The organism is Stenotrophomonas ginsengisoli, assembly GCF_001431485.1.
GTDB lineage: Bacteria > Pseudomonadota > Gammaproteobacteria > Xanthomonadales > Xanthomonadaceae > Stenotrophomonas > Stenotrophomonas ginsengisoli.
The window spans coordinates 1-85,115 of sequence record NZ_LDJM01000032.1; the positions used below are offsets into that span (position 1 = coordinate 1).

The following is an 85,115-nucleotide window of genomic DNA, read 5'->3' on the forward strand; positions in this document are numbered from 1 at the left end:
CGGCCGCGGTGGCCGAGCTGGCCGAGATCACCGGCCAGCCGTTCGTGGTGGCACCCAACCTGTTTGAAGGATTGGCCTGCCAGGACGATGCGGTTGAGTTGTCCGGCCAGCTCAACGTGCTGGCGGTGGCATTGATGAAGATCGCCAACGACCTGCGCTGGATGAATTCCGGGCCGCTGGCCGGGCTGGGCGAAATTGCCCTGCCGGCGCTGCAGCCGGGCAGCTCGATCATGCCGGGCAAGGTCAACCCGGTGGTGCCCGAGTCGGTGGTGATGGTCTGCGCCCAGGTGATGGGCCTGCATGTGGCCAATACCGTGGCCGGGCAGGCCGGCAATTTCCAGCTCAACGTGACCCTGCCATTGCTGGCGGCCAACCTGCTGGAGGCGGTGCAGCTGCTGGCCAGTGCCTGCCGCCTGCTGGCCGACCAGGCCATCGCCGGGCTCACGGTGCGCCGCGAGGTGGTGGACGCGGCCCTTGCCCGCAACCCGATCCTGGTCACCGCGCTCAACCCGATCATCGGCTATGAGAAGGCGGCGGCGATCGCCAAGCAGGCCTATGCCCAGGGCCGGCCGGTGCTGGAAGTGGCCCTGGAGCAGACCGACCTGGGCGCAGAGCGCCTGCAGCAGTTGCTTGATCCGGTGCTGCTGGCCCATCCCGGGCGGCAAGCGCCCTGAACCAGGGCGTGGCTGGCGTTGAAAAACACAAAGGGCCCGCAAGGGCCCTTTGTCATTGCTGCGGTTGCAGCGGTTGCCGGCCTCAGCGCTCGGCCACCAGGTTGTCGAAACATTCGGTGTAGTCACGCAGCTCGGGCACCGCGGCGATCAGCTCGGGCGGAAAGATCACCAGGTTGGCCGGGGCCTGGATCTTCGGCGCACGGGCCTGGGTGGTGTCGGTGGTCAGGGTGTTCTGGCGCAGGATCTGCATTTTCACGAACACCTCCTGCAGCAGGGCGCGCTGGTGCTCGTCAGTGGGGATGCCGATGTCATCGATGCGCATGTTGCCATCGGCCAGGATGTGGATCTGCGGATACGGGCGGCGCATCAGCATGACCGAGTGGTCCATGGCCACCACGCGCGGCTTGTTGCGCTCCAGTCGGTGGGCGCGATAGGCCTCGCGGTCGCCACAGGCTGCCAGCAGCAGGGTGGACAGGGCGATCAGGATCAGCAGCAGCTTCTTCATGGCGGGCAGATGGCAAAACGGGGCGACCATTGTAGTCGCCCCGCCTGTACGCCGGCCCGGTTGCGGCCGGGCCGACGCGGTTGGATCAGGACAGGTCGACCTGCCCGTCCTTGCGGCACTGCTCGATGCTCTTGTCATTGACCGAGGCATACGGGGCAAATTCCGGCACCGCCGCGGCCAGGGCCTGGCCGGCGAGCATCAGGGCCGGCAGGCGATCACAGAGCCGGGCCGCTGCCTGCTTCAGGCCGGCGGCCTTGGCCTCTACCTCGGCCTCGATCTGCCCGGCATCCTTGCCGCTGAGCACCCCGCCCAGGGCCGAGGCGGCGGCGCCGACGCCCAGTTCGGCACCCTGCAGGCCGATCTGCATGCCTTCACTGGCAATGGCCTGGATCTGCTGGCGGTACTGCAGGGCCAGGGCCTGCTGCTGGGGGGTAAGCGGCAGCGGCTTGCCATCGATGCTCAGCACCCCGTCGGTGCCGATCGAGGCGGCCGGCAGGCCCTCGGCATTCAGGGTGAACGGCTCGTTGGCCAGCTTCTCGGCGGCCTTGCCCATTTCAGTGCGGACCTGGTCCTGGATGCGGGCGCTCAGGTCGGCCTGCTGCTCGGCGCAGCTGGCCAGCGGCAGGATCAGCGCAGCGGCCAGGGCCAGCTGCTGCAGGGAAGAGCAAATGCGCATGGAAGTTCTCCGTGGTGCGGTCAGGGTCAGAGGGGGGATCAGGGATTGCGCGGCAGCTGCACGGTGCCGGCGATGTTGCGGTGCTGCACATCGCCGCTGCCCAGGGTGGACACGCGCAGGTCGCCGCCGGCCTGGTTGACGGTGAGCGAACCGGAGGCAATGGTCTGGGCCTGGACCGAGCCGCTGACGCGTTCCAGGGTGATGTCGCCGGAACCGACACTGCCGATGCGCACATCGCCATTGACCTGGTCGGCGCTGACATCCCCCGAGCCCAGGGCCTGGATGGCCAGTGCACCGGTCTGGCCGAGTTCGACATCGCCCGAGCCGATGGTCAGGGAGACGTCGCCGCTGACGGTGCTGGCCTTGATGTCGCCCGAGCCGACGGTGGCATCCAGGCTGGCGGCCTGGTTGATGTGCGCATCGCCCGAGCCCAGGATCAGCTTGACCGCACCGGCCACCTTGCTGGCCTCCAGGTCACCGGAGCCGACCTTGGCATCCAGCGCGGCAACCCCGTCCAGACGCACATCACCCGAGCCCAGGGCCAGGCTGACCGGGATGCCGGTCGGGATGCTGCCGCTCAGGTCCAGCCAGGCGTAGTGGTTGCCCAGGCTGATGCCACGCTTGGCGGTGTTTTCCAGACGCACCACCAGGGTGTCGCCCTGGCGTTGCTGGGTTACCTGCAGGCCGGCCAGCTGGTCGGCCGAGGAGGCGCAGGCGCGGCCGCGCAGCTGGCCGTCGGCGCCGTCGCGGGCATTGAGCACCAGGGTGTCCGGGCCCACTTCCAGGCTGATCGCCTTGATTCCGTCCAGTTGCAGGGTCAGCTGGCGGGTGTCGTTGTGCTGGCACTGGGCCGGGCCGTCGCCGCTGGCAACGTTGGTGGAGGCAGCCGGCGGCGGGCTGCAGGCGCCCAGCAGCAGGGCCAGCGGGGCAAGGGCGGTGGTGCGGCGAAGGTTCATGGCAGGCCTCGATCAGGAAAGTGATGGGTCAGGGAATATGCGCAGCGGTTCAGCTGTCATCGCTGCGACGGCGCAGGACGATGGCCAGGGCAATGCAGACGATGCCGAACAGCGCGCCGTACCACAGTGCCGGCAGGCTGAAGGCGTCCAGGGCCTGGCTGGGCAGGTGGGCCGCTTGGTAGTTGTCGCGGCTCAGGGCCAGGTAGGCCTGGTCGATGCCCGGGATGGTGCCCAGCAGCAGGCGGGCCACCCCGTAGCCCCACAGGTCGCTGTGGCCGATGCCCAATACCCGTACCAGGCCGGTGGCGCTGAGCAGGATGCCGCCCAGCAGCGGCGGAACCACCGCCCACAGGAACGGCACGCGGCGGGCAAAGGCCGAGCACAGCAGCAGCCAGCCCACGCAGGGCAGGGCCCAGAAGATGTAGGTCGGCAGCCAGGCCAGGTGGGTGGCCAGCAGGGTGAACAGCGAGGCCGGCTGCCAGACCAGGGCGATCGCATCGCCGCCCAGCCAGGCCACGGCGCCCATCATCAGCAGCAGGTAGCCGACCATGGTCAGTGCACTGGCGGCGATGGCCAGCAGCGGGGCCACCAGCAGGGCGGTGACCAGCTTGGACAGCACCGTGCTCAGGTTCGACACCGGCAGTGATTTCCAGAACAGGATGCTGCGGTCACGGCGGTCGTCATACAGCGCGCCCAGGCAGTAGAAGAACACCACCATGGCCATCACCAGCAGCGGCCAGAACGAACCCAGCAGCAGCGAGAAATTCACCATCTCGGCCAGCTGCTGCTGGTCGGACGGGTTCATCTGCTGGGTCAGGGTGGCCAGATCCAGGCCGTTGATGCTGACCTGCTCGCCGTTGATCTGGATGTTGCCGTTGGCCTTGCGGCCCAGGCCGATCGCCGCCAGCAGGGTGATGGCGGTGAGCAGCAGGGAGATCAGCCCGGTCACCAGCGGGGCGATCAGCAGGCCGTTGCGGTGCTCCCAGAATTCACGGCGCAGCAGCCAGCCGAAGCGGCGCTGGGGAGATATGGCGGTCACGGCGTTCATGCGTAGGTTCCTTTCATGCTGGCCACGAACAGGTCGGCCAGGCCGGGGTTGCGGATTTCGCCCAGGGCCGCCAGCTGCTGGCGGTCGGCGTTGTCAAACAGCAGCACGGTCTTGCCGAACGGGAAGGCGCGTTCCTCGATCGGGCCCAGGGCGCGGGCGGCGGCGAGCTGTTCGGCGCCCACCAGGACTTCGCAGTAACGCTCGCCCAGGCTTTCCATCGGGCTGTCCAGCACGATCCTGCCGTCACGGATGAACAGCACGTCGGTGAGGATGTGCTCGATCTCCTCGACCTGGTGGGTGGTGATGACGATGGTCTTGCCTTCGTCGAAGTAGTCCTCCAGCAGCTGCTGGTAGAACTGCTTGCGGTACAGGATGTCCAGGCCCAGGGTGGGCTCGTCCAGCACCAGCAGGCGTGCATCGATGGCCATCACCAGGGCCAGGTGCAGCTGCACGATCATGCCCTTGGACATCTGCTTGACCCGCATGTCCATGTTCAGCTTGGTGGCCGCCAGCATCGCCAGGCAACGGGCGCGGTCAAAGCGCGGGTGGACCCCGGCCACGAAGTCGATCGCCTCGCGTACCTTCATCCAGCGCGGCAGCACGGCCACGTCGGCGATGAAGCAGACATCGTTCATCAGCGCATCGCGGCCGCTGCGCGGGTCATGCCCGAGCACCTGCAGCTCGCCCTCGAAGCGGGTCAGGCCGAGGATGGCCTTCAGCGCGGTGGTCTTGCCGGCGCCGTTGGGGCCGATCAGGCCGACGATGCGGCCGGGTTGCAGGGTGAAATCCACCCCGTCCAGGGCGGGCTTGCCGCGGTACTGCTTGCGCAGGCCGCGCGCCACGATCATCGGCGTGTGCATGTCGGTGCTCATCAGGGGACCTTGATCAGTTCGTCCAGCGACAGGCCCAGGCGCTCGATGCGCTCCAGCACGGCCGGCCACTGTTGGGTGAGGAAGCGTTCGCGTTCGCTGTGCAGCAGGCGGTCGGCGGCATCGGCGGTCATGTACATGCCCACCCCGCGGCGCTTTTCCACCAGTTGTTCGTCCACCAGCTCCTGGTAGGCGCGCGACACGGTGATGGGATTGAGCTGGTAGTCGGCGGCCACCTGGCGTACCGAGGGCAGGGCCTGCCCGGGCTGCAGCTCGCCGTCCAGCATCAAGGTGATCACGCGTTCCTTGAGCTGGCGGTAGATCGGGGCGTCATCGCGCCATTGGATATCGGTCATGTCAGCTCCCGGGGCGCAGGGCCCGGGCAAAGGAAAAGTACGGCAGGTGCAGGCTGCTGCGCAGCTCGGGCAGGGCGGTGCCGGTGCTGCTGCGAGCCTGTTCCAGGTGGCTGCGTGCCAGCACCAGGCTGCCGGCGATCAGGGCCAGCCAGAAAGACACGGCCAGGCCCAGCCAGAGGGTCAGCCGGGACGGGGCCCGACGGGGGTGCTGGAGGTTGGGGGTCATCGCAATGCCGCTCCGCGTATCTGGTGTTGTATGTGACTATAACACCAGTTTTGCACAACGACGGTGCCAAAGGTCATGGCCTATGCTGTGTCTTCATTCATCCGTTGTGGAATTGTCGATGCGCCTGTCCTGCCTGCCCGCATTGAGCCTGGCCCTGCTGCTCACCTCCTGCACCGCGCCGGCGGCACCGGCCAGCCCGGCCGCTGCGGCACCGGCCAGCCCGGCCGCTGCGGTGCCGGCCGCGGCCAGCGTGCTGGACCATGACTACCGCGCGCTGGCCTCGCGGCAGACGGTCAACCTGGCCCAGGCGCACGCCGGGCAGGTGCTGCTGGTGGTCAACACCGCCAGCAAGTGCGGCTTCACCAGCCAGTACGAAGGGCTGGAGGCACTGCACCAGCAGTTGTCCCCGCGTGGTTTTGCGGTAATCGGTTTCCCTTCCAATGATTTCCTTGGACAGGAGCCGGGCAGCGAGGAGCAGATTGCCGAGTTTTGCACCCTGACCTACGGGGTGCGCTTTCCCATGTATGAAAAGGTCGTGGTTACCGGTCCGCAGGCCACCGGCCTGTACCGCCAGCTCACCGCCGCCACCGGCGTCGCACCGGGCTGGAACTTCCACAAGTACGTGATTGGCCGCGACGGCCGCGTCCGCGCCCAGTTCGGCAGCCGGGTCACCCCGGATGCGCCGGAACTGCGTGCGGCCATCGAGCAGGCACTGGCCGAGCCGCAGCCGCAGCCGCAGCCGCAGCCGCGCTGATTCACGCACGGCTCGACAAGTACGGTGCGCATGCGACAATGTGCGCCATTACGCCGCCGTCGGGCGGTATTTCACTGATCCAGGAAAACAGCGAATGAAAATCGGAATGCGCGGCGCTGCGGTGTCGCTTCTGGCTCTGGCGATGGCAGCACCGGTGCTTGCCACCGCCCAACAATCGGCTGCCGCAGCGGCTAACAAGGAGACTTCTGTTTTGACCTCGGAACGTGAAAAGATCGGCTACGCCGTTGGTATTGACGTGGCCAGCTCGTTCGAGCCGCTGGCTGACATGATCGATCTGGCCGCCCTGCGCGCCGCCATCGAAAACGCTTTTGCCGGCAACGAGCCGGTCCTGAGCCAGGAAGAAGCCCAGGCCACCGACGGCGCCCTGCGCATGGCGATGATGGCCAAGAGCGGCCAGCCGATCCCGGGCATGGCGCCGGGTACCGAAGCGCCGAAGCCGGACGCAGTCAAGGTTGCCCAGCTGCTGGGTGGCTACGCCGTTGGCCCGTCGCTGGCCCAGATCAAGGACGACATCTCCCTGGACGCGCTGTTCACCGCCGTCGGTGATGTGTTCGGCAAGCGCGACCTGCGCATCACCCGCGAGCAGGCCATGGCCGAGCTGCAGGCCTTTGCCCAGGCCAAGGCTGCGCGCGCTGGCGAGGAAAACCGCCGCGCCGGTGCCGAATTCCTGGCTGCCAACAAGAGCCAGCCGGGCGTGGTGACCACCGCCTCGGGCCTGCAGTACCAGATCCTGCGCCCGGGTGCAGGCGAGAAGCCGACCGCCAGCAGCCGCGTGCGCGTCAACTACGAAGGCAAGCTGCTGTCCGGCGAAGTGTTCGACAGCTCCTATGAGCGTGGCGAGCCGGCCGAATTCGGCCTGAACCAGGTCATCGCCGGCTGGACCGAAGGCGTCGCCCTGATGCCGGTCGGTGCCAAGTACCGCTTCTGGATCCCGTCCGAGCTGGCCTACGGTGCCAATGGCGCCCCGGGTGGCAAGATCGGCCCGGATTCGACCCTGACCTTCGACGTGGAACTGATGGGCGTGATGCCCTGATGATCCACACCGCCGGCACCGGGCCTTGCCCGCGCGCCGGCTGTGGTCAGCCAACGGTGCCGTGGCGCAAGCCCGGCACCGTTTCCCGTTTGGCAGACCTGATGAGTTCAATGACCGCATGACTGCAATAGATCCCAACCAGCCCACTGCCCGCGAGCAGGCCCTGGAGGCCCGGCTGGTGGAGCTGGAAACCCGTCTGTCCTTCCAGGAACACACCATGGGCGAGCTCAGCGATGCGCTGGCCGAAGCCCGCATGGAAGGTGCTCGCAATGCCAACGTGCTGCGCTCGCTGATGGAAGACCTGGGCAAGATGCGCAACGCGCTCAATTCCTCCGACCCGGCGAGCGAACCGCCGCCGCCGCATTATTGATAGATGTCATGAGCGATTCGATCCGCGAACAGTTGCTGGGCATGGGCTTCAAGCCGGCCCCCAAACCCGAACGCAAGCCCCAGGACCGCAAGCCGGGCCAGGGCAACGGACCGCGTGGCGCGGCCGGGCGCAACCCCAGGCCGGGCAGCAAGGGCCAGGGCGCACCGCGCCAGGACGCCCGCCCGGCCGGCAAGCCGCGCAGCCAGGAAGAGATGGACCTGGCCAAGGCCTACGCCATCCGCGCCCAGACCGAAAAGCGCGAGAAGCTCGAGGCCGAGGCCGCCAAGCAGGAAGCGGCACGCCTGCGCCGTGAGGCCAAGGCCCGCTTCGACGAATTTGTCGCCGGCAAGTCGTTGAATGTGGACGCGGCCGATATCGCCCGCCACTTTGAGTACGGCGGCAAGATCAAGCGTGTCTACGTCACCGCCGAGCAGCTCAAGGCGCTCAATGCCGGTGAGCTGGGCGTGCTGCAGCAAAACGGCCGCTATCTGGTGGTTGCTGCAGCGGTGCTGGCCGAGGCCGAGGCGATCTTCCCGCAGGGCGTGGCCCTGAAGGTGGACCCGGACGCACCGGTGGCAGCGGACCCGTATTCGGATCCGCAATACCAGATTCCCGATGACCTGGTCTGGTAAAGGCCGTCAGCTGGATGCAGCAAGGCCCGGAGCGATCCGGGCCTTGTTGTTCATGCCTTGCAGCGCTTGATGGGCGACTTCAGCCTCCGGTGGCCGGCGGATCGGTGTAATTGGCGCTGATCACCGCACGCAGGCTGGCATCGGCGGCCGGGTCGATGGTCATCATCAGCAGCACCGCCCGGGGCTGGCCCGGCTCATGCCAGGTGTACTGGAGGGTGCGGCGTTTGCCGTCGGCCGAGGGCTGGCTTTGGTGCAGGACCTGCACCGGTGCTGGCGCGGCCCTGCCCAGGGTGTTGAATTCGTCCTCCAGCAGGGCCGCATCGCCCTGGCGCACGAACACGGTGCACAGGCCACGGTCCTGACGGGCTACCGCATGGCTGCGCTGGAACGGATCGGCCACCAGCCAGGCCTTGCCCGGCTGGCCCTGCAGGAAGCTGCTGTCTTCCTCCAGCGGCTGGCCGATACTGCCCATCAACTGCTCCAGCATCGCCGGGTCGGCCAGGCTGCGCAGACAGGCATCGGCATACAGGCGCACCGGCAGGCGTTCGGCACTGCCGGGCGCGGCGGTGGCGGGCTCCTGGGCGCTGGCCGGCAGGGCGCCGGCCAGGGCGAGAAGGCTCAGACAGACCAACTGACGCATGACACCACTCCTTGTGTACGGGAATGGCTGCTATAGCACGCGGCCGGCCTGGCCATGCCGCTCGGGCCGTGAATCTGTGAGCGCGGGCACGCCAGGCGCAGGATCAGGCGCTGGCGGCGCGGCGCGGGCGGACCCAGATGAAGGCGATCACGGTGCCGATGAAGGCAAACCCGGCCCCGGCCAGGAAGGCCACCTGGCCATCGCCGAAGCGCCACAGCTGGCCGGCGATCAGTGCGCCGAGCACGCCACCCAGGCCGGAGGAAAAACCGTAGAACAGGCCCTGGCCATGGCCGTTGAGGCGGCCGGGGAAATAGCCGGCCAGCAGCTGCATGGCCGAGGCAAAGAAGGCAGCAAAGCCCAGGCAGTGGGTGGCCTGGGCCAGCAGCATCACCGGCAGGTTGTCCGGCCACAGCGCGGTGGCCACCCAGCGCAGGGCGGCACTGGCCATGGACACGATCAGCAGCCAGCTGGCATCGAAGCGGCGGAAGATGTGGGAGATGGCAAAAAACACCAGCACCTCGAAGATCACCCCCACCGTCCACATCAGGCCGAGCATGCCGGTGGCATAGCCGTGGTTGCTCATGTAGACCGAAAAGAAGGTGTAGTAGGGGCCGAAGGACAGCTGTTCGAGGAAGGCGGCGATGAAGAAGGCCAGCACCGCCGGCCGCCGCACGATGGCCCAGAAGCCGGCGCGGTCGCCACCGCCGCTGGCCCCTTCCATGTGCCGCGCATAGCGGTTGCCCATCGCGCTGGCCATCAGCAGGCCGAACAGGGGCAGCATCATCCACGGCAGGTAGGCCGCCCCATAGTGCTGGATCAGCCAGCCAAAGCCGGACACCACGGCGATGAAGCCGAACGAGCCCCAGACCCGGATCCGTCCGTAGCGGTGGCTGTCCGCGCCCAGGTGGGTCAGGGTGATGGACTCGAACTGCGGCATCACCGCGTTGTAGAAGAAGCAGAACGCGGTCATCGCCACGAACGGCCAGGCCCCGGGCAGCGGCAACAGGAAGGCGCAGAAGGTGAGCAGGGTCAGCAGGCAGCCGCCCTGCAGCCAGCGGATCGGGCGCGGCGACACTGCCGCGGCACTGGTCCAGATGCTCGGTGCCACCACCCGGGTGGCGTACCACAGGCTCATCATCACGCTGATCGCAGTGATGCCCAGGCCCTGGCTTTCCAGATACAGGCTCCAGTACGGGGTAAAGGCGCCCAGCGCGGCGTAGTAGAACAGGTAGAAACTGGACAGGCGTGCGACCGGAACACGTTCGGCAAGATCGCCAGGGGCACGCTCAACGGCGGTGGACATCGTTCAACTCGCAACAGGGGAGTGCAAGGGGGAGGCGAGAGTGTGCTGGATCAGGCCAGCTCGGACAGGCGCAGCAGCCAGCGCGGCAGATGGCCGTGGGCCAGCATCGCGCCCCAGTGGCCGTCATTGAAACGCTCGCCGCGCACCATGAAGGTGAGCAGGCTGCGCAGGCGGGCCAGGTCGGCCTGTTCCACCGCGTTGGGGCTGAGCAGCATCTCGGCACTCTGGCCGATGTCGTACTGGTAGTCGATCCACGGGTCCTGGCCGGCGGCCATGAAGAATTCGACCAGCGGCTTGGGGTAGTACGGCACCGGCGGGCTGCCGGCGGCCGCGTCTTCGACCAGCCGTCCCGGGCCGGCTTCGACCGCGGCCTGGCCGAGGAGCAGCAGTTGGTGGATGTCGTTCTGGCTGGGCAGGTCGGGGGAAGTCATGTTCATTCCGGGTCGTAGTCCAGGTTGGAGGCCAGCACGCGTTCGGCCTGGGCCAGGGGAATGCCCTTGCGTGCGGCGTAATCGGCCACCTGCTCGCGGCCCAGGCGGCCGACCACGAAGTACTGGCTGTCGGGGTGGCTGAAGTAATAACCGCAGACCGCGGCGGTAGGCAGCATGGCGTAGCCCTCGGTCAGCTGCATGCCGGCATTGGCCGGCGCATCGAGCAGGGCGAACAGGGTGGTCTTTTCGCTGTGTTCCGGGCAGGCCGGATAACCGGGGGCCGGGCGGATGCCGCGGTAGGCCTCCTCGATCAGGGCCTGGTTGTCCAGCGCCTCATCGCGGGCATAGCCCCAGTAATCGGTGCGCACACGCTGGTGCAGGCGCTCGGCCAGTGCCTCGGCCAGGCGGTCGGCCAGGGCCTTGAGCAGGATCGCGTTGTAGTCGTCGTGGTCGGCCTCGAAACGGGCCACGTGTGCGTCAATGCCGATCCCGGCGGTGACGGCGAAGGCGCCGATCCAGTCGGCCTTGCCGCTGCCGGCCGGGGCGATGAAATCGGCCAGGCAGCGGTTGGGACGCTGCACCGGCTTGTCGGCCTGCTGGCGCAGGAAGTGCAGGACGCTGCTGCTGCCGTCGGCGTGCTGCAGGCGTACGTCATCGCCCTCGGCCTGGGCCGGCCAGAAGCCGAACACGGCGCGGGCGGTCAGCCACTTCTCATCAACGATGCGGGCCAGCATCGCCCGTGCATCGGCATACAGGCTGCGTGCCTGTTCGCCGACGATGGCGTCATCCAGGATCGCCGGGAAGCGCCCGGCCAGTTCCCAGCTCTGGAAGAACGGGGTCCAGTCGATGACCTCGAGCAGATCGGCCAGCGGCCAGTCGTTGACCACATGCAGGCCGGGCTGCCGGGGTGCCGGCGGGGTATAGCCGGCCCAGTCGGGCTTGAAGGCGCGTTCGCGCGCATGGGCCAGGCTGACCAGACGCTTGGCATCACCGCGGTTGGCATGACGGGTGCGGATGGCCGCGTAATCGGCGGCGATGGTATCCATCAACGGGCCGCGCAGGGTGGGCGAGACCAGGCTCTGGGCCGCGCCGACCGCGCGCGAGGCGTCCTTGGTCCACACCACCGGGTGTTGGTAGGCCGGGGCGATCTTCAGCGCGGTGTGCGCGCGCGAGGTGGTGGCCCCGCCGATCATCAGCGGGATCTGCAGCCCCTGGCGCTGCAGCTCGCGGGCCACGTGGACCATTTCCTCCAGCGAGGGGGTGATCAGGCCGGACAGGCCGATCAGGTCGGCCTGGTGCTCGATGGCCGCATCGATGATCTTCTGCGCCGGCACCATCACCCCCAGGTCGATGACCTCGAAGTTGTTGCAGGCCAGGACCACGCCGACGATGTTCTTGCCGATGTCATGCACATCGCCCTTGACCGTGGCCATGACCATGCGCCCGGCGCTGCGGTGCTGGCCACCGCCGGCGGCCTTTTCGGCCTCGATGAAGGGCAGCAGGTGGGCCACGGCCTTCTTCATCACCCGCGCCGACTTGACCACCTGGGGCAGGAACATCTTGCCGGCACCGAACAGGTCGCCGACCTGGTTCATGCCGGCCATCAGCGGGCCCTCGATCACCTCCAGCGGGCGGCTGGCCTGCAGGCGGGCGGCCTCGGTGTCTTCCTGGATGTGGGCGTCGATGCCATGCACCAGGGCGTGGGCCAGGCGCTCGGCCACCGGCAGCTGGCGCCAGCTGTCACTGACCACCACCTTCTCGCCCTTGCGCTTGCGGTAGTTGTCGGCGATGGCCAGCAGGCGCTCGGTGGCGTCGCTGCGGCGGTTCAGCACGACATCCTCCACCCGCTGGCGCAGTTCGGGGTCCAGTTCGTCGATCAGCGGCAGGGCGCCGGCATTGACGATGCCCATGTCCATGCCGGCCTTGATCGCGTGGTACAGGAACACGGCGTGGATGGCCTGGCGCACCGCCTCGTTGCCGCGGAAGGCAAAGGAGACATTGGACACCCCGCCGGAGACATGGCAGTGCGGCAGGCTGGCGCGGATCTGCGCGGTCGCTTCGATGAAGTCCACCGCGTAGTTGTCGTGCTCGGCAATGCCGGTGCCGATGGCAAAGATGTTGGGGTCGAAGATGATGTCTTCCGGGGCGAAGTCCAACCGTTCCCGCAGCAGGTGGTAGGCGCGGGAGCAGATGGCCACCTTGCGCGCGCAGGTGTCGGCCTGGCCGTCCTCGTCAAAGGCCATCACCACCACTGCCGCGCCGTAGCGCTGGACCAGGCGCGCCTGCTCCAGGAAGGTCGCTTCGCCTTCCTTGAGCGATATCGAATTGACCACGCCCTTGCCCTGCAGGCACTTCAGGCCGGCCTCGATCACGCTCCACCTGGACGAATCGACCATCACCGGAATGCGGGCGATGTCCGGCTCGGCCATGATCAGGTTCAGGTAGCGCACCATCGCGGCCTCCGAATCGATCAGGCCGTCATCCATGTTGACGTCCAGAATCTGCGCGCCGGCCTGGACCTGCTGGCTGGCTACCTCCACGGCGGCGCTGTAGTCGCCCTCGCTGATCAGCTTGCGGAACTTCGCACTGCCGGTGACGTTGGTGCGCTCGCCGATGTTGATGAAGTTCAGCGCCGGAGTGATCACCAGCGGTTCCAGGCCGGACAGGCGGGTGTAGCGGGGAGTGGGGGCGGTCATGGTGGGGTCGTCGGTCAGGCAGGGGTGGCGGCCAGGTACAGGGCGGTAACGAAACGGCGCTGCACGCGGCCGGCAAAAACGCGGTCGATCAGGCTGCCCAGCTGGTCCAGGAAGGCCTGCCGCGCTGCCGGTGGCAGGCGCGCCAGCAGCGGGAAGGTCGCGGCCAGGCCGCACATGCCGGCGCGGTCGCTATGCCAGTCCCAGTGCAGCAGGTGCGGGCGGATCTGGCAGAAGCCGGCGGCCTGCAGGCGTTGGGTCTGCTGGGCCACATCCAGCGCCGGGTTCAGGGCCGGGCTGGCCGGCTGGCCCGGCAAGGCGGCAAACAGGGGAGCACTGGCGCGGGCGAACTCATCGGGTTGACGGCTGTCGCCGAACACGTTCCACCACACGGCCAACCGCCCGCCCGGGCGCAGCAGCTGGTGCAGGCGGGGCAGGGCCACGGCCGGGTCGACCCAGTGCAGTGCGGTGGCGGCAATGGCCGCATCGAAGCGGTGCCGGTCGCCGGCAGATTGCAGGGCAGATTCCAGTGGCTGGGCCTGCAGCTGCAGCCGGCCGCTGTCGCAGTGCGCGGCAAAGCGCTGCTGCAGATGACCGCGCAGGGCCGGGTCCGGCTCCAGGGCAGTGAGCTGCAGGCCGGGATGGGCCAGCAAGTGGGCGGTGGCCTGGCCGGTGCCCGGGCCGACCTCCAGGCAGTGCGCCGGGCCGGTGGCCAGTGCCGGTGCCAGCCAGGCATCGACCAGTGACCACAGCGCGGTCGGGTAGTCCGGCCGGTGTGCGGCATAGGCGGCCGGATCGCGGCCAAACAGCCCGCCCGCCGGCACCTGGGCAGCGCTGGTGGGGCAAGCAGCCTGGCCGGTACCTGTCATGCGCTGGCCGGCAAGGGGCGCGGGGCGATGGCCTGCACTGTCGCGGCAATGGCGGCGATGTGCTCCGGGGTGGTGCCGCAGCAGCCGCCGACCAGGTTGAGCAGGCCATCGGCGGCAAAACCGTGCAGGATCGCGGCCATTTCGTCCGGCTGCTGGTCATAGCCGCCGAAGGCATTGGGCAGGCCGGCATTGGGATGGGCGCTGATCGCACAGGGCACGGTCTGGGCCAGGGCGGCGATGTAGGGACGCAACTCGGCCGCACCCAGCGCGCAGTTCAGGCCGATGGCCAGGGGGCGGGCATGCAGCAGGGAGATGGCGAAGGCTTCGGCAGTCTGCCCGGACAGGGTGCGCCCGGAGGCATCGGTGATGGTGCCGGAGATCATCACCGGCAGGCGGGCGCCACGCGCGGCGAAGGCATCGTCGATGGCAAACAGCGCGGCCTTGGCGTTGAGGGTGTCAAACACCGTTTCCACCATGATGATGTCCGCGCCGCCATCGATCAGGCCATCGGTGGCCAGGCGGTAGTCGGCGCGCAGGGCATCGAAACTGGTGTTGCGGGCACCCGGGTCGTTGACGTCCGGGCTGATCGAGGCGGTGCGGCTGGTCGGCCCCAGCACGCCGATGACAAAGCGCGGCTTGTGCGGCGTTGCCGCCGCGGCGGCATCGCAACAGGCACGTGCCAGGCGGGCACCGGCCACGTTGAGCTCGTAGACCAGGTGTTCCAGGCGGTAATCGGACTGGCTGGCCGCGGTGGCATTGAAGGTGTTGGTCTCCACCAGGTCCGCGCCGGCGGCCAGGTAGGCGTTGTGCACCCCGGCCACCAGTTCGGGGCGGGTCAGCAGGAGCAGGTCGTTGTTGCCCTTCAGGTCCACCCCGATGCCATCGGCCGGCGGCTGCCCGGCATCGAATCCGGCGGCAAAGCGCTGGCCGCGGTAATCGGCCTCGCCCAGCTGGTGGCGTTGCAGCATGGTGCCCATGGCGCCGTCGATGATCAGGATGCGCTGGGCCATGGCGGCAATCAGCGCGTTGGCACGTTCGGGGTGGAGCCAGGGCAGGGTAGGCATCAGTTGCGGTAGGCCAGCAGGGTGATCACTTCGAAGTGGGGCGGGCGGCGTTCGCGGGTCACGGTTTCCACCGTGGCCACTTCCAACCCGGATTTTTCACAGAACTTGCGCAGCTCCTTGGCGGTAAAGCCCAGGTTGACGTGGCCATAGGCCTCCACCGCGGTGCGGTGTTCGTGCTTGGCCAGCGAGGACAGCAGCAGGCGCCCGCCCGGGCGCAGCACGCGGGCGGCCTCGGCCACGGCCTGGGCCGGCTTGTCGGCGTACACCAGCGCATGCATCAGCACCACCAGGTCAAAGCTGGCAGCGGCAAAGGGCAGGGTGTGCATGTCGGCTTCCTGCACCTCCACATTGGGCAGGCGGCGCAGGCGCTCCGACGCGGTGGCCACCACCCGGGCGCTGGTGTCGATGCAGACATAGCGCTGCGCATGCGGGGCCACCAGCTCGGCCAGCACGCCGTCACCGGAGGCAATGTCCAGCACGTCACCGGCTTCGAGCAGGGGCAGGGCGCTGCGCGCCAGCGCTTCCCAGGTGCGGCCCGGGGAGTAGTGGCGTTCCATGTCACCGGCCACGGTGTCGGCCCAGTTCTGCTCGGCGGCGCGGCTGGCCAGCACCCCGGCCACGCGCTCGGCATCCTGGCGCAGCAACGGATCGTCACTGCCCGACTTCAAGGCATGCCACAATGCACGCTGCGCCGCATCCAGCTGGGCCTCGTCAAAACGGTAATAGGCCGATACGCCGGAGCGGCGGTCACGCACCAGGCCGGCTTCCTTGAGCCGGGCCAGATGGGTCGACACACGTGGCTGGGCCAGGCGGGTGATGGCCGACAGTTCGGCCACGGTGAGTTCCTCGCCTTCCAGCAGGGCCAGCAGACGCACACGGGTGGCGTCTGCAAAGACCTTCAAACGGGTCGACCAATCTTCAAGATCCATAAATATCCATTTATCGCGATATAGCGATATTTTGCGCTCCGGCAGCGCTCACGGTCAAGCCTGCTGGTACGTACGGCGCCGTCCTCTTGCACTGCGGCAAGGCTTTTTTCAGGGCAATCGTTACACTCGAAACTTCTTTGTCAGGAGTGTTTCGTCGTGGACTTCAGCTTTACCGAAGAGCAGCTGATGCTGCAGGAACTGGCCGCCCGCATCGCACGCGAGAAGATCGCGCCCAGCGCCGCCAGCCACGACGCCGAGGCCAGTTATCCGCTGGACAACATCCGCCTGCTCGGCCAGAACGGCCTGATGGGCATCGAGGTCCCGGCCGAGTACGGCGGGGCCGGCATGGACCCGGTGGCCACGGTGCTGGCGATCAGCGAGATTGCCGCGGCCGATGCCGCCCACGCCACCATTGTGTCGGTCAACAACTCCCTGTTCTGCACCGCGCTGACCCTGCATGGCAGCGAGCAGCACAAGCAGGGCGCGCTGCGCAGTGTGGTCGAGGGCCGCGCCATTGGCGCCTTTGCCCTGACCGAGGCCCATTGTGGTTCGGACGCCACGGCCATGCGCTGCCGTGCCGAAGCCACCGGGGATGGCCAGTGGAAGATCAGCGGGGCCAAGAGCTGGATCACCTCCGGCCCGGTGGCCGACTGGGTGATCCTGTTTGCCGTCACCGATCCGGCCGCCGGCAGCCGTGGCATCAGCGCCTTCCTGATCGACACCACCCGTGCCGGTTTTGGCCGCGGCAAGAAGGAGCCGAAGATGGGTGTGCGCGCCTCGGCCACCTGCGAGATCACCTTTGATGGCTACCTGGCCACCGCGCAGGACCTGATCGGCGCCGAAGGGCAGGGCTTCAAGCTGGCCATGAGCCTGCTCGACGGTGGCCGCATCGGCATTGCCGCCCAGGCGGTGGGCATTGCCCGCGCCGCCTACCAGGCCAGCGTTGCCTATGCCCAGGAGCGTCATGCCTTCGGCCAGGCGATCGGCAGCTTCCAGCTGATCCAGGCCAAGATCGCCGACATGAAGTGCAAGCTGGAGGCGGCCACCTGGCTGACCCTGCGTGCGGCCTGGCTCAAGGGCCAGGGCAAGCCGTTCTCCACCGAGGCCGCGGTGGCCAAGCTGACCGCCTCCGAAGCGGCGATGTGGATTGCCCACCAGGCCGTGCAGATCCATGGCGGCATGGGCTACTCGCAGGAGCTGCCGGTGGAGCGCTACTTCCGCGACGCCAAGATCACCGAGATCTACGAAGGCACCAGCGAGATCCAGCGCATCGTCATTGCCCGCAACGAGACCGGCCTGCGCTGATTGTGCCGATTTGCGCAGCCAGAGCTGGCGGCGCAGGTCAATGATGCTGCGCAACAGGTAAATAAAACCGCACTGGTTACACTGCCTGCCATATTGAAATTTTCCCTTTTCCGGCCGCACCCACTGTCGCTTTCTCTATGAAATCCTCATCCCGCGTTGCCAAGACCCCTGCCGCTGCCGGTGCCAAGCGCACCAAGGCCGGCAAGGCTTCCGTTGCTGCCCAGGCCACTGGCCAGTCCATGCTTGACGCGGTGATTGCCGCACTGGGCCCGGGCCTGGCCAAGGCCGACCACGCCCTGGCCGTTGCCTTTGCGCAGGCCTTCTACCAGCGCCTGGACGCTGATGAATATGCCCGCCACAGCGATGCCGAGTGGGCCGCCATGGCCGCCTCGATGTTCGCCCTGGCGCGCGTGCGCAAGGCCGACCAGGTCAAGCTGGTGGTCAGCAATCCGGTCGATGGCGGCAGCACCCAGGTGCAGCTGCTGCACCCGGACATGCCCTACCTGGTCGATACCCTGACCCTGATCCTGGCCGGCCGCGGCATTGGTGTGCAGCTGCTGGGCCATCCGGTGCTGGAGCTGCAGCGCGACAAGGCCGGCAAGCTGCTGGCCGTGGGCCAGGGCACGCGCGAATCGACCATGCTGATCGAGATCGACCGCCAGCCGCAGCAGGCGCTGGAGGCATTGCAGGGGGAGCTGGAGCAGGCGCTGGCGCAGTTGCGCGCCGCCCATGCCGATGCCGATGCCATGCGCCAACGCGCGCTGCAGGCGGCCGATGGATTGAGCATGGACAGCCACGGTGAACTGATCGGCACCGAGGCCCAGGCCCTGTTGCGCTGGGCCGCCGACAACCAGTTCGTGTTCCTGGGTTCGCGCCGTTACAGCGTGCAGGGCAAGGGCGCCAAGGCCACCCTGGTGGCCGAGGAGGGCTCGGGCCTGGGCCTGATGCGTGGCAAATCGCGCGCGGCGGTACGTCCGGTGGCCGGTCTGGCCGCACAGGGCCTGCAGCAGGCCGGCAGCCTGGATGCCCCGGTGATCGTGACCAAGACCAATGCCCGCTCGCAGATCCATCGCGGCGGTTACATGGACTACATCGGTGTGCTGTCCTTCGACAAGGCCGGCAACATCACCGGCGAAACCCGTTTCGTCGGCCTGTTTGCCGACAGTGCCTGGGGCGTGCGCCCGTGGGATGTGCCGCTGGTGCGCCAGCGCGTTAAGGCCGTGCTGCAGCGCTCGGGCCTGGATGCCAATGGCCACAGCGGCAAGGCCCTGCGCCACATCCTTGAAACCCTGCCGCGGGTGGAGCTGTTCCAGTCCACCGAGGACGAGCTGTACGCCACCGCGATGGGCCTGCTGGGCCTGCGCGAGCGGGTCGGCGCGCGCCTGTTCCTGCGCCATGACCGTTTCAGCCGCTTCGATTCGGTGCTGGTGTACCTGCCGCGCGAGCGCTTCAACACCGACCTGCGCCTGCGTATCGAGGCCATGCTGCGCGATGCCCTGCACGGGGAGTTTGTCGACAGCAGCGTGGTGCTGGGCGAATCGCCGCTGGTCCAGCTGCACCTGATCGTGCGCAGCGCCGATGGCGCCGCTGCCGGTGTGGATGCGGCGCGTCTGAACCAGCTGCTGGGCGACCTGCTGCGCAACTTCAACGACGAGCTGCGCGACTGCCTGGTCGAGCTGTGCGGGGAGACCCTGGGCCTGAACCTGGCCGCCGGTTTCGGCCGCGCCCTGCCGGCCGGCTACATCGAGGATTCCAGCGCCCAGAGCGCGGCCGACGATGTGTGCGAACTGGCCCAGCTGGACGAGGAGCAGACCCTGCGCCTGCGCCTGCATGCCCGCGCCAGTGATGGCTCGCTGCGCCTGAAGCTGTACCGCAAGGGCGAGGACCTGCCACTGTCGGACGTGCTGCCGATGATGGAAAACCTGGGCCTGCGCGTGATCGCCGAACGCCCGTACAAGGTCCAGGCCGATGGCCAGCTGTACTACATCCAGGATTTCGAGGTGCAGGCGCTGGGCGCGGCGATCGACCCGGACCAGGTCAATGCGGCCTTCGCCGAAACCTTCATCCGCACCTGGCGTGGCGAGGTGGAGAACGACGGCTTCAACCGTCTGGTGCTCAGCGCCGGCCTGGACTGGCGCCAGGTGGGCATGCTGCGTGGCTACTGCAAGTACCTGCTGCAGGCCGGCACCCCGTTCTCGCAGAGCTACATCGAGGCCACCCTGCTGCGTTACCCGCTGCTGGCCGCGCTGATCGAACAGTATTTCCAGGCCCGTTTCGACCCGGCCCTGGAAGGCAAGCGTGGCGGCCGCGCCCTGGGCCAGCTGCCGCTGTCCCTGCAGCAGCTGGCCGGCGCTGACGAACAGGCCGCTGCCGCCCTGGAAGCGGTGGCTGCGGCCAGTGACCGTACCGGCCGTGCCCAGGCCCTGCGCCAGGCCATCAATGGCCAGCTGGAGAAGGTGGCCAGCCTGGACGAGGACCGCATCCTGCGCGCCTTCATCAGCGTGATCGATGCCACCTTGCGCACCAGCTTCCACCGCCCGTATGCCGATGGCCTGCGCGCCGATGGCGGCCCGGCCGACTATGTCAGCTTCAAGCTCGATTCGGCCCAGGTGCCGGACCTGCCCAAGCCGCGTCCGTACCGCGAGATCTTCGTCTATGGCCCGCGCGTGGAAGGTGTGCACCTGCGTTTCGGCCCGGTGGCCCGTGGCGGCCTGCGCTGGTCGGACCGTCGCGAGGACTTCCGCACCGAGGTGCTGGGCCTGGTCAAGGCGCAGATGGTCAAGAACACGGTGATCGTGCCGGTCGGCTCCAAGGGCGGTTTTGTCGCCAAGCAGCTGCCGGATCCGGCCGTTGACCGCGACGCCTGGTTTGCCGAGGGCGTGGCCTGCTACAAGCGCTTCATCAATGGCCTGCTGGACATCACCGACAACATCGTTGACGGGGTGATCGTGCCGCCGCCGGGCGTGGTCCGTCATGACGGCGATGACCCGTACCTGGTGGTGGCCGCCGACAAGGGCACGGCAACCTTCTCCGACACCGCCAACGACATCGCCCGCGCCCATGGCTTCTGGCTGGATGACGCCTTTGCCTCCGGTGGCTCGGTGGGTTATGACCACAAGGGCATGGGCATCACCGCCCGCGGCGGCTGGGAGTCGGTCAAGCGCCACTTCCGCGCGCTGGGCATCGACTGCCAGGCCGAGGACTTCACCGCCGTGGGTATCGGCGACATGTCCGGTGACGTGTTCGGCAACGGCATGCTGCTGTCGCCGCACATCCGCCTGGTCTGCGCCTTTGACCATCGCCACATCTTCCTGGACCCGAATCCGGACGCGGCCACCAGCTTTGCCGAGCGCCAGCGCCTGTTCGCCCTGCCGCGCTCGTCCTGGGCCGATTACGATGCCAAGCTGATCAGCAAGGGCGGCGGCGTGTATGCGCGTTCGCTCAAGTCCATTGCCATCACCCAGGAAGTACGCCAGGCTCTGGGCCTGGGTGAGGAGGTCACCGCGCTGACCCCGACCGAGCTGATGAGCGCGGCCCTGACCGCGCCGGTGGACCTGCTCTGGAACGGTGGCATCGGCACTTACGTCAAGGCCTCCAGCGAGACCCATGCCGATGTTGGCGACCGTGCCAACAACGCACTGCGCGTCAATGGCGGGCAGCTGCGCTGCCGCATCGTAGGTGAGGGTGGCAACCTGGGCATGACCCAGCTGGGCCGTATCGAGGCTGCCCAGGCCGGTGTGCTGCTCAATACCGACTTCATCGACAACTCGGCCGGTGTGGATACCTCCGACCACGAAGTCAACATCAAGATCCTGCTCAATGATGTGGTGGCCGCCGGCAAGCTCAGCGTGGCCCAGCGCAACAAGCTGCTGGCCTCGATGACCGACGAGGTCGGCCAGCTGGTGCTGATGGACAACTACCGCCAGAACCAGGCCATCAGCCTGATGGAGCGGATGAGCGTGCGTCGCCTGGGTTCCAAGCAGCACTTCATCCGTACCCTGGAGCAGGCCGGCCAGCTGGACCGCGCCATCGAGTTCCTGCCTTCCGATGCCGAGCTGTCCCAGCGCAAGGCGCGCGGGCAGGGCATGACCCGTCCGGAACTGTCGGTGCTGCTGTCCTATTCCAAGCTGGTGGCCTTCGGCCAGCTGCTGGATTCGGACATTCCCGAAGATCCGTACCTGTCCAAGGAACTGCAGCGCTACTTCCCGCAGCCGCTGCAGAAGAAGTACGCCGCCTTCATGGACGGTCACCGCCTCAAGCGCGAGATCATCGCCACCGCGGTGACCAACCAGACCATCAACCGCATGGGTGCCACCTTCCTGCTGCGCATGGTCGAGGACACCGGCCGCAGCGTGGCCGACGTGGCCAAGGCCTACACCATCAGCCGCGAGACCCTCAACGCCCGCGCGCTGTGGGCGCAGATCGACGCGCTGGACGGCAAGCTGCCTGAAAGCGTGCAGGTCGATGCACTGGAAGTGATCTGGAAGCTGCAGCGTTCCTTCGTGCGCTGGCTGCTGCAGCGCCCGGGCGCGATGCCGGCCATCACCACGGCGGTGGAGCGTTACCAGGGCGCGTTCGAGGAAATCCGCACCGCCTCCGGCGTGCTGCCCGATTCCCAGCGTGGCGGCTACCAGGCCCGCGTGCAGGGCTGGAAGGACAAGGGACTGCCGGCCGGCCTGGCCCAGCAGCTGTCCGAGCTGGCCTACCTGGACTCGGCCTTTGACATCATCGAACTGGCCATTGCCCGCAAGGCGCGTCCGGTGGACGTGTCCAAGGTGCACTTCCGTCTCGGCGATGCCCTGGGCCTGCCGTGGATCTTCGAGCAGATCGATGCGCTGGAGGTCAATGGCCGCTGGCATGCGATCGCCCGAGGCGTGCTGCGCGATGAACTGGCCGCCCACCAGCGCGTGCTGGCCGGCCAGGTGCTGGGCATGAAGGGCAGTGATGCCGCGGCCAAGGTCAGTGCCTGGATGCAGCGCGATGACAGCGCGCTGCGTTTCACCCTGGCCATGCTGGCCGAACTGGCCGAGCAGAAGAGCCTGGATTACCCGACCGTATCGGTCGCGGTGCAGCGTCTGGGCCAGCTGGCGTCCCACGCCCGCTGATCCGCACCGCCGCGTTTGCCCGCACAGCCCCGCCCGCAAGGGTGGGGCTGTGTGTTTGTGGGTGAGCAGGTATGCTCGGGCCACCTTTGCAGGAGTGATTGATGGTGAGTGTGCGCATTGCCTTTCTGGCCAGCAGTGCTGCCCCGGCGCAGCAGGCCCTGGCCGAACTGACCGCCCGCTATGGCCAGCACCCGCCCGAAGCGGCCGATGTGCTGTGCCCGCTGGGCGGCGATGGCTTCATGCTGCAGACCCTGCACCGACACGGTGACCTGGGCCTGCCGGTGTTCGGCCTGAAGCTGGGCACGGTGGGCTTTCTGATGAACCAGCACCGCCCCGAGGATGACCTGGTGCAGCGCCTGGCCGGTGGCCAGCCGGCGCATCTGCATCCGCTGGAGATGACCGCCACCACCATCCATGGCGAGCAGGTCTTCGAGCGTGCCTACAACGATGTGTCGATGCTGCGCCAGACCCGTCAGGCCGCGCATATCGGCATCGATCTCAATGGCCAGGAACGCCTGCCCGAACTGGTCGGTGACGGGGTGCTGGTGGCCAGCCCCGCCGGCAGCACCGCCTACAACTATTCGGCCCATGGCCCGGTGCTGCCGCTGGGCAGCCAGACCATTGCCCTGACTCCGCTGGCCGCCTACCGGCCGCGGCGCTGGCGCGGGGCCATCCTCAAGGCCAATACGGTGGTCGGCTTCCGCGTGCTGGACCCGGACAAGCGCCCGGTCAGCGTCACTGCCGATTCGCACGAGACCCGTGACGTGCTGGCGGTGAGCATCGTGCAGTCGCAGCGCCATGTCAGCCTGCTGTTCGACCCGGAGCACAACCTGGAAGAACGCATCCTCAATGAGCAGTTCCTGTCGTAAGGGCGGCCGTTGGGGTACCCTCGCGCACCGTCGCAGCGCTTGCGACAGCTCTACAGCAGGATCCACGCATGACCAGCCAACCCTACCTCTCGGACAACCAGCCGCGTCTGCTCACCGTGGCGGTGACCTCGCGTGCGCTGTTTGACCTGGAAGAGGGCAATGCGCTGTTTGAAAGCCAGGGCCTGGGCGCCTATGCCGACTACCAGCGCCAGCGCGAGGACGAACTGCTGCAACCCGGGGTGGCCTTCCCGGTGGTGCGCAAGCTGCTGGCCCTGAACGCCCAGCTGCCCGAGGGCAGCCCACGGGTGGAGGTGATCCTGCTGTCGCGCAACTCGGCCGATACCGGCCTGCGCATCTTCAACTCGATCCAGCACTACGGGCTGGAGATCGTGCGCGCCACCTTTACCGCCGGCGGCCCGACCTGGCCCTACGTCAAGCCGTTCGGCACTGACCTGTTCCTGTCGGCGAATCCTGAGTCGGTACAGCGGGCGCTGGCCCATGGCATTGCCGCGGCCACCATCCTGCCGCAGGCCCCGGCCGAGGCCGGCACCCTGGGCCTGGCCGATACCGGCCGCAACGAGCACCAGCTGCGCATCGCCTTTGACGGCGATGCGGTGCTGTTCGGCGATGAAAGCGAGCGCATCAGCCGCGAGCAGGGGGTGGAGGCCTTTGGCCGGCATGAGCGCGAGAACGCCCGCGCCGAGCTGTCCGGGGGGCCGTTCCGCAATTTCCTCTCCGCCCTGCACGAGCTGCAGGCCCTGCTGCCGGCCGGGGAGGACTGCCCCCTGCGCACCGCCCTGGTCACCGCGCGCTCGGCCCCGGCCCATGAGCGGGTGATCCGCACCCTGCGCACCTGGGGCGTGCGCCTGGACGAGGCGCTGTTTCTGGGCGGGCGGCACAAGGGCCCGTTCCTGGAAGCGTTCGGCGCGGACATCTTCTTTGACGATTCGCGCCACAACATCGACAGCGCCAGCCGCCATGTCACCGCCGGCCATGTGCCGCACGGGGTGGCCAACGAAGCGGGATGAAATCTGGCGATGCGGCATGAAGATGCCGCTTTCAAGCGTTTTCCTTCCAAAACCGGCGCCAAAGTGCCGGTTTTTGTTTTTTGTGCCGAGGGTTGGCCAAATCGGTAATTTCTTGCCGGAAAGCGCTATGATTCGGCCAAATCAGGCAGAAAGGTGCCGATATGGCTTACCGGACCACCGACGAACTGCTGGCCGATATCGGCCAGGACCTGCGCCAGCTGCGCAAACAGGCCGGGCTGTCCCAGGCCCTGCTGGCGCAGAAGGCCGGGATTTCCGAACGCGCCCTGCGCAATCTGGAGGGCGGGCAGGGCTCGTCCCTGGCCACCTTCATCGGGGTGCTCAAGGCCCTGCGCCAGGACAGCGTGCTCGATGCACTGAGCCGGCCAGCCGAGCCCAGCCCGATGCAGCTGCTGCGTCAGCGCCAACAGTTGCGGGGTGGTCATGGCCAGGGCTGAGCATGTGGATCTGGTCGAGGTGCACTGCTGGGGCCAGCTGGTCGGCGCAGTGGCCCAGGCCCGGCACAGCGATGCCTGCGTGTTCGAATACGACCCGCGCTGGCGCCGCAGCGGCATCGAGCTGTCGCCCCTGCTGCTGCCCACCCGCAACCGCAGCGGGCAGTTCAGCTTTCCCGGCCTGTCGCGGGAAACCTACAAAGGCCTGCCCGGCCTGCTCGCCGATGCCTTGCCCGACCGCTTCGGCAATGCACTGATCGATGCCTGGATGGCCCAGCGCGGCATCCCCGCCAGTGCGATCAGCGTGCTCGACCGTCTGGCCTACATGGGCAGCCGTGGCATGGGGGCGCTGCAGTTCCGCCCGGTGCTGGGCAGCGAGGACACGCCCAGCGTGCCGATCCAGCTGGCCAGCCTGGTCGAGGCGGCCCGGCGTGCGGTCAGTGGCTCGGTGGATGACAGCCATGCGGCGCAGTCGTTGAACCGGATCATCGAGGTCGGCACCTCGGCCGGCGGTGCCCGGGCCAAGGCGGTGATTGGCTGGGACCGCGCGCAGCAGCAGATTGTCTCAGGCCAGTTCGACCTGCCTGACGGTTTCGAGCACTGGCTGCTCAAGTTTGACGGGGTTGGCAGCGATGCCCAGCTCGGGCCTTCGCAGCAGTACGGGCGGATCGAATACGCCTACCACCTGATGGCGCGGGCGGCCGGCATCGAGATGGCTGACTGCCAGCTGCTGGAGGAGGGCGGCCGGGCGCATTTTGTCACCCGCCGCTTCGACCGCCAGGGCAATGCGCGTGCGCACCTGCAGAGCCTGTGCGCGATGGCCCATGTCGATTACAACCTGCAGGCCAGCAATGCCTACGAAACGCTGTTCATCACCGCTGCCGAGCTGGGCCTGGGCGATGCGGCGATGACCCAGCTGCTGCGCCGCATGGTGTTCAACGTGGCCGCGGCCAACAACGATGACCACAGCAAGAACTTCGCCTTCCTGCTGCCGCCGCCGCTTGAAGGGCAGGCGCTGCCGGCCTGGCAGCTGGCCCCGGCCTATGACATCACCTATGCCTTCGACCCGGACAACCAGTGGCTGCGCCAGCACCTGATGAGCGTGAACGGCCGTTTTGCCGGCATCACCCGTGCCGACCTTGCCCGCGTGGCTGACCGCTTCTCCATTGCCGGCCTGCGCGAGGTGATCGACAGCGTCAACGCCGCCGTGCAGCGCTGGCCCGAATTTGCCGGATCAGCGGGGCTGGATCCTGCCGAAACCGTACGCATCGGCGGGCATCTGCAGCGCCTGTGAGCGTTGCCGATGCAGGGCATACGCCGGGCAAGCAGGGGCTGATCTGAACGAATGGTTCATTCAGCCATGTTAGGCTCGAAGGCCGACATGCACTGACATGTCGGTTTTCCGGGCCGTCTGCCATTGCAGCGTGCCCGCTTTTCTGCCGGATGTGGTGGCAACGGCCCTTGCCGTGCCATTGGCGCCTTGATGCGCTCCTTCGATCCCACACCGGGCCACTGCGTGACCCGCCGGCAACTCGTGCGCCCACGTTACGCAGCGTGGGTGTATTCGCGCCTTGCGCAGGACCGCCTTTTGTCTGGCGGTCACTACACAGGAGACACAACACGAATGTCCATGCGTATTGCAGTACTCGGTGCCGGCCCCAGCGGGCTGGCCATGCTTCGCGCCTTCGATTCCCTGCGTCGTCAGGGCCACCCGGTACCCGAGGTGGTCTGTTATGAAAAACAGGCTGACCTGGGCGGGATGTGGAACTACACCTGGCGTACCGGCCTGGATGCCTACGGCGAGCCGGTCCACGGCAGCATGTACCGCTATCTCTGGTCCAACGGGCCGAAGGAAGCACTGGAATTTGCCGACTACAGTTTCGAAGAGCACTTCGGCCGGCCGATCGGCTCCTATCCTCCGCGTGCGGTGCTGCGCGACTACATCATGGGGCGGATCGAACGCAACGGCCTGCGTGGCCAGATCCGCTTCAACATGGCCGTGCACTGGGTCCAGCGTGACCCGCAGACCGGCCGTTTCCAGGTCACCGTGCGCGACCTGAAGGCCGACAGCATGGTCACCGAGCAGTTCGATCACGTGGTGGTGGCCACCGGCCATTTCTCCACACCGCATGCACCGTCGTTTCCGGGCCTGGAGCAATTCCCCGGACGCGTGCTGCATGCACATGACTTTCGTGATGCCTGCGAGTTCACCGACAAGGACCTGCTGCTGGTCGGCAGCAGCTATTCGGCCGAGGACATCGGCACCCAGTGCTACAAATACGGCGCGCGCACGGTCACCTTCAGCTACCGCAGCCGTCCGCTGGGCTACCAGTGGCCGGCTTGTTTCGAGGAAAAGCCGCTGTTGCTGCGCCTTGATGGCAATACCGCCCATTTCATCGATGGCAGCAGCAAGCAGGTCGATGCGGTGGTGCTGTGCACCGGATACCGCCATCATTTCCCGTTCCTGCCCGACGAGTTGACCCTGCGTACCAACAACCGCCTGTATCCGGGCCAGTTGTACAAGGGTGTGGCCTTCATCGATGACCCGGGGCTGATCTACCTGGGCATGCAGGACCAGTACTACACCTTCAACATGTTCGATGCCCAGGCCTGGTTGGCCCGCGACCTGTTGCTGGGGCGTACGCCCTTGCCGGGGCACGCGCAGATGCAGGCCGACAGCCTGCTCTGGCAGCAGCGCGAGCAGGCCTGCAGTTCGGCCGAGCAGGACATCGATTTCCAGGCCGCCTATGTGCGCGACCTGGTCGATGCCACCGATTACCCGGATTTCGGCATCGAGGCTGTGGCGGAGATGTTCAAGCAATGGAAGCGTGACAAGAAGCGCGACATCCTGGGTTACCGCAACCAGCAGTACCGCTCCCTGCTAACCGGCAACCTGGCCCCGGTGCACCACACCCCGTGGATGCTGGCCCTGGATGATTCGCTGCCGGCCTTCCTCGGCAACCGGCCCGAGCACCTGCAGGTGCCCATCGATCAGGACCAGGCCGTCACGGCCTGAGCCCCGTCAGCCCAGGACATCGGCTGCCGCCCAACCGGGCGGCAGCTGGATGTCGACCAAGCGCCAGCGCAAGCCCTGGCGGGCGAAGATGAAGGTGGTGCGGTGGCCGGCCGCATCGGTGCGGCTGGCGCTGAAGCGGCTCAGCGACTCATAGCGCCACTGGACCCCGGCAAAGGGTTCGGGGCTGGCGGGCGGTGCATAGGTGTCCGCACTCTGGGTATGGCCGGTGGCCTTGCGCCAGGTGCCCTGGCCATGCAGCACGGCGCTGATGCCCAGCGGGGTGACCACGCTGTCCACACTGGCCCCGACCAGGCTGCTGGCCCCGGCCAAGGCCAGGCCGCCGAACAGGTTGGACTGGACATCCGCCCCGGCCGCACGTACCAGGCGGTCGGCCAGCTGCGCCTTCAGGTTGACCCGCAGGGCGGGGAAATCGATGTGTTTTTCCAGCTGGGCGGGCGAGCGTTGGGTAATGGCCTTATCAATCCCGCGCATGGCCAGCCACGGGCCGGCGGCCAGCAGGGCGACCAGGCCCAGCAACAGGGCAAGGATCAGGCACAGCCACAGACCGGGTTTGCGCATGGCAGTCACCAACACAGGGAAAGGTTGCCAGCCTGCCGCAAGCGGGCCCTGCGTGCATGAACGTTGCCATCGCCGCTGGGCCAGTCGCAGCCGGTGCGACACAATGCGGGTTTGCTGTTGCGGTTTACACCCCGGGGATGGCCCATGCGCCTGCTGCACACGTCTGATTGGCATCTTGGCCAGCATTTTTTCGGCAAGAGCCGGCAACACGAACATGCCGCCTTCCTGCACTGGCTGCTGGCCCAGGTGCAGCAGCACGCCATTGATGCGGTGATCGTGGCCGGGGATGTGTTCGACACCGCCAGCCCGCCCAGCCATGCGCGCGAGGCCTATCACCAGCTGGTGCTGGACATGCATGACGCCGGCGCGCAGCTGGTGGTGCTGGGCGGCAACCATGATTCGCCGGCAGTGCTGGGCGAGTCACGCCAGCTGCTGGCGCGTCTGCACACCCGGGTGGTGCCGTCCCTGGACGGTGCTGCGGCCGAGCATGTGCTGGCCCTGCGCCGGCGCGACGGCAGCACCGGGGCATTGCTGTGCGCCATTCCCTTCATCCGCGCGCGGGAGGTGCGCCAGTCCCTGCCCGGGCAGGAGGCGGAAGCGGCGCGGCAGGACCTGGTGGCCGGTATTGCCGGCCACTACGCTGCCATCCATGCCGCGGCGGTGGCGCTTCGCGATGAAGAGGGCCTGCAGGTGCCGATCGTGGCCACCGGTCACCTGACCTGTGTCGGGGCAAAGCGCAGCGAATCGGTGCGCGAGATCTACGTCGGCGCGCTGTCGGCATTTCCGGCCGATGCCTTCCCGCCGGCCGACTACATCGCGCTGGGCCATATCCACCGCCCGCTCAAGGTCGGCGGTGCCGAACACATCCGCTACTGCGGCTCGCCCATTGCCCTGGGCTTTGACGAGCTGGACAGCCCCAAGCAGGTGCTGCTGGTGGAGCTGGACGCTGACGGCCTGCAGGCGGTGACGCCCTTGCCGGTGCCGGTATTCCAGCCACTGCGCCGGATCAGCACGCCGTTGGCCGGGCTGGAGCGGGCCCTGGCCGAGGTGGGCGCCGGGCTGCAACCCGGGCAGGTGGCCTGGCTGGAGCTGGAGGTGGTCGATGATGCCTTCCTGCCGGATTTGCCGGCGCGCGTGGCCGCGCTGCTGGAAGGGCTGCCTCTGGAGGTGCTGCGCCTGCGCCGGCGGCGGGCCAGCCAGCCGGCGCTGGCCCCGGCCCTGCAGTCACTCGATGAGCTGGACCCGCAGGAAGTGTTCGCCCGCCGCCTGGCCGCCGAGGACGGGCTGGATGCCGATCAACAGCAGGCCCTGCAGGGCTGCTTTGCCCAGGTGCTGGCCACTGTGCAGGAGGGCGGGGCATGAAGATCCTGTCCCTGCGCCTGCGCAACCTCAATTCGCTCAAGGGCGATACCCACATCGATTTCCGCACGCCGGCCTTTGCCGACGGCCTGTTTGCCATCACCGGGCCGACCGGGGCGGGCAAGTCGACCCTGCTCGATGCGATCTGCCTGGCCATCTACCACCGCACGCCGCGTTTTGATGCCGTCAACGCCAGCACCAATGCGCTGATGACCGAGCACACGGCCGAGTGCATGGCCGAGGTCGAATTCCTGGCCCGTGGCCAGTACTACCGGGCGCGCTGGAGCCAGCGCCGGGCACGCAACAAGGTGGACGGCAAGCTGCAGGCGCCGGAGGTGGAGCTGGCCCGTATCGACCCGGCCGACCCGGACGGGCGCGGGCAGATCCTGGCCGAGAAGGTGCGCGAGAAGGATCCGCTGGTCGAGCAGCTCAGCGGCCTGGATTACCAGCGCTTCACCCGTTCGGTACTGCTGGCCCAGGGCGATTTCTCGGCCTTCCTCACCGCCACCGACAAGGACCGCGCCGGGCTGCTGGAGCAGCTCACCGGTACCGCCGTGTACGGGCAGATCTCGGCCGAAGTGTTCGAACAAGCCAAGCAGCGCCGCCAGGCGCTGGCCGTACTGCAGGCCGAGGCCGCCGGCCTGCCGCCGCTCGGTGATGAGGCGCGCGCCGCGCTGCAGGCCGAACTGGCAGCGCTGCAGCCGCAGTGGGAGGCGGTGCAGGGGCAGCGGCAGGCCATCGAGCGCTGCGTGGCCTGGCGCCAGCAGCTTCAGGCCGCCCACAGTGAACAGCAAGCAGCCGAACTGACCCTGCAGCAGGCCGCAGCGATGCTGGCGGCAACGGCCGATGACCAGGCCGCGCTGGCCGCCGCGGCGCCGGCGGCACGGGCCTGGCCGTTCTGGCAGGCGCGCGAGCAGGCCCGTGGCGATGCCGAGGCGGGCGCGCAGGCCCTGCAGCAGGCCGTGGCCGCCAATGCGTCCGCACTGGCGGCCGAACAACAGGCGGCGGGGATCGGCCTGGCCGTGGCGGCGGCGCAGCAGCGTGCTGCCGAGGCGGCGCAGGCCGCGCAGCAGGCAAGCCAGACGCAGGCCGCCGCAGCCCTGGCGGCCTGCGCCGACGCGGCTGGGCTGGGTACGCTGCTGCCGGTATGGCGGCTGGCGCTGGAGCGCTGGCAGGCCAGCGTGCAATCCGTCGACCAGGCCCGCTGGCGCCAGCAACAGGCTGGCCAGGAGCTGGCCCAGGCGCAGCTGGCCCGCGATCAGGCCGCCCAGGCGCTGGCCATGCACCAGCAGCACGATGCGCAGGCCCGGCAACACTGGCAGGCGCAATCCCGGGCCTTTGCCGACAGTCTGGATGGCCAGTCGTTGGAGGCGCTGACCCTGGCCCGGGAGGCGCTTGCCGAGCAGTACCGCCAGGCCAGCGAACTGCGGCCCCTGCTGGAACAGCAACAACAGCTGCAGACGGCCCTGGCCGAGCTGGGCCGGGGGCTGCCGGCGCGCGAGCAGGCCCAGGCGGCCGCCGCCCAGGCCGAGCAGGCGGCCCACACGGCATTGGCCCAGGCCACCACGCGGCTGGAAGACAAGCAGCAGATCCTGGCCCTGCGCCAGACCGTGGTCGGCCTCAATGCCTGGCGCGACCAGCTGCGCGATGGCCAGCCGTGTCCGCTGTGCGGGGCGCACGAGCACCCGGGCCTGGAAGGTGATGCCGATGCGCAACTGCTGCAGGCCCGTGCCGCCTGTGACCAGGCCCAGGGCGAGGTGCTGGCGGCCACTCGCGCGGTGCAGCAGGCCCAGGCCGGACATGCCGAGGCCCGGGCGCAGAACCAGGCAGTAGATCGCGAACAGCAGCAACATCAACAGACGCTGGCAGCCTTGCAGCAGCGCTTGCACGAGGCGGGCGCGGTGGACCTGCCGACACTGGAAGACACCCTGACCGGCTTGGCCGCCCGCGGCCAGCAGGTGCGCCGGCAGCTCGATGCCGCCAGTGCCGCGCAGGCTGCCCAGCAGCAGGCGGCGCAGGAACTGGAAAAGGCCGGCCTGGCCCTGGAGGCGGCCGGCCAGCGGCTGAGCCTGCAGACCCAGGCCCTCAGCCGGGCCCAGGCATTGGACCAGACCCGGCAACAGGAACTGGCCGCGCTGCAGGCCGCCTGCCAGGACCAGGAACAGGCGCTGGCCGCGCAATGGCCGGCCGGTGTGCTCAATGACGATCCGCTGGCCTGGCTGGATACGCAAGAGCAGGCCTGGCGGCACCATCGCGATTGCGTGGATGCGCTGGGTGTGGCCGAACAGCAGCTGGGCGTGGCCGGCGAGGCGGTGCAGGAGGCCGGTCGCACCCATGCGCAGTGGCAGCAGCGCAGCAGCACGCCGCTGGTCTTGCCCGATGCTGCCGCCTTGCCTTCGTTGCCTCGGTTGCAGGAGCAGTGGCAGGCCGCGCAGCAACAGGCGGCACAGGCCGCGCAGGCGCTGATGGCCGCCGGTGCCCGGCAGCAGGCCGGGGCCGACACCTTGGCACGCAGCCAGCAGGCCCTGGATCAGGCGCTGGCCGAACACGGCTTGGCCGATACGGCCCAGCTGCTGGCCCGGCATCTGCCGGCCGCAGAACAGGCCTTGCGCCAGCAACGGGTGGATGAGGCCAGTCAGTGGCATCTGCGCGCCAGTGCCGAGGCTGCCCAGGCCGGTGCCCGGGTGGTGCAGCTGGCCGACCAGGCACTGAGCCCGTTGCCGCTGGACGGGCTGCTGGCCCAGCAGGCCGAGGTCGATGCCCACTGGCAGGCATTGGCCGAGCGGCGCGGGGTGCTCGATACCCGCCTGGCCGATGACCAGACACGGCGCCAGCTGCTGGGCCAACTGCACCAGCGGATCGCCGCGGCCGATGCCCAGGTCCGGCTGTGGGAGCGGCTCAACGAGCTGATCGGCTCCAGGGAGGGCGACAAGTTCCGCACCTTCGCCCAGGGGCTGACCCTGGACCGGCTGGTGCTGCTGGCCAATGGCCACCTGCAGCGACTGGATGGCGGGCGCTATGCCCTGCAGCGCAGCGACAGTGGCCTGGGCCTGCGTGTGGCCGACAGCTGGCAGGCCGATGTGGTGCGTGATGTGCGCACCCTGTCCGGCGGCGAGAGTTTCCTGGTCTCCCTGGCCCTGGCCCTGGGCCTGTCGGACCTGGTCAGCCATACCACCCGGATCGATTCGTTCTTCCTGGACGAGGGCTTCGGCTCGCTGGACCCGGACGCGCTGGATCTGGCCCTGGATGCCCTGGACGGCCTGAACGCCGAAGGCAAGCTGATCGGGGTGATCAGCCATGTGGAGGCGGTCAAGGAGCGCATTCCGGTGCAGTTGCGTGTGCGCAAGACCCGCGGCCTGGGCCACAGCGTGGTCGTGCTGCCCTGAGTGGGCAGGGCGGGAGCCTCGCCCGGGCACGGCGGGGTGCCTGCCGGATGGCCTGCCGGGCAATGGCCATCCGGTTCGGCCCGCAGCGCTGGGTAGCCCAGCCATGAGCGCTTGATCAACAGACCTGGAATCTGCCCGTTTCCGCTGTCCTGCCCGGCAGGCCGGGGCAGCGGGCGGATGCGGGCGGTTTGCGCGTTCTTGCCTTGAGCGGGGGCGTGTTGCCTGCCCGGCACGATGCTGTGTCGCAACAAAAGTTGTTCTAAATCATGATGATGCGAATGGCAAGTGACCATTGGCAGTTTTTTGTGAACATTTGCGTAACAAATGTGTAATCTCGCGCTCAGGGGCCATTCACTTTCCATGAGCGTGTACACGGCCCTTGTCTTGAGCAGCTGAGTCATTCCTCTTTCGTGGTTGTGATCAACAGGAGTTGTAATGTCGATGAAGCGAAACAAGTTGCGTGATGCGATCGTCGTGTCGCTGGCCGTGGGCAGCATCAGCGTGGCCGGCATGGGCACCGCCCTGGCCCAGGAGGCACCGGCAGACGGCAGCAGCCAGGCGCAGACCCTGGATACGGTCAAGGTCACCGGCACCCGTCTGCAGAGCCAGACCATGACCGCGGCCAGTCCGGTGATGGAAATTGATGCCGAGCAGTTCCGCATCAGCGGTGCGACCAAGGTCGAGGACCTGGTCAACCAGTATCCGCAGCTGGACATGAGCTTTGACAACTTCGCCAACAACGGCGCCACCACCTATGCCACCGCCTCGCTGCGCGGCCTGGGCGCCGGTCGCACCCTGACCCTGGTCAATGGCCGCCGCATGCCGGCCGGCGCGTTTGAAACCACCGACCTGTCGACCATCCCGGCGGCGATGGTCAAGCGCGTTGATGTGCTCACCGGCGGCGCCTCGGCGGTGTACGGTGCCGACGCCGTTGCCGGTGTGGTCAACTTCCAGCTCAATGACGAGTTTGAAGGTGTCAGCGTCAACTACGGCTATTCGGCCTACCAGCACAACAACGAGAACAGCTACATCCAGGGGCTGATGGACAAGGCCGGCTTTGACTATCCCACCGGCAGCTCCGGCCTGGATGGCGTGTCGCGCAATCTGGACCTGGGCGTGGGCGGCTTCTTCGGTGATGGCGGCCATGCCGTGGCCTGGGTGACCTGGCGCGAGAACGAGGCCCTGCTACAGGGCCAGCGCGACTATTCCTCCTGTGCGCTGAGCAACCCGGGTACCGCCTGTGGTGGTTCGGGTACCGCTGACCCGGGCAACTTCCTTGTCGGTGGCACCAAGTGGATGATTGCCGACGGCAACGGCGGTTATGTGCCGGGCCAGCACCTGTACAACTACGCGCCGATCAACTACTACCAGCGCCCGGATACCCGTTACACCGCCGGCTTCATGGCCAAGTACGAAGTGAATGAACACTTCGAGCCGTACATCGAGACCATGTTCGCCAACCGCCAGACCTCGATCCAGATCGCCGAGTCGGGCACCTTCGGTTCGGCCATCACCGTGCCGTGCAGCACCAGCTACATCACCAGCCTGTGTGCCGATGCCGGCATCACCACCGATGACGTGCGCATTGCCATGTACAAGCGCAACGTGGAAGGCGGCCCGCGCATCCAGGACATCGAGACCCAGACCTACCGCATCGTGGCCGGTGTGCGTGGTGCGATCACCGACAACTGGTCCTACGACGCGTCCTACACCTACGGCCGTGCCACCTGGAGCAATGTCGGCCACAACGATTTCCTGTTCAGCCGCATCAACGACGCGGCCATGGGCTGCCCGACCGGCTCGTTCGCCGGCTGTGTCCCGTATGACATCTGGAATGACAACGTCAGCGTCGAGGCCGCCCAGGCCCTGGCAGGCACCAGCTTCCAGAAGCGCGACACCACCTACAAGGCAGTGAACGCCTTCGTCACCGGCGACCTCGGCTTCGGCCTGCCCAGCGCCAATGGCGAAAATGCCGGCCTGGTGCTCGGTTTCGAGCGTCGCGTGAACACCTATCTGCGCCAGTCCGATGCGGATTCGCTGGCCGGCAACTTCGCCGGTGCCGGCGGCGCCGACACCAACCTGAAGGCCGACATCAGTGTCAGCGAACTGTTCATGGAAGCCGCACTGCCGGTGATCGTGGGCGACGGCTTCGTCAGCCGCTGGGACATGGAAGTGGGCTACCGCTATTCGGACTACAGCACTTCCGGAGAAACCAACACCTACAAGTTCGGCACCGCCCTGGAGCTGGACGAAACCGTGCTGGTACGCGGCAGCTGGAACCGCGCCATCCGTGCGCCGAGCCTGAACAACCTGTACTCGCCGGCAAGCATGGGCCTGTGGGGCGGCAATGATCCGTGTGCCGGTGCCACGCCGACCGCTTCGGCTGCTGCCTGTGCCCTGACCGGCGTGAGCGCCGCCCAGTACGGCAACATCCCGGCCAGCCCGGCCGACCAGTACAACGGCTTCTTCGGCGGCAATGCCGCACTGGAACCGGAAACCGCCAACACCTGGACCATCGGCCTGGCCTTCAACCCGATCGAGAACCTGTCCATTGCCCTGGACTACTTCAACATCGAGGTCGAGGACACCATCTCCGAGATCGACCCGGACACCATCCTCAATGCCTGCATCACCGCACAGACCCTGTGTGACCGCATCCGCCGCGATCCGGTGACCGGTGACCTGTGGTCGGGCAACAGCCAGAACGTGGACACCGCCGGCATGGTGTTCAGCCAGATCGGCAACAACGGTGGCATGCGCCGCAGTGGTATCGACCTGAATGTCATCTACGGCTGGAACGCCTTCGGTGGCCGCTTCAACACCACCTTCAACAGCACCTTCATGATGAAGGTGGAGCAGGAGCCGGTGCCGGGCGTGGTCAAGTACGACTGTGCCGGCCTGATCAATCCGTCCTGCGGGGCCAACCCGGAATGGCGTTTTGTCAGCAACCTGAGCTATACGCTGGATCGCTACAGCGTCAATGCCCGCTGGCGTTATGTCGGTTCCAGTGACTACCGCGACGCGCTCACCGGCGCTGCCCTGACCACCGACAAGCTGGTGGCCGGTCATGGCGGGCTGAAGGCTGCCAACTACTTCGATCTGTCCGGCTCGGTCACCCTGAGCGACTGGGTCAGCGTCAGCCTGGGCGTGAACAACCTGTTCGACCGTGAGCCGCCGATGGTCGGTGGTGGTCTGGTGGACAACGGTAACGGCGTTGCCGGCTATGACCAGGCGGGCCGTTACGTGTTTGGCAGCATCAACCTGCGTTTTTGATGTTGATCAAGCAAGCTGCTTGATTGGTTTTGGCGCCTCCTCCCGTACTCTCCCGGGAGGAGATTGCAAGGCGGGCCCAGCCGGGCCCGCCTTCTTTTGTTGTGGCCCGGCAATGCCGGGCCGGCCTGGCTCACGCTGCCGTGGCGCAATCGGCCGGCTGCGCATCAAAGGCGATGCTCAGGCGCTGGCCATCGTGCTGTACCGGCACGGTGCCGTGCCACAGGTAGGAGGGGAACAGGGCCAGCCAGCCGGCCCGGGGAACGATGCAGCGCTGCGCAGGCAGGTCCAGGCCGAGGCTGTGCAATGGCTGGCCCAGCTGCAGGCAGCCGCTGTTGTCGCCAGCGTTGTCCGTATCGGCCACGCTGACGTGGAAGGCCGAACTGAGCCAGCCCTGGCTGTGGATGTGGTTGGCGTGGTGGCCACCGGCCGCCATGGCCACCGACCATGAACCGACAATGCGCAGATCCTGGCGCCGGCGTGACAGGAATGGATGGCGCGGGTCGGCAGGCAGGGAGGCAAGCCATTGGCGCGCTGTGTGGCACAAGGCGGCCTGGGTGGCCTGCAGTACCGGCTCGTCGCGGCCGAACAGGCGCCCACTGGTCTGGCTGCCACGGCGCACGCTCTGCACCAGCGGTTGCCCGCTGCCCTGGTGCAGCTGGCCCAGTTGCAGGCGCAGGGCCGGCAGCAAGGAAGTGATGGGCGGCTGGCCCGGAGCGCTGTGCACCGGCAGGTGGGCCACCAGCCGCTCGTAATCGCACAGCCAGTGGTAGCGGGCATCGCCTTGCAGGCGCCAGACCAGGGACAGCAGGCTCCAGGCCTCCTGGTCGTGCGGGGCACAGGCCAGTGCGCGTTGGGCCAGTTGCCCGGCCTGCTCGATGCACTGGCGGCGCAGGGCCAGCCGGGCGCGGGCGTTGAGCAGGGCAGGATGGCGGGCAAAGCCGCGCTCGGCGCGCTGGTAGGCCAGCTCGGCCTGCGCCAGCTGGTCGGTACTGGCCAGCAGGTTGCCCAGGTACCACTGGGCAAGGCTGTCGTTGCTGTCGTTGAGCAAGGGACGCAATGCCTGCAGGGCCTGGCCGTGTTCGCCCATGTTGTGCAGGAAGCTGACCAGTTCGATGCGCAGTGCCTTGTGTTGCGGTGCCTGGCGCAGGGCCGCCAGCAGCGGGCTGGCCGGGTGCTCGGCAGTGCCCAGCCGTGGTCCATGTTCCCACAGCAGGTTGGCCAGGGTGGTCAGGCCCGGCAGGTATTGCGGGTGGCTGGCGCAGACATCGCGTGCGCAGGCCAGGGCCGGCTCGGGCTGGCCCAGGTCCAGCAGCAGGCCGCTGCGCAGGTCGGCCAGGATGGGTTCGTGCGGCCAGCGCTGCAGGCACTGCTGGACCGTTGCCAGGGCCGGCTGGGCTGCGCCACGTTCGCGCTGCAGGCGGGCCAGGGTCAGGCCGAGGCCGGGCGTGGCGGCAGGTCCGGCCAGCCGCTGCTGCAGGCACTGCTCGGCTGCGCCGAGCAGCCCATGCTGCTGGTACAGGCCGATCAGGGCGTTCACGGCCGTGGCCGGTACCGGTGCCAGATCGTGCAGCAGGAGTAGTTGCTGCAGTGCCAGGGGTTGATCGCCGGCCGCAATGGCCAGCCGGGCCAGCAGCAGGCGGCTGTCGACCGTATGGGCCGGGCAACTGGCGAGCACCCGGCAGGCGGCGGTGGGGCCCTGGTGCGCCTGCAGCCATTGGGCATATTCGATTGCCAGCAGGGGCGCCGCGGTCGGCTGGGCCAGCGCATGGGCGCGCGCATAGGCCTGGCCGGCGGTGCGGCTGTCTCCGCTGGCACTGCAGGCGCGTGCCAACAGCTGCCAGTGTGCGGCCTGGTTGGGTACCTGCGCACACAGCTGACGGGCCAGTACGGCAGCGCTGCCGGCCTGGCCGGCGGCCAGCAGGGCCTGCACCTGGGCCACGTGCTGGCCTTGCCCGGGCGGGGCGCTGGCCAGGCTCATGGCAGCCGCCTGACCCGCACGGCCAGGCCCTGTTCGGTGAGCAGCTGATGGCCTGACAGGGCCGCCTTGCGCACGGTCAGCGGGCTGCCGACCGGCAAGGGGGGGAGCCGGCCTTCGGTGACCAGCCAGCGCTGGCCGTTGTCCAGCTCGATGACCTCCTGCCGGCCTTGCTGGTGTTGCCGATGCAGGCGGGCACTGAGCTGGTCAATCACCACCGGATTGGCGCCATTGCCACCACGCTGGCCAAACTGCGCGGTGGCCTGCTCCTGATAGGCCTGTGCGCTGCTCAGCAGCGGCGGGAACTGCTGGTCATAGCAGGCCAGGCGTGCCGGCGGATCGGTCAGGGCACTGCAGCCCGGGTCATGCGCACTCGCGCTGGCACAGCAGGCCAGCAAGGCGGTGGCGGATGCCAGGCGGCCGATCAGGGCAGGGACAGACAACACGGGGCAATGCGGCATTCCGGCTCCTTGGGGGCAGCGGTGGCTGCCGGATGGGGGAGGGGACAACGGGGGCAATGCGTGATGCGTGATGCGTGATGCGTGATGGTGCCATGGGCAGGGCCTGCTGCGCGCTGCAACTGCCGCTGCATGGCGTGGCCGCGGGCCTCAGCGGGCCAGTTGGTCCATCAGCTGGCCCATGCCGTCGCCGGGTAGCCACAGGGCATGCCGGGCCCGGCTCATGGCCTGGTACACCGCACGTGCCGGATGCAGCTGGCGCTGCGCCACGCTGCTGTCAAAACAGCACGGGGCCAGGGTCACCACGTCCGCTTCCAGGTTCTTGGCGTGTTCGACCAGGCCGAACAACAGCTCGGCCTGGTCGGTGTCGGCATGGCGGGCAAGCAGGGCATCCAGCTCGCTGCCGCTCCAGCCCTGCTGGATCCGCTCGCGCAGGGCGTGCTGGCCGGCCTGTGCAAGACGCTCGGCCGTGGCTTGCCAGTGCTGGCTGATCCGCGCCTGGTGCTGGCGCTGCTGGTCGATGAGGGCCAGGGCGTGCTGGCGGACCTGGCGGGCCGTGGCTGGCAGCAGGGCCAGCGTTGCCGTGCCGGTATCCAGCTGCAGCAGGCTGTCGAGCAGGGCGGAAGGGTCGCCGAACACACGCAGGCCCGCCTCGGGGGTGGCCGTCCCGGGGGCATACGGCCGGCGCGCGGTGATGTGGCCGCGTGCGGCGGCAAACTCCACTGCCAGCGGGTCGTTGCCGGCCAGGGTCAGGGTGGTGTTGACCAACTGCTCGATGCCGTTGCCGATGCGCACCGACTGGCCCATCCACAGCTGCTGGGTGCCGCTGATCGGCCGTGGCCGGCCGCGCAGGCACTGGTTGGGGTCGCCCAGCTGCACGCAGCCACCGGCATAACGCGAGAACAGGTACTGCCAGGCCGGCTGCAGGTCGTGCGCCTCGTCGATGATCAAGGTGCCGTAGCTGTCGGGAATCTGCGCACCGGTGAGCATCAGCCACTTGGCCAGGTGCACGATGTCCACGCTGAGCAGGTGGCCCTGGCGCGCATGGCGCACGAACATCTGCTCCCAGATGCGCTGGCAGCTGGCCAGCAGGCTGGCGGCCAGCGGTCCGGAGCCATTGGCATGGGCCTGCACATCACGCAGGGCCAGCAGTGGCGAAGGGCTGTGGCACCAGCGTTTGATGATGCGCTGGCACAGGCCCATCACCTGGGCCGGGCTGTACGGGCCGCAGCCGGCAATGCCCAGGATCTGCGCCTGCTCGTGGGCCGGATAGGTGGACTGCACCCAGCGCGGCACATGGCCCAGCTGCAGGCGCCGCGCATTGAGCCGGGCCAGTTCATGGGCCAGTGCCCACAGGTGCATGGCGCGTACCGGGTTGCCACTGGCACGTGCGGCCTGCTCGAAACCGAACAGGTGGCCCTGGCTGGGGGCGATATAGGTGAAGGTGGTGCTCAGCACCGCGGTCATGGTGTGGATCAGGTGGGTCTTGCCGGTGCCGGCATAGGCGTGCACCTGGACATGCTCGCCGTCGATGGCACCGATCACCGAGGCCACCACCTGCTGTTCGCGGGTGCCCTGGGTATCGATGCGCCGGCGCGGCAGGCGCTGGGCCAGCAACGGATCATCGTGTTCGGGCGCATCTGCCGGGGCTGAGCCCAGGCGGATGGCAAACGGCTGCAGGCGGCCCTGGCAGGTCTGTTGGAAGCCTACGTCGTAACGCCCGTCCTCGCCGCGCCAGGCCTGGCGGTACATCAGTTCATCCGGTGCGTAGGTGATGGCCTGGCTGGCCAGCTCGCGGCGGATGGCGGCCGCGCTGTGGTCGCCCATGCCGGTGCGTGCCTGCAGCAGTGCTTGCTGCCCCTGCTGCAGGTTGCCGGCAAACAGGGCTTCGGCCTGGATCAGCAGGGCCTGCAGGGTGGCCGCTGGCATCGGCTTGCCCAGCTGGGTGATCGCCGCGTACAGCGCGGCACACGCCACCGGCAGTGCCGGCAGGCGGGCATCATCAAAGAACGCGGCGGCCTCGGCGGCACTGACCGGCAGGTAGAAGGGGGTAATCGGGCCGTCTTGCATCGGCCCATGATAGTCGTCGCGGGACGCAGCCGGACGCAGTGCACGTTTTGGATGATGCATTGCTGCCGTACAGGTGGGCAGGGGGTAGCTTGGGCTTTCCCGGATTCCAAGGAGTTGGATATGTTGAAGTGCTCGCTGGTCTGTTTGTTGCTGCTCGCTCCACTGGCGCACGCCGCCCCACCCAGTGACCAGCAGGTGCGGCAATTGTTGCAGGCCAGCCAGGTCCGGGCCGGGCTGGACAGCTACATGGCCGCATTCGAGCAAAACAGCCTGGCCGCATTGCAGCGCTCGATGCCCGAGCTGATGGTCGATGCGCAGTCACGCCAGCAGATGCAGGCGATGGTGGACGAGACCGCACAACAGGTGCGCAAACATCTGGACTGGCAGGTGCTGGAGCCGCGCTACATCCACATTTACCAGCAGGTGATGACCGCCACCGAGGTGGAGGCCATGACCCGTTTCTACCTCTCGCCGGAGGGCGCCAGTGCGATGGCCAAGATGCCGCAACTGATGGCCCTGAGCCAGGAAATGGTCTATGAGATGGTTGGTGAAATGATGCGCAAGCAGCATTCACTGCCGCCGCGCGGCCCGGCGCCGGTTCAAGCCCCTATGATTGAGGCTCCTGTTGTCGATGTCCCCTGAGTGCATACGCGCAGCCTGAGACGGTGCCTCCGGGCGCGTTTGCGTGGCGTCGATGCGGGCTCAGAACTCCAGGTCCAGTGCCGCGCACAGGTAGTCCAGAAACGGTGCCAGCGCGGTGTAGTCGGCCACCAGGGTCTGGCGCAGGGTAGCGCTGCACATCTGGGCGTCGCTCAAGGGGCGCGAATAGACCCAGTTGCGTTGTTTGAGGTCCTCGATGAACTCGTGGTCGGCCGGGTAGCCGCGCGGCGGGCGCTGCAGCTTTTCCTCGCTTTCCATGACAAAGCGCGAGGTGATGGCTGGGTCATGCGCGGCCCGGCGCCAGGTGGCCGGGTTGTCGAAAATGAACTGACGCACCTTCTGCAGATTGGCCGGCTCCGGATGCCACAGGCCGCCGCCGAGGAAGCAGTTGCCCGGCTGCATGTGCAGGTAGAACAGCGGCACGATCTGCATGCGCCGGCGCTCGTGGTAGAAGCGGCAGCCCTGCCAGCCCTTGTAGGGCGACTTGTCGTGGGAAAAGCGCGCATCGCGCTGGATCCGGTACAGCGAGCCGCCCACGGTGCGCGGGTCGGCGCGAAAATGCGGGCTGATCGCCTCGATGTCCGGGGCGATGTCGCTGATCAGCTGCAGGAATGGCTGGCGTACATGCTTCTCGTACTCGTGCTTGTGCTCGTTGAACCAGGCCTTGTTGTTGTTGGCCGCCAGGCGCTGCAGGAAGGCCAGGCTGGCCGGGCTGAAGTAGCTGCTCACAGGCTGGCCTCCAGCTGCTCGCCCCAGTTGTGCAGGGCATCAAGCAACTCCTGTTTGCCGGCATCGGCGGCATGTTGTTCGCGCAGCTGGGCAATTTCGCTGCGGTAGCTGTCCAGCGAGTACTCGCTGTTCTCACCGGTGGTCAGACGCTGGCGGCGCCAGTGATTCCAGGCCTCGCGCTGCGCCGCATCCAGGCTGTCGGGATGGTTGCGGGCCTGGTAGCGCGTGACCAAGGTCTTGAGCCGGGCATCGCGCAGGCGCAGGGAAAACTCCCCCAGCGCCTGCGGCGGGCAGCTGCGCACGGCGCTGAGCAGGGCGCGGTCGCCTTCGGCCAGGAAGCCGTCATACAGGCCGCCATCGGCATCGCCGGGCGGCAGGGCCTGCTTGGCGGCATACACACGGCGCACCTTCTCGGCAATGGCCGGCAGGTGCGGGGCCAGCTGGTCGATACGGGCCTGTACCTGGGCCGGGTCGATCTGCAGGCGGGCAAAATCGGGGCCGCGCAGGTGGGCCCACTGGATCAGGGCCGGGCACTTGTTGCTGTGCACTTCCTTCAGACCGATGCGCGACACGCCTTCGGGCAGGTCCTCGCGGCGGCAGAACACCCGCGCGGCAATCGTCTCGGGGTCCAGGTCGATCAGCGCCTGCGGGTCTTCGTCCAGGTCCAGTACGATGACCCGGGTCTGGATCTGCGGGTGCAGGGTGATCGGCAGTACCGGCGCGGCGCACAGGCGGCTGGCCGGGTAGCGCATGGAGATGTGCAGCAGCGGCTGGGCCGCGGTGACATTGAGCAGGCTGGCCACATGGCGCTTGTCACGCAGTTTCAGGGCGTGCTCCCACAACCGTGGCTGGTGGGTCTTGAACAGGCGGGCCAGGGCAATGGTGGCATGCACATCGCTCAGTGCCTCGTGGGCATCGCCCACGCGCACGCCGTTTGCCTCGGCCAGATGTTCGAGCTTGAAGGAGGTGCCGCCGCCATCTTCGCGTTGCGGCCAGATGATGCCGTCCGGACGCAGGGCGTGCATCAGGCGCAGCATGTCCAGCAGGTCCCAGCGGCTGTTGCCGCCGCGCCATTCGCGCTCGTAGGGGTCAAAGAAATTGCGGAACAGGCCGTGGCGGATGAACTCGTCATCAAAGCGCAGGGTGTTGTAGCCCAGCGAGCAGGTGCGCGGCACGCTCATCAGGTCGCTGATGCGGGCAAAGGCCTCGGCCTCGCTCACGCCCTGGGCCTGGGCATGCTGCGGGGTGATGCCGGTGATCAGGGTGGCGATGGGCGAGGGCAGCAGGTCATCGGCCGGGCGCACGTAGAAGCTGTGCTCCTCCAATACGTTCAGGTCGGCATCGGTGCGCACCGCGGCAAACTGGGCAATACGCGTGCGGCGCGGGTCCTGGCCGAAGGTTTCCAGGTCGTAGAACAGGAAACTGTCCTGGTTCATGCATCATCCCCTGCGGGTCATGTGTAAAAACGCCGGCGTGGGCGCCGGCGTATCGGGAGCAGCTCAGTCGCGCGGGCCCTGGCGTGGCACGTAGGAAAGTGCGTTCTGGTAGGCCGCCTCCAGTTCCTCGCGTGAACCCACGTCGATGCCCATGGCGCGCACGCGGCCATCCTTCAGGCTGTAGACCCAGCCGTGCACCATCAGCTTCTGGCCGCGGTCCCAGGCGTCATTGACGATGGTGGTGCGGCAGACATTGGCCACCTGTTCGATCACATTGAGTTCGCACAGGCGCGCATGGCGCATGGCCGGGTCTTCAATGGCATTGAGCAGGTCGGCATGCTTGAGCTTCACATCGGCCACGTGCTGCAGCCACAGGTCGGCCAGGCCGACGCGGTTGCCGTGCAGGGCGGTGTGCACGCCCGAGCAGCCGTAATGGCCGACGATCAGGATGTGCTTGACCTTGAGCAGGTCCACCGCGAACTGGATCACGCTCAGGCAGTTCAGGTCGGTCTGCACCACCACATTGGCGACGTTGCGGTGGACAAACACCTCGCCCGGGGCCAGGCCGGTGATCTGGTTGGCCGGTACGCGTGAATCGGAGCAACCGATCCACAGGTATTCGGGCGACTGTTGCTTGGACAGGCGTTCGAAGAACGTCGGGTCCTCCTGGGCGATGCGGTCGGCCCATTCGGCGTTGTTCTTGAGCAGTTGCTGGATCTGGATCATCGAAGGTTCCCTGGGGATGGTCACTGGCGCAGTCGCCGCGCAGACGCGGTGGCTCCGTCGGGAAGGTGGATCAGGCGCGGGCGCCCAGTTGCTGGATCATCAGGGCAACCAGGGTGTCCTCGTCGTCGGCCTGCGGCGGGCGCAGTTCAGCCAGCGAGAAGCCGCGCGCCAGCGCGTCTTCCTCGTCCAGCCCGTCATAGGCGACGAATTCGGCATCGAACAACATCGCCCGGGCGGTGTCCTCGCTGTCGTAATTCAGGGTGTTGCCGTCGCTGTCCAGCACCTCGGCGGTGCCGGCCTCGCGTATGCGCAGGCGGGCCCAGATCAGGGTGCGGCCGAGGCTGGCCAGCCACCATTGGTCGGGCGTGGAAAGGATGTCAGTCATGCAGATACCTGTGAAAACAGCCAGAACGCGGCGGCCAGTGCCGCCCCGCCCAGCAGGGTAAGCAGTGCCAGCCGGGCCGGTGCGGCCAGCCCGGACAGCGAGCGGTCGGCCAGTGCGCGGTCATCGCGGCGCAACAGCCAGCCCAGCGGCTGGCGGCCAAGGAAGGCGCCGGGCCCGAACTGCGCATGCAGCCCGGGGTGGCGGTCGCGCAGGTGGATCAGGGTCAGCGGCCAGAAGATGACAAAGGCCGAGAAGCCGGCAATGGCCACCCCGACAAAGCACAGGGCCAGGAACAGGATCATTGGGCGAGGAACGAGGGAGCAGGAGTGAGCAACGAGAGAAAGGCGCTGTGGTGCGCTGGTTTGGCTTTTACTCGTTGCTGGTTGCTCATCACTCGTTCCTCACTCTCAGAACTCGGCCGAACCCGGCGCGCGCGGGTAGGCTATGGCGTCGCGGATGTTGGACAGGCCGCAGACGTAGACCACCAGGCGCTCGAAGCCCAGGCCGAAACCGGCGTGCGGCACCGAACCGTAACGGCGGAAATCGCGGTACCACTGGTAGTGGGCCGGATCCAGGCCGAACTGCGCCATGCGTGCATCCAGGATGTCCAGGCGCTCTTCGCGCTGCGAACCGCCGATGATCTCGCCGATGCCCGGGGCCAGCACGTCCATTGCGGCAACGGTCTTGCCGTCATCGTTCAGGCGCATGTAGAAGGCCTTGAAGTGCTCGGGGTAGTTGGTCACCACCACCGGGCGGCCAACGTGCTCCTCGGTCAGCCAGCGCTCGTGTTCGGTCTGCAGGTCCAGGCCCCATTCGACCGGGTAGTCGAACTTCTTGCCCGACTTCTGCAGCAGGGCGATCGCGTCGGTGTACTCGATGCGCTCGAACGGTGCCTCGATGAACTTCTCCAGGCGGGTGATGGCGTCCTTCTGCACGCGCTCGGCAATGAAGGCCATGTCGTCGGCGCGCTCGTTGAGCACGGCCTTGAACAGGTACTTGAGGAAGTCCTCGGCCACGCGGGCGTCTTCGGCCAGGTCGGCGAAGGCCATTTCCGGCTCGACCATCCAGAACTCGGCCAGGTGGCGGGTGGTGTGGCTGTTCTCGGCGCGGAAGGTCGGGCCGAAGGTGTACACCTTGCTCAGGGCCAGGGCATAGGCCTCGACGTTGAGCTGGCCGGACACGGTCAGGAAGGTTTCCTTGCCGAAGAAGTCGCGGCTGAAGTCCACGTTGCCGGCGCCATCGCGCGGCAGGTTGGCCATGTCCAGGGTGGACACGCGGAACATCTGGCCGGCGCCTTCGGCGTCGGAGGTGGTGATGATCGGGGTCGAGATCCAGCAGAACTCACGTTCGTGGAAATAGCGGTGCACCGCCTGGGACAGGCAGTTGCGGATGCGGGTGACCGCGCCGAACAGGTTGGTGCGCGGGCGCAGGTGGGCCACTTCGCGCAGGAACTCCGGGCTCATCGGCTTGGGCTGGATCGGGTAGGTCAGCGGGTCTTCGACCCAGCCCACCACTTCCACCGCCGAGGCCTGGATTTCAAAGCTCTGGCCCTTGCCCTGGGACTTGACCAGGGTGCCGGTGACGATCACCGAGCAGCCCGGGGTCAGGCGCTTGACCTCGTCGAAGTTGGACAAGCCGTCGGCCACCACGGCCTGGATCGGGGCGAAGCCGGAGCCATCACTGACATTGACGAAGGCCAGGGCGGCCGAGCCGCGAACGGTGCGGACCCAGCCGCGAACCGTGACTTCTCCGCCTTCCGGGAATTTACCGGCAAGGGCCTGTGCAACGCTGACCACCGTCATGTCTTGAATCCTTTGGCTGATCGACTCGATCTGTGACCGTACAGTTTACGGCGGCCGGCCGATTGGTGCGAGGCATTGGCGCAGGCGATCTATACTGGGCGATGCTTTGAGCAGGAGAATGCAATGTCCATCACCCTTACCCCCGCCGCACATGCGCGGGTTTCCCAGTTCGTCAGCCGCCAGCCCGGCGCCCTGGGCCTGCGCTTCGGGGTCAAGCGTACCGGCTGTTCCGGTTGGGGCTATGTCACCGAGATGGTGACCCAGGCCGGCAACGATGACACCGTGTTCGAGCAGGACGGGGTGCGCGTGTATGTCGATGCGGCCAGCCTGCCGCTGGTGGACGGCACCGCGATCGATTTCGCCAAGCAGGGCCTGGGCGAGGTGTTCGTGTTCGACAACCCCAACGCCAAGGCCGAATGTGGCTGCGGTGAAAGCTTCACCACGGACGCCGAAAAAGCCTGAATACGCCTTGTGCGGCCGTCGCCGCTGTCGGTTCAGTCAGTATGACTTGCCGGCCGCCGGGCAATGGCGCATAATCGGCGGCTTCCCTGCGCCGGCATTTCTGTAGGTGTGCAGGGATCCTTGCTCCACCGTCGGCATGATCGTGCGGGGGGCTGACCGGCCCGCAAGGGTCACATCCACAAGGTAATAAAAACATGAGTCGTCATTACGAAGTCGTGTTCCTGGTCCACCCGGACCAGAGCGAACAGGTCCCGGCCATGGTCGAGCGCTACAAGGCGCTGATCGAAGGCGGCAACGGCACCATCCACCGTCTGGAAGACTGGGGCCGCCGCCAGCTGGCTTACCCGATCCAGAACCTGGTCAAGGCCCACTATGTTCTGATGAACATCGAAGCCGACCAGGCTGTCATGAACGAGCTGGTTGAAACCTTCCGTTTCAACGACGCCATCCTGCGCAACCTGGTGATCAAGCGCGACGAAGCCGATACCGAGCAGTCGCTGATCATGAAGAGCAAGGACGAGAAGGGTGACAAGCCGGAGCGCGGTGAGCGCCGTCGTCGTGACGACGAAGAGGCTGTCGATTCCACCAACGATGAAGCCGGCGACAACGCCGCTGCTGAGTAAGGAGACCTCTCATGTCCAAGTTCTTCCGTCGTCGCAAGTTCTGCAAGTTCACTGCTGAAGGTGTGAAGGAGATCGATTACAAGGATCTCAACACCCTGCGCCAGTACCTGACCGAGAACGGCAAGATCGTGCCGTCGCGCGTCACCGGCACCAAGTCCAAGTACCAGCGCCAGCTGGCGACCGCTGTCAAGCGCGCCCGCTTCCTGGCCCTGATCCCGTACACCGACAACCACGACATCTGATGTCGCGGTGCGGCGGCAGGCCTTGGGCCTGCCGTTGCGGTGCACGTTTCCTGTCTTATTCGGACAGCATCCACGTTGCCCGGCGCCTGTCGCCAGGGCTAACGAATAACGGAGTTACACAATGAAGCTGATTCTGCTGCAGAAGGTCACCAACCTGGGTGGTCTGGGCGACCTGGTCGACGTCAAGCCGGGCTACGGCCGCAACTTCCTGGTCCCGCAGGGCAAGGCCGTGCCGGCCACCGAAGCCAACGTTGCTGCTTTTGAAGCCAAGCGCGCTGACTACGAAGCCAAGGCTGCCTCGATCCACGCCGAAGCCAACGCCCGTGCCGAAAAGCTGGAAGGCGCTTCGGTCACCATCGGTTCGCACGCTTCTGCCGAAGGCAAGCTGTACGGTTCGGTTGGCCCGCGTGACATCGCTGAAGCCTTCACCAAGGCCGGCCTGCCGGTCGAGAAGAGCGAAGTCATCCTGGGTGAAGGCGCGTTCCGCCTGATCGGCGAATACGACGTCATCATCAAGCTGCACGCCGACGTTGCTGCCAACGTCAAGGTTGTGGTCCAGGCTGACGCCTGATCCATCGCCGTGCAGGCATGATCGAGAGGCGGGCCTTCGGGCCCGTCTTTTTTTATGCCTGCGTCAGCTGGCTATACTGGCGCGTACGTGCCCGCTCCAACCGGGCCAGAGCCCTGCATGCGCCTGACTGCCGTCAAACTTTCCGGTTTCAAATCCTTTGTCGACCCGACCACGCTGTCGTTGCCGGCCAATTTCACCGTGGTGGTCGGGCCCAATGGCTGTGGCAAGAGCAACATCATCGATGCGGTGCGCTGGGTCATGGGCGAAAGCTCGGCCGGCCGCCTGCGTGGTGATGCCCTGACCGATGTGATCTTCTCCGGTTCGACCAGCCGCAAGCCGGTGTCCCAGGCTACGGTGGAGCTGGTGTTTGACAACAGCGACCGGCAGATCACCGGTGAATTTGCCGCCTATGACGAGATCTCGGTCAAGCGCCGGGTCGATCGTGACGGCAACAGTGATTACTTCCTCAACGGCAGCCGCTGCCGCAAGCGCGACATCACCGATCTGTTCCTGGGCACCGGGCTGGGCCCACGCAGCTACGCGATCATCGAGCAGGGCATGATCAGCCAGGTCATTGATGCCAAGCCCGAGGCCCTGCGTGCGCACCTGGAAGAGGCCGCCGGCATCACCCTGTACAAGGAGCGGCGGCGCGAGACGCTGAGCCGGATCGGCCAGACCCGCGAGAACCTGGAGCGCCTGGCCGACCTGCGCGGGGAAATTGCCCGCCAGCTCGAACACCTGCGCGTGCAGGCCGAGCAGGCCAGCCAGTACCGCCAGTGGCAGGAGCAGCGGCAGCAGGTGCAGGGGCAGATCCTGGCCCTGCAATACCGCGATGCCGACCAGCAGCGGCGTCAGTTCCAGGGTACGTTGAACGAGCGTCAGGTCGCGGTGGATGCTGCGCTGGCGCAGATCCAGCAACTGGATGCGGCCCAGTCGGCGCCGGTGCAGCAGTTGCAGGCCGCCCAGCAGGCACTGGAACAGGCCCAGGCCGGTCTGTATGCCTGCCAGGCCGAACAGACCCGCTTGGAGCAGGCGCTGGCCCATGCCCAGGCCCTGACCCAGCGCCAGCAGGCCGAACAGGCCCAGGCCGATGACGGCCTGCTCCAGCTGGAGGAGCAACTGCAGCGTGACCAGCACGATGCCGGTGGGCTGCAACAGGCGTTGGATGCATTGGCGCCGCTGCTGGCCGAGGCCGCCGGCCAGCGCGAGCAGGCCCAGCAGGCGTTGGGCCTGGCGCGCAGCCAGCGCGAACAGTGGCAGCAGCAGTGGGACCAGGCCAGCCGGCGTCTGCACGAGGCCAGCAGCGCGCTGACCCGCGAAACCACCCGCAATGAATTCCTCGGACGGCAGCAGCAACAGCTGGCCCAGCGGCAGCAGGCGCAGGCCCAGGAGCTGGCTCAACTGCGTGCGCGCCATGATGCCGGCCGTCTCGGCCAGGCCGGTCAGGCCCTGGCCGATGCGGCCGCCTTGCTGGCCCGGGCCGAGCAGTGCACGCATACGGCCGCCGCCGCGCGCCAGTTGGCCGAGAAGGCCCAGCACGATGCCGATGCCGGGTTGCAGCAGCAACGTGGCCGGCAGCAGGTGCTGGCCGGGCAACTGGCCGCCCTGCAGACCCTGCAGGCGGCGGCGCTGGGCAGTGATGATGCGGCCGGGCAGGACTGGCTGGCAGGGCAGGGGCTGGAGCAGGCGCCACGCCTGGGCAGCCTGCTGCAGGTGCAGCCGGGCTGGGAGTCGGCGGTGGAAACCGTGCTGGGGCCGTGGCTGCAGGCGGTGGTGGTGCCCTCGGCACAGCGCGGGCTCCTGCAGGCCCAGTGGCCGGGCCCGGGCAGCCTGCATCTGGCCGATGCCGATGCCGCCGGCCAGATCGCGGTGCCCGACGGCAGCCTGGCCAGCAAGGTCGCAGGTCCGGCGCTGGCGCGCTGGCTGCTGGCCCGGGTTGGCCTGCCGGGGTCGGCCGGTGAGGCAATGGACTGGCAACTGGATGCCGATGGCATCTTGCAGGCCCCGCATGGCAGTTGTGTGGGCCTGCACGGCGGCGTCCAGGGAAGCTTGGTCCGCGAGCAGCAGCTGCGCGATCTGCAGCATGAGCTGGAGGCGGCGCAGCAGGCGCTGGCACTGGCCCAGCAGGCCGACAACGATGCCCGGCAACAGGTTTCCAGCGCACGAGGTGAGGAGCAGCAGGCTTTGGCCGGTCTGGATCAGGCGCGGCAGCAGCATGTGGCGGCCAAGGCGGCGCTGACCGTGCTCCAGGCCCAGCATGACGATGCCCAGCGAGCCCTGGCCCGGGCCGAGGCAGGTCATGCCGATCTGCAAACGCAGCAGCAGCAGCTGGAATCCGAGCAGGCCGAGCTGGCCCAGGCCTTGGCCGCGGCCGGGCAGGCACAGCAACAGGCCCAGGCCCAGGTGGATGTATTGGCCGGGCAGCGTCCGCAGCTCGATGCGGCTGCCGAACTGGCCCAGCGTCAGCTCGGCGACAGCCGCGACCGGCAACAGGCCCTGGTCCTGCAGCGCGAGACCGGGCAGGCCCGCTGTGCGGCGCTGGCCCAGGCCCTGCAACGCGGCCGGGCGCAACAGCAGGCCCTGCGTACGCGCCTTGAGCAGTTGGGCCAGGCCCATGCCGATCAAGCCGGCCAGCTGGACCAGCTGGCCCGGGCCGGGCGTCAGGCGCAGGCCGCGGCAGCACAGGCGGCAGCCACGCTGGCGCAAGCGCAATCACAGCATGAGCAGGCGCGGCAGGCCGCCGAACAGGCCGTGGCCCATCGCCAGCAGCGCCAGCAATGGCTGGATGAGCAGCGCGAGCAGTTGCTGCAGTTGCGCCTGCAGCTGCAGGCGGCCGAACTGGCGCTGGAGCACGCACGCGAACAGGCCGCGCAGGCCCAGTTGGTGCTGGAGGACGCCCTGACGCAGCTGCCGGCCGACGCCCAGGCCGGGCCGCTGGCACGTCAGCTGCGTCAGCTCGATGCGCGCCTGGAGGGCCTGGGGGCCGTCAACCTGGCCGCGATCGAGGAGTTCGAGCAGGCCAGCCAGCGCCATGCCTGGCTGCAGGGCCAACACGATGACCTGACCGCCGCGCTGGAGACGCTGGAAACGGCGATGGCGCGCATCGACCGCGAGACCCGCGGCCGTTTCAAGGAGACCTTCGACAAGGTCAACGCCGGCCTGCAGGACCTGTATCCGCGCCTGTTCGGTGGTGGCCAGGCCTGGCTGGAATTGACCAGCAACGACCTGCTCGAGGCCGGGGTCAGCCTGATGGCGCGGCCGCCGGGCAAGAAGGTCAGCACCCTGTCGCTGCTGTCCGGTGGTGAAAAGGCGATGACCGCGGTGGCCCTGGTGTTTGCCATCTTCCAGCTCAACCCGGCACCGTTCTGCCTGCTCGACGAGGTGGACGCGCCACTGGACGAGGCCAATGTCGGCCGCCTGGCGCAGATGCTGCAGCAGATGAGCGGCGATGTGCAGTTTTTGAGTGTTTCGCACAACAAGGCCACGATGGAGGCCGCCGACCAGCTGTGCGGGGTTACCATGCGCGAGGCCGGGGTGAGCCGGCTGGTCAGTGTCGATCTCGGCCAGGCCACCCAATTGGCTGGCGCGGCCTGACGTGCCATCCTGATCACACTTTTGACGCGAGATGATCCCAATGGAAGAGACCGGCTTGCTTCGCATCGGCATTTTGGCCGCGGGCCTGTTGCTGATTGCTGCGATCTATTTCTTCGGTCGCCCGTCCAAGCCGGCGCAGGGGCGTCGCCGCAACAGTGACCCGCGTGCCGAGCGCGTGGAGCCGCTGTCGGCGGACGTGCCGGTGCACGACGAGGCTGTCGATGCCGCCGGCGGGCAGGGCGAGCTGGCCTTTGCCGAGCCGGTGGCCGCATCGGAGCTGGGCAAGCGGGTCAGCGAGGATTTTGACAAGATCGTCTCGCTGTACGTGGCCGCGCGTGCCGGCCAGGTATTGCGTGGCGAGGATATCGTTGTCGCCGCCGAAAAGACCGGCATGATCTTCGGCCACATGCAGGTCTATCACCGCCTGCTGGAAGGCAAGCCGGAGGCTGGGCCGGTGTTCTCGATGGCTTCCATCCTCAAGCCGGGCAGTTTTGACATGGCCACCATCAGTGAGATGGAGACCCCTGCCATCGCCTTCTTCCTGACCCTGCCGGCGCCGCTGCCGGCGCTGGATGCCTGGGAGAAGATGGAGCCAACCGTGCAGCGCATGGCCGAGCTGCTCGATGCGGTGGTGCTGGATGACAGCCGCAACGCCCTGGGCCGCCAGCGCATCGCCCATATCCGCGACGAACTGCGTGCCTATGACCGCCAGCACGAGGCGCCGCCGCTGACCAAGCCGCCGCGCTGGTAAGCCGGCACGGCTTGCGCCCACAACGCCCGGTCTGTGCCGGGCGTTGTGCGTTGTCAGGGATGGCAGGCCGCGTGGCTGCCAGCCTGGGCACAGTGCAGGGCGGGTCCACGACCGGGCACATGCCGTCATAGCGGCTAGAATTGGGGCCCGGTTCGACCACGCAGTGCCTCCATGTCCCAGACCCCCAGCCAACGCCTGGCCCAGCTGCGCCAGCAGCTCGAGCAGGCCGCCGACGCCTATTACAACCGCGACGAGCTGGTCATCAGTGATGCCGATTACGACGGGCTGCTGCGCCAGCTGCAGGCACTGGAGGCCGCCCACCCGGAGCTGCAGCAGTCTGATTCGCCGACCCAGGTGATCGGCGGGCGCGCCTCGGGGCGGTTTGCCGAGGTCACCCATGCCTTGCCGATGCTGTCGCTGGGCAATGCCTTCTGCAAGATCGGCGATGACGGCGCGCTCGATGAGGATGCCGGCGGCGAGCTGGCCACCTTCATTGCCCGCCTGGCCCAGGACCTGGGCCGGCCGGCCGACGCGCTGGTGTTCAGTGCCGAGCCCAAGCTGGATGGCCTGGCCATCAGCCTGCGCTACGAGGGCGGCGTGTTCGTGCAGGGCGCCACCCGCGGTGATGGCGCCACCGGCGAGGATGTCACCGCCAACCTGCGCACCGTCAGCGACATTCCGCAGCAACTGGCCGGCAGTGGCTGGCCGGCGGTGCTGGAAGTGCGTGGCGAGGTCTACATGGCCCGCGCCGACTTTGAAGCCTACAACACGCGTGCCCGCGCGCAGGGCGGCAAGGTGCTGGCCAACCCGCGCAATGCCGCCGCCGGCACCCTGCGCCAGCTCGATGCACGGGTCGTTGCCGAGCGCCGGCTCAGTTTCTTTGCCTATGCCACCGGCATGGTCGAAGGTGGCGAGTTGGCCGACAGCCATTCGGCCACCCTGGCCCAGCTGCGCGGCTGGGGCTTTCCGGTCAGCGAGCTGTGCCAGGTGGTGAGCGGTCGCCAGGGCCTGCTGGACTATTTCCACCGCATCGGCAAGCTGCGCGACAGCCTGCCGTTCGACATTGACGGGGTGGTCTACAAGCTCGATGACAAGGCTGGCCAGCAGCGCATGGGGTTTGTTGCGCGGGCCCCGCGCTGGGCCATCGCGCACAAGTTCCCGGCCCAGGAACAGACCACCACCGTGGAGGACATCGAGATCCAGATCGGGCGTACCGGCGCGGCCACCCCGGTGGCACGCCTGGCCCCGGTCCAGGTGGCCGGCGTGGTGGTCACCAATGCCACCCTGCACAACGCCGACCAGATTGCCCGGCTGGATGTGCGGGTGGGCGATACGGTGATCATCCGCCGCGCCGGTGACGTGATTCCCGAAGTGGCCAGCGTGCGCCACGAGCTGCGCCCGGCCGGCGCCTTGCCCTGGCAGATGCCGGACGCCTGCCCGGTGTGCGGCGCCGAGCTGGTGCAGGAAGAGGGCATGGTGGTGTGGCGCTGCTCCGGCGAGCTCAGTTGCCCGGCCCAGCGCAAGGAGGCCATTGCCCACTTTGCCTCGCGCAAGGCGATGGACATCGATGGCCTGGGCGAGAAGTTCATCGAGGTGCTGGTCGATGCCGGCATCGTCAGCGCCGTGGCCGATCTGTATCGCCTGGACCGCGACACCCTGCTCAAGCTCAAGCTGATCCTGGACGCCGGCCAGGTCGAGGACTATGCGATGGCCCTGCAGCCGCACATGTCGCTGCTCGGCAGCGGGGCAACCCTGCAGTCGCTGCTGGCCCTGTCCGGGCAGGCCGACTGGCAGGCGCGTGCCCTGACCGTGCCGGTGGATGTGGCGTGGCAGCCGAAAAAGATTGCCACCCGCTGGGCCGACAAGTTGATCGACGCCATCGATGCCAGTCGCCAGACCACGCTGGCGCGCCTGCTCTATGCACTGGGCATCGAGCATGTCGGCGAGGCCACGGCCAAGACCCTGGCCCAGTGGTTCGGTGATCTGGAACTGATCCGCCACCTGCCATGGCCGCTGTACACGCAGGTGCCGGACATCGGTGGCGAGGTGGCCCGCGCGATCGGTCATTTCTTCGACCAGGCCGGCAACCAGCAGGCCATCGATGCCCTGTTGGCCGGCGGGGTCAGCATCAGCGATACCCATGCGCCGACGGCCCGGCTGCGTGCCGGCCTGGGGCTGGTGCCGCTGCTGGTGGCCGCCGGGATTCCCGGCATCACCGCCAAGCGCGCCGAGGCCCTGGCCAGTGTGGTGAAAGATGCCGCCAGCCTGGTGGATGCCGAAGGCATGCAGCTGTCGGCATCCGGCCTGCCCGGGCCGGTGCTGCGCGGGCTGACCGACTGGCTGGAGGTGCCGGCCAATGCCGAGCTGCTGCTGCGTGCCGAGGCAGCGATGGCGCGTCTGCTGCCGTTGCTGGCCGAAGAGGTGTCCGGCGCCGGGCCGCTGGAAGGGCAGACGGTCGTGTTGACCGGCACCCTGAGCGCGCTGGGGCGTGACCAGGCCAAGGTCCACCTGGAAGGTTTCGGCGCCAAGGTGGCGGGCAGTGTGTCCAAGAAGACCAGTTTCGTGGTCGCCGGCGCCGAAGCCGGTTCCAAGCTGGCCAAGGCCCAGGAGCTGGGTGTGCCGGTCTGGGATGAACAACAATTGCTGGCCTGGCTGGGCGAGCAGGGAGTCGTGCTGTGAGTGAATCGTTGAACCATCGTCTGGCCACCCCGGCCGACCTGCCGCTGCTGATGCAGCACATCGCCGATTTCTATGCCGAGGACCAGATCGTGCTGCATCCGGCGCGGGTTGCTGCCGGCATGCAGGCCCTGCTGCAGGACCCGCGCCATGGCGCGGTGCTGATCCTGTCCACCGATGGCCTGGATTTTGCCGGCTACATCACCCTGGGCTGGTGCTTCAGCGTCGAACAGGGCGGGCGCTTTGCCCTGCTCGACGAGCTGTACCTGGCCCCGGCGGCGCGCGGGGCAGGGCTGGGGCGCAAGGCACTGGCCCTGGCCGCAGACTGGGCGCGCGCGCAGGGCGCCGCGGTGATGCGGCTGGAGGTCAACCACCACAATGCGCGGGCCAAGGCGCTGTACCTGTCCTGCGGCTATGCCGACGATCAGCGCGACATCCTCACCCTGGACCTGCAGGCGTGAGGCTGACCGAACAACAGCGCGGTGCGCTGCAGCTGCGCGCCCGGGTCAACGCCGCCATCCGCGCTTTTTTTGCCCGGCGCGACGTGCTGGAAGTGGAAACCCCGATCCTGTCGGCGGCCGGCAACACCGAGCCGAACATCGACAGTTTCACCACCACCTTCAGTGGCCATGTCAGCGCCGGTGCGCGTACCCGCTGGTTGCGCACTTCGCCCGAATACCCGCTCAAGCGCCTGCTTGCTGCCGGCCTGGGCGATTGCTACGAGCTGGGCCGGGTGTTCCGCAACGGCGAGGCCGGTGGCCGCCACAACCCCGAATTCACCATGCTGGAGTGGTACCGCACCGGCTGGGACCACCATCGCCTGATCGATGAGACCGTGGCCCTGGTGCAGCAGTTGCTGGCCCTGGTCGGCCGCAGCGCCACGCTGCAGGTGTTGACCTACCGCGAACTGTTTGTGCGCCATGCCGGGGTGGACCCGTTCGATGCCACGCTTGCGCAGCTGCAGGCGCCGTTGGCTGGGGTGCAGATCGACCCGGACGGGCTCACCCGCGATGACTGGCTGGACCTGTTGATGACCCATCGCATCCAGCCGGCGTTTTCGCCGCAGGTGCTCACCGTGGTCCACGACTGGCCGGCCAGCCAGGCCGCCCTGGCCCGGGTGCGGCCGGGTGAGCCGCCGCTGGCCGAGCGTTTCGAGCTGTACCTGGGCCAGTACGAACTGGCCAACGGCTACCACGAGCTCAACGATGCGGCCGAACAGCGGGCCCGTTTCCAGCGCGACCATGGCGTGCGCCAGAGCCGCGGCGATGTACTGCCACCGCTGGACGAGCCGCTGCTGGCCTGCCTGGATGCGCTGCCGGCCTGTGCCGGGGTGGCGGTCGGGGTGGACCGGCTGCTGATGTGCCTGCTCGATACCCATGCCATTGCCGATGTGTTGGCAATTGATTTTGCTGGCGCATAATTGCGCCTCCTTGCGGCCGCGTGCCTCGCCTTTTGTCCCTCACTGACCTGCATCGATGACCATTCCTGCTGATTTCGACTTCTCCCGTTACGACCGCATCCGCCCGATCCAGTGGACCGGTGATGCGCTGCAGCTGCTGGACCAGCGCAAACTGCCGTTCGTGGTCGAAAACGTGTTGTGCAGCAGCAGCGATGAGGTGGCCGAGGCGATCACCGCGCTGACCGTGCGCGGCGCACCGGCCATCGGCATTGCCGCGGCCTGGGGTGTGGTGCTGGCCGCACGCAGTGTGCAGGCCGCCGATGGTGCGCAGGCGCTTGTCGCACTGCAGCCGGCGATTGACCGCCTCAACGCCTCGCGCCCGACCGCAGTCAACCTGGCCTGGGCGCTGGCGCGCATGTCCGCGGCGCTGGGCCGTGCCGGTGCCGACTGGCTGGACGTGGTCGAGGCCGAAGCGGCCGCCATCGCCCGTGAGGACCTGGCCGCCAACCACGCCATGGGCGCACTCGGTGCCGACCTGATTGCCGCGGGCAGCGGCGTGCTCACCCACTGCAACACCGGTTCGCTGGCCACCGCCGGCTTCGGTACCGCGCTGGGGGTGATCCGTGCCGGCGTGGCCACCGGCCGCATCGGCAAGGTCTACGCCGGTGAGACCCGGCCGTGGCTGCAGGGCGCGCGCCTGACCGTGTGGGAGCTGTCCCAGGACGGCATCGACCCGACCCTGATCGCCGATTCGGCTGCCGCCCACCTGATGAAGACCGGTGCGGTGCAATGGGTGATCGTCGGTGCCGACCGCATCTGCGCCAATGGCGATACCGCCAACAAGATCGGCACCTACCAGCTGGCCATTGCCGCCCGCCACCATGGGGTCAAGTTCATGGTGGTGGCGCCGTCCTCGACCGTGGACATGTCCACCGCCCACGGCGATGAAATCGACATCGAGGAGCGCGACCCGGGCGAGCTGTACGGGGTGGGTGGGGTGCGTACCGTGGCCGAGGGCATTGCGGCCTGGAACCCGGTGTTCGACGTGGTTCCGGCCGGCCTGATCGATGCCATCGTCACCGAGCGTGGCGTCATCAGCGCCCCGGATGCGGCGGCCATGGCAGCGGCCTTCGCCAGCGCCTGAGGCCACTGCGACCCGGCCCGTTGCGGCGGGTCGGGCAGGGCATGGCAGGGGGCGGTTGTGGTAGAATCTGAAGGTTAGAGCAGGCTGTGAAACCCCTTTTCTGGCTGCATGCAGAAGATGGTGGGATCAGCTCGGTCGCCTCCTGATTACGGAACCTCAATGGCAGACACCGCCAAGGAAATCATCCAGGTCAATCTGGAAGACGAGATGCGCAAGAGCTACCTCGATTACGCGATGAGCGTGATCGTGGGCCGCGCACTCCCCGATGCCCGCGATGGCCTCAAGCCGGTCCATCGCCGCGTGATGTTCGCCATGAGCGAACTGGGCGCGCACAGCAACAAGCCTTACTTCAAGTCGGCGCGTATCGTCGGTGACGTGATCGGCAAGTACCATCCGCACGGCGATGCCTCGGTGTATGACACCCTGGTGCGCATGGCCCAGCCGTTCTCGCTGCGTTACATGCTGGTCGATGGCCAGGGTAACTTCGGCTCGATCGACGGCGACTCGGCCGCCGCCATGCGTTACACCGAAGCGCGCATGTCGCGCCTGGCCCATGAGCTGATGGCCGACCTGGACAAGGAAACGGTCGACTTCCAGCCCAACTACGATGAAAAGGAACTGGAGCCGACGGTCATGCCGACCCGGTTCCCGAACCTGCTGGTCAACGGCTCGGCCGGTATCGCGGTGGGCATGGCCACCAACATCCCGCCGCACAACCTGACCGAGTCGATCAATGCCTGTGTGGCCCTGATCGACAACCCGGAAATCGATGTTGACGGCCTGATGGAGTACATCCCGGGCCCGGATTTCCCGACCGCCGGCATCATCAACGGTACTGCCGGCATCGTTGCCGGCTACCGCACCGGTCGTGGCCGCGTGCGCATGCGTGCCAAGGCCGATATCGAGGTCGCTGCCAATGGCCGCGAATCGATCATCGTCACCGAGATTCCCTACCAGGTGAACAAGGCGCGTCTGATCGAGAAGATCGCCGAGCTGGTCAAGGAAAAGAAGATCGAGGGCATCTCCGAGCTGCGCGATGAGTCCGACAAGGACGGCATGCGCATCTACATCGAGATCAAGAAGGGCGAGTCGGCCGAGGTTGTGCTCAACAACCTGTACAAGCAGACCCAGATGGAATCGGTGTTCGGCATCAACATGGTTGCCCTGGTGGACGGCCGGCCGAAGCTGATGAACCTCAAGCAGATGCTCGAGTCGTTCGTGCGCCACCGCCGCGAGGTGGTGACTCGTCGCACTATTTACGAACTGCGCAAGGCCCGTGCCCGCGCCCATGTGCTGGAAGGCCTGACCGTTGCCCTGGCCAACATCGACGAGATGATCGAACTGATCAAGACCTCGCCGAACCCGGCCGAAGCGCGCGAGCGTATGCTCGCCCGCACCTGGGATCCGGGGCTGGTCGGCGCACTGCTGGCCGGCGCCGGTGCCGAGGCCTCGCGTCCGGATGACCTGCCCAAGGGCGTGGGCCTGATCGACGGCCGCTACCAGCTCACCGAGATCCAGGCCAACCAGATCCTGGAAATGCGCCTGCACCGCCTGACCGGGCTGGAGCAGGACAAGCTGACCGAGGAATACCGCCAGCTGCTGCTGGTCATTGCCGGCCTGATCGAGATCCTGGAAGACCCGGCAGTGCTGCTGCGGGTGATCCGCGACGAACTGCTGGCAGTGAGGGAAGAGTACGGCGACGAGCGCCGCACCGAAATCCGCCACAGCGAGGAAGACCTGGACATCCTGGACCTGATCGCCCCGGAAGAGGTGGTGGTCACCCTGTCCAGCACCGGCTACGTCAAGCGCCAGCCGGTCTCGGCCTACCGCGCGCAGAAGCGTGGCGGCCGCGGCCGCAGCGCCGCGGCGACCAAGGAAGAGGATTTCATCGAGCAGTTGTGGCTGGTCAACACCCACGACACCCTGCTTACCTTCACCAGTTCCGGGCGCGTGTTCTGGCTGTCGGTGTACCAGCTGCCCGAAGCCGGCTCCAATGCCCGTGGCCGTCCGATCATCAACTGGATCGGGCTGGAACCGGGAGAGCGGGTGCAGGCGGTGCTGCCGGTGCGCGACTACGCCGATGGCAAGTTCGTGTTCTTTGCCACCCGCAACGGCACGGTCAAGAAGACCCCGCTGAGCGAGTTTGCCTTCCGTCTGGCCCGCGGCAAGATCGCGATCAATCTGGACGAGGGCGATGCCCTGATCGGCGTCGGCCTGACCGACGGCGGGCGCGACATCGTGATGTTCGCCTCCAACGGCAAGACCGTGCGCTTCAGTGAATCGGCCGTGCGCTCGATGGGGCGTACCGCCACTGGCGTACGCGGCATCAAGCTGGCCGCCGGTGAGGATGTGGTCAGCCTGATCGTGGCCGAAAGTGCCGGCGGCATGGAAAGTGATGCCGACGACGCCGAAGCCATCGACGAGGTCGTGAACGAGTCCGGCGACGGCGAGCAGCTGGGCGAGGGCAATGGCCCGTACATCCTGACGGCCACCGAAAACGGCTACGGCAAGCGCACCCCGTTGGCGGACTATCCGCGCAAGGGGCGTGGCACCCAGGGCGTGATCGGCATCCAGACCACCGAACGCAATGGCCGCCTGGTCAGCGCGGTGCTGCTGGACGAGGCTGACCAGGTGCTGCTGATTTCCGATGGCGGCACCATGGTGCGCACCCGTGCCCAGGAAATCTCCCGCGTCGGCCGCAACACCCAGGGCGTGACCCTGATCCGCCTGTCCAAGGGCGAGAAGCTGCAGGCAGTGGAGCGCATCGACGGTGCCCTGGTGGAGGAGGACATCGACGATGTCGATCCGGACACCGGCATCGCCGCTGCCGCCGCCACCGGCGAGAATTCCCCGCCGTCGTCCGCACAGGCCACTGCGGCCGAGTAATCCTCAGCCGCAGGCTTGCAACCGCGCCGGCACATCGCCGGCGTTGTTGTATATGCTTTTACCAGCGGTTTCATCTGCCTAGCGGCATCATCGGGTGGTCAATGCATCGGCATTGCCCACCTTTGTGTCACCCATAAGGATCACGACGTGACTGGATCAAAGTCCGCCACCCTCAACCAGCGCATCCGCAGTGAAATCGAGGAACGCATCCTGAGCGGTGAATGGCCGCCGGGCCACCGCATTCCCTTCGAGCACGAGCTGATGCAGCAGTACGACTGCTCACGGATGACGGTCAACAAGGTCCTGACCACGCTGGCCGAGAATGGCCTGATCGAGCGCCGCCGCCGCGCCGGCTCGTTCGTGGCCAAGCGTTCGCCCGAACAGGAGCTGGTGACGCTGGAAATTCCCGACATCGGCCTGGCCCTGGGTGGGCGCGAGCGCAGCTATGCCTACCAGTTGCTGGACAAGGCCGTGCGCGATGCCGAGCCGGGCAATTACAGCGAGAGCCTGTTGGCCGGTGGCGGCCAGGTGGTGGCCATTGACGGCCTGCATCTGGCCGATGGCCGTGCGGTCGGGGTCGAGCACCGCCTGCTCAATGCCACCTCGATCCCGCAGGCGCTGGACATCGATTTCTCCCGGATTCCCCCGGGCACGTGGCTGCTCAACGAGGTGTCCTGGACCCGTGGTGAGTACCGTATCAGTGCCGAGGCGGCCAGCCCGGCCGATGCAGCCTTGATGGGCTGCGAGCCCGGTATCCCGTGCCTGGTGATCGAGCGCCGCACCTGGCGCGGCGAGGCGCCGATTACCTGGGCCCGGCAGATATTCCTGTCCGACCAGCACGAGCTGGTGGCCCGCTTCACCGCAGGCGGCCGCTGAAACGAAAAAGCCGCGCATTGCGCGGCTTTTTTTGGGCCCAGGCCAAGCACTCAATTGATGCTGCACTGGCGCCAGCGCACCTGTTCCTGGGTGCCCACACGCGGATTGAGCTGCACGCGTACCGTGCGCAATGACGGGTAGCGGTGCAGCACCGGGCAGATCAGCTCCATCGCCCGCACCTCGTCCACGTCGCGGTCCACGGTGACGGTGGTCTGGGTCATCCAGATGGCCGAATGCAGGCCCGCAGTGCTGGCCAGCAGGCGCGATACCTGCTGCTGGTAACGACGCAGCAGGGCCGGATCCGGGTTCTGTACGCGGATATCGATTCCGTCGACCAGCCACTGTGAGGCATCCTCCTCAACGGCCAGCGCGTCAGGCAGGGTGGCAGGCGTCTTGGCTGCCTGCGCTGCCGGCTGCTGCGCGCTGCTGCCCTGCGCTGCGGCCGAGGGAGCTGCAGGGCGCTGGCCGGCAGTATCAGCAGCAGTGCCGGTCATGCTGTCAAGGCCGATGCCGGTCAGCAGGCCAATGGCCAGGCAGCCCAGTGCGGCAATGCCGGTGCGGCGGATGGTGGTGCGCTGCGCGTGCTGGCTGGCGTTGCTTTCCAGCTCCCCGGGCAGATAGGGATGCAGCAATGACCACAGGGCAGGGCCGTCGATGATCTCGATCCGGTGGCGCGCGGCCAGCTCTCGACCCTCCCGCGACACCGTGCCCTGGGTCAGCAACAATCCGCCATGGGCGCCTGCCAGGCGGATCTTGGTGCCCAGCTCGACCACGGCCGCTTCGCCAATGCGATAGGACAGGCCGTGCTTGCACGACACCAGCCAGGGCTGCGCGTTGTGTTGCATCAACCAATCGGCACTGGGCTCGCCGGCGGTGTGCTCGCTGTCATCGATGACCTGCATGCCGCGCTTTTCGATCAAGGCGCGGCGCACGATATGGGCAAAATCACGCCAGTGCATATCGGCCAATGCAGACAGGCCGTGCTCACGGGCAATCCGTTGCCGGGCAGGCAGCCACAGCCAGGCGGCAAGCAAGGCCAGGCAGGCAGTGGCCACTACGAGGGCGATAAGCCAGGCAAGCATCCAGATCTGTTCCGTGATCGATGGCGAAGAGCCCGATTTTAGCCTGTCCCGGGCCGGCTGGGTGACAGGCAAAAAAAACCGCCACTCCTGCGTGCCATGAGGGGAGGGGAGCTATGGCACGAGGTACTGCGTGGCGGTTTCCGGATTGTCATCCATTCATTGCTGCTTTGCAACAAATGACCGTCAGGGCAGCGGCGGCTTCGGGCTGGAGACCTCGACGGTATGGCTCGGGGTAGCCACCGGGCGGGCTTCCAGCTGGCCGATACGCTGGCGCAGCGCGGCAATCTCGGCGTGCAGCGCGGTCACTTCGTCGGCCGTGGGGACCTTGAGCCGGCGCAGGATCGACTGCACTTGATCATCCATGGCGTGCTCCACCTTGTCCCAGGTGCGTGCGGTGCGTTCGCGGGCCTGGCCCAGGCCGGCGGCCAGGTTGTCCTGCAGGGTGGAGGCATTGTCGGCAGCGGATTTTCCGCGTTGCTCGTAGGCCTGGCCATCGCGCACCAGGCTGTCGAACAGGCGGCTGCCTTCGCTCTGGGCACGGTTGAATGCCCCCAGTCCGGCCAGCCAGACCTGGTGGGCCGAATCGCTCAGGCGCTGGGAGAAACGATCATTGCCGCTTGATTCGTGCTCGTGGCCCGGCGGCGGTGTGTGCGTGGAGTGGGTCATCGCTGCGTCCTGTTGCCGAAGAAACTGCCCAAGACTCTAGCCGCTGCCATTGTTGCCTGCACGTGATGACCGGATCAGCCCAGGCGCTCGCCGAGTACGCGCTGGATTTCCTCTTCGACCATCGATTGCATCATCGAATAGGGAAACCCCAGCTGGGCGGTGACCCGCACCTGGCCCGGCAGCAGGCTGATCCGCCCATCCACACCGCTGCGTGCAAATACCAGGGCGTCACCGTCCCAGTGGTTGATGACCTGGAAACGTTCGCTCAGTTTTTCAGCAATGGCCTGTACGACGTTGCGGACGGCACCGGCATCCAGGCCGTGCGGGTGGGAAATATCGATCATGGGAAGGTGTGGTAATGAACAGTGCGGTTATTTTCGCCTGCATTTGTCCAATGGCAAGTAAAACGCCTGTAATAGACTCAATACACCTGATACGCTGCCGGCCTCATGTTGCGCCTTCATTTTCCCAACCGCCCATCTGCCGACATTGCGTTGAATGATGGCCTGTGCCCGATCGTGCGCCACGCCTCCGGGCAGATCCTGGCCGGCGTCAGTGCGGTCGGAATGCTGTTGCTGGCCCGTTTCTGCCTTGACCGTCGCGGCCTCTGGCTGCAGATCAGCCATGACCGCGTGCATGTCCATGTCAACGGCCGTCCGGTCAAGCGCATGGCTTACGTCAGGAGCGGCGACCAGATCAATATCGATGGCCAGGATATGCACGTCCTCGGCCGCTTGCCCGGGCAAGCCTCCAGTCCGGGCCATACCGCGCTGCTGCGTGGGTATGGCGGGCACATCCACGGCCGTGCCTTTGCCCTGGACCGCAACTGGGTGCTGGGCAGCAGCGAGCAGGCCGATGTGGTGTTGCAGGACAAGACCCTGCCTGCGCTGTATGTGCGCATCCAGCCACAGGCAGACAAGCTCGACCTGCAGGTACTGCCCGGTGGTGCCCCGGTGCTGGTCAATGGCCAGCCGTGCCAGCAGTCCACGTTGCTGCCCGGTGACCAGATCGTGATCCATGACGGCATCCGCCTGGTGGTGGAATCGCCCGCTTTGCTGGCAGCCCCGGTGGTGGAACAGACGCCGACGCAGAGCGAACCTGTCGCCGTGACCGCAGCGGCAGCCACGCCGGCCCGACCCGCGCGACTGGGCTGGTGGTGGCTGTTGCTGGCCGCCGTGGTGCTCGGTGGCAGCCTGGCCGCGCTGCTGTTGTTCGGGCCGCGCTGACACCCTCACTGTTGCCTGCTGCAAACGATGCAAATGCAACTTTTTACAGGCGCAGCAAAGCCTTAGCGGCTGGGGCATACTGAAGGGCCCTACAGCTTTGGTGTGTCATGTCGCGCGCGTTCAATTTCAGTGCCGGCCCTGCAACGTTGCCGGAAGTGGTCCTGCGTCAGGCGCAGGCGGAGATGCTGGAGTTTGGCGATGCCGGCGCATCCATTGTTGAAATGAGCCATCGCGGCCCGGAGTTCATCGCCGTGGCCAGCCAGGCTGAAGCTGACCTGCGTCAGCTGCTGTCCATCCCCGAGGACTATGCGGTGCTGTTCACCGCCGGTGGTGCGACCACCATCCAGGCCCTGCTGCCGTTGAATTTCGCAGCCCCCGGCCAGCGCGCTGATTATGTGGTCACCGGTCATTGGGGCAAGACGGCGATCAAGCAGGCCAGCCATTGCATAGATGCCCGGGTGGCGGCAAGCGGCGAGGCGGATGGCTTCACCAGCATTCCAGCGCGTGAGGGCTGGCAGCTTGGCGCGGATGCGGCCTATGTGCACATCACCGACAACGAGACCATCCACGGCGTGCAGTTCGCCGCTGCGCCGGAGACCGGCGATGTTCCGCTGTTCGCCGATTTTTCCTCGTCCATCGCCTCGGCGCCACTGGATGTGCGCAAGTACGGCTTGATCTATGCCGGGGCGCAGAAGAACCTGGGGCCGGTGGGCATCAGTGTGGTGATCGTGCGCCGCGACCTGCTGCAGCGGCCCGGCCAGCCACGCGCGGACATCTTCAACTACGCCTCGCTGGCCGCCCGCGATTCAATGCTCAACACCCCGCCCACCTGGAACTGGTACCTGCTCGGCCTGACCGTGCGCTGGATGCTCGAGCAGGGCGGGGTGGAGCACTTCGCCGCGCTCAATGCGCGCAAGGCCGCTGCGGTGTACCAGGCCATCGACGGTTCCGGCGGTTTCTACCGCAATGCAGTGGACCCGGCCGTGCGTTCGGTGATGAACATTCCCTTCTTCCTGCCCGATGACACCCTCAATGCCCGTTTCGTGGCCCAGGCCAAGGCGGCCGGGTTGCTGGCCCTGAAGGGACACAAGGCGGTCGGCGGCATCCGCGCCTCGCTGTACAACGCCATGCCCCTGGCAGGGGCCCAGGCACTGGCCGCGTTCATGGCCGATTTCCAGCAACACAACGGCTGAAGACGCGTTGCCTTGAGCAACTCTCGGCGCCCCCCACGAGCAAGATCAAAGACCATGGCAGCAAAGAAAACCAGCAAGGGCAGCACGCCTGCCGCCGAGAAGAGCGCGGGCAAGGCAACGGCAGCACCACAACTGGCCGATGTGCGTGCGCGTATCGACCAGATCGACCGCGACATCCAGACCCTGATTGCCGAACGTGCGCAGATGGCCCACCAGGTCGGCAAGGCCAAGGGCAAGCTGGCCCAGGCGGTGGATTACTACCGCCCCGAGCGCGAGGCCCAGGTGTTGCGCATGGTGGTGGACCGCAACCAGGGTCCGTTGTCCGACGAGCTGCTGGTGCATGTGTACCGCGAGATCATGTCGGCCTGTCTGGCCCAGCAGGAGCCGCTCAAGATCGGTTATCTCGGCCCGGAAGGTACCTTCAGCCAGCAGGCCGTGCTCAAGCATTTCGGCCGCTCCGCCATCGGCCTGCCGATGGCCAGCATCGAGGAAGTGTTCGGCGAGGTGGAAGCCGGCAATGCCGACTTCGGCGTGGTGCCGGTGGAAAATTCGGGCCAGGGCACCATCCAGGTCACCCTGGACATGTTCCTGACCTCCAACCTGAAAATCTGCGGTGAGGTCGAGCTGCGGGTCAACCAGTACCTGCTCTCGCGCAGCGGTCGCATCGAGGACATCGAGCGCATCTACTCCCACCCGCAGTCCTTCGCCCAGACCGCGGCCTGGCTGCGCTCCAACCTGCCCAAGGTGGAGAAGATCCCGGTGTCCAGCAATGCCGAAGGCGCCCGCCGCGCCCGCGCCAGCGACGATGCGGCCTCCATCGGCGGGGAAAGTGCCGCCCAGGTCTATGGCCTGAAGAAGGTGGTCACCCGGCCGATCCAGACCGATGCCGACAACACCACCCGTTTTTTGGTCCTGGGCCGGCAGATCTTCCCGACCTCCGGACACGACCGCACATCGGTATTGGTGTTCATCCATGACAAGCCCGGCGCGCTGTTTGATGTGCTCAGCCCGTTCGCCCGCCACGGCATCTCGATGAACCGCATCGAGTCGCGCCCGTCCCACCAGGCCAAGTGGGAGTACGGCTTCTTTATCGACCTGGCCGGCCATGTGGATGATCCGGCCATGCAGGCCGCGCTGGCCGAATTGGCTGCCCAGGCCACCGACATCAAGGTGCTGGGTTCCTACCCGGTGGCCATCCCCTGAAATACCCGCAGATTTCCGGCATGGCCGCACTGCTGGCCATGCCCCCAGAGCAAAGGTTGTGTGTGATGTCAGACCCGCATTCGTACTGGATTGCCACCCCGGGCACCGCGCTGCACGGTGAGTTGAGCGTGCCCGGCGACAAATCCATTTCCCACCGTGCGGTGATGTTTGCCGCCCTGGCTGACGGCAGCAGCCGCATCGATGGCTTTCTGGAAGGCGAGGATACCCGCGCCACCGCGCGCATCTTCGAGCAGCTGGGCGTACGCATCGAAATCCCGTCAGGCAGCACCCGCATCGTTCATGGTGTCGGCGTGGATGGCCTGAAGGCACCGCAACAGGCCCTGGACTGCGGCAATGCCGGTACCGGCATGCGTCTGCTGGCCGGGCTGCTGGCCGCCCAGTCGTTTGACAGCACCCTGACCGGTGATGCCTCGCTGAGCAAGCGGCCGATGCGCCGGGTCACCGGCCCGTTGGCGCAGATGGGCGCGCGTATCGATACCGGTGATGACGGCACCCCGCCGTTGCACATCCATGGCGGGCAAGCGTTGACCGGCATCGACTATGCCTTGCCGGTGGCCAGTGCCCAGGTCAAGTCGGCGCTGCTGCTGGCCGGCCTGTATGCGGAAGGGGAGACCTCGGTACTCGAGCCGCACCCCACCCGCGACTACACCGAGCGCATGCTGCGTGCCTTTGGCGTGGCGATTGATTTTTCCCCCGGCCAAGCACGCCTGCGTGGCGGGCAGCGGCTGCGTGCCACCGACGTGGTGGTGCCGGCCGACTTCTCCTCGGCGGCGTTCTTCCTGGTCGCGGCCAGCATCATCCCCGGCTCGCAACTGTTGTTGCGCCAGGTGGGCCTGAACCCGCGTCGGACCGGCTTGTTGGCGGCGCTGAAACTGATGGGAGCAGACATCAGCACCTCCAACCACGCTCAGCAGGGTGGCGAAGAAGTGGCTGACCTGCATGTGCGCTATGCGCCCCTGCACGGCGCCGTGATTCCAGAAGCGCTGGTGCCGGACATGATCGACGAATTCCCGGCCTTGTTCGTCGCCGCGGCCGCAGCCACTGGCCAGACCGTGATCAGCGGCGCTGCCGAGTTGCGGGTCAAGGAATCAGACCGTCTGGCGGCCATGGCCACGGGCTTGCGCAGCCTGGGCATCCAGGTCGATGAGGTGGCCGACGGGGCAACGATCCATGGCGGGGTGATCGGCCCGGGCAGCATCCAGGCCCACGGCGACCACCGCATCGCGATGGCCTTTGCCATTGCCGGCCAGCTGGCCACGGGCCCGGTGCGGGTCAATGATGTGGCCAATGTGGCCACCTCGTTCCCGGGCTTTGACTCCCTGGCACGTGGCTGCGGCTTTGCCCTGCAGGCAGGACAATGAGCTGATCAGCGCTGCGCGTGGACGAGCTGCCCGGACACGGGCGGCTTGGTCTGGGTGTGTTGCTCACGCACCCAGAGCAGGGCGCTGAGGAACATGATCGCCACCAGCACGACGGTGACGGCGCTGCCGCGATGCATGCGCGGCAGTTTCCAGCTGGCTTGAAGGCGTCGGGACATGGGCATCTACGGCACGATGGCCGGCCATTGTGCTTGCATGGCCTGTAGCGGAAATGTGCACTGACGCCGGATTCAGACAAATCGGCGCGGCCTTTGGGCAGGGTCGTTCAGCTCAGGGACTGAATTCGATCGGTATCTGCACTTCCCCCGGCACGGGCTGCCCGGCACTGAGTGCCGGCTGGAAGCGCCAGCGCTGGACCGCATCCACAGCCGCGCGGTCCAGTGCACGCGAGCCGCTGCGTTCGGCAACCGAAACCCGGCTGGGCCGGCCCTGGCTGTCGACCAGGACGTTGAGCAGGACCACACCGCGTTCGCCCTTGCGCAGCGCACTGGCCGGATACTGCGGGGCCGGGCTTTGCTCGGCGATGCGCTGGGGCGGTGAATCGTTCGTGGATGACGACGGCACTGGTGTCGCCGGGGCCGTGGCTACCGGTTCAACCGGGGCGGCTTCGGCCAGTGGTTCCGGTGCGGCAGGTGGCGCCTGCTCCACCAGATGCGGCCTGGCCTGGTCGCTGCCCGGCTGCGGTGCCGGCATGTGGCTGGCCCCACCGGCAGCCATTGGCGTCGGCAGCGGGGCCAGGGCGATGTCCTGGGTCGGGGAGGCCTCGCCATCGGCCTGGAAGAAGGTCTTGTCGCGCCCACTTAGCCAGCTGAGCAGAAACAGCAGTACACCCAGGGCGAAGGCGGCAGCCACCCACAACCGCGCCCGGGGCGGGAAGGTGATGGAAAACGTGCGGGATGGTTGCTGCTGTAGTTCTTCGGTCATGGCGCGGCAGGCATCATTGAGAATCAAGCAACCCCATTGCACCGGTAGTGGCGCATGTGGTCAAGCATAAAAAAGCCGGAAGGGCGATAATGGCAGCTTGTTCCCAACGGTCACCGCACCATGCTTGATCCAGTCCTGCTTCGCCAACAACCCGCCGAACTTGCCCAGCAGCTGCTTGATACCCGCAGTTATGCGCTGGATGTGTCCGTGCTGGAGTCCCTGGAAGCCGACCGCAAGCGCATTCAGGTGCGTACCCAGGAATTGCAGAGCCTGCGCAACTCGCGCTCCAAGGCCATCGGCATGGCCAAGGCCAAGGGCGAGGACGCCTCGGCCATCATGGCCGAAGTCACCGCCTTCGCCGATGAGCTGAAGGCCTCGGAAATCCAGCTGGACCAGATCCGTGAGCAGATCGACGCCATTGCCCTGGCCATTCCCAACCTGCCGGCGGCCGATGTGCCCAAGGGCAAGGACGAAAGCCAGAACGTGGAAGTCAGCCGCTGGGGCACCCCGCGCAGCTTCGATTTCCCGGTCAAGGACCATGTCGAGCTGGGCGCCCGCAACGGCTGGCTGGATGCGGAAACCGCCGCCAAGCTGTCCGGCGCGCGTTTCACCGTGCTGCGCGGTCAGATGGCACGCCTGCACCGCGCCCTGGCCCAGTTCATGCTCGACCTGCACACCGGCGAGCATGGTTATGAAGAAACCAATGTGCCGGTGATCGTCAACAGCGATTCGCTGTTTGGCACCGGCCAGCTGCCCAAGTTCGAAGAGGACATGTTCGCCACCGAACTGGGGGAGGCCAAGCGCTACCTGATCTCCACCTCGGAAATCGCCCTGACCAACACCGTGCGCGATGACATCGTCGATGCGCAGCGGCTGCCGCTGCGCATGACCGCCCACTCGCTGTGCTTCCGTTCCGAAGCCGGCAGTGCCGGTCGCGATACCCGCGGCATGATCCGCCAGCATCAGTTCGAGAAGGTCGAGCTGGTGTCCATCGCCAGCCCGGCACAGAGCGATGCCGAACACGAGGCGATGACCCGCGCCGCCGAAGTGGTGCTGGAAAAGCTCGGCCTGCCGTACCGCAAGGTGCTGCTGTGCACCGGCGACATGGGCTTTGCCGCGCGCAAGACCTATGACCTGGAAGTCTGGCTGCCCTCGCAGGACACCTTCCGCGAGATTTCCTCGTGCTCCAACTGCGGTGACTTCCAGGCCCGCCGCATGCAGGCCCGTTTCCGCAACGAGGCCGGCAAGCCGGAACTGCTGCACACCTTGAATGGCTCCGGTGTGGCCGTCGGCCGTGCCCTGGTGGCGGTGCTGGAGAACTACCAGAACGCCGATGGCTCGATCAGCGTGCCGGAAGTGCTGCGTCCGTACATGGGCGGCATCGAGCGCCTGCAGTAAGCCCTGCTGGCGGCCATGCCCGGAGGCCCGCGCAAGCGGGCCTTTTTTGTGGCTGCCAAATGATGCGCGGGCCAGGTGTTGAAAGCGTACCGATCCGGCCCCATTTCGTTGCATGCGCAGCATCAAGCTGTTCCAATTCATCCAATTGTCCTGACAGCGCCACCATGACCGATCTCAACGACCTGTATTACTTCGCCATGGTGGTCGACCATGGTGGCTTCGCTGCGGCCGAGCGAGCCCTGGGCATTCCCAAGTCGCGTCTGAGCCGGCGCATCAGCCAGTTGGAAACCGAACTGGGGGTACGCCTGCTGCAGCGCTCCACCCGCCGCTTCGCCGTCACCGATGTGGGCATGAACGTGCACCGCCATGCCCAGGCCATGCTGGCAGAGGCGCAATCGGCGCGCGAGGTGGTGGACCGCCTCAGTGCCGAGCCGCGTGGCCTGGTCCGGGTCAGCGTGCCGGTCTCGCTGGCGCAGATGCAGCTGCCCAAGCTGTTGCCGCAGTTCCTCAAGGACCACCCGCAGGTACGCATCCAGCTCAATGTCACCAACCGCCGCGTCGACCTGATCAATGAAGGGGTGGATGTGGCCCTGCGCGTGCGCTCGCGCCTGGATGATGATGGTTCGCTGGTGATGCGCAGCTTCGGCCAGGTGCAGGAGCTGCTGGTGGCCAGTCCGGGCTATCTGGATCGCGCCGGCCGCCCGCAATCGCCGGAGGAGCTGGAGCAGCATGTCACCCTGAGCTCGAGCGAGGACGAGGCGCGCCAGCGTTGGGAGCTGCATGGACCGGAAGGGCAGGTGCGCCGGGTCGATCTGCAGCCGCGCCTGTCCGGCTTCGATTTCCCCTTGCTGCAGGCCATGGTCAAGGATGGCTTCGGCATCACCATGCTGCCGGAGACCGTGTGCGCCGATGCGGTACGCCGTGGCGAGCTGGAGGTGGTACTGCCGGGCTGGCGCCTGCCGCAGGGTATCTGCCATGCCGTGTTTGCCTCGCGCCGCGGCCTGCTGCCGGCGGTGCGGGTGTTCATCGACTACCTGGCCGAGCACCTGCCGGACATGCTCGAGTCTTCGCGCCTGGACTGCGGCGGCAAGTGCGAGCAACTGCGCGAGCAGCGCCCGCCGGTCTCGTTGTTGGCTGCAATGAACGTGGATGCCGGCTGAAATTTTACGCTTTTCGTGCGAGAATCGCACACCCGCTTGATGCCTGTTTTGTTTCGGCATCCGTACGGAGAGATGGCCGAGCGGTTTAAGGCACCGGTCTTGAAAACCGGCGAAGGGTCAAACCTTCCGTGGGTTCGAATCCCACTCTCTCCGCCAGTTGAAAGGCTCCAGCGTGCTGGGGCCTTTTTGCTATGCACAGGACAGCGCGATGAGCGATCAGCACAGCACCGATTTGCACTGGATGCGCCAGGCCCTGGCGTTGGCTGAGCGTGCGCGCAGCGAACACGACGAGATCCCGGTCGGGGCGGTGCTGCTGGGCCCGGACGGGCAACTGATCGGGGAAGGCTACAACCGCAACATCATCGACCATGACCCCAGCGCGCATGCCGAGATCATGGCCCTGCGTGTCGGCGGCCAGGTGCTGGGCAACCACCGCCTGATCGATTGCACCCTGTACGTGACCCTGGAGCCGTGCGCGATGTGCGCGATGGCCATTGTCCATGCCCGGGTCAAGCGCCTGGTGTTCGGCGCGGCCGACAGCAAGACCGGCGCCTGCGGTGGGGTGTTCGATTTGATCGGCGATCCGCGCCACAACCACAAGGTGACGGTGACATCGGGCGTTCTCGGTGAGCTGGCCAGCGTCACCCTGAGCAACTACTTCCGGGCCAAACGCGGGCGTCCGCTGCTGCCGCTGCCTGCCAGCCACTGCCACAGCGATGGCGGCGGCGTAGAATAGGGCGCTTGCCGGCCGCGATGCCGGCCTTCTTGGTTTTGACAAGGCGACGCAATGAGCAACCTGCAGCCCAATTTGGACCGGCTGATCTGGATCGATCTGGAAATGACCGGTCTGGATACCGACAACGATTCGATCATCGAAATCGCCACCGTGGTCACCGATGGCCAGCTCAATGTGCTTGCCGAAGGCCCGGAATATGCCATTGCCCACCCGCTGGAGCGGCTGGAGGCGATGGATGAGTGGAACCGCGGCCAGCACCGCCGTTCGGGCCTGTGGGACCGCGTGCTTGCCAGCCAGATCAGCCTGGCCCAGGCCGAGACCGATACGGTCAACTTCCTGGCCGAATGGATCAAGGCCGGTGCCTCGCCGATGTGCGGCAACACCATCTGCCAGGACCGCCGTTTCCTGCATCGCCAGATGCCGCGCCTGGAGCGCTACTTCCATTACCGCAACCTGGACGTGTCCACGATCAAGGAACTGGCCCGGCGCTGGAACCCGCAGGCACTGGCCGGCGTGGTCAAGACGGGCAGCCACACCGCGCTGAGCGATGTGCATGACTCGATCAACGAGCTCAAGCACTACCGTCAGTTCATGGGCGAGCTGTCCGGCCTGCCCAAGCCGGAATAAACAACATCCCATACGGTGAATCGACAAAAACCTGCCTTCGCGCAGGTTTTTTGTTGCCCGCACAAGCCGCCGGCGCGAAACTTTTCCTCGTTCCTCGTTCCTAATTTGCGTCCAACAAAAAGCCCCGCTTGCGCGGGGCTCCTTGTTGACGCTGACATCGGGCTAGGGATCAGCCCTGGGCCTTGGTCTTGGCCAGACGCAGCCAGGTGTCGACCACGGTGTCCGGGTTCAGCGACACCGACTCGATGCCTTCGGCCATCAGCCATTCGGCCAGATCCGGGTGATCGGACGGGCCCTGGCCGCAGATGCCCACGTACTTGCCCTTGGCGCGGGCGGCACTGATGGCCATCGACAGCATCTTCTTCACCGCCGGGTTGCGCTCGTCAAACAGGTGGGAAACGATGGCCGAGTCACGGTCCAGGCCCAGGGTCAGCTGGGTCAGGTCGTTGGAGCCGATCGAGAAGCCGTCGAAGATGTCCAGGAACTCGTCGGCCAGCAGGGCGTTGGAGGGGACCTCGCACATCATGATGACCTTCAGGCCGTTCTCGCCCTGACGCAGGCCGTTTTCAGCCAGCACCTCGATGACCTTGCGACCTTCTTCCAGGGTGCGCACGAACGGGATCATCACCCACAGGTTGTCCAGGCCCATCTCGTTGCGCACGCGCAGCACGGCCTGGCATTCCAGGGCAAAGGCCTTGGTGAAGGACGGATCGACATAACGGCTGGCGCCGCGGAAGCCGATCATCGGGTTCTCTTCGTGCGGCTCGTAACGCGGGCCGCCGACTAGGTTGGCGTACTCGTTGGACTTGAAGTCGGACAGGCGCACGATCACCGGGTTCGGTGCCACCGAGGCGGTCAGGGTGGCTATGCCTTCGGCCAGACGGTCCACGTAGAAGCTCACCGGATCCTTGTAACCGGCAATCTTGGCGTCGATCCTGGCCTTGGTTTCGGCATCCTGCTTGTCGTATTCCAGCAGCGCGTTGGGATGGATGCCGATGTGTGCGGCGATGATCATTTCCAGACGGGCCAGGCCGATGCCGGCGTTGGGCAGCTGGCCGAAGTCAAACGCACGTTCCGGGTTGGCAACGTTCATCATGATCTTCAGCGGGGCCGGCGGCATGTTGTCCAGGTTGGTGACAATGCGCTCGAAGGGCAGGATGCCGGCATAGATGTTGCCGGTGTCGCCTTCGGCGCAGCTCACGGTCACTTCCTGGCCGTCGCTGATCAGGTCCAGCGCATTGCCGGTACCGACCACGGCCGGCACGCCCAGCTCACGGGCGATGATCGCCGCGTGGCAGGTACGGCCGCCACGGTTGGTGACGATGGCCGCAGCGCGCTTCATCACCGGTTCCCAGTCCGGGTCGGTCATGTCGGCCACCAGCACATCGCCCGGCTGCACGCGGTCCATGTCTTCCAGCGAGCGGACCACACGGGCCACGCCGGCGCCGATCTTCTGGCCGATGGCACGGCCTTCGGCGATCACCTGGCCGGTGCCCTGGAGCAGGTAACGCTCCATCTGGGTGGCCTTGGCGCGCGACTTCACCGTTTCCGGGCGGGCCTGGACGATGAACAGCTTGCCGCTCACGCCGTCCTTGGCCCACTCGATGTCCATCGGGCGGCCGTAGTGCTTTTCGATGATCAGGGCCTGCTTGGACAGTTCCTGCACGTCCTCATCGGAGATGGAGAAGGTGTTGCGCAGCGCCGCCGGGGTGTCCTCGATCCGCACGCGCTCGCCCGGGACGTCCGAATAGACCATGCGGATGGCCTTGGAGCCGAGCGAACGGCGCAGGATCGCCGGCTTGCCGGCGGTCAGGGTGGGCTTGTAGACGTAGAACTCGTCCGGGTTGACCGCACCCTGCACGACCATTTCGCCCAGGCCGAAGGACGAGGTCACAAAGACCACGTCGCGGAAACCGGATTCGGTATCCAGGGTGAACAGCACGCCGGACGAACCCACGCCCGAGCGCACCATCAGCTGCACACCGGCCGACAGGAACACGTCCTCGTGCTTGAAGCCGTGGTGGACGCGGTAGGCAATGGCGCGGTCGTTGTACAGCGAGGCGAACACTTCCTTGACCTTGTGCACGACGTCCTCGGCACCGGTCACATTGAGGAAGGTTTCCTGCTGGCCGGCAAACGACGCATCGGGCAGATCTTCGGCAGTGGCCGACGAACGCACGGCCACGGCCACCTCACCGCCGCCGTTTTCGGCGCACAGCTGGGCATAGGCGGCGCGGATGTCGGCGTCCAGTTCCGGCTGCAGGGGGGCGTCGATGACCCAGCTGCGGATTTCCTTGCCGGCCACGGTCAGCGCGCCAACGTCTTCCACATCCAGCGTGGCCAGCTTGTCGAAGATGCGCTGGGACAGGTTGTTGTGGGCGATGAACGCCTTGAAGGCATCGGAGGTGGTGGCGTAACCGCCCGGCACCGAGACGCCCAGACCGGCCAGGTTGCCGATCATTTCGCCCAGCGAGGAGTTCTTGCCACCCACGCGGGCCAGATCGGCCAGGCGCAGCTCATGCAACCACAGGATGTTCTCGTTCAACGCGATGCTCCGTTGTGCCATCACCCGGGGTGGGCTGCTGGCCACGTCCGTAGGAAAAGTGCGCATATGATGCAGTGCACACCGAACTGAAACAAGTTACTGTGCATGCTTTCCGTTTCGTTTCATCGGTGACTTCACATGAGCCTTGATGCGCTGCCGATCCGCCCGGTTTTCTATGTCTCCGACGGCACCGGCATCACCGCTGAAACGCTTGGCCACAGCCTGCTGACCCAGTTCTCCGGGTTCAACTTCATCACCGAGCGGCTGGCCTTCATCGATGACCCGGCCAAGACCGAAAACGCCTGCAGCCGCATCGTGCTGGCCGCCGAGCGCTACAACGTGCGCCCGATCGTGATCAGCTCCTGCGTGGACGCCAGCCGTACCGCGCGCCTGCGCGAGAGCGGGGCGCTGGTGATCGACGTGATGGGGCCCTCCATCGCCACCCTGGAAGCTGAATTGGACGCGCGGCACATGGCCCGGGTCGGCCAGGCGCACGGCATCGTGGATTTCGAGCGCTACCACCGCCGCATCAATGCGATGAATTTCGCCCTGACCCACGATGACGGGGTGGCGATCAACTACGACGACGCCGATGTGATCCTGGTGGCCGTCTCACGCGCCGGCAAGACGCCCACCTGCATCTACCTGGCCCTGCATTACGGCATCCGTGCGGCCAACTATCCGTTGACCGACGAAGACCTGGAGCACGATCGCCTGCCGCCGCGTCTGCGCCCTTACCGCAACAAGCTGTTCGGCCTGACCATCGACCCGGAAAAGCTGGCCCAGGTGCGTCAGGAGCGCCGTCCCAATTCGCGCTACGCCGCGCTGGAGACCTGCAAGCGCGAGGTCGCCGCAGCAGAAACCATGCTGCGCATGGAGCGCATCCCCACCTTGAGCACCACCCATACCTCGATCGAGGAAATTTCCAGCAAGGTGATGACCTCGCTGGACCTGAACCGCGGGATGCTCTGAGCTTGCCGGCCAACACTGCCCACAGCCTGCCGGCGCGGGCCCATGGCCTGGTGCCCTCGATGAGCCGGCTGGGCTGGCTGATCGGCCTGCAGGAGGAGAACCTGCGCCAGCTGCGCCGCCTGTTTGCGCCGCAGGCGCTGGCCGATGGCGTGTACCTGTCCCGTGTCGGCGATGGCCTGGATGTACGCCTGGAAGTGCTGGCCAACCACCGCTACACCCAGGAGCTGCGCCTGAGCTACCTGCTGTGCGACCCGCTGACCGGCACCCCGGACCCGTCGGCGCACATCCGCCTCTACCACGATGCCGGCCTGGCCGAGGCCACCCACTGCTATGTGGGCCGTCGCTGGCAGGATGTGATCGGGCTGGATGCACCGGCGCGCCGGATCATCGGCCACCGGGTGCGGATGAACACCTTCCTGGGCAAATGGCTGGATTACCTGGCCGCGCAGGGCCATGGCGTGGCCACGCTGCAGCGCAGCCTGCCGGCACCCTTGGATGCCGGGCGCATCGCTGGTTGAGCCGTAGACGTAGCCGGGCACAGGCGGCGGCCTTGCGGTCATACTGTGGGCTTGTCACCCGGTAGCGCCTTCCATGCCTTACACCCCGATCGTGGCCACCCTGGGCTACGTCCTTTCGCCGGACCGCCGCCAGGTCCTGATGATCCACCGCAATGCCCGCCCCGGCGACCAGCATCTGGGCAAGTACAACGGCCTGGGCGGCAAGATCGAACGCGATGAGGACGTGGCTGCCGGCATGCGCCGCGAAATCGCCGAGGAAGCCGGTATCGAGGTCACCTCGATGCAGCTGCGCGGCACCATCAGCTGGCCCGGCTTCGGCAAGGGCGGCGAAGACTGGCTGGGCTTCATCTTCCTGATCGACGGCTACACCGGCACCCCGCTGCAGTCCAACCCGGAAGGCAGCCTGGAATGGGTGGACCGCGAACAGCTGCATACCCTGCCGATGTGGGAGGGCGACCGCCATTTCCTGCCCCTGGTGTTCGATGACGATGCACGCCCGTTCCACGGGGTGATGCCCTACAGCGGCGGGCAGATGCAGTCCTGGCAATACAGCCGCCTGTAACCGGGCCGTTGCGTCGCTGCGGGCCTGCGCCACACCCGGCACACGGCGCAGGGGTTACCCTGTGGGCATTCTTGTTGCGTGAGCTGCCATGAAACGTCACTTCTCGATGCTGCGTGATTTCCAGCTGGCTGACTGGTTCACCCTGGGTAATGCCTTCTGCGGTACCGGCGCGGTGTTTGCCGCGCTGCGTTATGGCCAGGACGGCCAGGTGCGCCAGCTGCTGCTGGGCATGGCACTGATCCCGCTGGCCTTCATCTTCGACGCGCTGGACGGGCGCATTGCGCGCTGGCGCAAGACCAGTTCCACCCTCGGGCGCGAGCTGGATTCACTGGCCGATGTGATCTCCTTCGGCGTTGCCCCGGCCGCGCTGGCCTACGCCTGCGGCATGCAGGGCGGTTGGGACTGGCTGATCCTGAGCTTCTTCGTCTGCTGCGGGGTCAGCCGCCTGGCCCGTTACAACGTCACCGCCGAGGCCCTGTCCGGCGCCGATGACAAGGTGCCGTATTTCGAAGGCACGCCGATTCCCAGCAGCCTGGCCCTGGTGGTGGTGCTGGCCATTGCCGCCTGGCAGGGCGCGCTGGGGCAGCAGCTGTGGGGCGGGGTGTGGCAGCTGGGACCGTGGCAGCTGCATCCGCTGGTGCTGCTGTTCGCCGTGTCCGGCAGCCTGATGATCAGCAAGACCTTGCGCATCCCCAAGCCCTGAGCCGGGCCCCGGCGCTGCTATGATCGGGCTTTGCCTTCCTCAGCGCCGCAATGATCGACGATACGGGCCACGCACACGATTCCACGCAGCGCCAGCTCCATGAGTATTTCAGTGCCTGGCTGCGCGCCATCGGCCAGGCCGCGGGTAACGGGGGCGCCCCGGGCGCTGATGGCCTGGGCAGCCTGGCCGGCGGCCCCTGGCTGCAGGCCATCCATCAACTGGCACGGCAGGCGCTGGAACAGGGCCTGGACAGTGCCGGCATCGTCCAGGCCTGGCGGCAGATCCTGCAGCAGGGCCTGTGGCCGGACAGCCTGCCGCTGGGCAACCTGTTTGATGGCATCCAGCCCCCCTGGGCCCAGGCCGGTAGCGACTGGCTGGACCAACCGGCCTTCGGCCCGTTGCGCGAGCACCTGCAGCGCTGGCAACAGCTGGCCCAGCAGCATCGCCAGAGCCAGGCCGGGTTCGCCAATTGGCAGGCGTTGCTGACCCGGATCCGGGAACTGGCTCTGGAGCAGTTTGAAAGCCTGCTGCGCGCCCATGAGCAACGCCCTCTGGCTGACGCCCGCGCCCTGTTGGACCTGTGGGTGGAGGCGGCCGAGAACGCCTGGCAGCAGGTGGCCATGGGCGAGGAATTTGCCCAGCTGCTGGGCCAGCTCAACCAGGCCCAGATGCAGCTGATCCAGGCCCAGCAGGGCGAGGCCGAGCGCGTCTACGCGACGCTGGGCATCGCCAGCCGACGCGAGCTGGACCAGGCCTACGCACGTATCGATGCGCTGGAGCGCCAGGTGCGTCAGTTGCTGGCCGCACAGGCCGCGCCGGCCGCTGGTACCGGCGCCAAGCCGCGCCGCGCCGCTGCCAGCAAGACGGCCAGCAAGAAAGCCAGCAAGACAGCTCCGTCGCCCGCGGCGAAGGGCAAACCCGCCCGCAGCGCTACGACCGCGGTACCGAAGGCGAAAACCGCCACCAGGACGGCGGCTGGCGCATCGGCGGCCAACACGGCCGGCAGCAAGCGCCGCGCGCGTCGTACGGACAAGGGCTGAGCCATGGCACGCAGCCCCCTGGGCTTTGACCTGGCGGCGCTGGCCGCGGAGACGGCCAGGCTCCAGCAACAACTGGCCGAGGGCCTGCAGATCCTGCCGCAGGTCGGCGAGGTCAGTGTCGGTGTCAGCCCGCGCCAGCAGGTCTGGCAGGACGGCAAGGTCAGCCTGTACCGGTTCCTTGCCGAAGAGGGGGTGCAGACACCGGCACGCCAGCCCCTGCTGGTGGTGTATGCGCTGGTCAACCGGCCCTACATGATCGACCTGCAGCAGGATCGCTCGCTGGTCCAGCGCCTGTTGGCGCTGGGGCACGATGTGTATGTGCTGGACTGGGGTTATCCGGACCGCGGTGACCGCTACCTGCAGGTGGATGACTACGTGCTGCGCTACATCGATGGCGCCGTACGCCACCTGTGCGCAGCCAGTGGCCAGGGCAGCATCGACCTGCTCGGCGTATGCCAGGGGGGAGTGTTCTCGCTGTGTTATGCGGCCCTGGAGCCGGCGCGGGTGCGCAACCTGATCACCATGGTCACCCCGGTGGACTTCCACAGCGAGGGCAACATGCTCGGCCAGTGGGCAAGGGCGCTGGATGTGGACCTGCTGGTGGACACGCTGGGCAACATTCCCGCTGACCTGATGAACATCAGTTACCTGATGCTCAAGCCGTTCCGCTTGAACCTGCACAAATACGTGGCCATGCTCGACATCCTGCATGACCGTCAGGCCCTGGCGGATTTCCTGCGCATGGAAAAGTGGATCTTCGATTCCCCGGACATGGCCGGTGCGGCCTTTGCCCAGTTCATCAAGCAGTTCTACCAGGCCAATGGACTGGTCCACGGCACGGTCGAGCTTGACGGCCGCACGGTGGACCTGTCGCGGGTGTGCATGCCGGTGCTCAACATCTATGCCGAGCAGGACCACCTGGTCCCGCCGGCCGCCTCGCAGGCGCTGGCCGGCCTGGTCGGCACCGGCGACTACAGCGAGCACAGCTTTGCCGGTGGCCATATCGGCATCTATGTCTCTTCCCGCGCCCAGCGCGAGGTGCCGGCCTGCATTGACGGATGGCTGCGTGCCCGCCGCTAGCGGCCGTCTGCGCTGGCTTCTGCGGGCGGCAGGCTACACCCTGGGCGCCCTGTGGACCCTGCCCAATAGCGTGATCGGCCTGCTCGGCGGCCTCGCCGCGATGCCGCGCGGGGCCCGGCCACGCTGGAGCCAACGTGATCTGGCGGTGGTTTTCATCGGCTATCCATGGGGGCCGGGCGGGGCCATCACCTTCGGCAATGTGATCCTGGCCACCGGTCAGGACCTGGATGTGGCCTGCACCACCTACGCCCACCGAGCCGGGTGGTGCCGGCAGCCGATGATGCGTCTGGGCGACCACGAGCGCGCCCACGTGCTGCAGTACATGGTGCTGGGCCTGGCTTTCGGGCCGCTGTACCTGCTGTGCGGCGGGATCAGCGCGGCCAACCGTTTCGAGCGTGCTGCCGACCGCTATGCCCTGACCGGGCGTGGCTGGTGGCCATGGGCGCGTGACTGAGCGCACGTTTTGGCCTGCGCTGACATTGTTCTCAGGTTTTTGACACAAAATTTTAAGGACCTATCCGGGATCATTGCGCCTGCAACATCGCACGACAGGAGATTCACCCATGACGCACGTTATTTACGTCGGGGGCAGCAAGGACGGTACCCGGGGGATGATGCCCTATGGCCTGCGCAAGCTTCAGGCCGATGGACAGCAGGGCAGGGAGATCTACGTGGAAAAGACCATGGAGCTCAATGGCATTGGCCGGATCAGGGTCATGGCCCTGGAAGGCCTGCACGAAGAAGCACTGATCAAGCAACTGCACCACCACTACCGCTGAAGCGGTGCACACGATGGCTATCGCCATCGCTCGCGGAGCAGGACAATAGGGGTTTTCCTGCGTCCTGCTCCGCATGCATATTCCGGCAACCGATCACACCATCACGGCCCAGCTGGCCAGCGAGGTCAACGCCACTGCCACCCAGGTGATGGCGGCGACGCGCCTGCTCGACGATGGCGCCACCGTGCCGTTCATTGCACGCTACCGCAAGGAAGCCACGGGCGGCCTGGATGACGGCCAGCTGCGCACCCTGCAACAACGCCTGATTTACCTGCGCGAGCTGGAACAGCGCCGCGCCGCGATCCTGGCCAGCATCCAGGAACAGGACAAGCTGGAGGAGGGATTGCGCCAGCGCATCGCCGCGGCCGGCAGCAAGGCCTTGCTGGAAGACCTGTACCTGCCGTACAAGCCGCGCCGGCGCACGCGCGCCCAGATGGCCCGCGAGGCCGGCCTGGAGCCCTTGGCCCAGGCCCTGCTTGCACAGCCGCAGCAGAGCCCGGAGCAGCTGGCCGGCCAATATGTGGATGCGCAGCGCGGGGTTGCCGACATCGCTGCGGCCCTGGAAGGGGCGCGGCATATCCTGATTGAAGGTTGGAGCGAGCAGGCCGGCCTGCTCGGAGCGCTGCGCAGCTGGTTTGCCCAGCAGGCCGTGCTGCAGTCGCGCTTGCTGCGCGGCAAGGAACACGAAGCGCAGAAGTACCGCGACTATTTTGCCCATGACGAGACCCTGGCCGGGATTGCCTCCCACCGTCTGCTGGCGCTGTTGCGCGGCGAGCGCGAAGGCCTGCTGCGGCTGGAACTGGTGCCCGGGCGTGATGCGGAGCAGGGCACCAGCCAAGCCATCGCCCTGCTGGCCCGGCATGCCGGGGTCGCCGCGCGCGGCCGGCCCGCCGATGCCTGGCTGTGGGCCGGCTGCGAGCGGGCTTGGAAGGACCGCCTGCATGGCAACCTGTCCACCCAGCTGCTGGCCGCCGCCCGCGAACAGGCCCAGGCCCAGGCCATTGCCGTGTTCAGTGCCAACCTGGGGGACCTGCTGCTGGCCGCACCGGCCGGGCGCAAGGTGGTGCTGGGGGTCGACCCGGGCATCCGCACCGGCTGCAAGCTGGCCGTGGTCGATGACACCGGCAAGTTGCTCGATACCGCCACCATTTACCCGCACGAGCCGCGCCGGCAGTGGGCACAGTCCCTGGCGGTGCTGGAGCAGTTGTGCCAGCGCCACCAAGTGGCCCTGGTGGCGATCGGCAACGGCACGGCCAGTCGCGAGACCGACACCCTGGTCAGTGAGCTGCTGACGGCCCTGCCGGCCGCCACGCGGCCGCGCAAGGTGGTGGTCAGCGAGGCGGGGGCATCGGTGTACTCGGCCTCCGAACTGGCAGCCAATGAATTGCCGCAGCTGGATGTATCGCTGCGCGGTGCGGTGTCCATCGCCCGTCGCCTGCAGGATCCGCTGGCCGAACTGGTCAAGATCGAACCCAAGGCCATCGGTGTGGGCCAGTACCAGCACGACGTGGACCAGAACCAGCTGGCGCAGTCACTGGATGCGCGTCTGGAGGACTGCGTCAATGCCGTTGGCGTGGACGTCAACACGGCTTCGGCGGCCCTGCTGGAGCATGTGGCCGGGGTCAACAGCACGGTGGCGGCCAATATCGTGGCCCACCGTGATACCCACGGCGCTTTCCGCCGCCGCCGCGACCTGCTCAAGGTGGCCCGCCTGGGCCCGCGCTGCTATGAGCAGTGCGCGGGCTTTCTGCGCATCCATGGTGGCGATGAACCGCTGGATGCCTCGGCCGTGCATCCGGAGGCCTACCCGCTGGTAGCGCGGATCCTGGATGACTGCGGCAAGTCGATCCAGCAGCTGATCGGTGACCGCCAGACCCTGCGTGGCATCGATCCGGCGCGCTTTGTCGATGCCAGCTTCGGCTTGCCCACCGTGCGCGACATCCTGCAGGAGCTGGAGAAACCCGGCCGCGACCCGCGCCCGGAATTCGTCACCGTCCGCTTTGATCAATCCGTGCAGACCTTGGCCGACCTCAAGGTCGGCATGTGGCTGGAAGGGGTGGTCAGCAATGTGGCCGCCTTCGGTGCATTCGTGGATATCGGCGTGCATCAGGACGGCCTGGTCCATATCTCCCAGCTGGCCGAGGGCTACATCAAGGACCCGCGCCAGGCGGTCAAGGCCGGGCAGGTGGTCAAGGTGCGTGTTGTCGAAGTGGACGTGGCGCGCAAGCGCATTGCGCTGAGCTGTCGTGCACAAAGTGCTGCCGATGCAGCTGGCCAGCCACGTGCCGACAACCGCCCGCCGCGTGCCCGGGCCGATGACAGGCGCGCAGGTGATCAGCAGCGCGCCAGACCGCAGGCCCCGGCCGCAGCGCCCGGGGCGCTGGCCTTGGCCTTGGCCCAGGCGCGTGGCAACAAGCCGGGATGAGGGCTCAGCTGTAACGGCGGGCCAGGGTGATGGCGTCGATCAGGTCGCTCATCCCCGGTGGCCGGTTGAGCAGGATGGTGGTGTCATAGGCCGCCGGCAGGGCAGGCGGGTCGCACCCGATCAAGGTGATGAAGTCGATCCCCAGCTGGCGGATCGCCGTGGCCAGCGGGGCCACGGTGCCCGCCTGCTCATGTGGCAGGTCGATCAGCACCAGTTCCGGGCGCGGCTGGGCGAACAGCCGCTCGTTGGCATCGGCATAGGTGTGGCTGACCGTGATGTTGCCGTAGCCCAGATGCCTGAGCTGCATGCACAGCAGGAAGCTGCTGGATGGATCCCCTTCCACTATGAGCAGATGCAAACAAGCCCCCATGACACATCGTGTTCCCCGTAAACAACGAGAATGGGAACAAAAGCGATGTGAAGGCTTGATGCCGTCGGAAAGTTGACGCGTGATGCCGGGAGCACGGCTTTGCCCCATGGCGACGCCGCCAGCTGGGGTGCTGGACGTAACGCATCAGCAATGTAAACAGCGCAATTGCCGCATACCTCAAGGGCACCGCATCACGAGGATGCCCTTGCCCGGGCCAGGTGGATCCTGGTTTCGCAGCCTCTTCCCATTGCTCAGGGCCAACTGCACGGCTCGGGATTTCGTCGGATAGCCCGCCGGCCCGTTCCTCGTCAGTCTGATGTGGACGGCACCGTTGGCCAGCGACAACGATGATTCAAGTGCCTGAAAAAGCCTCTCCGCTCCCCAAGGAGCAGCCGATAGGTGCCCCTGTGGCGGCCGATGCGATCAGCCCTGGCTGAGGTACTTCCGGGGTGGCATGTAGTACAGCTGGTAGTACAAACGGTAGTGCAGGGCACAAAAAAGCCCCTGATATACAAGGTTTCCTTGCAAATCAGAGGCTTGTTTGTTCTTGGTGCCGAAGGTGGGACTCGAACCCACACGCTTTTAAGGGCGGCGGATTTTGAGTCCGCTGCGTCTACCGA

The 85,115-nt window shown here is 67.0% G+C and carries 76 protein-coding genes and 1 tRNA gene; 46 read left to right on the top strand and 31 right to left on the bottom strand.

All coding sequences use genetic code 11. The features are described 5' to 3' along the window. The coding region (locus tag ABB30_RS12080) for a lyase family protein (RefSeq protein WP_245626503.1) at positions 1-674 on the top strand (674 nt) is incomplete at its 5' end. An 82-nt stretch (positions 675-756) separates the two neighbouring features. On the opposite strand, the gene ABB30_RS12085 is transcribed toward ABB30_RS12080, so the two are convergent. The 7 genes from ABB30_RS12085 to ABB30_RS12115 all read right to left on the bottom strand — a co-directional run bounded on the left by ABB30_RS12085 (position 757) and on the right by ABB30_RS12115 (position 5,310). Then, complete coding sequence (locus tag ABB30_RS12085; RefSeq protein ID WP_057638572.1) at positions 757-1,179, bottom strand: hypothetical protein; 423 nt, start codon at positions 1,177-1,179, stop codon at positions 757-759. An 85-nt stretch (positions 1,180-1,264) separates the two neighbouring features. Continuing rightward, entirely contained in the window at positions 1,265-1,855 is a 591-nt protein-coding gene (locus ABB30_RS12090; RefSeq protein ID WP_057638573.1) for a YggN family protein, read from the bottom strand. Positions 1,856-1,893: 38 nt separating this feature from the next. Continuing rightward, entirely contained in the window at positions 1,894-2,811 is a 918-nt protein-coding gene (locus ABB30_RS12095) for a DUF4097 family beta strand repeat-containing protein (RefSeq protein ID WP_057638574.1), read from the bottom strand. A gap of 49 nt (positions 2,812-2,860) precedes the next feature. Beyond that, positions 2,861-3,859 (bottom strand): hypothetical protein, encoded by a 999-nt coding sequence (locus ABB30_RS12100; protein WP_057638575.1) that lies wholly within the window; start codon positions 3,857-3,859, stop codon positions 2,861-2,863. After that, complete coding sequence (locus ABB30_RS12105; RefSeq protein WP_057638576.1) at positions 3,856-4,731, bottom strand: ABC transporter ATP-binding protein; 876 nt, start codon at positions 4,729-4,731, stop codon at positions 3,856-3,858. Before ABB30_RS12105 ends, ABB30_RS12100 begins: the two co-directional genes overlap by 4 nt. Continuing rightward, a complete protein-coding gene (locus tag ABB30_RS12110; RefSeq protein ID WP_057638577.1) occupies positions 4,731-5,084 on the bottom strand; it encodes a GntR family transcriptional regulator in 354 nt (117 codons plus the stop codon). The genes ABB30_RS12105 and ABB30_RS12110 overlap by 1 nt, the downstream gene beginning before the upstream one ends. Before the next feature lies 1 nt (position 5,085). Next, on the bottom strand, positions 5,086-5,310 hold the full coding sequence (locus ABB30_RS12115; RefSeq protein WP_057638578.1) for a hypothetical protein: 225 nt from the start codon (positions 5,308-5,310) through the stop codon (positions 5,086-5,088). Between the two features lie 118 nt (positions 5,311-5,428). On the opposite strand from ABB30_RS12115, the gene ABB30_RS12120 reads away from it, so the two are divergent. The 4 genes from ABB30_RS12120 (at position 5,429) to ABB30_RS12135 (ending at position 8,120) form a co-directional block, all read left to right on the top strand. After that, on the top strand, positions 5,429-6,064 hold the full coding sequence (locus ABB30_RS12120) for a glutathione peroxidase (protein WP_083489857.1): 636 nt from the start codon (positions 5,429-5,431) through the stop codon (positions 6,062-6,064). Positions 6,065-6,158: 94 nt separating this feature from the next. Next, a complete protein-coding gene (locus ABB30_RS12125) occupies positions 6,159-7,118 on the top strand; it encodes an FKBP-type peptidyl-prolyl cis-trans isomerase (protein WP_057638579.1) in 960 nt (319 codons plus the stop codon). A 118-nt stretch (positions 7,119-7,236) separates the two neighbouring features. Continuing rightward, a complete protein-coding gene (locus tag ABB30_RS12130; protein WP_057638580.1) occupies positions 7,237-7,488 on the top strand; it encodes a SlyX family protein in 252 nt (83 codons plus the stop codon). A gap of 8 nt (positions 7,489-7,496) precedes the next feature. Beyond that, entirely contained in the window at positions 7,497-8,120 is a 624-nt protein-coding gene (locus ABB30_RS12135; protein WP_057638581.1) for a DUF2058 family protein, read from the top strand. 79 nt (positions 8,121-8,199) lie between these two features. Here the strand turns inward: ABB30_RS12135 and ABB30_RS12140 are convergent, their stop codons facing one another. From ABB30_RS12140 to ABB30_RS12170, 7 genes are all read right to left on the bottom strand, one after another. After that, entirely contained in the window at positions 8,200-8,760 is a 561-nt protein-coding gene (locus ABB30_RS12140; protein ID WP_057638582.1) for an NMCC_0638 family (lipo)protein, read from the bottom strand. 103 nt (positions 8,761-8,863) lie between these two features. Further along, on the bottom strand, positions 8,864-10,063 hold the full coding sequence (locus tag ABB30_RS12145) for an MFS transporter (protein ID WP_057638583.1): 1,200 nt from the start codon (positions 10,061-10,063) through the stop codon (positions 8,864-8,866). Positions 10,064-10,113: 50 nt separating this feature from the next. After that, positions 10,114-10,494: a DUF6508 domain-containing protein gene (locus ABB30_RS12150; RefSeq protein ID WP_057638584.1), complete on the bottom strand. Its 381-nt coding sequence runs from the start codon at positions 10,492-10,494 to the stop codon at positions 10,114-10,116. Positions 10,495-10,496: 2 nt separating this feature from the next. Further along, positions 10,497-13,190: a methionine synthase gene (gene metH, locus ABB30_RS12155; protein WP_057638585.1), complete on the bottom strand. Its 2,694-nt coding sequence runs from the start codon at positions 13,188-13,190 to the stop codon at positions 10,497-10,499. 14 nt (positions 13,191-13,204) lie between these two features. Further along, positions 13,205-14,056: a class I SAM-dependent methyltransferase gene (locus ABB30_RS12160; protein ID WP_057638586.1), complete on the bottom strand. Its 852-nt coding sequence runs from the start codon at positions 14,054-14,056 to the stop codon at positions 13,205-13,207. Then, complete coding sequence (locus ABB30_RS12165) at positions 14,053-15,120, bottom strand: homocysteine S-methyltransferase family protein (protein ID WP_057638587.1); 1,068 nt, start codon at positions 15,118-15,120, stop codon at positions 14,053-14,055. The genes ABB30_RS12160 and ABB30_RS12165 overlap by 4 nt, the downstream gene beginning before the upstream one ends. After that, positions 15,120-16,049 (bottom strand): ArsR/SmtB family transcription factor, encoded by a 930-nt coding sequence (locus ABB30_RS12170; RefSeq protein WP_057638589.1) that lies wholly within the window; start codon positions 16,047-16,049, stop codon positions 15,120-15,122. The genes ABB30_RS12165 and ABB30_RS12170 overlap by 1 nt, the downstream gene beginning before the upstream one ends. A 156-nt stretch (positions 16,050-16,205) precedes the next feature. Between ABB30_RS12170 and ABB30_RS12175 the strand changes: the two genes are divergently transcribed. From ABB30_RS12175 to ABB30_RS12205, 7 genes are all read left to right on the top strand, one after another. Continuing rightward, the gene (locus tag ABB30_RS12175; RefSeq protein ID WP_057638590.1) at positions 16,206-17,354 is read left to right on the top strand and encodes an acyl-CoA dehydrogenase family protein; all 1,149 of its coding nucleotides are present in this window, start codon (positions 16,206-16,208) and stop codon (positions 17,352-17,354) included. Positions 17,355-17,491: 137 nt separating this feature from the next. After that, complete coding sequence (locus ABB30_RS12180) at positions 17,492-22,459, top strand: NAD-glutamate dehydrogenase (RefSeq protein ID WP_057638591.1); 4,968 nt, start codon at positions 17,492-17,494, stop codon at positions 22,457-22,459. Positions 22,460-22,560: 101 nt separating this feature from the next. Then, complete coding sequence (locus tag ABB30_RS12185) at positions 22,561-23,328, top strand: NAD kinase (protein ID WP_057638592.1); 768 nt, start codon at positions 22,561-22,563, stop codon at positions 23,326-23,328. A 68-nt stretch (positions 23,329-23,396) separates the two neighbouring features. Beyond that, on the top strand, positions 23,397-24,356 hold the full coding sequence (locus tag ABB30_RS12190; protein ID WP_057638593.1) for a 5'-nucleotidase: 960 nt from the start codon (positions 23,397-23,399) through the stop codon (positions 24,354-24,356). Between the two features lie 161 nt (positions 24,357-24,517). Beyond that, positions 24,518-24,811, top strand: a complete 294-nt coding sequence (locus tag ABB30_RS12195; RefSeq protein WP_057638594.1) for a helix-turn-helix domain-containing protein — start codon at positions 24,518-24,520, stop codon at positions 24,809-24,811. Beyond that, positions 24,798-26,102 (top strand): type II toxin-antitoxin system HipA family toxin, encoded by a 1,305-nt coding sequence (locus tag ABB30_RS12200; RefSeq protein ID WP_057638595.1) that lies wholly within the window; start codon positions 24,798-24,800, stop codon positions 26,100-26,102. The genes ABB30_RS12195 and ABB30_RS12200 overlap by 14 nt, the downstream gene beginning before the upstream one ends. A 330-nt stretch (positions 26,103-26,432) precedes the next feature. Continuing rightward, positions 26,433-27,824, top strand: a complete 1,392-nt coding sequence (locus tag ABB30_RS12205) for an NAD(P)-binding domain-containing protein (protein WP_057638596.1) — start codon at positions 26,433-26,435, stop codon at positions 27,822-27,824. Between the two features lie 6 nt (positions 27,825-27,830). Here ABB30_RS12205 and ABB30_RS12210 read toward each other — a convergent pair whose 3' ends face one another. Further along, complete coding sequence (locus tag ABB30_RS12210) at positions 27,831-28,403, bottom strand: DUF2939 domain-containing protein (RefSeq protein ID WP_057638597.1); 573 nt, start codon at positions 28,401-28,403, stop codon at positions 27,831-27,833. 144 nt (positions 28,404-28,547) lie between these two features. Between ABB30_RS12210 and sbcD the strand changes: the two genes are divergently transcribed. The 3 genes from sbcD to ABB30_RS12225 all read left to right on the top strand — a co-directional run bounded on the left by sbcD (position 28,548) and on the right by ABB30_RS12225 (position 36,421). Further along, positions 28,548-29,765: an exonuclease subunit SbcD gene (gene sbcD, locus ABB30_RS12215; RefSeq protein ID WP_057638598.1), complete on the top strand. Its 1,218-nt coding sequence runs from the start codon at positions 28,548-28,550 to the stop codon at positions 29,763-29,765. After that, positions 29,762-33,148 carry an AAA family ATPase gene (locus tag ABB30_RS12220; RefSeq protein ID WP_057638599.1) on the top strand — a complete coding sequence of 1,129 codons (3,387 nt, stop codon included), beginning with the start codon at positions 29,762-29,764 and terminating at the stop codon, positions 33,146-33,148. The genes sbcD and ABB30_RS12220 overlap by 4 nt, the downstream gene beginning before the upstream one ends. 435 nt (positions 33,149-33,583) lie before the next feature. Then, positions 33,584-36,421 (top strand): TonB-dependent receptor domain-containing protein, encoded by a 2,838-nt coding sequence (locus ABB30_RS12225; protein WP_057638600.1) that lies wholly within the window; start codon positions 33,584-33,586, stop codon positions 36,419-36,421. Positions 36,422-36,551: 130 nt separating this feature from the next. Here ABB30_RS12225 and ABB30_RS12230 read toward each other — a convergent pair whose 3' ends face one another. The 3 genes from ABB30_RS12230 to ABB30_RS12240 form a co-directional block, all read right to left on the bottom strand. After that, on the bottom strand, positions 36,552-38,399 hold the full coding sequence (locus ABB30_RS12230) for a putative 2OG-Fe(II) oxygenase (RefSeq protein ID WP_057638601.1): 1,848 nt from the start codon (positions 38,397-38,399) through the stop codon (positions 36,552-36,554). Further along, positions 38,396-38,842: a hypothetical protein gene (locus ABB30_RS12235; protein WP_152980729.1), complete on the bottom strand. Its 447-nt coding sequence runs from the start codon at positions 38,840-38,842 to the stop codon at positions 38,396-38,398. The genes ABB30_RS12230 and ABB30_RS12235 overlap by 4 nt, the downstream gene beginning before the upstream one ends. Positions 38,843-39,004: 162 nt before the next feature. After that, complete coding sequence (locus tag ABB30_RS12240) at positions 39,005-40,924, bottom strand: DEAD/DEAH box helicase (protein ID WP_057638603.1); 1,920 nt, start codon at positions 40,922-40,924, stop codon at positions 39,005-39,007. A 120-nt stretch (positions 40,925-41,044) separates the two neighbouring features. Here ABB30_RS12240 and ABB30_RS12245 point away from each other — a divergent pair, with 120 nt between their 5' ends. Next, positions 41,045-41,566: a DUF2059 domain-containing protein gene (locus ABB30_RS12245; RefSeq protein WP_057638604.1), complete on the top strand. Its 522-nt coding sequence runs from the start codon at positions 41,045-41,047 to the stop codon at positions 41,564-41,566. A 60-nt stretch (positions 41,567-41,626) separates the two neighbouring features. Here the strand turns inward: ABB30_RS12245 and ABB30_RS12250 are convergent, their stop codons facing one another. The 6 genes from ABB30_RS12250 to asnS all read right to left on the bottom strand — a co-directional run bounded on the left by ABB30_RS12250 (position 41,627) and on the right by asnS (position 46,662). After that, positions 41,627-42,313, bottom strand: coding sequence for a DUF2461 domain-containing protein (locus ABB30_RS12250; RefSeq protein WP_057638605.1), 687 nt, complete (start codon positions 42,311-42,313; stop codon positions 41,627-41,629). After that, positions 42,310-43,749, bottom strand: coding sequence for an exodeoxyribonuclease I (sbcB, locus tag ABB30_RS12255; protein WP_057638606.1), 1,440 nt, complete (start codon positions 43,747-43,749; stop codon positions 42,310-42,312). Before sbcB ends, ABB30_RS12250 begins: the two co-directional genes overlap by 4 nt. A gap of 63 nt (positions 43,750-43,812) precedes the next feature. Further along, positions 43,813-44,475, bottom strand: coding sequence for a carbonate dehydratase (can, locus tag ABB30_RS12260; RefSeq protein ID WP_057638607.1), 663 nt, complete (start codon positions 44,473-44,475; stop codon positions 43,813-43,815). 70 nt (positions 44,476-44,545) lie between these two features. Beyond that, entirely contained in the window at positions 44,546-44,860 is a 315-nt protein-coding gene (locus ABB30_RS12265; protein ID WP_057638608.1) for a hypothetical protein, read from the bottom strand. Next, on the bottom strand, positions 44,857-45,162 hold the full coding sequence (locus tag ABB30_RS12270; protein ID WP_057638609.1) for a hypothetical protein: 306 nt from the start codon (positions 45,160-45,162) through the stop codon (positions 44,857-44,859). Before ABB30_RS12270 ends, ABB30_RS12265 begins: the two co-directional genes overlap by 4 nt. Before the next feature lie 105 nt (positions 45,163-45,267). Beyond that, positions 45,268-46,662, bottom strand: a complete 1,395-nt coding sequence (asnS, locus tag ABB30_RS12275) for an asparagine--tRNA ligase (protein WP_057638610.1) — start codon at positions 46,660-46,662, stop codon at positions 45,268-45,270. Positions 46,663-46,785: 123 nt separating this feature from the next. Between asnS and ABB30_RS12280 the strand changes: the two genes are divergently transcribed. From ABB30_RS12280 to ABB30_RS12335, 12 genes are all read left to right on the top strand, one after another. Continuing rightward, on the top strand, positions 46,786-47,124 hold the full coding sequence (locus ABB30_RS12280; RefSeq protein WP_057638611.1) for a HesB/IscA family protein: 339 nt from the start codon (positions 46,786-46,788) through the stop codon (positions 47,122-47,124). Between the two features lie 194 nt (positions 47,125-47,318). Next, positions 47,319-47,747 carry a 30S ribosomal protein S6 gene (gene rpsF / locus ABB30_RS12285; RefSeq protein WP_057638612.1) on the top strand — a complete coding sequence of 143 codons (429 nt, stop codon included), beginning with the start codon at positions 47,319-47,321 and terminating at the stop codon, positions 47,745-47,747. Between the two features lie 11 nt (positions 47,748-47,758). Beyond that, positions 47,759-47,989 (top strand): 30S ribosomal protein S18, encoded by a 231-nt coding sequence (rpsR, locus tag ABB30_RS12290; protein ID WP_005926280.1) that lies wholly within the window; start codon positions 47,759-47,761, stop codon positions 47,987-47,989. A gap of 121 nt (positions 47,990-48,110) precedes the next feature. After that, positions 48,111-48,560, top strand: a complete 450-nt coding sequence (gene rplI / locus ABB30_RS12295; protein ID WP_057638613.1) for a 50S ribosomal protein L9 — start codon at positions 48,111-48,113, stop codon at positions 48,558-48,560. Positions 48,561-48,677: 117 nt separating this feature from the next. Beyond that, positions 48,678-52,154 carry an AAA family ATPase gene (locus ABB30_RS12300; protein WP_057638614.1) on the top strand — a complete coding sequence of 1,159 codons (3,477 nt, stop codon included), beginning with the start codon at positions 48,678-48,680 and terminating at the stop codon, positions 52,152-52,154. A gap of 40 nt (positions 52,155-52,194) precedes the next feature. Continuing rightward, on the top strand, positions 52,195-52,905 hold the full coding sequence (gene zipA, locus ABB30_RS12305) for a cell division protein ZipA (protein ID WP_057638615.1): 711 nt from the start codon (positions 52,195-52,197) through the stop codon (positions 52,903-52,905). Between the two features lie 171 nt (positions 52,906-53,076). After that, the gene (gene ligA, locus ABB30_RS12310; RefSeq protein WP_057638616.1) at positions 53,077-55,584 is read left to right on the top strand and encodes an NAD-dependent DNA ligase LigA; all 2,508 of its coding nucleotides are present in this window, start codon (positions 53,077-53,079) and stop codon (positions 55,582-55,584) included. Beyond that, positions 55,581-56,042 (top strand): GNAT family N-acetyltransferase, encoded by a 462-nt coding sequence (locus ABB30_RS12315; protein WP_338062351.1) that lies wholly within the window; start codon positions 55,581-55,583, stop codon positions 56,040-56,042. The genes ligA and ABB30_RS12315 overlap by 4 nt, the downstream gene beginning before the upstream one ends. A 2-nt stretch (positions 56,043-56,044) precedes the next feature. Then, positions 56,045-57,001, top strand: coding sequence for an EF-P lysine aminoacylase EpmA (gene epmA / locus ABB30_RS12320; protein ID WP_057638642.1), 957 nt, complete (start codon positions 56,045-56,047; stop codon positions 56,999-57,001). 55 nt (positions 57,002-57,056) lie between these two features. Further along, positions 57,057-58,124: an S-methyl-5-thioribose-1-phosphate isomerase gene (mtnA, locus tag ABB30_RS12325; RefSeq protein WP_057638617.1), complete on the top strand. Its 1,068-nt coding sequence runs from the start codon at positions 57,057-57,059 to the stop codon at positions 58,122-58,124. Positions 58,125-58,283: 159 nt separating this feature from the next. Further along, positions 58,284-61,010, top strand: a complete 2,727-nt coding sequence (gyrA, locus tag ABB30_RS12330; RefSeq protein WP_057638618.1) for a DNA gyrase subunit A — start codon at positions 58,284-58,286, stop codon at positions 61,008-61,010. 147 nt (positions 61,011-61,157) lie between these two features. Next, on the top strand, positions 61,158-61,886 hold the full coding sequence (locus tag ABB30_RS12335) for a histidine utilization transcriptional repressor HutC (protein ID WP_057638619.1): 729 nt from the start codon (positions 61,158-61,160) through the stop codon (positions 61,884-61,886). A gap of 50 nt (positions 61,887-61,936) precedes the next feature. Here the strand turns inward: ABB30_RS12335 and ABB30_RS12340 are convergent, their stop codons facing one another. The 3 genes from ABB30_RS12340 to ABB30_RS12350 form a co-directional block, all read right to left on the bottom strand. After that, positions 61,937-62,968: a restriction endonuclease gene (locus ABB30_RS12340; protein ID WP_083489860.1), complete on the bottom strand. Its 1,032-nt coding sequence runs from the start codon at positions 62,966-62,968 to the stop codon at positions 61,937-61,939. 183 nt (positions 62,969-63,151) lie between these two features. Then, positions 63,152-63,634, bottom strand: a complete 483-nt coding sequence (locus tag ABB30_RS12345) for a phasin family protein (protein ID WP_057638621.1) — start codon at positions 63,632-63,634, stop codon at positions 63,152-63,154. 74 nt (positions 63,635-63,708) lie between these two features. Continuing rightward, positions 63,709-63,978, bottom strand: a complete 270-nt coding sequence (locus ABB30_RS12350) for a polyhydroxyalkanoic acid system family protein (protein ID WP_057638622.1) — start codon at positions 63,976-63,978, stop codon at positions 63,709-63,711. Positions 63,979-64,083: 105 nt separating this feature from the next. Between ABB30_RS12350 and ABB30_RS12355 the strand changes: the two genes are divergently transcribed. The 4 genes from ABB30_RS12355 to aroA all read left to right on the top strand — a co-directional run bounded on the left by ABB30_RS12355 (position 64,084) and on the right by aroA (position 68,638). Further along, complete coding sequence (locus tag ABB30_RS12355; protein ID WP_083489861.1) at positions 64,084-64,860, top strand: FHA domain-containing protein; 777 nt, start codon at positions 64,084-64,086, stop codon at positions 64,858-64,860. Between the two features lie 107 nt (positions 64,861-64,967). Further along, entirely contained in the window at positions 64,968-66,053 is a 1,086-nt protein-coding gene (gene serC / locus ABB30_RS12360; protein ID WP_057638624.1) for a 3-phosphoserine/phosphohydroxythreonine transaminase, read from the top strand. A gap of 54 nt (positions 66,054-66,107) precedes the next feature. After that, positions 66,108-67,256 (top strand): prephenate dehydratase, encoded by a 1,149-nt coding sequence (pheA, locus tag ABB30_RS12365; protein WP_057638625.1) that lies wholly within the window; start codon positions 66,108-66,110, stop codon positions 67,254-67,256. A gap of 65 nt (positions 67,257-67,321) precedes the next feature. Further along, positions 67,322-68,638 (top strand): 3-phosphoshikimate 1-carboxyvinyltransferase, encoded by a 1,317-nt coding sequence (gene aroA, locus ABB30_RS12370; RefSeq protein ID WP_057638626.1) that lies wholly within the window; start codon positions 67,322-67,324, stop codon positions 68,636-68,638. Positions 68,639-68,643: 5 nt separating this feature from the next. Here the strand turns inward: aroA and ABB30_RS16520 are convergent, their stop codons facing one another. Together ABB30_RS16520 and ABB30_RS12375 are read right to left on the bottom strand one after the other, a co-directional pair. After that, a complete protein-coding gene (locus tag ABB30_RS16520) occupies positions 68,644-68,814 on the bottom strand; it encodes a hypothetical protein (RefSeq protein ID WP_161808861.1) in 171 nt (56 codons plus the stop codon). Positions 68,815-68,926: 112 nt separating this feature from the next. Further along, positions 68,927-69,580 (bottom strand): energy transducer TonB, encoded by a 654-nt coding sequence (locus tag ABB30_RS12375; protein ID WP_057638643.1) that lies wholly within the window; start codon positions 69,578-69,580, stop codon positions 68,927-68,929. Positions 69,581-69,700: 120 nt separating this feature from the next. On the opposite strand from ABB30_RS12375, the gene serS reads away from it, so the two are divergent. The 5 genes from serS (at position 69,701) to orn (ending at position 73,501) form a co-directional block, all read left to right on the top strand. Beyond that, positions 69,701-70,978, top strand: coding sequence for a serine--tRNA ligase (gene serS / locus ABB30_RS12380; protein ID WP_057638627.1), 1,278 nt, complete (start codon positions 69,701-69,703; stop codon positions 70,976-70,978). Between the two features lie 164 nt (positions 70,979-71,142). Further along, complete coding sequence (locus ABB30_RS12385) at positions 71,143-72,138, top strand: LysR family transcriptional regulator (protein WP_057638628.1); 996 nt, start codon at positions 71,143-71,145, stop codon at positions 72,136-72,138. Positions 72,139-72,204: 66 nt separating this feature from the next. After that, a tRNA-Ser gene (locus ABB30_RS12390) sits at positions 72,205-72,294 on the top strand. 52 nt (positions 72,295-72,346) lie between these two features. Continuing rightward, positions 72,347-72,874 carry a tRNA adenosine(34) deaminase TadA gene (tadA, locus tag ABB30_RS12395; RefSeq protein ID WP_057638629.1) on the top strand — a complete coding sequence of 176 codons (528 nt, stop codon included), beginning with the start codon at positions 72,347-72,349 and terminating at the stop codon, positions 72,872-72,874. A gap of 51 nt (positions 72,875-72,925) precedes the next feature. Continuing rightward, positions 72,926-73,501, top strand: a complete 576-nt coding sequence (gene orn, locus ABB30_RS12400) for an oligoribonuclease (RefSeq protein ID WP_057638630.1) — start codon at positions 72,926-72,928, stop codon at positions 73,499-73,501. A 169-nt stretch (positions 73,502-73,670) separates the two neighbouring features. On the opposite strand, the gene ppsA is transcribed toward orn, so the two are convergent. After that, positions 73,671-76,046: a phosphoenolpyruvate synthase gene (ppsA, locus tag ABB30_RS12405; RefSeq protein ID WP_057638631.1), complete on the bottom strand. Its 2,376-nt coding sequence runs from the start codon at positions 76,044-76,046 to the stop codon at positions 73,671-73,673. Between the two features lie 138 nt (positions 76,047-76,184). Between ppsA and ppsR the strand changes: the two genes are divergently transcribed. The 9 genes from ppsR (at position 76,185) to ABB30_RS12450 (ending at position 84,125) form a co-directional block, all read left to right on the top strand. Continuing rightward, complete coding sequence (gene ppsR, locus ABB30_RS12410) at positions 76,185-77,018, top strand: posphoenolpyruvate synthetase regulatory kinase/phosphorylase PpsR (RefSeq protein WP_057638632.1); 834 nt, start codon at positions 76,185-76,187, stop codon at positions 77,016-77,018. A 59-nt stretch (positions 77,019-77,077) separates the two neighbouring features. Beyond that, entirely contained in the window at positions 77,078-77,536 is a 459-nt protein-coding gene (locus tag ABB30_RS12415; RefSeq protein ID WP_057638644.1) for a DUF1249 domain-containing protein, read from the top strand. A 73-nt stretch (positions 77,537-77,609) separates the two neighbouring features. Beyond that, the gene (locus tag ABB30_RS12420; RefSeq protein WP_057638633.1) at positions 77,610-78,098 is read left to right on the top strand and encodes an NUDIX hydrolase; all 489 of its coding nucleotides are present in this window, start codon (positions 77,610-77,612) and stop codon (positions 78,096-78,098) included. Positions 78,099-78,186: 88 nt separating this feature from the next. After that, positions 78,187-78,801, top strand: a complete 615-nt coding sequence (locus ABB30_RS12425; RefSeq protein WP_057638634.1) for a CDP-alcohol phosphatidyltransferase family protein — start codon at positions 78,187-78,189, stop codon at positions 78,799-78,801. A gap of 50 nt (positions 78,802-78,851) precedes the next feature. After that, positions 78,852-79,841, top strand: coding sequence for a poly(R)-hydroxyalkanoic acid synthase subunit PhaE (locus ABB30_RS12430; protein WP_057638635.1), 990 nt, complete (start codon positions 78,852-78,854; stop codon positions 79,839-79,841). 3 nt (positions 79,842-79,844) lie between these two features. Next, a complete protein-coding gene (gene phaC / locus ABB30_RS12435) occupies positions 79,845-80,921 on the top strand; it encodes a class III poly(R)-hydroxyalkanoic acid synthase subunit PhaC (RefSeq protein WP_057638636.1) in 1,077 nt (358 codons plus the stop codon). Next, a complete protein-coding gene (locus ABB30_RS12440; protein WP_245626504.1) occupies positions 80,908-81,375 on the top strand; it encodes a hypothetical protein in 468 nt (155 codons plus the stop codon). The genes phaC and ABB30_RS12440 overlap by 14 nt, the downstream gene beginning before the upstream one ends. 109 nt (positions 81,376-81,484) lie before the next feature. Beyond that, positions 81,485-81,700, top strand: coding sequence for a hypothetical protein (locus ABB30_RS12445; protein ID WP_057638637.1), 216 nt, complete (start codon positions 81,485-81,487; stop codon positions 81,698-81,700). A 73-nt stretch (positions 81,701-81,773) separates the two neighbouring features. Further along, on the top strand, positions 81,774-84,125 hold the full coding sequence (locus ABB30_RS12450) for a Tex family protein (protein WP_057638638.1): 2,352 nt from the start codon (positions 81,774-81,776) through the stop codon (positions 84,123-84,125). Positions 84,126-84,129: 4 nt separating this feature from the next. On the opposite strand, the gene ABB30_RS12455 is transcribed toward ABB30_RS12450, so the two are convergent. Next, complete coding sequence (locus ABB30_RS12455; RefSeq protein WP_152980731.1) at positions 84,130-84,483, bottom strand: ANTAR domain-containing protein; 354 nt, start codon at positions 84,481-84,483, stop codon at positions 84,130-84,132. Positions 84,484-85,115: the final 632 nt, after the last annotated feature.

Bases quoted from the DNA above. Each gene is read 5' to 3' on its own strand.
- ABB30_RS12085 (WP_057638572.1), bottom strand. From the start codon at position 1,179: ATGAAGAAGCTGCTGCTGATCCTGATCGCCCTGTCCACCCTGCTGCTG.
- ABB30_RS12090 (WP_057638573.1), bottom strand. From the start codon at position 1,855: ATGCGCATTTGCTCTTCCCTGCAGCAGCTGGCCCTGGCCGCTGCGCTG.
- ABB30_RS12095 (WP_057638574.1), bottom strand. From the start codon at position 2,811: ATGAACCTTCGCCGCACCACCGCCCTTGCCCCGCTGGCCCTGCTGCTG.
- ABB30_RS12100 (WP_057638575.1), bottom strand. From the start codon at position 3,859: ATGAACGCCGTGACCGCCATATCTCCCCAGCGCCGCTTCGGCTGGCTG.
- ABB30_RS12105 (WP_057638576.1), bottom strand. From the start codon at position 4,731: ATGAGCACCGACATGCACACGCCGATGATCGTGGCGCGCGGCCTGCGC.
- ABB30_RS12110 (WP_057638577.1), bottom strand. From the start codon at position 5,084: ATGACCGATATCCAATGGCGCGATGACGCCCCGATCTACCGCCAGCTC.
- ABB30_RS12115 (WP_057638578.1), bottom strand. From the start codon at position 5,310: ATGACCCCCAACCTCCAGCACCCCCGTCGGGCCCCGTCCCGGCTGACC.
- ABB30_RS12120 (WP_083489857.1), top strand. From the start codon at position 5,429: ATGCGCCTGTCCTGCCTGCCCGCATTGAGCCTGGCCCTGCTGCTCACC.
- ABB30_RS12125 (WP_057638579.1), top strand. From the start codon at position 6,159: ATGAAAATCGGAATGCGCGGCGCTGCGGTGTCGCTTCTGGCTCTGGCG.
- ABB30_RS12130 (WP_057638580.1), top strand. From the start codon at position 7,237: ATGACTGCAATAGATCCCAACCAGCCCACTGCCCGCGAGCAGGCCCTG.
- ABB30_RS12135 (WP_057638581.1), top strand. From the start codon at position 7,497: ATGAGCGATTCGATCCGCGAACAGTTGCTGGGCATGGGCTTCAAGCCG.
- ABB30_RS12140 (WP_057638582.1), bottom strand. From the start codon at position 8,760: ATGCGTCAGTTGGTCTGTCTGAGCCTTCTCGCCCTGGCCGGCGCCCTG.
- ABB30_RS12145 (WP_057638583.1), bottom strand. From the start codon at position 10,063: ATGTCCACCGCCGTTGAGCGTGCCCCTGGCGATCTTGCCGAACGTGTT.
- ABB30_RS12150 (WP_057638584.1), bottom strand. From the start codon at position 10,494: ATGACTTCCCCCGACCTGCCCAGCCAGAACGACATCCACCAACTGCTG.
- metH (WP_057638585.1), bottom strand. From the start codon at position 13,190: ATGACCGCCCCCACTCCCCGCTACACCCGCCTGTCCGGCCTGGAACCG.
- ABB30_RS12160 (WP_057638586.1), bottom strand. From the start codon at position 14,056: ATGACAGGTACCGGCCAGGCTGCTTGCCCCACCAGCGCTGCCCAGGTG.
- ABB30_RS12165 (WP_057638587.1), bottom strand. From the start codon at position 15,120: ATGCCTACCCTGCCCTGGCTCCACCCCGAACGTGCCAACGCGCTGATT.
- ABB30_RS12170 (WP_057638589.1), bottom strand. From the start codon at position 16,049: ATGGATCTTGAAGATTGGTCGACCCGTTTGAAGGTCTTTGCAGACGCC.
- ABB30_RS12180 (WP_057638591.1), top strand. From the start codon at position 17,492: ATGAAATCCTCATCCCGCGTTGCCAAGACCCCTGCCGCTGCCGGTGCC.
- ABB30_RS12185 (WP_057638592.1), top strand. From the start codon at position 22,561: ATGGTGAGTGTGCGCATTGCCTTTCTGGCCAGCAGTGCTGCCCCGGCG.
- ABB30_RS12190 (WP_057638593.1), top strand. From the start codon at position 23,397: ATGACCAGCCAACCCTACCTCTCGGACAACCAGCCGCGTCTGCTCACC.
- ABB30_RS12195 (WP_057638594.1), top strand. From the start codon at position 24,518: ATGGCTTACCGGACCACCGACGAACTGCTGGCCGATATCGGCCAGGAC.
- ABB30_RS12200 (WP_057638595.1), top strand. From the start codon at position 24,798: ATGGCCAGGGCTGAGCATGTGGATCTGGTCGAGGTGCACTGCTGGGGC.
- ABB30_RS12205 (WP_057638596.1), top strand. From the start codon at position 26,433: ATGTCCATGCGTATTGCAGTACTCGGTGCCGGCCCCAGCGGGCTGGCC.
- ABB30_RS12210 (WP_057638597.1), bottom strand. From the start codon at position 28,403: ATGCGCAAACCCGGTCTGTGGCTGTGCCTGATCCTTGCCCTGTTGCTG.
- sbcD (WP_057638598.1), top strand. From the start codon at position 28,548: ATGCGCCTGCTGCACACGTCTGATTGGCATCTTGGCCAGCATTTTTTC.
- ABB30_RS12220 (WP_057638599.1), top strand. From the start codon at position 29,762: ATGAAGATCCTGTCCCTGCGCCTGCGCAACCTCAATTCGCTCAAGGGC.
- ABB30_RS12225 (WP_057638600.1), top strand. From the start codon at position 33,584: ATGTCGATGAAGCGAAACAAGTTGCGTGATGCGATCGTCGTGTCGCTG.
- ABB30_RS12230 (WP_057638601.1), bottom strand. From the start codon at position 38,399: ATGAGCCTGGCCAGCGCCCCGCCCGGGCAAGGCCAGCACGTGGCCCAG.
- ABB30_RS12240 (WP_057638603.1), bottom strand. From the start codon at position 40,924: ATGCAAGACGGCCCGATTACCCCCTTCTACCTGCCGGTCAGTGCCGCC.
- ABB30_RS12245 (WP_057638604.1), top strand. From the start codon at position 41,045: ATGTTGAAGTGCTCGCTGGTCTGTTTGTTGCTGCTCGCTCCACTGGCG.
- sbcB (WP_057638606.1), bottom strand. From the start codon at position 43,749: ATGAACCAGGACAGTTTCCTGTTCTACGACCTGGAAACCTTCGGCCAG.
- can (WP_057638607.1), bottom strand. From the start codon at position 44,475: ATGATCCAGATCCAGCAACTGCTCAAGAACAACGCCGAATGGGCCGAC.
- ABB30_RS12265 (WP_057638608.1), bottom strand. From the start codon at position 44,860: ATGACTGACATCCTTTCCACGCCCGACCAATGGTGGCTGGCCAGCCTC.
- ABB30_RS12270 (WP_057638609.1), bottom strand. From the start codon at position 45,162: ATGATCCTGTTCCTGGCCCTGTGCTTTGTCGGGGTGGCCATTGCCGGC.
- asnS (WP_057638610.1), bottom strand. From the start codon at position 46,662: ATGACGGTGGTCAGCGTTGCACAGGCCCTTGCCGGTAAATTCCCGGAA.
- ABB30_RS12280 (WP_057638611.1), top strand. From the start codon at position 46,786: ATGTCCATCACCCTTACCCCCGCCGCACATGCGCGGGTTTCCCAGTTC.
- rpsF (WP_057638612.1), top strand. From the start codon at position 47,319: ATGAGTCGTCATTACGAAGTCGTGTTCCTGGTCCACCCGGACCAGAGC.
- rpsR (WP_005926280.1), top strand. From the start codon at position 47,759: ATGTCCAAGTTCTTCCGTCGTCGCAAGTTCTGCAAGTTCACTGCTGAA.
- rplI (WP_057638613.1), top strand. From the start codon at position 48,111: ATGAAGCTGATTCTGCTGCAGAAGGTCACCAACCTGGGTGGTCTGGGC.
- ABB30_RS12300 (WP_057638614.1), top strand. From the start codon at position 48,678: ATGCGCCTGACTGCCGTCAAACTTTCCGGTTTCAAATCCTTTGTCGAC.
- zipA (WP_057638615.1), top strand. From the start codon at position 52,195: ATGGAAGAGACCGGCTTGCTTCGCATCGGCATTTTGGCCGCGGGCCTG.
- ligA (WP_057638616.1), top strand. From the start codon at position 53,077: ATGTCCCAGACCCCCAGCCAACGCCTGGCCCAGCTGCGCCAGCAGCTC.
- mtnA (WP_057638617.1), top strand. From the start codon at position 57,057: ATGACCATTCCTGCTGATTTCGACTTCTCCCGTTACGACCGCATCCGC.
- gyrA (WP_057638618.1), top strand. From the start codon at position 58,284: ATGGCAGACACCGCCAAGGAAATCATCCAGGTCAATCTGGAAGACGAG.
- ABB30_RS12340 (WP_083489860.1), bottom strand. From the start codon at position 62,968: ATGCTTGCCTGGCTTATCGCCCTCGTAGTGGCCACTGCCTGCCTGGCC.
- ABB30_RS12345 (WP_057638621.1), bottom strand. From the start codon at position 63,634: ATGACCCACTCCACGCACACACCGCCGCCGGGCCACGAGCACGAATCA.
- ABB30_RS12350 (WP_057638622.1), bottom strand. From the start codon at position 63,978: ATGATCGATATTTCCCACCCGCACGGCCTGGATGCCGGTGCCGTCCGC.
- ABB30_RS12355 (WP_083489861.1), top strand. From the start codon at position 64,084: ATGTTGCGCCTTCATTTTCCCAACCGCCCATCTGCCGACATTGCGTTG.
- serC (WP_057638624.1), top strand. From the start codon at position 64,968: ATGTCGCGCGCGTTCAATTTCAGTGCCGGCCCTGCAACGTTGCCGGAA.
- pheA (WP_057638625.1), top strand. From the start codon at position 66,108: ATGGCAGCAAAGAAAACCAGCAAGGGCAGCACGCCTGCCGCCGAGAAG.
- aroA (WP_057638626.1), top strand. From the start codon at position 67,322: ATGTCAGACCCGCATTCGTACTGGATTGCCACCCCGGGCACCGCGCTG.
- ABB30_RS16520 (WP_161808861.1), bottom strand. From the start codon at position 68,814: ATGTCCCGACGCCTTCAAGCCAGCTGGAAACTGCCGCGCATGCATCGC.
- ABB30_RS12375 (WP_057638643.1), bottom strand. From the start codon at position 69,580: ATGACCGAAGAACTACAGCAGCAACCATCCCGCACGTTTTCCATCACC.
- serS (WP_057638627.1), top strand. From the start codon at position 69,701: ATGCTTGATCCAGTCCTGCTTCGCCAACAACCCGCCGAACTTGCCCAG.
- ABB30_RS12385 (WP_057638628.1), top strand. From the start codon at position 71,143: ATGACCGATCTCAACGACCTGTATTACTTCGCCATGGTGGTCGACCAT.
- tadA (WP_057638629.1), top strand. From the start codon at position 72,347: ATGAGCGATCAGCACAGCACCGATTTGCACTGGATGCGCCAGGCCCTG.
- orn (WP_057638630.1), top strand. From the start codon at position 72,926: ATGAGCAACCTGCAGCCCAATTTGGACCGGCTGATCTGGATCGATCTG.
- ppsR (WP_057638632.1), top strand. From the start codon at position 76,185: ATGAGCCTTGATGCGCTGCCGATCCGCCCGGTTTTCTATGTCTCCGAC.
- ABB30_RS12415 (WP_057638644.1), top strand. From the start codon at position 77,078: ATGAGCCGGCTGGGCTGGCTGATCGGCCTGCAGGAGGAGAACCTGCGC.
- ABB30_RS12420 (WP_057638633.1), top strand. From the start codon at position 77,610: ATGCCTTACACCCCGATCGTGGCCACCCTGGGCTACGTCCTTTCGCCG.
- ABB30_RS12425 (WP_057638634.1), top strand. From the start codon at position 78,187: ATGAAACGTCACTTCTCGATGCTGCGTGATTTCCAGCTGGCTGACTGG.
- ABB30_RS12430 (WP_057638635.1), top strand. From the start codon at position 78,852: ATGATCGACGATACGGGCCACGCACACGATTCCACGCAGCGCCAGCTC.
- phaC (WP_057638636.1), top strand. From the start codon at position 79,845: ATGGCACGCAGCCCCCTGGGCTTTGACCTGGCGGCGCTGGCCGCGGAG.
- ABB30_RS12445 (WP_057638637.1), top strand. From the start codon at position 81,485: ATGACGCACGTTATTTACGTCGGGGGCAGCAAGGACGGTACCCGGGGG.
- ABB30_RS12450 (WP_057638638.1), top strand. From the start codon at position 81,774: ATGCATATTCCGGCAACCGATCACACCATCACGGCCCAGCTGGCCAGC.